This is a genomic window from Zobellia uliginosa (assembly GCF_900156625.1).
In the GTDB taxonomy this organism is placed as follows: Bacteria; Bacteroidota; Bacteroidia; order Flavobacteriales; family Flavobacteriaceae; genus Zobellia; species Zobellia uliginosa.
In genome coordinates, this window is the sequence record NZ_FTOB01000010.1 from 1 (window position 1) to 87899 (window position 87899).

At 44.0% G+C, this 87899-nt stretch carries 65 protein-coding genes, 1 other RNA gene and 1 pseudogene; 29 read left to right on the top strand and 38 right to left on the bottom strand.

Annotated features, from left to right (window positions below; all coding sequences use genetic code 11):
• The 4 genes and pseudogenes from BW980_RS22225 to BW980_RS20370 all read right to left on the bottom strand — a co-directional run.
• Positions 1–800 (bottom strand): annotated as a pseudogene (locus BW980_RS22225) (transposase); the annotation flags it as partial.
• A gap of 49 nt (positions 801–849) precedes the next feature.
• The gene (locus BW980_RS20360; protein ID WP_076457005.1) at positions 850–2079 is read right to left on the bottom strand and encodes an SDR family oxidoreductase; all 1230 of its coding nucleotides are present in this window, start codon (positions 2077–2079) and stop codon (positions 850–852) included.
• Positions 2080–3442: 1363 nt separating this feature from the next.
• A complete protein-coding gene (locus BW980_RS20365) occupies positions 3443–4363 on the bottom strand; it encodes a ThuA domain-containing protein (protein ID WP_076457006.1) in 921 nt (306 codons plus the stop codon).
• Between the two features lie 15 nt (positions 4364–4378).
• Positions 4379–5395: a LacI family DNA-binding transcriptional regulator gene (locus tag BW980_RS20370; RefSeq protein ID WP_076457007.1), complete on the bottom strand. Its 1017-nt coding sequence runs from the start codon at positions 5393–5395 to the stop codon at positions 4379–4381.
• Between the two features lie 491 nt (positions 5396–5886).
• Here BW980_RS20370 and BW980_RS20375 point away from each other — a divergent pair, with 491 nt between their 5' ends.
• Both BW980_RS20375 and BW980_RS20380 read left to right on the top strand, forming a co-directional pair.
• Positions 5887–9000, top strand: coding sequence for a DUF1553 domain-containing protein (locus BW980_RS20375; RefSeq protein WP_076457059.1), 3114 nt, complete (start codon positions 5887–5889; stop codon positions 8998–9000).
• Between the two features lie 12 nt (positions 9001–9012).
• Positions 9013–10509 carry a DUF1501 domain-containing protein gene (locus BW980_RS20380; RefSeq protein WP_076457008.1) on the top strand — a complete coding sequence of 499 codons (1497 nt, stop codon included), beginning with the start codon at positions 9013–9015 and terminating at the stop codon, positions 10507–10509.
• Positions 10510–10750: 241 nt separating this feature from the next.
• Here the strand turns inward: BW980_RS20380 and BW980_RS20385 are convergent, their stop codons facing one another.
• Entirely contained in the window at positions 10751–11665 is a 915-nt protein-coding gene (locus BW980_RS20385; protein ID WP_076457009.1) for a ThuA domain-containing protein, read from the bottom strand.
• Positions 11666–11680: 15 nt separating this feature from the next.
• A complete protein-coding gene (locus BW980_RS20390) occupies positions 11681–12697 on the bottom strand; it encodes a LacI family DNA-binding transcriptional regulator (RefSeq protein ID WP_076457010.1) in 1017 nt (338 codons plus the stop codon).
• Positions 12698–12945: 248 nt separating this feature from the next.
• Between BW980_RS20390 and BW980_RS20395 the strand changes: the two genes are divergently transcribed.
• The 7 genes from BW980_RS20395 to uxuA all read left to right on the top strand — a co-directional run bounded on the left by BW980_RS20395 (position 12946) and on the right by uxuA (position 24178).
• Positions 12946–16077, top strand: coding sequence for a SusC/RagA family TonB-linked outer membrane protein (locus BW980_RS20395; RefSeq protein ID WP_083690570.1), 3132 nt, complete (start codon positions 12946–12948; stop codon positions 16075–16077).
• A 19-nt stretch (positions 16078–16096) separates the two neighbouring features.
• Entirely contained in the window at positions 16097–17953 is a 1857-nt protein-coding gene (locus BW980_RS20400; RefSeq protein WP_076457011.1) for a RagB/SusD family nutrient uptake outer membrane protein, read from the top strand.
• A 56-nt stretch (positions 17954–18009) separates the two neighbouring features.
• Entirely contained in the window at positions 18010–19263 is a 1254-nt protein-coding gene (locus BW980_RS20405) for a DUF6807 domain-containing protein (RefSeq protein ID WP_076457012.1), read from the top strand.
• A gap of 15 nt (positions 19264–19278) precedes the next feature.
• Complete coding sequence (locus BW980_RS20410; protein ID WP_076457013.1) at positions 19279–20655, top strand: Gfo/Idh/MocA family protein; 1377 nt, start codon at positions 19279–19281, stop codon at positions 20653–20655.
• Positions 20656–20776: 121 nt separating this feature from the next.
• Complete coding sequence (locus BW980_RS20415; RefSeq protein ID WP_076457014.1) at positions 20777–22156, top strand: putative oxidoreductase C-terminal domain-containing protein; 1380 nt, start codon at positions 20777–20779, stop codon at positions 22154–22156.
• Between the two features lie 2 nt (positions 22157–22158).
• Positions 22159–22977 carry an SDR family oxidoreductase gene (locus BW980_RS20420; protein ID WP_076457015.1) on the top strand — a complete coding sequence of 273 codons (819 nt, stop codon included), beginning with the start codon at positions 22159–22161 and terminating at the stop codon, positions 22975–22977.
• Between the two features lies 1 nt (position 22978).
• Positions 22979–24178 carry a mannonate dehydratase gene (gene uxuA / locus BW980_RS20425; RefSeq protein WP_076457016.1) on the top strand — a complete coding sequence of 400 codons (1200 nt, stop codon included), beginning with the start codon at positions 22979–22981 and terminating at the stop codon, positions 24176–24178.
• 2 nt (positions 24179–24180) lie between these two features.
• Here uxuA and BW980_RS20430 read toward each other — a convergent pair whose 3' ends face one another.
• Together BW980_RS20430 and BW980_RS20435 are read right to left on the bottom strand one after the other, a co-directional pair.
• Positions 24181–24609, bottom strand: a complete 429-nt coding sequence (locus BW980_RS20430) for a DUF4268 domain-containing protein (protein ID WP_076457017.1) — start codon at positions 24607–24609, stop codon at positions 24181–24183.
• Between the two features lies 1 nt (position 24610).
• On the bottom strand, positions 24611–25282 hold the full coding sequence (locus BW980_RS20435; RefSeq protein ID WP_076457018.1) for a ZIP family metal transporter: 672 nt from the start codon (positions 25280–25282) through the stop codon (positions 24611–24613).
• Between the two features lie 204 nt (positions 25283–25486).
• On the opposite strand from BW980_RS20435, the gene BW980_RS20440 reads away from it, so the two are divergent.
• On the top strand, positions 25487–26659 hold the full coding sequence (locus BW980_RS20440; protein ID WP_076457019.1) for a THUMP domain-containing class I SAM-dependent RNA methyltransferase: 1173 nt from the start codon (positions 25487–25489) through the stop codon (positions 26657–26659).
• 27 nt (positions 26660–26686) lie between these two features.
• Here the strand turns inward: BW980_RS20440 and BW980_RS20445 are convergent, their stop codons facing one another.
• From BW980_RS20445 to rlmD, 3 genes are read right to left on the bottom strand one after another with little or no spacing between them, the layout of a single operon-like run.
• Positions 26687–27514, bottom strand: coding sequence for a DUF6048 family protein (locus BW980_RS20445; RefSeq protein ID WP_076457020.1), 828 nt, complete (start codon positions 27512–27514; stop codon positions 26687–26689).
• On the bottom strand, positions 27495–27983 hold the full coding sequence (locus BW980_RS20450; protein WP_076457021.1) for a DUF6452 family protein: 489 nt from the start codon (positions 27981–27983) through the stop codon (positions 27495–27497). The genes BW980_RS20445 and BW980_RS20450 overlap by 20 nt, the downstream gene beginning before the upstream one ends.
• Positions 27984–27987: 4 nt before the next feature.
• Entirely contained in the window at positions 27988–29397 is a 1410-nt protein-coding gene (rlmD, locus tag BW980_RS20455) for a 23S rRNA (uracil(1939)-C(5))-methyltransferase RlmD (protein ID WP_076457022.1), read from the bottom strand.
• Positions 29398–29735: 338 nt separating this feature from the next.
• Here rlmD and rocD point away from each other — a divergent pair, with 338 nt between their 5' ends.
• Positions 29736–30980, top strand: a complete 1245-nt coding sequence (rocD, locus tag BW980_RS20460; RefSeq protein WP_076457023.1) for an ornithine--oxo-acid transaminase — start codon at positions 29736–29738, stop codon at positions 30978–30980.
• 55 nt (positions 30981–31035) lie between these two features.
• On the opposite strand, the gene BW980_RS20465 is transcribed toward rocD, so the two are convergent.
• From BW980_RS20465 to BW980_RS20475, 3 genes are read right to left on the bottom strand one after another with little or no spacing between them, the layout of a single operon-like run.
• Positions 31036–31347 (bottom strand): CCC motif membrane protein, encoded by a 312-nt coding sequence (locus tag BW980_RS20465; protein ID WP_076457024.1) that lies wholly within the window; start codon positions 31345–31347, stop codon positions 31036–31038.
• A gap of 3 nt (positions 31348–31350) precedes the next feature.
• Positions 31351–31680: a CCC motif membrane protein gene (locus tag BW980_RS20470; protein WP_076457025.1), complete on the bottom strand. Its 330-nt coding sequence runs from the start codon at positions 31678–31680 to the stop codon at positions 31351–31353.
• 5 nt (positions 31681–31685) lie between these two features.
• A complete protein-coding gene (locus BW980_RS20475; protein WP_076457026.1) occupies positions 31686–31997 on the bottom strand; it encodes a DUF2752 domain-containing protein in 312 nt (103 codons plus the stop codon).
• Positions 31998–32059: 62 nt separating this feature from the next.
• On the opposite strand from BW980_RS20475, the gene BW980_RS20480 reads away from it, so the two are divergent.
• Entirely contained in the window at positions 32060–32605 is a 546-nt protein-coding gene (locus BW980_RS20480) for a Smr/MutS family protein (protein ID WP_076457027.1), read from the top strand.
• Here the strand turns inward: BW980_RS20480 and BW980_RS22680 are convergent.
• Entirely contained in the window at positions 32602–33615 is a 1014-nt protein-coding gene (locus tag BW980_RS22680) for a hypothetical protein (protein WP_076457028.1), read from the bottom strand. The genes BW980_RS20480 and BW980_RS22680 overlap by 4 nt on opposite strands.
• A gap of 102 nt (positions 33616–33717) precedes the next feature.
• Between BW980_RS22680 and BW980_RS20490 the strand changes: the two genes are divergently transcribed.
• Positions 33718–34866 carry a cysteine desulfurase family protein gene (locus tag BW980_RS20490; RefSeq protein ID WP_076457029.1) on the top strand — a complete coding sequence of 383 codons (1149 nt, stop codon included), beginning with the start codon at positions 33718–33720 and terminating at the stop codon, positions 34864–34866.
• Positions 34867–34897: 31 nt separating this feature from the next.
• Here BW980_RS20490 and BW980_RS20495 read toward each other — a convergent pair whose 3' ends face one another.
• The 3 genes from BW980_RS20495 to BW980_RS20505 are packed head-to-tail and all read right to left on the bottom strand — an operon-like array spanning position 34898 to position 39730.
• Positions 34898–35551: a hypothetical protein gene (locus BW980_RS20495; RefSeq protein WP_076457030.1), complete on the bottom strand. Its 654-nt coding sequence runs from the start codon at positions 35549–35551 to the stop codon at positions 34898–34900.
• Positions 35552–35562: 11 nt separating this feature from the next.
• The gene (locus BW980_RS20500; protein ID WP_076457061.1) at positions 35563–38031 is read right to left on the bottom strand and encodes a TonB-dependent receptor; all 2469 of its coding nucleotides are present in this window, start codon (positions 38029–38031) and stop codon (positions 35563–35565) included.
• 7 nt (positions 38032–38038) lie between these two features.
• On the bottom strand, positions 38039–39730 hold the full coding sequence (locus BW980_RS20505; RefSeq protein WP_076457031.1) for a M23 family metallopeptidase: 1692 nt from the start codon (positions 39728–39730) through the stop codon (positions 38039–38041).
• 193 nt (positions 39731–39923) lie between these two features.
• Here BW980_RS20505 and BW980_RS20510 point away from each other — a divergent pair, with 193 nt between their 5' ends.
• From BW980_RS20510 to rny, 4 genes are all read left to right on the top strand, one after another.
• Positions 39924–40214, top strand: a complete 291-nt coding sequence (locus tag BW980_RS20510; protein ID WP_013994475.1) for a hypothetical protein — start codon at positions 39924–39926, stop codon at positions 40212–40214.
• Positions 40215–40229: 15 nt separating this feature from the next.
• Positions 40230–40526 carry a cell division protein ZapA gene (locus BW980_RS20515; RefSeq protein WP_013994476.1) on the top strand — a complete coding sequence of 99 codons (297 nt, stop codon included), beginning with the start codon at positions 40230–40232 and terminating at the stop codon, positions 40524–40526.
• A gap of 57 nt (positions 40527–40583) precedes the next feature.
• Positions 40584–40694: non-coding RNA, 6S RNA (gene ssrS / locus BW980_RS20520), on the top strand.
• Positions 40695–40816: 122 nt separating this feature from the next.
• Complete coding sequence (gene rny, locus BW980_RS20525) at positions 40817–42385, top strand: ribonuclease Y (protein WP_076457032.1); 1569 nt, start codon at positions 40817–40819, stop codon at positions 42383–42385.
• A 70-nt stretch (positions 42386–42455) separates the two neighbouring features.
• On the opposite strand, the gene BW980_RS20530 is transcribed toward rny, so the two are convergent.
• The 17 genes from BW980_RS20530 to BW980_RS20610 form a co-directional block, all read right to left on the bottom strand.
• Positions 42456–43937 (bottom strand): sulfatase-like hydrolase/transferase, encoded by a 1482-nt coding sequence (locus tag BW980_RS20530; RefSeq protein ID WP_076457033.1) that lies wholly within the window; start codon positions 43935–43937, stop codon positions 42456–42458.
• A 46-nt stretch (positions 43938–43983) separates the two neighbouring features.
• On the bottom strand, positions 43984–45618 hold the full coding sequence (locus tag BW980_RS20535; RefSeq protein WP_083690573.1) for a sulfatase: 1635 nt from the start codon (positions 45616–45618) through the stop codon (positions 43984–43986).
• Between the two features lie 41 nt (positions 45619–45659).
• Entirely contained in the window at positions 45660–47705 is a 2046-nt protein-coding gene (locus BW980_RS20540) for a glycoside hydrolase family 127 protein (RefSeq protein ID WP_076457034.1), read from the bottom strand.
• 183 nt (positions 47706–47888) lie between these two features.
• The gene (locus BW980_RS20545; protein ID WP_076457035.1) at positions 47889–49859 is read right to left on the bottom strand and encodes a glycoside hydrolase family 127 protein; all 1971 of its coding nucleotides are present in this window, start codon (positions 49857–49859) and stop codon (positions 47889–47891) included.
• A gap of 36 nt (positions 49860–49895) precedes the next feature.
• The gene (locus tag BW980_RS20550) at positions 49896–51476 is read right to left on the bottom strand and encodes a sugar porter family MFS transporter (RefSeq protein ID WP_076457036.1); all 1581 of its coding nucleotides are present in this window, start codon (positions 51474–51476) and stop codon (positions 49896–49898) included.
• Between the two features lie 41 nt (positions 51477–51517).
• Complete coding sequence (locus tag BW980_RS20555) at positions 51518–53596, bottom strand: glycoside hydrolase family 127 protein (RefSeq protein WP_076457037.1); 2079 nt, start codon at positions 53594–53596, stop codon at positions 51518–51520.
• 307 nt (positions 53597–53903) lie between these two features.
• Positions 53904–55988 carry a DUF5696 domain-containing protein gene (locus BW980_RS20560; RefSeq protein ID WP_076457038.1) on the bottom strand — a complete coding sequence of 695 codons (2085 nt, stop codon included), beginning with the start codon at positions 55986–55988 and terminating at the stop codon, positions 53904–53906.
• 61 nt (positions 55989–56049) lie between these two features.
• On the bottom strand, positions 56050–56697 hold the full coding sequence (locus BW980_RS20565) for a bifunctional 4-hydroxy-2-oxoglutarate aldolase/2-dehydro-3-deoxy-phosphogluconate aldolase (RefSeq protein WP_076457039.1): 648 nt from the start codon (positions 56695–56697) through the stop codon (positions 56050–56052).
• Positions 56687–57640 carry a 2-dehydro-3-deoxygalactonokinase gene (locus BW980_RS20570; protein WP_076457040.1) on the bottom strand — a complete coding sequence of 318 codons (954 nt, stop codon included), beginning with the start codon at positions 57638–57640 and terminating at the stop codon, positions 56687–56689. Before BW980_RS20570 ends, BW980_RS20565 begins: the two co-directional genes overlap by 11 nt.
• Positions 57637–59088: an aldehyde dehydrogenase family protein gene (locus BW980_RS20575; RefSeq protein WP_076457041.1), complete on the bottom strand. Its 1452-nt coding sequence runs from the start codon at positions 59086–59088 to the stop codon at positions 57637–57639. Before BW980_RS20575 ends, BW980_RS20570 begins: the two co-directional genes overlap by 4 nt.
• A complete protein-coding gene (locus tag BW980_RS20580; RefSeq protein ID WP_076457042.1) occupies positions 59063–60229 on the bottom strand; it encodes a mandelate racemase/muconate lactonizing enzyme family protein in 1167 nt (388 codons plus the stop codon). Before BW980_RS20580 ends, BW980_RS20575 begins: the two co-directional genes overlap by 26 nt.
• A gap of 35 nt (positions 60230–60264) precedes the next feature.
• Positions 60265–61272, bottom strand: coding sequence for an L-rhamnose/proton symporter RhaT (locus tag BW980_RS20585; protein ID WP_076457043.1), 1008 nt, complete (start codon positions 61270–61272; stop codon positions 60265–60267).
• A 135-nt stretch (positions 61273–61407) separates the two neighbouring features.
• Positions 61408–62709: a GntP family permease gene (locus BW980_RS20590; protein WP_076457044.1), complete on the bottom strand. Its 1302-nt coding sequence runs from the start codon at positions 62707–62709 to the stop codon at positions 61408–61410.
• Between the two features lie 118 nt (positions 62710–62827).
• Entirely contained in the window at positions 62828–63712 is an 885-nt protein-coding gene (locus BW980_RS20595) for an AraC family transcriptional regulator (RefSeq protein WP_076457045.1), read from the bottom strand.
• A gap of 271 nt (positions 63713–63983) precedes the next feature.
• Positions 63984–65138: an alpha-hydroxy acid oxidase gene (locus tag BW980_RS20600; protein ID WP_076457046.1), complete on the bottom strand. Its 1155-nt coding sequence runs from the start codon at positions 65136–65138 to the stop codon at positions 63984–63986.
• Positions 65139–65147: 9 nt separating this feature from the next.
• Positions 65148–66518, bottom strand: a complete 1371-nt coding sequence (locus BW980_RS20605) for an FGGY-family carbohydrate kinase (protein ID WP_076457047.1) — start codon at positions 66516–66518, stop codon at positions 65148–65150.
• 39 nt (positions 66519–66557) lie between these two features.
• The gene (locus tag BW980_RS20610) at positions 66558–68663 is read right to left on the bottom strand and encodes a bifunctional aldolase/short-chain dehydrogenase (RefSeq protein ID WP_076457048.1); all 2106 of its coding nucleotides are present in this window, start codon (positions 68661–68663) and stop codon (positions 66558–66560) included.
• 200 nt (positions 68664–68863) lie between these two features.
• Here BW980_RS20610 and BW980_RS20615 point away from each other — a divergent pair, with 200 nt between their 5' ends.
• The 9 genes from BW980_RS20615 to BW980_RS20655 all read left to right on the top strand — a co-directional run bounded on the left by BW980_RS20615 (position 68864) and on the right by BW980_RS20655 (position 80086).
• Positions 68864–69904: a GntR family transcriptional regulator gene (locus tag BW980_RS20615; RefSeq protein ID WP_076457063.1), complete on the top strand. Its 1041-nt coding sequence runs from the start codon at positions 68864–68866 to the stop codon at positions 69902–69904.
• Between the two features lie 219 nt (positions 69905–70123).
• Positions 70124–72814: a c-type cytochrome gene (locus BW980_RS20620; RefSeq protein WP_076457049.1), complete on the top strand. Its 2691-nt coding sequence runs from the start codon at positions 70124–70126 to the stop codon at positions 72812–72814.
• Between the two features lie 40 nt (positions 72815–72854).
• Positions 72855–73721: a 3-keto-disaccharide hydrolase gene (locus tag BW980_RS20625; RefSeq protein WP_245800123.1), complete on the top strand. Its 867-nt coding sequence runs from the start codon at positions 72855–72857 to the stop codon at positions 73719–73721.
• Between the two features lie 27 nt (positions 73722–73748).
• The gene (locus BW980_RS20630) at positions 73749–74819 is read left to right on the top strand and encodes an aldose 1-epimerase family protein (protein WP_076457050.1); all 1071 of its coding nucleotides are present in this window, start codon (positions 73749–73751) and stop codon (positions 74817–74819) included.
• Positions 74820–74836: 17 nt separating this feature from the next.
• The gene (locus BW980_RS20635) at positions 74837–76048 is read left to right on the top strand and encodes a class I mannose-6-phosphate isomerase (RefSeq protein WP_076457051.1); all 1212 of its coding nucleotides are present in this window, start codon (positions 74837–74839) and stop codon (positions 76046–76048) included.
• Positions 76049–76142: 94 nt separating this feature from the next.
• Positions 76143–77171: a sugar phosphate isomerase/epimerase family protein gene (locus BW980_RS20640; RefSeq protein WP_076457052.1), complete on the top strand. Its 1029-nt coding sequence runs from the start codon at positions 76143–76145 to the stop codon at positions 77169–77171.
• A gap of 21 nt (positions 77172–77192) precedes the next feature.
• Positions 77193–78002: an alpha/beta fold hydrolase gene (locus tag BW980_RS20645; RefSeq protein WP_217694821.1), complete on the top strand. Its 810-nt coding sequence runs from the start codon at positions 77193–77195 to the stop codon at positions 78000–78002.
• Between the two features lie 85 nt (positions 78003–78087).
• The gene (locus BW980_RS20650; protein WP_076457054.1) at positions 78088–78900 is read left to right on the top strand and encodes a sugar phosphate isomerase/epimerase family protein; all 813 of its coding nucleotides are present in this window, start codon (positions 78088–78090) and stop codon (positions 78898–78900) included.
• Between the two features lie 34 nt (positions 78901–78934).
• A complete protein-coding gene (locus BW980_RS20655) occupies positions 78935–80086 on the top strand; it encodes a Gfo/Idh/MocA family protein (protein WP_076457055.1) in 1152 nt (383 codons plus the stop codon).
• A gap of 98 nt (positions 80087–80184) precedes the next feature.
• On the opposite strand, the gene BW980_RS20660 is transcribed toward BW980_RS20655, so the two are convergent.
• From BW980_RS20660 to BW980_RS20670, 3 genes are all read right to left on the bottom strand, one after another.
• Positions 80185–81270, bottom strand: coding sequence for a GDP-L-fucose synthase family protein (locus BW980_RS20660; RefSeq protein WP_076457056.1), 1086 nt, complete (start codon positions 81268–81270; stop codon positions 80185–80187).
• 1 nt (position 81271) lies between these two features.
• Positions 81272–82384: a GDP-mannose 4,6-dehydratase gene (gene gmd, locus BW980_RS20665; protein ID WP_013994506.1), complete on the bottom strand. Its 1113-nt coding sequence runs from the start codon at positions 82382–82384 to the stop codon at positions 81272–81274.
• A gap of 208 nt (positions 82385–82592) precedes the next feature.
• The gene (locus tag BW980_RS20670) at positions 82593–83966 is read right to left on the bottom strand and encodes a Gfo/Idh/MocA family protein (RefSeq protein ID WP_076457057.1); all 1374 of its coding nucleotides are present in this window, start codon (positions 83964–83966) and stop codon (positions 82593–82595) included.
• Between the two features lie 120 nt (positions 83967–84086).
• Here BW980_RS20670 and BW980_RS20675 point away from each other — a divergent pair, with 120 nt between their 5' ends.
• The 3 genes from BW980_RS20675 to BW980_RS22410 all read left to right on the top strand — a co-directional run.
• Entirely contained in the window at positions 84087–85475 is a 1389-nt protein-coding gene (locus tag BW980_RS20675) for a sialate O-acetylesterase (protein WP_076457058.1), read from the top strand.
• Positions 85476–85545: 70 nt separating this feature from the next.
• The gene (locus BW980_RS20680; RefSeq protein ID WP_083690574.1) at positions 85546–87657 is read left to right on the top strand and encodes a thioredoxin domain-containing protein; all 2112 of its coding nucleotides are present in this window, start codon (positions 85546–85548) and stop codon (positions 87655–87657) included.
• Between the two features lie 99 nt (positions 87658–87756).
• Positions 87757–87899, top strand: a 143-nt coding sequence (locus tag BW980_RS22410; RefSeq protein WP_139327670.1) for an FAD-binding protein, incomplete at its 3' end; no start/stop codon positions are given.

Sequence of the window (87899 nt, forward strand, 5' to 3'; positions counted from 1 at the left end):
GTTGTCCATGCGGATCCTCTTTGGCTTTCCTTTTTTATTGATAAGGTGGTTCAGTACCCAGACAACGCGATTGCTGGTCAAGGAAAAGTCGACTTTCTATATGAAGTGCTTCTCGATTAAAATTATCGATGACGTTGAACGACCTGAAGCGTCTCTTGTTTTCTAGGACATCGGTCACAAAGTCCATGCTCCAAGTGTGGTTAAGTCCATCGGGTACCTCTAAGGGCTCTTTCACCCTTGCGGGCAAACGTTTCTTTACTTTTCTTCTCAAAGGTGGTCCAAGGGCCTTGTACACACGGTGGACCCCTTTATGGTTTCATGGCTTCCCTTCATTGCGCAAACGGTCGTAGGCCTCGCAAAAGCCTTCCTCCGAATGTTCTTTTGTCTTTTGCCGCAAGGCATCCTCTATCTCGGTATCGTCCTTTGGAAAAGGTTTATAATAGTAGACGCTCTTGCTCATATTCAATACACGGCACGCCCTGCTGATACCGTAATGAACAAGTTCTTTGGCGACACTGCGCTTACGGCAAGGCTTCAGAGCTTTTTTCGATGATTTCCTTCGCCATTTGATGGTCCAAAGCCAAGTTGGCGTACATCTGCTTGAGCTTTCGGTTCTCTTCTTCCAGTTCCTTTATGCGCCTGAGCTCCTTGTCGCTCATTCCGGCGTACTTCGAACGCCACATGTAGAAAGCGGCCGAACTCACACCGTGTTCACGGGTTATATCCGCAACGGTCTTGCCATTATCGAACTCTTTTAAAATCTCTGCGATCTGCGGGGGTGAAAATCTACTCTTCCTCATAATAACGTTTAAAATTAAGATTACTATTCTACTTTTAAACAGTTCGGTTTTAAGGGAAGCTTACAGGTTCACTTTTTGTAGTCAGTTGTAGGCCAAAATTCTTGGATTTAGCATATTGAACGAGGTAATTGAAATCGTTTTCATCAATTGAAGGACAATATAAATTTAGTCTCTTGTAAAGATCCTGAAGATTATCAGTATTAAATTTGATAGCGTTCTGTATCATATAACCTTCAAAAATAGTCCCAATTGTTTTATAATAAAAATTCTCTAATAAACTAAGATTGTTAGGAGTACTACTAACGAAAGAAAAGCCAGACAGATTAATTACTTCTAAAAGTCTTGGTATATAAAACTCATGTGGTGTTTCGACTTCATTAACTAAATGAAAATAGTCCCCTTCTATATTTTGAATACAAATCTGGTAAAGTATTTTGGCCGCGAAGTCTACAGGAACAATATTTAATCCGGCATTTTTATTGACCATTATTCGTAAATTTACTTTTAATGGAATGTTGTAGATGTCTTCAGTATAATTTAGTTGTTTTATTTTCCATCTTAGAAAAAAGGCAGCCCAGCTATAAAAAACATCAAATTTATTAATAGCTCCTTTCTTTTGCTCGATTAATCGGCCACAAATTGTAGAAGGCCTGAATATTCGACATCTAATTCCTGTGCGTTGTTGAAACGTTCTTACCAAAAGCTCACCCTCTAACTTACTTTTTTCATATGGGTTTCTGAATTCTTGATCCAAATTCGTATAATCTGGTTTAACATCTCCGTAGGTTTTTCCACAAGCATAAGCAGTACTAACATAACCAAACTCCTTAACAATCAGGCTTGATACTAATTCTAATATTTTTGACGTGCCTATTACATTTGTTCTGTTTAGCCATTCTCTGGTTTTAGCATTGTCTCTAAAATCGGTAGAAGCGGCGATATGTAAGAAGTAATCTATCCGTTTCCCAACTAGTTTTCTGTACTCTGTACTATTGATTAGTTCATCAGTCGACAGATCGATATTGATACAACGAATATTTGTACGTAAAAATGATAGTATCAAAGGAAAATTATTCGGACTCATTGACAAATAATCCATTCCGTCATTAAGAAGTATGTCTTCAATACGTTCTGATAATGACTGATCATAAGATGCGCGTCCTAAAATAAAAATTTCGAGAGTATCAAGATTATCAAGATGGTCTTTGATGATCTCAAAAAAAACATGTCGGCCTAAGTGCCCTGTTACGCCTGTTAAAGCAAATACTTTTTGTTTCATTTTAAAGTAGATTTTGGGTAGATTAAGATTATATCCTTATTAATTTTCGTAATAAATGTTTGGAATTATTATGTGCGCTATATTTAAAAAACTATTATTTCTTTTGTGAAAACCTCATATTTAGAGTTCGTATTTCGGTGCTTTATTAGATCCTTTAAGACTAAACTCCGTTAAATACAACTATTTTTTTTTCGAAACCTCTCTATGCTATATTAGTATTGATTGCTTTAGCAAGAAAGAATTCTTTTATACATATGCCTCTGGTGTTGGTGAATACATAATATGTATTCATGTTATGGCACTCGAATTGATTTGTTTTATAGGGTACACAGTTTAGTGTTGCAATGCTGAACGCTACTGTTTTTTAAATACAAATAGATTTTGTTTTTTAATTTTTTTTGATCCAAAAATGCCAGAATACCTATTAAAATTTGATGCCTTAGTTTGTTCATAATGTTATTGTGTAAGAGATTTTTATATTCTTGCTTGTTTTTTTATTATGGTCTGATTAAGTCTTAAGCGTATTGATTATAATTCCGTTTTACTATTCTAGTTGTATCAAAAGTAACATTTCTTACACTTTATGTGAGAATATATTGTTGTGGTAAACTTATGGAAGTACTTAAGGAAATGACATCCTGAAAAAAAACGATTTTTATATCATGGTTTATAATGGTTAAATGTTGTGGTTTACCCTTATTTATTTTATAACACTGTTGGAAGTGTTTTATAGATGATTTTAAAAATAGAATCCAAAAGAAACTATAACTAGAAAATTAAACTTTCATTTATAGCCACATTCATTTACTTAAGACTTTAACCTTATAATTACCTCAATTTTGTAAAGAACAAAAATGCATTCCGTTGATGATCGTCTTGCATTCTTGGATGGAGTTTCCATTACAGAAGTAAATCGGCGTCTAATACAAGAAGATAGAATAACAGGCTAACTTGAGTTGGTGTAATAGATGATTTACAATTGCAATTGGATGATGACCATGATTGTTGTCAAATGAGTTTTTTTGACCTAAAGAGAAGAATTCTTATTAATCTAACTATTTCAAAGAAAGATTTCGATTGACCGACGTAGACGGACGTGTAATGAAGGATATTCTAACCTGATTTCTTCTGTGGTTGGAAAGGCTTAAGACCGTATCATTGGGCTTAGGGGCTACCACGGCCTAAGAAAGTGTAAGGGGCAATGCAGAACCATGTGGTTCTGCATTGCCCCTGTCTATTTGTACTGGCGATGCTTCGCGCGGCCAGAATCGGTTTTTTGTCTTGTTTATGGTAGTGGAAATACAGAAAGTATCCTTGTACAAGTCAAAAGAACCCTAGTTTAATACAGCGATTTTAAATTCCTTTATTTTCCAATAGGGGAGTCGTCGCATTTTAAGTCGCCGACAACATACTGTAGGCCATCCAAGAAAAACTGAAGTAGCTCTGGGTGGTCTAAACTTTGGGCATTATGTGAAGGGGAGCTATAGAAAACACGGCCTTTGCCATGTCTTTTGATCCAAGAAACATAGTTCTTGTCATTTGTAACCGTATGGCGTATTCCTTCGATCTTGTTAGTATCGATATAGAGCAAGGGTCTAAAGTTGTAATCGAAGTAGGCGTTCTTGAAAAAGTAGGGCTCGTCTACATGGGTAAGGCCGTTTCCTTTAAAGGCCTGTACTAAGGGATGGTTTGGATCTACTTCCTTAACGTGCATTTCCTGCTGTTTCGGATGGTAGTCAAAGCTACCGCCGGTCATTTTGCTGAATTCCATAGAGTTGTTCTGTACAACAATGGCGCCGTGTAAGATCATCAGTCCGCCACCCTTGGCTACATAATCGAGCAGGTTTTTTTCGTATTGGGCCGATTTGGCTGCTATTTCTTGGGCCGAGAAGGAAGTGTTGTCTTCCAATAAATCGGAAAACAGGTCCCTTTTTTTGCCTCTAGGATTGCAGTTATTAAATACAACTGCGTCGTATTTTTTTAGGTTTTTTTTGTCGAAATTCTCAATGTCGTATCCGACATGTACTTCGAAGGCATTGGTTTTCTTACCTAAAATTTTAAGCATTTCCGCGTTGTGCGGAATGGTCCAATGGTCAAAGCCGGTAGCCTTTGAAAAGACCAGAATTTTCTTTTTTGATACGTCTTTTACGGTAGTTTCAGATGGGGCGATTTGCTCTATCTTGGCCAGCCATTCGTCGGTAATTTTGAAATTTTCCCGTTGTTGGGCAAAAATGAAACCGGTAACAAGTAAAAATAAGGCGGTAATGGTAATGTTTGTTTTCATGGGTAATGTGTGTCTTTAGATTTGGGTAGATTCCCTAGCTATTAATTTATGTTTAATGATAATTTGATCTGCGGATTGAATGTTTATCGACCCGTTCAAATGGCTGATGATGCTTTGTCCTGCAAGAATGCCCATTTTGTAGCCCGGGTATTCAATTGTGGAAAGGTTGGGTGATATGACCTCGGAGACGGGGTCGTTGTTGAACCCGATGATTTTGATGTCCTCAGGAATACGGAATCCCTCTTTTTTAAGCTCTTTGATGCAGTTTACCGCAAAGGTGTCGTTGGAAACGAATATACCGTCTACCTTATGTTTCGAAGCCTTTATATAGGCCACGAACTCTTGAACCTTATAAATGTTCAAGTCGCTTTCGATAATGTTTTCGGGCCTGACCGGAAGCTTGTTTTTATACAGGGCCCTTTTGTATCCTTCCAGACGATCGGTATAAACGTTTCGTCTTAAGCTACCGGTAATATGTACGATATTTTTACAACCTTTTTCTATGAGATGCCGTGTGGCGTCGTATCCGGCGGCTTCGTTATCTATGGAAATCGTGGGGCAATTGGGTAGGTCGCAAAGCCTATCGAAAAACAAAAGCGGTATTTTTCTATCGGTATAGGTCGTGAAGTGGTCGTAGTTCTCCGTTTCATAGGCCAAGGAGACCAAAAGGGCGTCGATCCCACTATCAAAAAGCGTTTTTGCATTGAGTTTTTCCTTTTCCTGCGATTCCAAGGACTGGCTAATGACCAGGTTGTAGCCGAAATTATTGGCTATTTTCTCTATGCCCGATAATACGGTAGACATAAAAATGGAATTGAGCTTGGGCACGATGACCCCAATGGTTTTGGACCGTTGCTTGCTAAGGTTGGCGGCAAACTTATTGGTTCTATAGCCGGTTTCCCTGGCGACGGACAAGACTTTGTCCTTTGTCTTTTGGCTGATGGCCGGATGGTCGTTCAGACTACGACTTACGGTGGCAGGAGATATATTCAGCTTTTGGGCCAAGTCGTATATCGTTATTTTTTTAGCCATTTTGGAGAGTGCAATGTTACTGCAACAATATTACGCAACAATTTTTAATGAGCAATAAAATGAAAGTTTTTTTTAAATAAAAAATCAATAAATACGTTTTTATCCTACAAATCACACTGATTTTTTGATAAAATCATTAAATATTTAGAAAATATTTGCGCAATCGGTTGCGTGATATTTAAAAAATTATAGTTTTGTTTTTTTTGCAATCAATACCAATCAAACCAAATTATTTCTTTTCGATAAGACGGTTCTCGGCAATCCTTTTGCGGGACTTACTATCGAGCCTTTTAATAACCTGTTCCCTATCCCATTTGCCGAAATAGAGCTAAATACCTTAGGGGAACTCGAGCAGAACCCAGGATACGTTAATTAAATTGTATTTTAGACTAAAGAAGAGAACTATGCCTTTGAATGAGAATAAGTTGATTTCATTAAATAGATGCCTTGAGCGTACAAAGTCGGTTTTGTTTGTTGCTTTTCTAATTTTAATGGCATCGGCATGTTCCGATAAGGCTTATGAAAAATATGCCGATGTCCTTCCTGAAAAAGTTGATTTTAATTACCATATAAAACCTATACTTTCCGATCGATGTTTTACTTGTCATGGGCCCGATAAAAATGGGGTTAAGGCAGGCTTGAGATTGGATATTCCCGAAGGGGCATTGAAAAAGACGCTCGAATCGGGAGGGCATGCCTTTGTTCCCGGAAGTATTGGAAAAAGTAGGGCCTATCAAAGAATGGTTTCGGATGACCCCGAATTACGGATGCCCCCGCCGAAGTTCAATCTGTCTATGACCGAATTTGAAATCGCCATGATTGCAAAATGGATCGACCAAGGGGCGGAGTACAAGCCGCACTGGTCTTATGCAAGCCTGAAAAAGACTTCGGTGCCCAAAGTGAAGAATGAGGATTGGTTGCAGAACCCTATAGATAATTTTGTTCTGAAAAAACTGGAAAACAATGGGTTGAAGCCCAATGTTAAAGCGGATAAGGAATTATTGCTAAGAAGGCTTTCCCTTGATTTAACGGGACTTCCCCCTACCATAGATGAAATCGACGATTTTATGGCCGACGACAGTGACAAGGCCTATGAAAAGGTGGTCGATCGCCTGTTGTCATCTTCGCATTATGGGGAGCGAATGGCGGTAGAGTGGCTCGATATCGCACGCTATGCCGACTCCCATGGCTACTCCACCGACGGGGTGAGAACCATGTGGCCGTGGCGTGATTGGGTTATCGATGCATTCAATAGTAATATGCCGTACAATGATTTTATTACTTGGCAAGTGGCCGGCGATAAATTTCCGAACGCCACACGTGAACAAAAGCTGGCAACGGCCTTTTTGAGAAATCAGAAACTAAATGCCGAAGGTGGTATCGTGTTGGAGGAATTTTTGGTCGAATATGCGGCCGACCGTGCGGAAACCGTATCAACGGCCTTTTTGGGCTTGACGATGCAGTGCGCGAAATGCCATGACCATAAATATGACCAAATTTCCCAAAAGGAATATTTTCAATTTTTTAGTTTCTTCAACAGCGTCAATGAAAGGGGAATGACCCCTAATGATGGTAATTCGGGGCCACAGCTATTGCTGACTACCAAAGAGGTCGATGACCTTATAGCCTATATCGATTTTCAGGTCGATAGTTTGCAGAAAAAACTATCGCCTTTAAAAAGATCGCTGGATGTTGATAAATATAGCCACCCGAAATTGGATTTAAATGACGGCTTGCTAGTCGATATTTCATTCGAAAACAGCAATTCGAAAAAGGTCTATGATGCTAGTAGGGCTCAAAAAACCTATGAGGTAGGAGGTGAATTTGAACCGGTCAAAGGTAAGAAGGGAAAAGGGTTTAAGTTTACAGGGTATGACGTTCTTCGGATCAATGATACGAAGTTGGACTTTGGTGTGTCGGATCCTTTTTCTTTTAGTTTCTGGGTCAATTCGCATCACGAGAACGAGTACATGCCCTTATTGATGCATGTTGGGGGTAAAAATGACAATTATAAGGGGTATGAGATGACGGTCTTAAACGGCTATCCTAGCATACGGCTTATCAATAGTTTGCCGGCCAACATGATTTCGGTGCGTACGGAGAAGCCGCTCGCTAAAGATGAATGGGTGCATTTGACCTTTGTTTATGACGGGTCGGGAAGTGCCAGTGGTATTCAAATTTATAGCGATGGTAAAAAGTCGAAAAAGCAAGTGCTCTTAGATGAACTCACTAAAGCCATCTCCCGGGGTAATGGAAGGATGACCCTTGGAGGGAAAATCGATTATCAGGTCGAAGTAGACGGTTTTGGTCTAATGGATGACCTGAAAATTTACAATAGGGAGTTAAGCGAGGTTGAAGCCTTTGCTTTGTTCGAGGAAGCTAAAGTGGCTCCGGACAACTTCTCGAAAGAGGCGTTAAAAGAGCACTATTTGCTTACGGAGAGTAGTGAGCAAAAAGCGATAAGCAACAAGATTAAATCGCTTCGGAAAGAGAAAAATACCATATTGGATACCGTTCCTACGGTTATGATAATGGGAGACCTTAAAGAGCCTAGGCCTACTTATATTCTTGATAGGGGAGCTTATGATATTCCCTTAGAGGAGGTTTCCGCAGGAACACCTGAGGATATTTTTCCCTTTACGGAAGAATTTCAACCCGATCGTTTGGGGTTGGCCAATTGGTTGGTCGATGAAAGAAATCCCTTGACGGCAAGGGTGACCGTAAACCGTTATTGGCAATTATTGTTCGGTCAAGGTATCGTAAAAACGGTGGAAGATTTCGGTAACCAAGGGGCCTTGCCGCATCATCCTGAATTATTGGATTATTTGGCCAAATCTTTTATCGATTCTGGGTGGGACGTCAAAAAAATGATGAAAACCATTGTAATGTCCGCTACCTATCAACAGTCGTCTAGAGTTCCCGTTGATGAAAGAAAAGATGATCCGGACAATGAAATGTTGGCCCGCGGTCCGAGCAACAGGCTGCAAGGGGAATTTATACGGGATTTGGCCTTGGCATCGAGCGGCCTACTGGTTGATGAAATAGGAGGGGCTAGTGTAAAACCATACCAGCCCGAAGGGCTCTGGGAGGAAATTACGGGAAACTCGGTTTATTTAAGGTCTTATCGGGAAGATGAAGGGGATAAGCTGTATAGAAGGTCGCTTTATACGTTTTGGAGGAGGGCTTCGCCACCGCCTACGATGACGATTTTCGATGCGCCCTCCAGGGATTACTGTATCGTGAAGAGGGCAGAGACCAACACTCCCTTACAGGCGCTCTCCTTGCTTAACGACCCTCAATTTGTGGAGGCGGCCCGCGTATTGGCTGAAAGGGTGGTCAGGGATAAAAGAGGGATACGGGAACAAATAGTACTGGCCTATCGTTTGCTAACGGGCATAAGCCCCGATAAAAATACGATTCAACTTTTAGAGGAACATTACGCCAAGGAGAAGGTGCGTTTCGAGAATAATCCCAGGGAAGCAAAAAAATTATTGGCCTTAGGTTACACCCCGGTAAAAATGGGGCAATTTCCGGTAGAGGTGGCGGCCATGACCGTGGTGTGTAATACGATCATGAGTTTTGATGAAACGATTATGAAAAGATAAAACAAGGTACAGATGAAATTTTCGGATTTAAATAAGTTCCATAATCAACCGGAAGTAAGGCAAGGTCTTGAAATCAATAGGAGACATTTTCTTACCAAGACGGGTTTTGGTATTGGGGGCATGGCCTTGGCGGCCCTTTCCAATCCTCTCAAGGCTTTGGGCCAGGTGGGCAGCATGGGGAGTCCCCCGCCGGGTATGCCCGATATGCGACATTTTGCCCCAAAGGCAAAAAGGGTGATCTACCTTTTTCAAAGTGGTGGTCCTTCTCAGCATGACCTTTGGGATTATAAGCCCTTGCTTGAAACAATGAACGGTGAGGAACTTCCCGATTCTATTAGGCAGGGTCAACGTATAACCGGAATGACGGCAGGTCAGCAATCTTTTCCCTTGGCAGGGGCTCAGTTCAAGTTTGACCAGTATGGGGAAAGTAGGGCTTGGGTAAGCGAGCTTATGCCCCATACGGCGAAGATCGTTGACGATCTGTGTTTTATAAAGAGTATGAACACCGATGCCATAAATCACGACCCGGCCATAACCTTTTTTCAAACGGGTTCACAACAACCGGGAAGACCTTGTATCGGTTCTTGGTTGAGCTATGGCTTGGGTAGTTCTAATAAGAATTTGCCCGAGTTTTGTGTTTTGCTTTCCGATGGTAGTGGAAACCTCGCGCCCCAACCCTTGAACTCACGTCTGTGGGGAAGTGGTTTTTTACCTTCTTTGCATCAAGGGGTACAATTTAGGTCGGGAAAAGACCCTGTATTGTTTTTGAATAACCCCGATGGGATTTCCGATATGTCGCGCAGGTCTTCATTGGATTATTATCAAAAAATTCAAGAAATGCAGTACCAGAAGGAGCAAGATCCTGAAATACAAACCCGTATTGCACAGTATGAAATGGCCTATCGTATGCAGACTTCGGTACCGGAAGTGATGGATGTCACAAAAGAACCTGACCATATCTATGAAATGTATGGGCCTGACTCGCGAATTCCCGGTACCTATGCCGCTAATTGTTTGTTGGCAAGACGTTTGGTCGAACAAGATGTCAACTTTATTCAGTTGTACCATCGTGGGTGGGACCAACATGGAAACCTGCCGAAACAAATTCGGGGACAATGTAAGGACACCGACCAGCCTTCAGCGGCATTGGTACAAGATTTAAAGCAAAGAGGTTTGTTGGAAGATACCTTGATCGTATGGGGAGGAGAATTCGGTAGAACCAATTATTCCCAAGGAAAATTGACCAAAACCAATTATGGTAGGGATCATCATCCTAGGTGTTTTACCATTTGGATGGCCGGTGCTGGTGTGAAAAAGGGACTTAGTTACGGGGAAACCGATGAGTTCGGGTATAATATTATCAGTAATCCGGTTCATGTACATGATTTTCAAGCAACCCTTATGTATTTGCTCGGGTATGATCACGAAAAACTTACGTATAAACACCAAGGTAGAAGATTTCGATTGACCGATGTACACGGACACGTAATGAAGGATATTCTAAGCTGATTTCTTCTGTGGTTGGAAAGGCTTAGGACCGTATCATTGGGCTTAGGGTTTGCCGCGGTCTGGGAAGGAGCAAGGGGCAATGCAAAACCACATGGTTTTGCATTGCCCCTGTCTATTTACACTGGCGATGCTTCGCGCGGCCAGAATCGGTTTTTTGCTCTGTTTGTGGTAGTAGAAATACAGAAAGTATCCTTGTGTAAGTCAAAAGAACCCTAGTTTAATACAACGATTTTAATTCCCTTTATTTTCCGATAGGGGAGTCGTCACATTTTAAGTCGCCAACAACATATTGTAGGCCATCCAAGAAAAATTGAAGTAACCCAGGGTGGTCTAAGCTTTGGGCGTTATGTGATGGGGAGCTATAGAAAACGCGGCCTTTGCCATGTCTTTTGATCCAAGAAACATAGTTTACCTTTTCGTCGACTTCCTTTTTCATGCCTTCTAGCTTATCGATTTCAATGTAAAGTAAGGGTCTGAAATTATAGTCGAAATAGGCATTGTTGAAAAAGTAGGGTTCATCCACATGGGTAAGGCCCTTTCCTTTAAAGGCTTGTACTAAGGGGTGCTTGGGGTCCACTTCCTTAACGTGCATTTCTTGTTGTTTCGGATGGTAGTCAAAGCTGCCGCCGGTCATTTGGCTGAACTCCTTAGAGTTGTTCTGAACGGTAATGGCGCCATGTAGGATCATAAGTCCGCCACCCTTGGCTACGTAGTTCATTAAATTGGTCTCGTACTGCTTTGATAGGGCGGTGATTTCTTGGTCGGGAAGATTTGAATTTTGCTGTAATAAATCCCAGAACAAATCTCGCTTAGGTCCCGAGGGATTGCAATTGTTAAATACAACCGCATCGTATTTTTTTAGGTTCTTTTTATCGAAGCTTTCAACGTCGTAAGCGATGTGGACCTCAAAGGCATTGGTTTTTGTACCTAAAATCTTAAGCATTTCCGCGTTGTGCGGAATGGTCCAGTGGTCAAAGCCGGTAGCCTTTGAAAAGACCAGTATTTTCTTTTTTGACACATCTTTTACGGTGGTTTCGGATGGGGCCATTTGTTCTATTTGGGCCAGCCATTCGTCGGTAATTTTAAATTTTTCTATTTGTTGGGCGAAAATGAAACCGGTAACGAGTAAAAATAAGGCGGTGATATTCTTTTTCATGGGTAATGCGTGTCTTTAGATTTGGGTAGATTCCCTAGCTATTAATTTATGTTTGATGAGGATTTGGTCGGCGGACTGAATATTGATCGATCCGCTTAAGTGGCTGATGATGCTTTGTCCGGCAAGAATGCCCATTTTGTAGCCCGGGTATTCAATTGTGGATAGGCTGGGCGATATGACCTCGGAGACGGGGTCGTTGTTGAACCCGATAACTTTAATGTCTTCCGGTATACGGAATCCTTCTTTTATCAGCTCTTTGATGCAGTTTGCGGCAAAGGTGTCGTTGGAAACGAATATACCGTCTACCTTCTGTTCCGAAGCTTTTATACGGGCTACGAACTCTTTTACCTGGCCGATGTTCAGGTCGCTTTCGATAATGTTTTCCGGCTTGACCGGAAACTTGTTTTTGTACAGGGCTTTTTTATAGCCTTCCAGTCTGCCCGCGTAAACGTTGCGCTTAAGGCTACCACTTATATGTACAATGTTTTGGCAACCGTTTTTTATGAGATGCTGTGTGGCGTCATATCCAGCGGCTTCGTTATCTATGGAAATCGTGGGGCAATTGGGAAGGTCGCATACCCTATCGAAAAACAAAAGCGGTATTTTTCTATCGGTATAGGTCGTGAAGTGGTCGTAATCGTCCGTCTCGTAGGCCAAGGAGACCAGAAGGGCGTCGACACCGCTATCAAAAAGCGTTTTTGCATTGAGTTTTTCCTTTTCCTGTGATTCCAAGGACTGGCTAATGACCAGGTTGTAGCCGAAATTATTGGCTATTTTCTCTATGCCCGATAAAACGGTAGACATAAAAATGGAATTGAGCTTGGGTACGATGACCCCAATGGTATTGGATTTTTGTTTGCTGAGGTTGGCCGCGAACTTATTGGTTCTATAACCGGTTTCCTTGGCAACGGACAAGACTTTGTCCTTTGTCTTTTGGCTGATGGCCGGATGGTCGTTCAAGCTGCGACTTACAGTGGCGGGGGAGATATTCAGCTTTTGGGCCAGGTCGTATATCGTTATCTTTTTTGCCATTTGGGTAGTGCAATGTTACTGCAACAATATTACGCAACAAATAGAAATATACAATGATATTTTCTTCTAAAATCAATTATTGCACTTTATTTCAATATTGTAGGCCGCTTTTGGGTGTCTAAAATGACTATTTCTCAATTTTTATGTAATTAATTTACGCAATCGGTTGCGCAATTCATAAAATTTTATAGTTTTGTTTCAAGTCGACAAGACCTAAATAATCAAAACCAATTTTTAATACACATTGTATGAAGCAACTACTAAACCATTTTAGGCTATTTAAACGAACGCTATTTCTCTTGTTTCCTATGCTGTTCTTGTCTTATTCGGCATTAGCGCAAGATGATTTTACGGTTACGGGAACGGTAACCGATGAGTATGATGCTCCCTTGCCAGGAGCTTCCGTCGTGGAAAAGGGCACTACAAATGGGGTATCTACCGATTTTGACGGGAATTATTCCATTTCGGTTTCCAATCAAAATGCAACTTTAGTGATAAGTTACATTGGTTACGCCGAACAAGAGATTGCCATTGAGGGCAAGTCTCAAATCAACACCGCTATGGAGCCAAGTGCTTCTACCCTAGATGAGGTAGTTCTTGTCGGGTATGGGGCGGTGAAGAAAAAAGATCTAACAGGTGCCATCTCTCAAGTAGAGGCAGAAGATTTGGCCGACCAATCTACGAATTCCGTTACCGATGTCTTGCGTGGTAATGTGGCAGGTTTAAGTATTGGTTTGTCTTCTGGGCCTAAAGGGGTCAGTAATATTAGAATTCGGGGGAACAATGGTCTTTCGGCAGGGTCCAATCCTTTAATTGTGGTCGATGGTATTATATATAATGGGGATTTGTCAGATATTGCACCGTCCGATATTGACCGTTTGGATGTAATGAAAGATGCTAGTTCTGCTGCGGTTTATGGTGCTAGGGGCTCCAGTGGGGTAATTTTGATTACGACCAAAAGGGGTACCAGCGACAAACCCACCATTAATATTAATTCGAGTGTGGGTATAGCTACGGATGCTTATAAGGAAAGACCGTACGGACCGGAAGGCTACGCCAACTGGAGAACCGATGTATTCAAGAGTATCAACCCACAATTGACAAAAGATAATCCGGGCCGGTACGACAATCCTAATAACTTACCGGAAGGAGTTACCGTAGAAGAGTGGTTGGCTTATGATGGTTCTGCCGGCGATCCTACCCGGGCTTGGTTGAACCGTATCGGATTTCAAGATGTTGAAATCAATAACTACTTGGAAGGAAAGTCTATCGATTGGTATGACCGTATCATTAGAACCGGTATTAGAAACGATATCAATACCAGTATTTCTGGAAGGAATAATGGATTAAATTATTATTGGTCTATCGGACGTACATCGAACGAGGGGATATACGAAGGTGAAAAATTTCAAACTTTAAGGTCGCGTTTAAACCTTGATGCCGATATAAATGATTGGTTGACCGTGGGTATGAATACCCAGTTTGCCAAACGTGATGAAGGTTTTATCGCGGCAGATAGACTACAGATAGAAAGATCCTCTCCTTTTGGTTCGGAGTTCGATGATAATGGCAACCCTAGATTGAGTCCTCAAGACGATAGCGGGGCAGGGGCGACCAATGCTTTTTTATCTCAACAGTTTACCGATTTGATAGATTTGGAACATACCTTTAATTCAAGAGTGTATGCCAAAGTGAAATTGCCCTTGGGGTTTACTTATGAGCTGGGCTATACCAATAGATTGGAGTTTCGGGAATATTATAGGCATTTGCAATCTGCTAGTCCTCAAAATGTTGTGGGTGAGGGTTCTAGGGCCAACAGAAGAATATCAGAATGGCAATTGGATAATATCTTAAGGTGGAACAAGACCATAGACAAGCATCAGTTTGATTTGACCTTTTTGGCATATGCCGAGAAATTCAGGTCTTATGAGACCGTGGCCAATGCCACTACATTTGAACCTAACGATGCCTTAGGCTTTAGTAGTCTTGAACTTGGTACCGTTCCAACGGTAAGTAGTGAAGATGTAACCAGTACGGGCGATGCGTTCATGACGCGCTTCAACTACAATTACGATTCGCGCTATCTACTTACCTTGACGATGAGAAGAGATGGTTACTCGGCCTTTGGGGCGGGTAATAAGAGGGGGTACTTTCCTTCTATTGCAGGGGCTTGGACCATTTCGAACGAGAGTTTCTTTAATTCCGATTTCGTAAACTTTTTAAAATTAAGGGCTACCTATGGTGAAAATGGAAATAGGGAAATTGGTCGCTTTGTATCCTTATCCCAATTAAGGGCTGGCAAATACTTGAATGCCAATGCTGAAGGCGAAGTCTTTACCGTACCTACATTTAATAATTTCACCCAAGAAAGTCCTGATTTAAAATGGGAAACAACTAAGGCGATAAACTTCGGCCTCGATTTTAGTTTGGCCGATGGTATTGTTGAAGGTTCGATCGAGGCGTATAGAAATATTACTACCGATCTTCTTGTTCAGAGAAGGCTTCCCGATATTATTGGATTTACTTCCGTATTTACCAATCTAGGGGAGGTAGAGAACAAGGGTATTGAATTTAGTCTTTCTACCTTAAACTATGACAAGGAGAATTTCAACTGGACAACCAACTTCAATTTTTCCCTTAACCGCAGTAAGATCAACGAACTGTATGGTGATTTAGATGAAAATGGAAAAGAGCTTGACGATATTTCAAACCGATGGTTCATCGGTGAGGCTTCCGATGTAATCTGGGATTATGAGGTTCTTGGTGTTTTTCAGGAAGACGAGGCCGAAGCCGCAGCTGCGGTAGGACTTTCCCCAGGAGATTTCAAGCTTAGGGATGTCAATAATGATGGCCTGTTTACCGACGAGGATAAAAAGTTTATCGGGCATAGAACGCCAAGGTTTCAAGCGGCCATGTCTAACCGCTTTACCCTCTTTGAAAACATCGACTTTTCTTTTGAAATGTATTCCAATTGGGGACAGAAACGTTTGTTCAACGAAGCCAAGAACAGAAATGGCTTTATTGACCGGACCAATTCCATTCAAACGCCATACTGGACCCCTGAGAACCCGACCAATGAATATGCGAGGTTGTTTTCAAGTGATGGTAGTGCCAGTTACAGTATATGGAGGGACGCCTCTTTCATAAGGTTGAACAATGTTACCATTGCCTATCGTTTTCCAACGGAGTTTACCCAAAAATTTGCGGTTCAGAAATTACGGGTGTACGCCAATGCAAGAAACTTAGCCGTTTGGGCACCACATTGGGATTTTTATGATCCGGAACCAACCGATATAGAAGGTAGAAATTCTAACGGAAGTAATAACCCCACTTTACCCACGCCTAGATTCTTTACGGTAGGGTTAGACATTAGCCTTTAATATTCTAAATAAATAGACAATGAATAAAGAATTATATAAATATCGAAAAACGTTATTAGGCTTGACTTTTGTCTTTGCCTTGGCCTTTATCTCGTGTGAGGAAGAATTTTTAGATGCGGAACCGCAGTCCTTTTTTACCCCCGGGAATGCCCTGAATACTCCTGATGGATTGAATAGCTTAAACAATAATGCATTGGCAAGACTTACTTCGGAGTTCTACGGAGATGGGGCACCGATCATTACGGAGAATATATTTTCAGAGGTTGCCGTGGAAGGAACTACCGACAAATCGGGTCCGGCCCAAGATTTAAACTTGCTGATCCTACCGGATGCCAACTTGAATAGCTCCAACACCAATAGGATCGGATGGTATTGGAACCTTTTCTATGAAGGGATAAAGTTCAACAATACGGTAATCGGTAGAATTGACGATGCCGAATTTGAAAATGATGCCGAGCGGGATGCAATTCTCGGTAAAGCCTATTTTTTAAGGGCTTATTTCTATTACAGGCTTACTCAACAGTTTGGCGATGTTCCTTTTGTGCTAGAAGAGGTAAAGACTCCTAAACTTGATTTTGTAAGTACTAGCCGAACGACCATACTGGAGAAAATTCAAGATGACCTAAAAGCGGCTGCAGTAATGGTTCCCGAAGGATCGAACAAGGGCGATGTCAGTAGGGCAGCGGTATTTCACTTACTGACCAAGGTGAATTTGGCACTGGCCGATTTTGATGGGGCCATAGCTTCTGCATCGGAAGTTATCGATGGAAGTGCCCATAGGCTGATGACCGATAGGTTTGGCTCAACAGCCGCCGATGCCACCAAAGATGTGACCTGGGATTTGCACAGGCCACAGAACAAGAGTATACCCGCCAATACGGAAGGAATATTGATGTCTATCAGTCGCTTGGAATTTGAAGATAATGGTTCGCGTGCCGCTACGAGCGTACAACGCCAAGCCGTGCCTTTATGGTGGCGATTTATCAATACTCCCGATGGGCAGAACGGAATGTCCGATTCACCTGACGCCGAAATCAACCAAGTTTTTGAATATGGTAGAGGTATCGGCAGAAACCGTGGTACGGCCTATAGTACGGAGCAAATCTGGAAAGATGCCAATAATGACCAAAGGTTTAAAGATGGCAACTGGGTTCAAATGGAAGATTTAGTGTATAACGCGCCAAGTTTGAAAGAAGCTGGAAATTCGTATTACGGTAAGAATTTAGAATTGTATCTTCCTGACGGTACGGCCTTATGTTCAGATACTATTCGTAACTGGTATGATTTTCCACATTATAAATTTTCTATTCCAGATCCCTTGAACGTTAAACCTTCAGGTGGACATTCGGATTGGTACGTTTTTCGCATAGCGGAAACCCATTTATTGCGGGCCGAAGCCTATTTTTGGAAAGGAAACCTGGCAGAGGCGGCCAATGATATCAATGCCGTTAGAAGAAGGGCCGAAGCCGACGACATAGCGGCCGCAGATGTAAATATAGATGTTATACTTGATGAGCGCGCCCGTGAACTTTATTACGAAGAACCACGAAAGACGGAACTTACACGTATAGCCTACATTTTTGCTATGACCGGAAAGACCGCTTACAATGGTGAAACTTATAGTATGGACAATTTCTCCCAAAAGAATTTCTGGTACGACCGCATTATGGAGGTTACCGATTTTTATAACAAAGGGGTGAAGACCATTCATGGGGATGAGTATACCATGAGTCCCTACCACGTATTATGGCCTGTGCCTTCATCGGCAATTAATGCCAATACCCAAGGGCGGATCAATCAAAATGAAGGCTACCCTGGTGCGGAACTGAACGTTGCGCCCCTGACCAGTATACCTGAAACAGAGAGTGGTAGTTAGCATTAAATTTGTTTAAGTTAGTTTTTGTTTTAATTCCGTCATCTAAAATATTGTTTATGCGTACGATTGCTCTTTTTCTTTTTATTTCGACTTTTTGGTCTTGTAGTACTAAAAATTCAATCCGCTTTACGGTAGAAAAAGATGACGGAATTTTTTTAACACAGCCGGTCGGTTTTGATTTGACCAAGGCCCAAGAAGCTCAAATAGATATAGAAAAAGCTATGGTGCTTTTTCAGGAAGGAAAAGAAGATATGGAGATTCCTTTTCAAGTAGACCATGAACAGCACAAAATCTGGTTTGTTCCGGTTACGGAAAAAAACAATGATGGCCCCTTAAGCTATCGCTTGGAAAACGGACTGTCATCGGTGAAGTCGGAAAGTGGTATCTCTGAACAAAAACGAAATGGTAGTTTACAGCTGGGCTTTCAAAATAAGCCTGCTGTTTCCTATCGGTATGAAATGACCTATCCCCCGAACGGGGTAGATTCCATCTTTAAAAAATCGGGATACATTCATCCCATTATCACACCTAAGGGCGATACGCTTACCCGTATTCAACCTAACGACCATTACCATCATTATGGACTTTGGGGACCATGGACCCATACCCAGGTCGATGGTGAGCGAGTAGATTTTTGGAACTTGGGAGAAGGTATGGGAACGGTTCTGTTTAAGGAATTCAAAAATGAGGAATCGGGCGATGTCTATGCCTCGTTTACCGCGGGCCAAGAACATATCGATCTTAAGACCAAAGAAGAACCCCAAATAGCCTTGAATGAGGATCTTCAGGTGCGTTTGTGGAATTTGAACCGGCCTGATCGCTATATGTTCGACTACAAAAGTGAATTCAGTACGCCCTTGCAAAACGGGATATTGTTCGAAGCCTACCGCTATGGCGGTGGATTGGGGCTGCGTTTTAACGAAAGGTGGAAGGCCGATAATTGTACGGTGCTGACTTCGGAGGGCAACGACCGTTTAACGGCGGACGGGACCAATGCGAGATGGTGTATCGTATCAGGTGAATCGGCAGACGGAAAAGGTACGAACGGAATTTTGTTCATGAGCCACCCGAAAAACAGAAACCATCCCGAACCGATGCGTATATGGCCTATAGATGCCAATGGGGGAAGAGGCGATATGTTCTTTGAATTTTGCCCGATACGTCATGAAGAATGGAAAATAGAACCGAATAAAAAATACGAATTGAATTACCGAATGGTAGTTTTTGATGGTACATTGCAAGCAGGGGAAGCCGAAGCGTACTGGCAGCTATTTGCCCAACAACCCAAAACAGACATAATCAATAATTAGTAATACCAAATAACGATGGAGAGAAGAAAATTTATAAACAGAACAGCTCTAAGTACCGCCGCTTTGGTGGGTTTTCCTAGCATTGTACCGGCCCATGTATTGGGCAAAAATGCACCAAGTAATAAAATAAACATCGGGCAGATCGGTTGTGGCCGTATTGCCAGAAGTCATGATATTCACGATACTATTCGTTTTGACCAAGCTAATTATTTGGCTGTGTGTGATCTTGATTCCAAAAGGGCGGCAGATGCCAAGCTTTTAGTAGATGGGTTTTATCAAAAAAAGACGGGTAAGGCCAAATATAACCGAACAAAAATATACGAAGATTATCGCGAAATGCTCTTGAACAAAGATATTGATGCGGTAGTGATCAGTACGCCCGATCATTGGCATTCACAACCTGCAATGGAAGCTGCTTTGGCCGGAAAGGACATCTACGTTCAAAAGCCTACTTCCTTAACCGTTAGGGAAGGTCAGCAATTGCGCGAGGTTGTTCAAAAAACAGGTGCCATTTTGCAAGTAGGAACGCAGCAACGTGCCATGCCGCAATTTAGGATTGCCGCAGAATTGGTAAGAAATGGTCGTATCGGTAAAATTCACACCGTTAAAATCGGTTTGCCGGGCGATCCTGCGGGTCCTGAGGCACCGGCAATGCCCGTACCTCCAAATTTGAATTTTGATATGTGGTTGGGGTCTACCCCAGAAGTGCCGTATACCGAGATAGGGGTACATCCCCAAGATGGGTATAGCAGACCGGGCTGGTTGCGTTCGCGTAATTATGGCGCCGGAATGATCACAGGCTGGGGACAGCACCATTATGATTCCGCGGCATGGGGTATGAATACCGAATTAAGCGGACCGATTTCCGTAGAGGCTTTGGCCGAATTCCCAAAATCGGGGCTGTGGAACGTACACGGCGATTTCTTTGTAAAACACGAGTATGATAACGGTATTACCGTATACACCAGTGGAGGGTATACGAACGGTATCCGTTACGAAGGTACGGATGGATGGATTTTCGTTTCACGTGGTTCTTACCAAGCTTCCGCCACTGATCCGGTGGATAAGGAAAAGAGCAGTAGGGCCTTAAATGCTTCCGATCCTAAGATTTTAGAATCGGTAATCGGTGAAAATGAAATCCACCTAGAAAAAATTGATGACCAACATGGAAACTGGTTAGATTGTATCAAGACCCGAAAAGCTCCTATTTCACCAATAGAAAAAGGACATAAGGCCTGTGCCATCTGCTTGATCAGTGACATCGCCATGCAGTTCGATAGAAAACTGGAATGGGATTATGATAAGGAAGTCTTTATCAACGATGCCGAGGCCAATGCCATGTTACACCGTGAGCAAAGAAAGCCTTACGGAACGGATTATGTAAAATACTAAAGTCCAAAGAGCCCGTTCCTTTCGAACGGGCTTTTTACACATCTTCAAGGTTTTTATTCAATAGAAAGAAAAAGACGCCTGAACCGGTTTTCGGTCAAAGGCGATACAAACAGGTGATTACATGAAAAATAAAATCGCATTTTTACTTTTACTGCTCAGCATCGCATGCGGCGAAAAAAAAACGGATACTAAAATGGTCGAAGCAAAGACAGGCAACAAGGTGAAATTAATGACTTTGGATCCCGGTCATTTTCATGCTGCCTTGGTACAGAAAAAAATGTATCCCCAAGTTGATTCCACTATTTATCTTTTTGCTCCCGACGGTCCTGAAGTAAAAGATTTTTTGAACAAGATAAACAGTTATAATTCTCGCGAAGAATCACCCACGGCCTGGAAAGTCGAAAAATACTTAGGTGATGACTATCTCGAAAAAATGATCGCCGATAAACCGGGTAACGTTATGATCGTTGCCGGGAAGAACAGTAAAAAAATAGATTACGTACTTGAGGCGGTAAAGGCAGGGTTGAACGTGTATGCCGATAAGCCTTTGGTTATTAATCCCGAGGGATTTAAAAAACTACAGCAGGCTTTTGATATCGCAGAGAAGAACGGGGTGTTGATCTACGATATAATGACCGAACGTTTCGAGTCTACTACATTAATGCAAAAAACTTTTTCCGCATTGCCCGATGTTTTCGGGGAATTAGTGGACGGTACGCCCGAGGAACCCGCTATTAGTAAGGAAAGTGTGCATCACTTTTTTAAGTATGTTTCCGGTCAGCCCCTAGTGCGTCCGGCTTGGTTTTTTGACGTAAACGAAGAGGGGGAAGGCATCGTTGATGTTACCACCCACTTGGTAGACTTGGTACAATGGGAAGCTTTTCCTAATCAAATAATAGATACCAACAATATTGAAATGGTAAAGGCCAAACGTTGGCCTACCGTACTTACCACCGACGAATTCCAGAAAGTCACCGGCCTTGATGGCTATCCCGAGTATTTAAAAAAGGATTTAAAGGATGATAAACTGAATGTGTTCTGTAATGGTGAAATGGTCTATAAAATCAATGGCAAACATGCCAAGGTATCGGTAATCTGGAACTATCAAGCACCTGAGGGTACCGGTGATACGCATTATAGTATTATGCGGGGTACCAAAAGTGACCTGGTCATCAAACAAGGAAAGGAAGAGGGCTACAAACCTACCTTGTACGTCGTACCCCATCAAACGGACGGATTTGAAGAGGTGTTGAACAAGGCCATTGCCGATAAGATATCAAAGCAGTTTCAAGGTACGGCCATGGAGAAAATGGGAGACGGTAGCTATAAGGTCAATATTCCCGATACTTTTAAAATCGGACATGAGGCCCATTTTGGCCAGGTGACCGAAAATTATTTGAAGTATATGGAAGCCGGGGAACTGCCTCAATGGGAAGTGCCCAATATGATCAGTAAATACTATACGACCACCAAGGCCTACGAACTGGCCAAGAAAAACTAGATATGAACAACCTTTTTGATCTAAAAGAAAAAACAATAGCCCTTTCAGGGGGCACCGGGGTCTTAGGGGGTTCCATAGCGGAATACCTTGTACAAAATGGGGCCAAAGTAATTCTATTGGGGCGGTCGGTTGAAAAATTAGACGCTAAACGTAAAGCATTAAATACCATTTCCGAAGCTAGTACTGCGGCTTATGTTGTGGATGTGATGGAGGAAAATGAGCTGGTGCTGTTACGAAAGAAGATAAAGGAAGCCCATGGCAAGATCGATGGTTTGATCAATTTGGCCGGGGGAAATTTGCCCGGTGCCACCTTGCAACCGAATCAGACAATTTTTGATATCTCACTGGAAGACACCAAAGAAGTGGTAAATCTCAATCTCTTTGGCAGTGTGCTCCCCACAATTGTTATGGGTCAATTAATGGCCGAGCAGGGCTATGGTTCCATTGTCAATATATCTTCCATGGCATCGAAGCAGTCCATAACTAGGGTTTTGGGCTATTCCATGGCCAAAGCGGGCATTGATATATTTACCAAGTGGATGGCCGAAGAACTGGCTACTAAATTCAATGATAAAATTCGGGTGAATGCCATAGCTCCAGGCTTTTTTATTGGGAATCAAAATAGAAAGATTTTGATCAATGAAGATGGTTCCTATACGGAGCGAAGCAAAAAAATACTGGCAAAAACCCCTATGAACCGATTTGGCGATGCTTCTGAACTCAATGGAATGGTACATTACCTTTTGAGTGAAGCCTCCTCCTTTGTAACGGGAACCGTATACGATGTAGACGGTGGTTTCAATTCTTTTACCGGAGTTTGATATGGACTACCTAAAGAAGACTTACCGGTGGTTCGGGCCCGATTTTGGGGTGACCCTGGCCGATATAGCACAATTGGGTGCCCAAGGTGTCGTTACGGCTTGCCACAGTATACCTACAGGGGAGGTGTGGCCCGTTGAGGCCATTGCCGATGTAAAGCATCAAATCGAACGGCACGGCATGGAATGGTCGGTGGTAGAGAGCGTTAACGTTCACAATGCCATTAAATACGGCCTTCCGGAAAGGGATATGTATATAGGGAACTATATTCAAACCCTGAAGAACTTGGCGCAGCACAATATTTATACGATTTGCTATAATTTCATGCCGCTTATAGATTGGACGCGTACCCATCTCGATTACCAATTGCCCAACGGAACATCAAGTTTACGCTATGACCCGATTGCCATTGCGGCCTTTGATCTCTATATCTTAGAGCGAGAGAGTGCCGCTGAGGTATACGAAGCGAGTGTGGTAAGTAAGGCGGAAGCCTATTTTAAAAGCTTGTCCGCTCAAGAAAAACAGGCCCTGGAAAATGCTGTTCTTGCGGGGATACCCGGAAGCAAGGAACCTATTCAAATGTCGGCTTTCAGGGAGAATTTGGCAAGGGTAAGTCAAATTTCAAAAAGCGGGCTTCAAGAGAATTTGGCGTATTTTCTTAAAGCCATATTGCCAGAGGCGGAAAAGTTGGGCATCCATATGGCCATTCACCCCGATGACCCTCCATTTTCGGTTTTCGGGATTCCAAGAATAACTTCGACCTACGAAGATTTTAAGTCCATTTGTGATGGTTACCCTTCACTGCACAACGGTTTTACCTTTTGTTCGGGGTCACTAGGGGCTTCGCCCAATAACGATTTGGTGAAAATTATTGAAGATTTTGGCGACCGTATTCATTTTATCCACTTGAGGAATGTACAATTGAGCCCGAGTGGGGCGTTTTACGAAGCCGAGCACCTTAATGGTTCGGTGATGATGGAAGGGGTAATGGAAGCCCTTATAAAAGAGCAGTTGAAACGGAAAGGGGCCGGTAGGTCCGATGTGGCCATCCCACTACGGCCCGACCATGGCCATGTATTGTTGGATGATAAAAAACGGCAGGGCGATTTTTACCCAGGCTATTCACTTATCGGCAGGGCTTTGGGCATGGCCCAGCTTACGGGCTTGGAAAAGGGGCTTCGTCACCGTATGAAGCTTTCTTGAGCCTACTCGATAATTTCCCTGAAGTCTTGAAAGAACAGTTCTATTCGTGCCATTTGTTGGCTTAGAAAGATCATGGTTTCTTGCCAAGTGTTCTTGTTGTGAATCGATACGTTTTCCAAGGTGACGTATATTCTTGAAATTTCTTTTCCGTTCGATAGAAAAAAGGCTTCATCGAAAACAGCGTCGGGAAGGTATTCTTCTGATTGGAGTAGGGACTGTAAGGATTGAAATTTCTCCCAAAGGGTGATGCGCCTTTCTAGGTCATCGGTTTCGATATCTATGGAAACCATGGCTTTTTTCAGATCGAAATGAAATTTAAAGGCGAGGCCTTTCACCTTGGTGTTGTACAGTATCCATTTTCTAGGATACGATTTTCCAAAGGCGATCCAGAAGTCTTCCCGTAATTTTTTTGATTCCGCTTTGCTGAACATCCTATAAAAAATATGCGATAGCAATACCAAAAATAATGGCGATTACCTTACGAAGATTAAAGGTGTGGCCCTCCGAACTTTCAAAGAGTATAACCGTTGAAATATGCAAGAACACACCTATGACCAGTGCATTGATATAGGCGAAGTAGGTAGTGGCCCATTCTGCGTGGTCGGCAATATAACTGCCCAAGGGAGTCATCAATGAAAATATGGTAATAAAGAAAAAGGCCTTGGGCAAGGGTATTTTTGAGTTGAGTAAAAAGATACTCAGAATTACGGCAATGGGTACTTTGTGAATCAATATGCCATAAAGAATGGTATCGTGATCGTGTATGGGGAATCCTTCTAGAAACGAATGAAGGCAGAGACTACCGAACAATAGCCATGGGAACAACTCTTTCTCGGCATCGAGATGAACATGGCCGTGTTCGGCCCCTTTGGAAAAGAACTCCAAAAAAACCTGGAATAAAATCCCTAACATAACAAATAAGCCCACATCTTTGGGATTGCCATGCTCGTACACCGATGGAAACAGTTCGAACAAGGTCAAGGCCAGCAAAAATGCACCACTAAAGGCAAGAAGTAGCTTAAAATGACTTCGGTTCGTGGGTTTAACCATGTAAACAAAGACAAAGCTCAGTAGAACGGCAAAAATGGGTAAGGCGTAATTCATTAACGGAAAATCATTTTATCGAGGCTCTTAGTCTTAGAATTGCGGTACTAATTACATTGACGAAACCGACTTTTTTTAATTTTCTGAAAAGCGAGTTTTATCCTTTCGACAACGAAGGGGCGAACGGCATTTTAGAAAGCAGAGGGCGGGTTCGTATTTCTCCGGCTAAAATACTGTATTTTTGCGGCAACTTTAGAATAAGACATGGGTAAAAATTTTAAAATGGTCGCCAAGACCCTCTTTGGTTTCGAAGAGATTTTGGCCAAGGAAATCCGTAACCTCGGTGGCGGTAATGTAGTAGAAGGGGTAAGAAACGTAGCTTTCGAAGGCGACACTGGCTTTATGTACAAGGCCAATCTATGTTTGCGTACGGCTATAAAGATCATTAAACCTATTCATTCTTTTTCGGTTCGTAACGAAAATGAACTTTATAAAAAGATCTATGCAATGGATTGGGCCGAATATCTTTCGGTAGACACCACTTTTGCTATCGATTCTACAGTTAACTCGGATAACTTTACACATTCGCTCTACGTTTCGCAAAAAGTAAAAGATGCGATTGTAGATAAGTTTAGGGATATGGACGGCAGTCGACCCAATGTTGATGTCAAGTTTCCTGATGTGCGGATCAATATTCATATCCATAACGAGCATTGTAATGTGTCTTTAGATAGCTCGGGAAGGTCTTTGCACCAAAGGGGCTATCGTACCGCTACCAATATAGCACCGATCAACGAAGTGTTGGCGGCAGGTCTTTTGCTTATGAGCGGATGGGACGGGCAATGTGATTTTTTAGATCCCATGTGCGGTAGTGGTACCATGCTTACCGAGGCGGCCATGATCGCCTGTAATATTCCGGTAAATATCAATAGAAAGGAATTCGCCTTTGAAAAATGGCATGATTTTGATCAGGAATTATTTGATAAGATTGTAGATGTAAGTCTTAACAAGGTTCGTGAATTCCATCATAAAATAGTGGGGTATGACAAAGCCCCTTCTGCGGTTCGCAAGGCAACTGACAATGTTGAGAATGCTAACCTCTCTGAATATATAAGCATCGAACGAAAGAACTTTTTCGATACCGAAAAATTTACCGAAGGGAAATTACACATGGTCTTCAATCCTCCCTATGGCGAGCGATTGAGTTTAGATATGGAAGACTTTTATGCTTCTATCGGTGATACCTTAAAGCAAAAATATCCTGGTACTGAAGCTTGGTTCATCACCTCCAATATGGAGGCCCTCAAATATGTAGGCTTACGCCCCTCACGAAAGATAAAGGTATTCAACAGTCACCTAGAGTCACGCTTGGTAAAGTATGTCATGTACGAGGGCAGTAAGAAGGCCAAGTATATGAACAAAAACAAGGAAGAGTAGGGCGGGGCTTTCCCACAACGCTAAAAACTATTGTCTTTTGGGACGTTCCGTGGGGTCGGGCTTAGGCTCGGGTTCGGGCTGTACCTCTTTCTCTTTTGGCTCGTTCTTCTTTTTGTAGAGTGGAATCAGGTAACTAATGGAGTAATTATAGCCTACGCCAAAACGACTGCCATCGGTAACTTTGTTGAAACCGGGTATAAAGAGGTCGTCAAGCTCGTTTTCGGGGCGTTTGTTGGTTATTAAGATGCCTAGGCGGGCACTCGCCCCAAAAAAGAGGTTTCTCAATACCTCGGCCTTCAGGCCTACCACAAACTCCAACCAAGACTTATTGCGGCCTTCGTATTTGCCAAGGGCATCGGTGCCGACGGCAAAATCATCAGGGTTCCAATAACGGTTGGTATCGAAAATCTTATAGGCATTCAATTCTTGGCTAAACGTACTGAAAGCGTAGCGTCCACCAATGTATATCATATTTTGTTCGCCGTACCAATTGCCGTAGGTGTTATAGTCTATTCCTAGTTTGATATAACTACCCGATGTGGTAAAGTTATACAGGTCGCCGTCTTCACTATCGATCAATGCGCCGAGGGGGGTGCCTATCGTTTTTTTCTCGTTTCCCAGTTCGGCGGCCAAATAAAGGTTTTGGGTAAGTCGGTAATCTCCGACCAACTCGAGTCCGGTATAATTGTCTTCGAAAAAGGAAACCGCAAGCCTGCTCAGGTCGGCTCCGACCCTAAGGCCGTAACGTTGCTTATAGACCGTGGTGTCCTTTTTGTTCAGGTCTATAGGCTCGCTCTGCGAAAATCCCACAGCGATAACCAAAAGAAAAAAGAGACTAGTGAAATATCTTAACATGGGCAGAAGCTGTGTTTTCAATAAGTGCGTTATCTACATCTATGGTCTGGATCCAGACCGAATCGTCTTGTTCTACGGTTACGGTTAAGTTCTCGAAATTCGCGATATAGCCACAGGCCCGAGACTTGTACAATTCCGTTACATCGTAATTAAAGGTTAGGGTATCTACATTGATGTCATCAATACTAAGCTGTCGTGAAAGGGCAAATGACGTGCTGTTGGCGTCTACCCGCAAAGGCAAGACAATGGAATCTAAAGCCACATTGGCTATGGTGTCTTTTCCTCCGGAAGGCAAAACACCCCAGACGATTAGGTTTTGTACATCTTTGAATTCCGTAGGGTTTAAGACATCGTAAAAACGAATGACCACCTGGGGCGTGTCATAATCGGTACAGATGTCGTCTTTTTCGCAGGCGGAAAAAGAAAGAATGCCCAATAGGATGATAAAAAGTATTTTGAATCTGTTCATAAAGCTATAGCTTTTTCAAAAGTACGATATTTTCAACATGGTGTGTTTGCGGAAACATATCTACCGGTTGTACTTTTATTACTTGGTAAGTATCTTTCATTAAAGCAAGGTCACGGGCTTGAGTAGCACTATTACAACTGACGTAAACTACTTTGTCGGGTGCAATGTTCAAGATCTGCTGAACCACATCTTTATGCATGCCGTCCCTTGGGGGGTCGGTAATGATAACGTCGGGCCTACCATTGGCCGCTATGAATTCTTGGTTGAAGACATTCTTCATATCGCCCACAAAGAAGTCTACATTGTCGATTTCGTTACGTTCGGCATTGGCCTTTGCATCGGCGATAGCTTCGGGTACCGATTCTATTCCTATAACTTTCCTCGCTTTTTTGGCCACGAATTGGGCAATGGTTCCGGTACCGGTATATAGGTCGTAAACGAGTTCATCTCCCTGTAAATCGGCGAACTCACGGGTGAGTTTGTACAGTTCATAGGCTTGGGCCGAATTCGTTTGGTAAAATGATTTCGCGTTGATTTTGAACTTCAGGCCTTCCATTTCCTCAAAAATATGGTCGCGACCCGAGAAGCAAACAATTTCTTGGTCGTAAATGGTGTCGTTCTGTTTTTGGTTGATGACGTACAAAAGCGAAGTTATCTCAGGAAAAGTTTCTTTAAGGTGATTCAGTAATAGTTCTCGTTTTGTTGCATCATCTTCATAGAACTGCACCATAACCATAAGCTCTCCAGTAGAAGCCGTACGTATCATAAGGGTACGCAATTGCCCATGCTGATTCCTCGGGTTGAAAAATGTGAGTCCGTTTTTAATGGCAAAATCACGGGTCTCCAAACGAATGGCATTGGACGGATCTTGCTGTAGGTGACATTTTTTTATGTCTAGGATTTTGTCCCACATTCCGGGAATGTGAAAACCGAGGGCGTTCTTGTCCGTAAAGTTATTGTCCGACTGTATTTCCTCAAGGGTAAGCCATCGGCTATCGGAAAAGGAAAATTCCATCTTGTTGCGGTAGAAATACTGCTCTTTGGAACCCGCTATAGGTGTAATTTCGGGCAATTCTAAATGTCCGATCCGTCTGAGGTTGTTTTCTACTTCCTTCTGTTTGTAGAAAAGTTGGTGCCTATAGCCCATATCTTGCCATTTGCATCCCCCGCAAACCCCAAAATGTTCACACTGAGGTTCTACACGTTTGTCGGAGAAGGTATGAAAAGTGGTAGCGACACCCTCAAAATAAGCCTTGCGCTTTTTTGTGGTCTGTACGTCTACAATATCGCCAGGTACGGCGTTGGTCAAAAAAATCACCCTTCCATCGGGCGCTTTACCAATAGTTTTTCCTTTTGCACCGGCATCTACAACCTCTACGTTTTCGAATACCTGTCGCTTGTTCTTTCTTCGCATGCCGCAAAAGTAAGCATCCCGATGCATTTATTATAACTATCGTTACGATCGGACTTATTAAAAATAGTTAAATGTGATTTTTAACTTATTGATACCACATGAATCGGGTTTGTTCGGGAGGCTAGATTGGTGGGGATGAAAATTTAAAGAAGTTGTAAAGACTTGGTAAGTAAACATTTGGTCGCTTTTTACAAGGTTCTTTTTAGAACTGCCAACTAATTTTGTTAAGTTTGCAGCTCTACAAGGATGATTTCTCTCCTACGCTGAATTTTCGAATCTTCGAAAGGAAAAAGGTATAGAAGGAATTACTGAAGTTTTATTTAAAAGTAATTTTTATCATGTCAGTTTTAGAAAAAATCACTTCTGAAGGTGCTATTGCATTGGAGGATAAGTACGGAGCACACAACTATCACCCACTACCAGTGGTACTCACCAAGGGAGAAGGGGTTTATGTTTGGGATGTTGAAGGAAAAAAATATTACGATTTCCTTTCGGCCTACTCTGCGGTAAACCAAGGGCATTGTCACCCGAAAATTGTCAAGGCCATGACCGATCAGGCCCAGACCTTGACCCTTACCTCGAGGGCGTTTTACAACGATATGCTCGGAAAGTATGAAAAGTATGCCACGGAAATTTTTGGTTTTGACAAGTTGTTGCCTATGAACACAGGGGCCGAGGCTGTCGAGACCGCATTGAAATTGTGTCGAAAGTGGGCCTATGAGAAAAAAGGCCTGAGCGGGAACGAGGCACAGATCGTTGTTTGTGAAAACAATTTTCACGGAAGAACCACCACGATCATTTCGTTTTCGAACGACCCGGTGGCCCGTAAGAATTTCGGACCCTATACGACCGGATTTATTAAAATAGAATACGATAACCTAGAGGCTTTGGCCGAGGTGCTCGAACAAAACCATAACATAGCAGGTTTTCTGGTAGAGCCTATTCAAGGGGAAGCGGGAGTATACGTTCCTTCTGAGGGATATTTAAGGGAGGCCAGGGCATTGTGCGAAAAGCACAACGTCCTTTTTATAGCCGATGAGGTCCAAACCGGAATAGCCCGAACAGGTAAGATGTTGGCAGTTGATCATGAGAACGTAAAGCCTGATATCTTGATATTGGGAAAAGCACTTTCTGGTGGAGCTTACCCTGTTTCCGCTGTTTTGGCCAACGATGAAATTATGGGGGTGATCCAACCAGGAAACCACGGTAGTACTTTTGGTGGAAACCCTATTGCTGCGGCCGTGGCCATTGCGGCATTAGAGGTAGTCAAAAATGAGGAGTTGGCACAAAATGCCGAAATGCTCGGACTACTGTTCAGGGATGAACTGAACAAGTTCATACCGAACTGCAATGTGGTGAACGGCGTAAGGGGTAAAGGGCTGTTAAATGCAATTCTTATCAATGATACGGAAGACAGTTCGACCGCATGGGATATTTGTATGGCCCTAAAGGAAAACGGACTTTTGGCGAAACCTACCCATGGCAACATTATCCGTTTTGCACCGCCCTTGGTAATGAACAGGGAGCAACTGTTAGATTGTGTTGAGATCATAAAAACAACATTGAAACGGTTCGAGAAATAAAAAAAAAGCCTGAAACTTAGTTTCAGGCTTTTTTGTATACCTCTATCTTTCCGGTTTAGAAATCGCCGTTTGTAGCGGCCGCTACAATAATGGCGGCAATGGCGCCAAAGTATATAATGGCTATTAGCAAGTAAATAGCCGCTAAGATCAAGCCTATATACGACAGGGTTTTTCCAGTCTTTACATTTTCGATTCCCGTGTACTGACCATTACTTTGGTCATAGGCTCGCTGTGCGGTTTTCGCGTTAGATAGGCCTATAAAGCTGAAAATAGCGCCAAAGGGTCCGCAGCAAAGAAGCGTCAATACTATGGAAAGAATTCCAAAAGTTAAGGCGTTACTAGCGCCCGGTAGGGTTTGTTGTGTCATTGTCTATCCGAAAAGTTCTTCCATTTTTTCACGCATCATCTCGGGGTCTTGCATATCTTCAAATCCGAAGAAAGCAATCATGCCTATGGTCATCATGAGATAAAGGACACTGAGTACGATACCGATAATGGCAAGAATTTTTCCCGTTTTTACGTTGCCGTAATCCGTATAGTTTTCTGGGTTTTCCTGATAGATGGAGGTGGCTTTGTTCGCTAAGACCAAGGCAACGATACCGAATATAAGACCAAGAATACCGTAGCAGCAACAGGTGACTATCGAAAGAATTCCGAATACAAGAATTAAAGTAGCATTGGGTAATTTGTGTTGTTCCATTTTTTTTAGTGGGTTAGGTGAGTCATTTTAAGAATATAATTAACTATAATAATAGAACCGCTTAGTATTCCAAGGGTCATTTTTATATGGGTGTCGAAACGAAATCGGGTAAATTGACTTGCAATGGCGAACATTACAAGTGGAATAAGGGTGAAAATTGCCGGATACATATCAAAGGCCGCACTGAAATCCCCCTTTAAAAAGAGTACAACGGAACGTTGGAGACCACAGCCCGGACAGTCGATGCCGAAGAGCTTTTTGTTCAGGCAAGGTAGCATGTAATCTTCAAGAGTCAATAAAAAAGTAGCTAACTGCATTTTTACGGTTTAGCAATTCTATCACGAAAATTACCATTATTTTTGTGGATACAAAACAAATTATGGCCGTTTTTCAAATAGGGGATAAGGTTGAGACCATAGATGATGTCATCTCGGGTAGGGTTACAAAGCTTTCCGGGGCTACGGTAACTATTGAGACCAACGATGGGTTCGAGCTCGATTTTGAGGTGAACGAACTGGTTCGGGTCGATACCGGCGATATCCGGGTCAGCAATTACGAGATAAGCCAGGTGAAGGCCGAAAAAGAACTTCCGAAGAAAAGAAGAACCCAAGCCTTAAAGCCCAAAGAGCGCAACGCCCCCAAGATGGAAGTGGATCTGCACATTCATCAGTTGACAAAGTCTAGCAAGGGCATGAGCAATTATGATATGCTGAACCTTCAGTTAGATGCGGCCAAGCGTCAGTTGGAATTCGCTATGAGAAAGCGGATCCAAAAAGTGGTATTCATTCACGGGGTAGGGGAAGGCGTGCTCAAAGAAGAGCTCTACTACCTTTTTAGACGCTACGACAACGTAAAATACTACGATGCCGATTACCAAAAATACGGCTTGGGCGCTACTGAGGTCTATATTTACCAGAATACTTAGTCGGCTACCGTTGTATAGGTGCCCAGTACAAAGTTGTCAATGGCCGATAGCGTTACATCGGCAACATCTTCACCGTCACCTTTTAGGACAAGTAGTAAATTGTTGATCGAAATAGTGTGCGTATAGGTAATGGCGCCTGTTCCATCCGCGGCGTTTGCAACGGTCTCAACACTTATGGTTCCGCTGGAAGAGGTAAAATCAAAGCTTGTAATATCTTCCGAAAGTCCTGCGTCGGTGCAGATCATGTCATCGGTTACTATAGTGTTTAATACGGTGTACTTGAGCGCTCCGTTTTCCAAGGTCGAAGTTCGGGGTTCTCCTGCCGTTGTAGCCGTATTGGCTATGGTTGTGAGGGGAATATCCAAGGAAACGTATTCGTCGTTTATCTTTTTGTATAACCTTAGACTACCGTCTACAAAGGCATTTTCGCATTCTGAAAAATCGGCAATGGCTTCATAATTTGAAAACGGCACATCAAGTCGGGCACTTATCGGTGTGGTCGTCTTAAAGGTTCCGTAGGTCATGGTAGACGAATCGGTTATACTTTCGTTTTGCTCATTGGCCAAGGAGAGGCCGGTAATGGAAATGGTGTGTGAATAGGTCTTATTGTCTTTCGAGACCGTACTCACATGTGTTTCTATGCCGATATCACCTGCCGTAGCCGTATTTTCTTTAGTTACGGACGGTTCTAATGCGGGTATGGTAGAGCAGAAATAATCTTTGGAGACGTCATCGTCAAATAACCTGTAAATAAGGCTTGATGCCGAGGGTAAACTCGATTGAAGCTCATCGGCCTCCGAAGTCTCGTTTTTGAGCAGGCCGCTGGCCAAGTTGAGCAATAGGGCCTCGTCACCGTCTATTTTAAAGAAAAACGTAGTTTCGAGGGGATCGTCAAGGTCTCCACAGGTTTGAATATCTACAGAATCAAAATCGACCCGTTCAATTTGTAAATCGCCATCGTCACAGGCGCAGAAAAGAATCAATATACCTAAAAGCAGCGTTTTCTTCATGTGCCAAATTTAATGGAAATAAAGGACAAGTTTATTGGGAATTAGGGAGAAATTAACTTTAATTCCGCTAATTTTGACCGCTCTTAATTGAATTTTTAGGTGATGAAAAAGGTTTATTTAGATAATGCGGCCACTACTCAAGTACGGGAAAATGTAATCGCAAAGATGCAAGATGCCTTGGCCAATTTTTACGGCAATCCCTCTTCTACCCATAGTTTTGGCCGTTCGGCAAAGACAGCGGTAGAGAGTGCCAGAAAAACGATTGCGAAATATATGAACGCCCATCCTTCTGAAATTATTTTTACTTCAGGGGGTACCGAGGCCGATAACATGATTTTACGCTGTGCCGTTCGCGACCTGAAAGTGGAAACGATCATTACTTCTAAAATAGAACACCATGCCGTACTTCATACGGTTGAAGACTTGGAGAGTGAAAAAGGTACCAAGGTTTTGTATGTTGACCTTGACGCATTCGGCAATCCCGACCTTTTGCATCTGGAAAGCTTGTTGAAGCAAGACGATTCTAAAAAGTTGGTGAGTTTAATGCATGTGAACAATGAAATTGGCAATAAGATCGATATTGCAGCGGTTTGTGAACTTTGTCATTCCCACGGGGCGCTTTTTCATTCGGACACGGTACAGTCTATCGGCCACTATGCCTGGGATGTAAAAGTCGTTCCTGTCGATTTCCTTACGGCTGCGGCCCATAAATTCCATGGGCCAAAGGGAATAGGTTTTGCCTATATCAAGAAAAATTCGGGACTCAAACCTATGATTTCTGGCGGAGCCCAAGAGCGTGGTTACCGTGCGGGAACCGAATCGTTTCACAATATTGTAGGGCTCGAAATGGCCTTTGTGGAGGCATACGATAATCTAGAGGCCGAGACGGCTTACGTTACCGAACTGAAATCTTACTTTATAGACCGAATGAAGGAAGAGATTCCTGGTGTGAAATTTAACGGTCATTCGGCCGACTTGGAAAAAAGCACCTTTACCTTGGTGAATGCCTGTCTGCCAATAGATCCACAGAAAGCGTTGATGCTTTTGTTTCATTTGGATATAAAAGGTATAGCGTGTTCCAAAGGAAGTGCTTGTCAATCGGGAAGCGACCTGGGGTCACATGTGCTTGCCGAAATTCTGTCGGAAGATGATTTTAAGAAGCCCTCGGTTCGTTTTTCCTTCTCAAAATACAATACCAAAGAAGAATTGGACTATACCGTTCAGGTGCTCAAGGAGTTCGTGGATAAATAAAAACTCCCTTTTCTAGAGGGAGTTTCAATGCTTATTTTTGCTTTCGGTCTTTTCGCTTTTCCCGGTCGTAAGGAAACTTACGCGCCGCCAGTTTCATCATGCGGTCGATAAGGTCGGTCGTATTTTTTCCTGACTTTTTGTTGATTTTCTTTTCGTATTTCCAGAGAAGCTTTCCGGTATTGCCATCGCTGATTTTTACACCGATACGGCCATAGTCTGCATTTCCCGAGAAATAATCCATAAAGCTGAATTCCGTTGGTATACCTTTTGAAAGCAGTACGTTGAGATCCATATTTCCACTAATGATACCATCTACCCCTAAAATCTCACTGAGCTGTTTGGTGGTGTATACATCAATGTTATTGTAGTCTATATTGTTTTGGGCCAGTATGGCATTGGTATTCTTTACGTCTTGAAACTCCACTGAAAATTTCTTTTTCTTTTTGCGCTTTGAAAAGTAGGTCTCGAGGGCGTTCTGTACGGCGTAGCCTTCTTTCTGTTCAAGGGTGCTTAATTCACCCTTTGAAATATCGTCCTTTAACTCAAGATTCGCCAAAAAAGGGATGATGGCCAAAACTTGGTGGCTATCGCTCAGGTCATCGAATTTGTCACTTTCGTATATATTCTTTTGAGCATTGGCAAGAACAGTGGTCAATAGTAGTACGGCAAAAAAAATCTTCTTCATCAGTATGTCTTCTAAAAACGCATGCGGAGTTTTAGGTTCAGCACGCGACTTGTCATAAAATTGGGGACGGCAAATTGTTGTTTGCTGTCAACATCCCTAACCCATGTATTTGTAATTGAGTTTTGATTGTTGAACAAATTAAAAATTTCAAAGCCTGCGCTCAGTTCTTTAAACCGGTGCAACCAGTGGTTTTTTTGATAGGTTCTGTTTCCGCCTACAAAAATATGCGAAATTCCCAAATCGGCACGCTTATAATCGCGTAATCTGGTATTGTAGAGATATGGGTCGGAATAATTTGGCGAACCACCGGGTACGCCGGTGTTGTATACCAGGTTGAGGTACATTTTGAAATTAGGGAATTCGGGGATGTAATCTTGAAAGAGAACACCGAATTTCAATCGCTGGTCCGAAGGTCTGGCTATATATCCGCGGTCGTTACTGTTTTCCTCTGTTTTTAAAAAACCGATGCTTACCCAAGATTCGGTGCCGGGAACAAAGGCCCCGTTCAGCCTTAGGTCGGCCCCATATGCATAGGCCTTGGCGTCGGTATTGGCCGCGTAGCGTATGCGAACGTCTTCTAAGGTGTAGGTGTTGACATGCTTCATTTTTTTATAGTAGACCTCGCTTATGAGGGTAAAGGGACGCTGCCACAGGTCGAACGAATATTCGTTGCCTCCCACAATATGAAGTGACTCTTGGGCCTTTACATTGGGATCGACCCTACCTGTTCGGTCACGGAGCTCCCGATAAAACGGCGGTTGATGGTATAGGCCGCCGGAAAGCCGAAAGAGCATATCCCTTTTCCAATCGGGTTTTAAGGATATCTGGGCACGTGGACTCACGACGGTCTGTGGGGAAGTTGAAATTTCAACCCCGGAAACCATCCAATGTTGGGCCCGTAGCCCAAGATTGTAATACAGGGCGTGTGATGCAAGGTCTACTTGGTCACTAAATTGCACATATCCTGAAAAACGGTCGGTCTTTACAAAATTTCTGGCGTTTATCCCCGAATAGGCCTCGAGAGGGGCTTCAAAAGGGGTTCTGGGCTGATCCTTGATGAATTCGGCCCTTGGCGGACGAACGAAATACCCCGCGGAATCGATAAACTCCGATTCCCGCAATTGGTCGCGAATATCTTCATGGGTGTATTTTATGCCCCATTCCAATAATTGGTTTTTCCTTGTAAAGCTTCCTTTGTGCGATAGGTTGAATATCAGGGCGTCAAGCTCGTTCCTCGCACGTTTGTACTGACTGCCTACGCCTCGTATGTCGGTAGGGGTGCCAAAGGAATCGCTAAAGGGGTCGGTGTTGACGCTGCCTAGATAGTATTGGGCGATTACATCGGAATATTCTTCTTCCGTGGTATGATACAGCGAGGCGATTAATTTCATCGTAACATCGTCGCTCACGAAATAATTGGCCTTTAAGGCCCCTAGGACGGTGTTATAGCGATTGTGCTCTTCTCCTTGGTAGTAGATTTGAAGCGATTTGGGCTCGGCTATTGTTCCAAAATTGGTTTGCCTGTCACGCGGTTCGTTTTGATAATCGTTGATTGAAACGTTGCCCAAAAAATCGAGGTGGAACTTTCTTGAAAACTGGTAGGTCGTAAAGGTCTGGAAATCGGCAAAAGTGGGGTTGAAGTTGGTGTTGATATCTTGACTGTTGACGAACAGGCTGTTGTTCCGATAGCGGATACCGTTGATGGTGCTCAGCTTCTTGTCTTTGGAAACGGCCTCGGCCGTTGCGCTGGCCCCTAAAAAACCAAGGTCGAGCTGGGCGCCATTCTCGGAAGGCTTTTTGTAGGTGATGTCCAATACGGAAGAAAGTTTGTCGCCGTACTTGGCCTGAAAACCTCCAGAGGAAAAGCGTATGTTCTGAACCATGTCGCTGTTGATAAAGCTCATGCCTTCCTGTTGGGCCGCACGTACTAAAAAGGGACGGTAAACTTCTATTTCGTTTACATAGACGAGGTTTTCATCGTAATTGCCACCACGTACGTTGTATTGGGTGCTCAGCTCATTGCTCGAAGACACTCCGGGCAATAGTTTTAGAATGTTCTCCACACCGGCATTGGCGCCGGGTATGTTGTGGGCCATATCCGGACTTACCGTTGTTACCCCTTCAATGTTTCTTTTACCCGTAGGCGAAACGGTGACACCGGCGATTTGTATGATATCCGATCGTAAAACCGGACTGAATTCATAGGTTTCGTTGGTGTTGAGAACAAGATCGCGCAATACCACGTTTTTATGGCCTATATGGGAAAAAGTCAGGGTTATAGGCTTGTCGGCGGTTACTTGAAGTGAGTAGTATCCATTTGGGTCTGAAATAGTGCCATTGCTTCCTGTGCTGATATTTACTTCTTCTAAGGGCTCGTTGGCACTATTGAACACAATACCGGTCAGGGTAGCCGTCTGGGCACTAATACTAAGGGTAGCACCTAGGAGAGCAAGAAGTAGAACAAGTTTAAGGCACTTCAAAAAGGTGTCATTTTCTATAGAAAGTACTGGTAAAGGTATTGGTGTTACCCACATTGTCGGTTACGGTAACTTCAAGGTGACATTCTTTTTCGTCAAGGATGACATCGTCGAAATTATAAGTAATCGTGTTGGTTTTAGGCTCGTATTCCATTAAGATCCATTTACCGTTCAAGGTGGCCGAATAGGTGTCTATGCCACTGAGGTCATCGGTAATGCGCAGGCTAAGGTAATGGTAATTGTTCAGCCATTGTTTTTCCTTGAAATTCTTTGGTCGGATCTTTGGTGCCACTGTGTCTTTGGCCAAGGTATAGGTGCCAAGATAGCGTGTGCGCGTTGTAAAGGTGTTTCCGCGTTTGTACGTAGAGGTGTGCGATGGGCGCAATCTGCTGTCGAGCCGCGCAATGAACATTTGTTTTTTCTCGGCTTCGCTGTATTTTGAGACGTCGAAGGTTATAGTGAAATTACGGTGTGCCGGTACGCGGTTGTTGTGTATGGTTACCGTATCTTCCCCCGTCTTCAGGTCGATATAGAAATTGTCGTAAAAGGTATTTGCGGGAAAGTAGACCTTGGCGCCCCCTAAGTCGTAGTTGTTCGGTTTTTTGGCAATGACGTAGTTTTCGGTTTTTTCTTCGTCTTTGTCGATTTTTACGGGCTCGGTTTTTCCCTCTATGGGAATGATGGCCTTGGTTTCATTGCCGGCGTAATCTTTGATCAATAGCTCGACCTTGTAGCTCAACCCTTCCTTCACTTCTATTTTGCCATCGTTTTCAAGTTTGTTGTAAATGCTTAGGCGGTTACCCGGGGCCTTGTACAAGCGTTGTATACGTTGACGGTATTTTCCGTAATGATAGTAATCGATCAAGGTGTTGATATATCGGGTTTCCCCGAAAGAGAACGATTCGAAGTCGTAGTCGGTATATACTTTTCCGTTGACGAGCTGCTGAACCGAATAAACGCCGTTGTGGTTGGCCGCAAGATCTTGTCGGTCATAACCAACAAAGCCCAGGCCAATAGTCCCTGTGGCACTGACCGGGTCGGCCAGAAAAGTACCGTCTTGCTGTCGGGTAAAATTAATGGCAGTGGTGTTTTTATTTTGGTTGATCCGTGCGTCATCCGATAAGGGAAAACCATAGAGTTTCAATAGGGTAGGATTGGTAGCGTCCCTTACTTCAAATCCGTAGAGTAAAGGGTTGGTCGGTTTTTCGGAAATACTGCTTCGGATTTCAAAATGGAGGTGGGGTCCTGAAGAACCTCCGGTATTGCCGCCGTAGGCGATGATTTCACCTTTTTTGACCTTTATCTCGGCGTAGTCGGGAAAATCCTCCACTTCGTACGCTTGCTTTTTGTATTGTAGTTTTTTTACAAATTCCTGAATCTTAGGGGCAAATTTCTGTAGGTGTCCGTAAACCGAGGTGTATCCGTTCGGATGGGCTATGTAGAGTACCTTTCCGTAGCCCCAAAGGGAAACCTTGATACGGGTTACACTGCCATCGGCAACCGCATAAATAGGTAAGCCCTCGCGTTGCTGGGTCTTGATGTCGATACCTGAATGGAAATGGTTCGAACGCAACTCCCCAAAGGTACCCGCGAGTACCATGGGAATATCAACGGGCGAACGGAACGCATCTTGTGGATACTTTTCCTGGGAAAAGCCAAAAACAAAAAATAAAAATGAAAGACCGACAAAAAGTTTTCTCATAGTTCTTTAGAAAGAGATACGAAATTAGCCAAACGATTTGAATTCTTGAAAATATCGAGGCCCAAAAATAACGTTAGGTGTTTCAACAACGTTTTTTAACGCGTTAAAGTATTACTTTAAGAATAATTGAAAAAAGTATTGCTAGGTAAGGGCAGGTATGTTAACTTTGTGTAAAATGCATTGCGTTTGATTTATGAGTGAATTGGTCAAAGTTGTCGACTCTTTAGAGAATAAAATAAGCAAGCTTTTGCATAAGTTGGAGGTGCTGAACCAAGCCAACGCCAAATTGCAGGAAGAGATTGCCGTACTGAAGGAAGATAAAGACCACGTGTTGAATTCGGTTTCCGTTTGGGAAGAAAAATACAACTCGTTGAAACTTGCAAACTCAATGCTTGGCAGTAATACAAATAAAACTGAAGCTAAGCTTAAAATAAACACATTGATCAGGGAGTTGGACTATTGTATAGCGCAGCTTTCGGAATAATGTTCAAAAGATAAAATGTCAGAAAAGCTAAAAATAAAGCTTTCTATTGCCGATAGGGTGTACCCTTTGACGATTGACCCAAGCCAAGAAGAAGGCTTGAGAAAGGCGGCGAAGAACATCGAGCAATTGGCGAAAAAGTTTGAACAGAGTTATGCCGTAAGAGATAAGCAAGATGTATTGGCCATGTGTGCCCTGCAGTTTGCCTCTAAAATTGAGCAACGCGGTATCGATCAATCGGAAGGGACCCAAAATGCGACCGAGCGCCTTAAAGCGTTGGACGAATTGATAACTTCAAAGCTTGGCGTCAAATAAAAAACGTTCTTTAAAATAACATAAGTTACTGCCCACATTGGTATTACCTTTTGACAAACTCAACATTAATTTTGTTTAAAAAGGGTGAGTTTAGATTGTAAAAGCAGGCCCTACCCGTATAGGGATCCTTGATCAGTCTTGTAGCCCTAAACCTGTTTATTGGAGTTTGTACAAAACTTCGCTAATGTGGGCTTTTTTTATGAATTGGTTTGAGCGGCCACGGTCGGTACCCCCATTCTTTACGTACCACTTTGAACGCTTAGGTCGATTCGAACCTAAATATTTGATATATGGATAGTGCAACACTTATAATAGCCGGTATTATCGGCCTAGCAATTGGCTTTGCCATTGCAAAATTTATGGAAAAGGGCAAAGCCTCAAAAACCCTTTTAAACGCCAAGAACGAGGCTAACTCTATAATTAATGCCGCCAAAGTAGAAGGTGAGAACATTAAGAAAGATAAAATCTTTCAGGCCAAGGAAAAGTTCTTGGAGCTTAAGGCCGAGCATGAAAAGGTAATTATCGGCAAGGACAAAAAAATCGGGGAAGCCGAAAAACGTACACGTGACAAAGAGTCGCAAGTAAGTAACGAATTGGCCCGAAGCAAGAAATTGAACAGTCAGCTCGATAGTAAATTGAAGGAAGTCGCCCATAAGGAAGAGTATCTTGAAAAGAAACAAAACGAACTGGAAAAGCTTCATAAGAACCAGGTACAGCAGCTAGAGGTTATTTCAGGGCTTTCGGCAGATGATGCCAAAGGGCAGTTGATGGAGTCCTTGAAGGAAACGGCAAAGACCGATGCTATGGCCTATATCCAAACTACTGTGGAAGAGGCCAAATTAACCGCACAGCAAGAGGCCAAGAAAATCGTAATCAATACCATACAACGTATCGGTACGGAAGAGGCCGTAGAGAATTGCGTTTCGGTTTTTAACCTTGAATCCGACGATGTAAAAGGTAGGATTATCGGTCGGGAAGGGCGAAACATTCGTGCTCTTGAATCGGCCACTGGTGTTGAAATTATTGTAGACGATACACCGGAAGCTATTATTCTTTCCTGTTTTGATTCGGTCCGTCGCGAAGTAGCACGCCTTTCGTTGCACAAATTGGTAACGGACGGTAGGATACATCCGGCTCGAATCGAGGAAATTGTTAAAAAGACAGAGAAACAGATCGAACAGGAAATCGTTGAGGTCGGTAAACGTACCGTAATCGATTTGGGTATTCATGGTCTGCACCCTGAATTGGTCCGCGCTATAGGTCGAATGAAATACCGTTCGTCTTATGGCCAAAACCTATTGCAACACTCTAGGGAGGTTGCCAAATTATGTGGTGTAATGGCCGCCGAACTTGGGTTGAATCCCAAATTGGCTAAACGTGCAGGACTTTTACACGATATAGGTAAAGTGCCGAATACCGAAGCGGAAGTAGAAACCCCGCATGCTATTTTAGGGATGCAGTGGGCCGAGAAATATGGCGAAAAACCAGATGTCTGCAACGCTATCGGGGCTCACCATGATGAAATTGAAATGAAGACGCTTATTGCGCCCATCGTTCAGGTCTGTGATGCTATTAGCGGTGCAAGGCCAGGTGCTCGTAGACAAGTGTTGGATTCGTACATTCAACGTCTAAAAGATCTTGAGGAAGTGGCCTTCAGTTTTGGTGGGGTTCAAAAAGCCTACGCTATTCAAGCGGGTCGTGAACTAAGGGTGATTGTCGAAAGCGAAAAGGTGAACGACGAAAAAGCGGCACAGTTGTCTTTTGAGATTTCACAGAAAATACAGACCGATATGACCTATCCGGGTCAGGTAAAGGTTACCGTAATTCGGGAAACCCGTTCGGTAAACGTAGCAAAGTAACATACCGTATACTTTATAATAGAAAGGGCCCCGTACATACGAGGCCCTTTTCGTTTGGTAATTATAATTTTTATTTGTGATAAGGACTGTCAACTAGTTTGTCTACTTCAAAAGTAGCCTCATAATTCGGCATTTGGCCGCTCTCCCAGAGTTCCTTGTCCTTTACCGAATAAACCCATAGCGGTCTTACGAAGCTTTTGGTCCACTCCCGGGTCTTGGCTATCATTTCCTTTAAGCGGTCGGGGTATCGGCCCGCTAGGTTCTTCTTTTCGCCTATATCTTGGGTGATGTTGTGTAGTCGCCAAGGTTCGTTGCCCATACGTGTAATTTTCCAATCGCCCATTCGGGCGCCCACATCGTTATAGCCCTCGCGGTAGCGCAATGAATAGATCATTTCATCTTTATAGGGTTCGGTGTTTTTTAAGACATCGTCCATGATATTTTTACCGTCAAGTAGCTTTCCTTTCGGAAGTTTTGCCTCGGCAAGGTCCGTAAAGGTAGGGTAGAGGTCAAGGGAGGAAACGGGGAAATCGAAACGCTGGTCTTTTTTGATTTTTTTGGGCCAATGAAAGAACATGGGCACACGATAGCCACCTTCCCAAGTATCTCCTTTGGTGCCTTTTAGGGGATAGTTGTTGGCACCGTGATCAAAATTTCCTCCGTTATCACTCAAAAATACAATAAGGGTGTTGTCAAATTGCTTCGTTTCTTTTAAGGCCTGAACAATTTTGCCGACACCGCGGTCTACGGCATATACCATTGCAGCATAGGTTCTTCGGTCTTTGTCCTCTATATGGGCGAATTTGGCCACGTCCGCGGCCTTGGCCTGAAGTGGAACGTGGGGGGCGTTGTAGGCAAGATATATAAAGAAGGGTTGTTTTTTTGCCGCGGCAATTTTGATGTTTTTGATGGCTTCCCGCGAAAAACCGTCGGTAATGTATTCCGTTTCATTGGCGGGCTTCCCATTGTGTTCCATGGGAAAAACATAATCCCTGATATTTAGATTGCCGGCTTTCTTTTGCGCTGTATAGGTCTTTTGGTACTCGGAAGGAAAATAGTCATGCCCTCCTCCCAAAAAACCATAAAAATCATCGAACCCTCTTTTGTTGGGGTGGAATTTAGGGGCGGCACCTAAGTGCCATTTACCGATGGCACTTGTATAGTAACCGGCGTTTTGAAGTACTTTGGACATATAGGTCTCTTCAACGGGAACGCCCATATTGTCTTTGTCATCATCACTACTATTGTGAAAAAGGTTGTAGGGCGTACCGGTGAGGTGTGGATATCGCCCGGTTAAAATGGCGGAACGACTAGGGCCACAGAAAGGATGGGCCACGTAGGCCGATGTAAAAATGGTGCCATTTTGCGCCAAGTTATCCAGTTCGGGCGTAACGATATCGGTAGAACCGTTAAAACCAACGTCGGCATAACCGAGGTCGTCACATAAGACCACAAGGATGTTCGGACGCGTTTCTTGCGCCAGTCCGATGCTCGTAACGGACAGGGCAACAGCGTAAAGAAACAGTTTAAAATGATTAAAGTGAATTGCCATAACTGTAAATTTTAATATGTGTTTAAATGATGTTTTTCCTCTTTCATTAGTTGAGGGAATGATGCTCTTTTTCTTTTTTGAATTGGGCCAATAGGCGTGCTACAAGTTGAGGGTGACTAGAGGCGATGTTTATCGTTTCCCCGGGATCCTTTCTGTGGTCGTAGAGTTCAATATAAAGGGGTGACGCTTGCGGTAGTGTACGGTCTTTCCAGACAATAAAGCGATATTGGTCGGTACGCATGGCGTACCCCATTATTTTGTTTTCAAACAGGTTTCGGTCCCATTTCTCCTTTTGTTGCGTTTTGATCTTTAATTCCACCTCTTCTAGTAAGGGACCAAAGTAGGTTTCCCGCATGGCGGGCCGTAATGGGTATGAGCCCCATTCCCGTAAGGCGGGCGAGGGAAATTGACTGAATGCCGCTGTTTTCCAGTCTTGTTCCGGGTGCTTTAAAAGGGGGGTAAAACTTTGCCCATCTAGGTGTTCGGGTTTTTCGATTTGGGCGAGTTCACAAAGGGTAGGGTACATATCGATTAATTCTACCAGTGCTTCCGTTTGGGCACCTCTATTGCTGTCGGGCATATCAGGGGTCCAAATCATCAGTGGCACCCTTGTCGCTATTTCGTAATTAGTGGCCTTTCCCCAAATACCCATATCGCCTAAATGCCAACCGTGGTCGCTCCAAACAATGATGATGGTATTATCGCGTATGCCGGCTTCTTCCAGGGCTTGTATGGCGCGGCCGATCTGTGCATCTACATAGCTGATACAAGCGAGGTAGGCGTGTTTTAAGGTTCGGGAAAGCTCAGGAGGTAGTTTTCCTGTTTTCGGTATGCCTGAACGGACCCGTAACTCAAATGAGGGGTGAAGCCCCATGGCAGCCCCATCTTTTGGGGGAGTACTGTCAGAAGCCATCGGGATCTTGCTTTCATCGTATAGGTCCCAATACTTTTTAGGAGCCACCCAATTGAGATGAGGTTTGTGAAACCCGAGTCCTAAAAAAAATGGTCGATCTTGGTTTTTGGCCATCTGCTTTATATCGGCAATGGCCAAGTCGGTATTATAGCCATCGGCGTAGGTATTATCGGGAACATCGGCAGATTCGTATGCGGGTCCCATAGCCAAACCATATTTGGCCACATCACCATATTTTGAGAACATTTCCTTTCGGGTTTCTCTTTGTAAGCGTTGGTTTTCAGAAAGGGCAAAACCGACTACCGATTTGGGTTTTGGCCCCGGTATGCGGCTCCATGATAAAGAATCGTCTAAATCACCATGATGGAATATCTTACCGTAATAGACCGATTCGTACCCATTGTTTTTAAAGTGTTGTGGTAAGGTAACAATATCGGGATGCAGCTCTCGTATTTTCAAATAGTTGTGGAAAATACCACTGGTCTCTGGCCTCAGTCCCGTAAGAACGCTGGCTCGCGAAGGACCACAGATGGCTTGTTGACAATAGGCCCTGTTGAATTGTAAACCTTCGCTTGCGAGCTGGTCTAAATTGGGGCTCTGGCCTATTTCAGAGCCATATGACCCTAGTTCGGGCCTAAGGTCGTCTATGGCTATAAACAAAATATTTGGTTTCTTGCTCTCTTTTTTAGGGGTGCTGTTTTGTGCCGAGCTACAACCTACCGCTTGTCCAAGCAGAAAAATAAAAACGATAAATTTTGATAGGCTCATCTTTTTCAATCTTTTAGATTTTCATTTCCCCATATTTAAAATCAATATTGCAAAGGCAACCAAACGGACATATCATTTATCCCTCTGTTTGCCCAAGCAAAATAGGGTATCATCTTAATCGGGGTTTTCTTAAGTTCGGTTTTTATCAATGGCTTGTATAATTGCTTTGACCAGTCTTCATTTGGTAATAATTTGGCTTCGCCTTCCAAGACCGTGACTCCTGATAAAAGATTGGCTTCATATTTTGGTCGAAGCTTGATATCTGAAGGAAGTACGATATCCTTGATATCGGTGCCTGTCGTTAAGTCTTTACTTTCTAAACAATACACAATAGGGCCTCGTTTTACCGCTACTTGGTTTCGGGTTTCCTCAACATTCGGGTCTGCGGTTATTAAAAGGGGAACCATGGGCAACTCAAGCTCTACTACATCGCCTTTTTTCCACTTGCGGTTGAGTTCGGCGTAGGATCCTGCCCTTGGCGATTGGTCTATCTTCTCTCCGTTCACTTTGATACTGGCACCTTCGGCCCAAGCGGGAATTCGCAGCATTAGGGCATATTCTTTTTTCTTTTTGGAATCAATGGTGATTTTGATATTTCCGTCCCAAGGGTAATTGCTCTCTTGAGTTAGTTTGATGTTACTGCCATCCGCTAAATCGGTATCAAGGACATTGCTTCCGTATAGGTTTACCCAGATGCCTTTTTCCGAAGTGCTATAGGCATAGGTGTGCATTTTGGCAATTGTACGTATGATGTTCGGAGGGCAGCAGAAAACGGACATGAATTCCCCGCGTTTGCCTTGGTCTTTGGTGTTTTGTGGATGGCCTTCAATAAAACGCAACGGGTTGGTGTAAAAGAAATGCTCGCCGTCCAAAGAGATTCCTGAAATGGCGCTGTTGTAAAAAATGAGTTCCATGATATCGGCAAAGCGGCCTTCGCCATTCATCAAGAACATACGCCAGTTCCACATGGCGTTTCCTATATTGGCACAGGTTTCGTTATACGCTTTGATATTGGGAAGTTCGTAGTCCATTCCATATGCTTCGGATACCATTGCGTGGTTTGAAGTTCCAAAATGATGAGGTCCGGTACCTCCATGTAAAGACATTTTTCGGGTGGTGACATTGGTCCAAATACGCTCTAGGGCCTCCTTTAGGGCCAGGTCTCCGGTTTCGGCATATAGATCGGCCACACCGGCATAAAGATAATTACCATGACCGGCATGGCCAACTGCTTCAGATTCTTCCCTGATGGGGGTACCTCTTTGGCTATGGTCCATGCCACGGTGGTCTGAAGGTTTTTTGGGAGCTGTACCCAGCATATCAACAAATGTTTCCGTGAGCTCGAGGTATTTTTTGTCTCCCGTGGTACGGTACATTTCTATCAGACCCATGTAGTGGGGTGGGTTCCAGTCAATGCGAGCAAGCTCAGGGGAAGGTTCTTTAAAGTGTTCGTATATATTGTCGCTCGCCTTGATAGCGATATTAAGAAAGTTCTTTTTTCCTGTAATTCTATAGTGTACGCAAGCGGCCGTCATCAGATGGCCAAAGTTGTAAAATTCGTGTGAAGGACCATTGGTATAAGGCTTTTCATCGCTTGTAAAAGGATGGGCCGATTCGTGAAGGAAACCGGCAATGCCGTGGCCGATCTGGATTTTGGTATGGATGTAACCGTCAGGGCGTTGTGCTTTGGCAATTACCGCAATAATCTCATCCATCTGTTGGTTGATCTTTTCGTCTTTGGTCATTGCGTATTCGTAGGCCAGGGCCTCGACATACTTGTAAAAGTCCCCATCGGTAAAAGACCATCCTCTAAACTCGCCTTCCTCTAAACCGGCGGCTACTTTAAAATTGGAGTAGGCATGAATGATTTCGGGGTCGTCCATGAGCCTTCCTAAATTAGGAATCATCACATCATGTGCGGTTTTTACTTTATCTGCCCAAAAGCCATCGGTCCATTGACAATCATCAATGTCAATAGTCTTTAGGTGCATGTGTGGGGTCTTGGAGTTGTTGAGTACCCCGTGTTCTTGTGCAAAGTTGGAAATGGACAACAATAGGGTACCGGCAAATACAATGGTTCTTTTCATAGTTAAGACTTCTAAAGATGAATGTTTAGTTATGTTGAGATGTTGGTTCAGGATTGTATCCCGAGTCTTACAAATAAAGCACTAAAACCAAGCTTTCTTTTTACCTCTGTTAACTGCTGTTGGCACTATTTTATCTATTTGGTTGGGTTTGGTCTGTTTTTTTGGCCTTCTAAGGGAGAGGGGCTAATCCTTCCAGATCACGGGCATGAATACGGTCATTTCGGCCTGTCCTCTATTGCTCCATGCGAAATAGGGTATCAGCTGGGTACTGTGAGGCTTCCATTCAGGTTTTTTGATTGTTCTGTAAATGCCTTCGCCCTTATCCTTGCGTATCAAAATTTCTCCTTCCAATGTGGTGATCCCCCCTAAAAAGTCGGGGCGATAAATGGGCTTTAGCTTTTTGTTCCCATTGAAATAGACATCTAGGATATCGGTATCCTTCGGTAGGTCGGGAGACTCAATGCAGTAGACTACGGGTCCGCGTTTTACGGCTATTTGGTTACGTACTTCTTCAATTCTTGGGTGGCCTTCTATAAATTCGACTTCCATGGGCATATCAAGAATGAGCACATCGCCTTTTTTCCAATTGCGTTCAAATTGGGCAAAACTTCCCGGTTCTAAAGATGTGGTTAATTCTTCACCGTTCAGCGTGAGTTTTGAATTCTTGGCCCATTTTGGAATACGCAGACTAATGGTGAAAGCCTCCGTTTTACATTCGTCAATATTCAATTTTACCCTTCCTTGCCACGGATATTCCGTTTCTTGGGAAATCTGAATAGGAGAACCGTCTTGAAGGTGGGAAACGAGATTATTGGCACCATAGAGATTTACGGTTATTCCGTTTTCCGAGAGGCTATAGGCCCACTCTGAAACTGTGGCAATGGTGCGGACCAAATTTGGAGGGCAGCAGAAACAGCTCAGATACGGTTCCCTGTTGGGAGTTTCGGTGACATTTTCATGTGCGTTGTAGTCTCTGGTATTGTTGAGCATTCGTAAGGGATTCGCGTAAAAATATTCCTTTCCGGTTACGCTGATGCCCGAAAGGGCACTGTTGTAAAGGACGAGCTCGACGATATCGGCGTATTTTGCCTCGCCGTTCAGGTTTAACATGCGATAGCTGAACATAGCGTTACATAAGTTGGCACAGGTTTCGTTATAGGCGGTCATATTGGGCATCATATAGGCATCGATAAAGCCTTCCTCTATCATATCACGATTTACCGAAGCCCCATAATGGGCCTGGCCCACGGCTCCGGTAACGTACATTTTTTGGGTCGTCACATTTTCCCATAAACGGTCTAGTGCATCAATAAGGGCTTTTTCCCCTGTTTCAGCGTAGACGTCAGCAGCGCCGGCGTAGTAGTATAAAGCAAGCACGGCATGGCCCACGGCTTCATGCGATTCGCGCAGGGGCGTGCGTTCCTGTACCATATCGCCAATGGGGTATCCCTCGGTGGTAGGGTGGTGTTTTACTTCGTATTTACCACGGTTATTGATGAACTTTTCCGCCAAGTCCAAATACTTTTTGTCGTCCACCGTACGGTACAGTTCAACCAAGCCCATTATCTGGGTCTGGTTGAAGCCAAAGCGGCCGTAATGTTTGGTGTCGGGCATAAAAATAGTGTACAATAAATCGGCATGTTTGATGGCGATATCGAGGAAATTACCTTGCCCGGTGACCCTGTGGTGAATGCAGGCGCTGATAAGCAAATGCCCGGTGTTGTACATTTCGTGGTACTTTCGGTTTTCGTAACGGTCTACGTCTTTCCGAAGCTGTACTTGGGTCTGAAGGTATCCGTCTTTTTCTTGGGCTTTAGCAATGATGTCTATGTATTGGTCCAATTCTTTTAATAACGCCTTATTTTTGGTATGGGCATACACATAGGTCTTGGCTTCCATGAATTTGTAGAAGTCACCGTCATGCCAAAACATGCCTTGGTGTTCTCCTTCCTTTTCGCCGGCCGCTATTTTAAAATTATTAAGCGCGTGGCCTACCTCCCCACACAGTACATCGCCCATGTAGGGGACCATGGCATTGGCGCAAAGTTGGAATTTATCGGCCCAAAAACCTGAGGTCCACTGGCAATCGCCGATGTTCAAACTTTTTAGTTGGGTATAAGGACTTTTCCTATTGGCGGGAGTGGCTTGTTTCATCTAGGCAAAAAATGTTTGATATTATATGTTTGATCTCTAAGTCTGTCTTTTTGGTTTGGGGGCCAAGGCCAGTTGTACTTCTTCAATGGACATGTTTTTGGTTTCCTTTAAAAAGAAATACAAAATGACCATGCCTATGGTCACTACAATGGCATAGAACAATAATGTTAAGCTAATGCCCATGGTGGCCAATTGCCAAGGGAAAAACTTCTGTACCAAATAGCTCACAAAGCTGGTGACCAAGGTGAAAAATGGTATGGCGATACCCCTGAGGGAAATCGGAAAAATTTCTGAAAACAAGACCCACATTACCGGGCCGATGGAAAAGTGAAAGGCCCCGATAAAACTCAATATGCCCAATAGAATGAGCAGGGCGTTTATATTGGCCGCTTTTTGTAAGAGTAGTCCCGAATAAGCTTTGGCGTCAGTTTCCCCGAGGGTCTCGTTGAGTGCTTTCTTAAAACTGATGTCGCTATCGAAAGGCACATCTATCAGGGGATTCAATCTTTCTGCATCGGGTATGGACGACATTTCGGAAATAGCACTTTCGGTAATGGTATAATTGGCGGTTTCAAATCCGTAATAGCAAACCCCGAGACTCAATACGATCCAGAGCATGCCCCAAATAATCATCGGTCGCCGGCCTATTCTGTCGACTAATAGTAAGCCTAAAACCGTAAAGACTACACTGGTCAGGCCAATGTAGATGGCCTGTGCAAAAGCGGCGTCGGTTCCGATACCTAATTGTTCGAACACGGTTGGTGCGTAGAAAAGAATGGCGTTTATGCCCGTTGCCTGCTGGGCTATGGCAAGGGTCATCGCAATGACCATGGTAATCCGCATCGGTCTACTGAAAATTTCTTTCAATTGCGTGAGCATGGAGCGGTCTTGGTTGCTATTCTCGATACTAGACCGCATTTCCTGAATTTTTTGCGCAATTTCATTTTGGGGCGTAACCTTTAAGAGCATTTTTTCCGCTTCGTCTTCCCTGCCTTTGTAGAGTAACCAAGCCGGTGATCGAGGGATGAAAAACAAGAGAACGAACCACAAGAGGGCAAAAATCACTTCGGTGGCCAACATCCAGCGCCAAGTATGTTGGTTAATCCCCAAGGCAGCTACCCAATGGGCATCGGAATCGGCTAGGCCAAGGATCAAATAATTGATGAAGTAGGCCGCCGATAAGCCTAGAACGATATTGATCTGGGTCATCGAGACCAATTTGCCACGCCATTTTGGAGGGGCTATTTCACCGATATACATTGAGGCCAATGAAATTGAACTAAAAGCGAGTCCGCCTAAGAAGCGTGCGGTTATAAGGGTCCAGTAGGTAGGGGCCAAAGAAGAGCATACCGCTGAAACCAGATAAAGTATAGCGGCGAACATCAGGGTGGTTCTTCGGCCGTATTTATTACAGGCATAGCCAACAAATACCAAGGCCAAGAGTACACCCATAGCGGGAGCTCCCACAACGGAGCCCAGTTCTAGGTCGGTAAGCGAGAATTCCTGTGTTATAAACTTTACCGTTCCCGATATTAATGCGGCGTCCAACCCGAAGACAAAGCCACCCATAGCTACAATGGTTGCGTACGTAAAAGCATTCTTTTTATAAGAACCCATATGATTGTTTAAGTTAAGTTATGGCCAATGGATACGGGGTCTTAATTCCAGATTACCGGCAAGAAAACCGTCATTTCGCCTTGGCCTCTATTGCTCCAAGCATAGTAAGGTATAAAATTGGTTTTAAACGATTGAAAATCGGGTGTGCTGACTTCTTGATACATCTTGCCGAGCTTATCCTTTCGGATAAGGATTTCGCCTTCAAGAGTGGTTACTCCTCCTAGAAAATCAGGTCTAAAGGTTGGGGAAAGTTTGTTTTCAGAGGAAAGGTAGACATCGGTGATATCTGTATTCTTCGGGAGGTCGGCCGACTCGATACAGTAGACTACCGGTCCCCGTTTCAAGGCTACTTGGTTGCGGACTTCTTCAATACGGGGGTGGCCTTCAATGAACTTGGTTTCCATGGGCATATCGATAGTAATTTCATCTCCGGGCTTCCATTTTCTTTCGATTTTGGAAAAGGTACCGGGTACGGCTTCGGCCACTTTTGTGCCGTTTACTTTAATATGGGTACCCTTGGCCCAACTAGGTATGCGAAGAAGAAGGTCGAAAGCATCGGCCTTGCATTCATCGATTGTAATTTTAATGGCCCCATTCCATGGGTAATCTGTTTTTTGGGTAAGCCTTATGGGGGAGCCGTCCATTAAGGTCGTATTCAATTCGTTTCCTCCGTAAAGGTTGACCGCTATACCATTTTCCGATTTGCTGTAAGCCCAGCCTGGGGATTTGGCAATGGTTCGGACTAGGTTGGGAGGACAGCAGAAGCACTTAAGATAGGGCTGTCTTTCAGGAAACTCAACGTTCATTTTGTCATAATCTAGGGCACCTTCAATTTTTCGTAGGGGATTGGAATAGTAGTAGTGTTTCCCTTCAAGACTGATGCCCGAGAGACCGCTATTGTGCAAGACAAGCTCCATAATGTCACCGTGTTTGGCATCGCCTGTTAGCGTGAGCATTCGATAGTTGAACATGGAATTACAAATGTTCGCACAAGTTTCGTTATAGGCGGTCATATTGGGCATCATGTACTCGTCGATAAAGCCTTCCTCGATTTTATCGAGACGGGAAGAACGGCCGTAATGCGTTTGACCCACGGCGCCTGTAACGTACATTTTTTTGTTGGTCACGTTGTCCCATAATCGCTCTAGGGCATCGATCAGTGCCTTTTCGCCGGTTTCGGCATATACATCGGCGGCTCCTGCATAGTAGTAAAGGGCCAGCACGGCATGGCCGACGGCCTCGGTTTCTTTGCGAAGCGGAACCCGCTCTTGTACCATATCGCCAATAGGATATCCTTTTGTGGTTTCGTCATCTTCAATTTTATAGGTGCCGCGCATATTTATAAATTGCTCGGCCAGTTCTAGGTAGCGCTTGTCTTTAGTGGTTCGGTACAATTCTACAAGGCCCATTATCTGGGTCTGATTGAAGCCAAAACGCTTTAAGTGTTCGGGTTTGGGCGAAAAAAGTTTGTATAGGTAGTCGGCATGTTTTACCGCAATGTCAAGAAAGTTGGTCTTTCCGGTCAGCCTATAATGGATACATGCACTGGTAAGGAGGTGACCGCTATTGTACAGCTCGTGGTACCTTCTATTGGTAAAGGGCTCTATGTCATCTCGAATAATGGCCGGTGTTGAGAGGTAGCCATCGTCTTGTTGGGCTTGGGCGATTACATCTATAATTTCATCCATTTCCTCAACAATTTTTTCGTCCTTGTTTACACCATAGATATACATTTTGGCTTCCATCCATTTATAGAAGTCCCCATCGTGCCACCAGAATCCTTTGTGTTCGCCCTCTTTGAGTCCGGCCGCAATTTTAAAGTTGTTGTAGCCGTGGCCGACATCCCCTTTTAGGATTTCGCCCATATGGGGTATCATCGTTTCTTCGGCAACTTTCCACTTTTCGGCCCAGAAGCCTTCGGTCCACCTACAATCACCGATGTCAATACTCTTTAGCTTGACATGTGGACTGTTCGTATTGTTGATGATGCCACTACCGGAATCAAGGTGTGATGCGTAATCGTTGGTAGTCGCTGATTCGGTTGGGGACTGTTCAACTGGGCTTTGTTTACAAGAAAGTACGCTTAGTGCAATACAGATGGATAAGCTTATGTTTTTCATAGTGGTAAATCTTTAAGGTATAGCTATGGTGTAACTCATAAATGTTTCCTTTTGCGTTTTTAGGATGCAATACAAGCTTGATGCAACCCTGAAAAGGCAAGGGGAAAATAATCGTGCATACTCAAATGGCACAGCATACAAATAAAGGCCAATTAAGAAGGATCTAATTGACAAATATTATCTTGTTGTGGCACTATTTTACCCTTATATGTTAAAGAGGTGAGTCGTAAAAGGTACTTGAGTACGAGTTCAAGGGTGTTTTATCTTGTGATTTTAGCGGGTAATGACATACCTTCAATGGTGTTTTTTATTCATCCATATGGAGGCTGACCTGAAAATGGCCAGTCTTTAGGGAGCCGTCTTTCATTTTAATTCTATACCCATAGCCCGGAATTGTAATGCCGCCTTCTATTTTTTGGGCAACGGGCCCTAGATTGGCGATTACTTCGGTGCCACTTGAAAAGCGGCTTCTTTGTACCTTATAGTCGGCACTTAAGTATTCATGGCTCTGTAGCTCTGAGAAGAAAGTTTCTTTGTGTACGGGTGCTACTAGGTCCCTGGCCATTTCTATCATGGGGCGCATGCCTTCAAATTCATAAGGGGAAAAGAAAATGGTCGTACCCCTTCCGAACAACATACTTCGCAAGGCCTTGATCCTAAAATCGCCATTGGCGGTAACCTCATTGTCGGGGTCTTGAATTTTTCCAAAATTGGCTATTGCTTCATGGTACACCAAATTGAACAGCGGGGCAGGGTGTGAGATGACCGAAAGTGGGCGGTCTTCCAAATAAGTCATTCCTTCGAACATATCAAAGTATGGGATCCATTGCTCTTGTCCGTGTTCGGTTCCGTTGACAAGGTTAAAACTATCAATGTATTTGGCCAGTTCAATACGACCTTCTTTTCCGTTTTCACGATATGCGGCAAAAGTAATATCGGTTATATCTGCCTCTAGGCCCAAGTATGAAATTTCCTTTTCAATGTTTTTCTGGGCCAACCCTTTTTGGAACTTGGGGTCAACACGTGCCCAACGGCTACCGGTATTCATCAATTTTCCTTCGGCATCGCGTTGCATAAGGTCGGTCGTAAAATTCGGGTCGTTTTCCAACATGGGCGAATAGGCGTGGTAAGACGAGTACAAATACCCGTAAGATTTAGCCAAATCTACCGCGGCCTTCAGTTTTTCAGGACCTCCCAAGGCTTCGCTAATAGGGTAGTTGTGAGGAACGAAATTCGAAAAAGTGCCCCACGCATGAACAAAGGCCTTGTCTACCTTTAAATCATCGTGAATGGTCTTTATGATGTTTTTTAATTCGTCGAAAGTAAAGGCCATACCGGGCATGTTCACGTAGTGCGGATATCCGCCGTAAATACCGAAATAAATAGCCCCGGGAAGTTTGTTGACGTTCGGGTTTCGCTTTAATTTTTCTTGGAGCGAAACAAAGTGGCCACGTGCCTTGGCCTCTTTTTGGTAAACTTTGGCCATGTCAACGTAATCGCCACCGGGAATAAAATGGTAGCTCATTCTCATTTTTCCCTTTTCTTGATCCAATTTCCAAATGGGATCAAGAAATACAATACGCTGGTAAGGAGACATTACTCCCTTGGCATTGAAAAGGTATTGTCCGTTATTGTTGATGTTGTATTGCATGTGTGGACGGGCCGAAACATCTACAATGCCTATAACCGCCGATTTTTCATTGTAGGTACCCCACCAAGGCATGGTAAGTCCCGTACCGTTGTTGAACAGTTCTAAAGAACCTTGCGATTTGTTGTTGTAGGTGGCATCGTCCCACTTGCAGAAACGTCCCCCGTTCATGGGGAAGATGTATGAAGGACAGATAACGCCCTGCTTTTGGGGAATTACCGCCGCCCCTTTGTCTTCATCGGTTTTTAAACTAAAGGCCCTGGCGGGATAACGCAGGTCGAAGAGGGTAAAATTGCCTGAACGGTGTTCCATCACTTCAACGTCTAATTGGGTGTTGTTGGGGTCTAGCCTTAACTCTGTCGCGATAGAGACGCCTTTTGCAACGGAGCCGTCTGCAAAAACCGGGTCGATAAATTTTAGGGATACCGTATTTTTTCCGGTTTTGGAAACTTCGATTTTTTTGCTCTTTGAAATATTGACGGTCTGCTTTTTTCCTTTGGGATCGCTCAGGGTCAGTAGGCCTGCGGCATGGTCCCACGGATCCGATTTCCAGAGGTGGCCAGAGATTTTTTCCGTAACCGAAAAGCAGCCCGTTTTAGAATCGACGCTGATATTCAATTTTTCGTTCTCCAAAACAATAGGGTCTGGGCTAACGGAGTCAAAGGCAAGACCTTTGAATGCGGTCAAACAGGTGATAACCAAGAGTACAAGGGTGTTTTTTGCTAATGTGCTATTGTTTTTCATCGTTGCGAATGATATGGATTGAACTTTATAATTGAGGGTCGATAGGGTTTTGGGGAAAGGCTTATTCTTTTATAAAATCACTTATTTCGTTTTTCATTTTTAAAAAGTGCTTTTCAAGGTCGGCGTAATTACCGTCATGGATCATTTTTTTGTCAAAAAGGGAACTGGCCAGACCGGCGCCAACAGCTCCTGCTTCAAAAAATGATTTTATATTTTCTACTGATACGCCTCCCGTAGGCAAAAGTTTTATTTCGTTCAGTGGGGCCAATACGTCTTTGATGTATTGAATGCCCAATTGGGTAGCTGGAAATACTTTGACCGCCGAAGCTCCCAAAGACCACGCCCTATAAATTTCGGTAGGGGTATATGCCCCTGGGAAAATGGGGATATCATGGGCTACACAATGTTTGATGACCTCTTCGTCGATAATAGGGGTTACGATAAATTGAGCCCCCGCCTCTAGGGCTACGGTCAAATCTTTCATGTTGCAAACCGTACCGGCACCTACGTTTAACTCTGGGTATTCTTTAGCCAAAGTGGCTATGGTTTGTGAGACCTCGGGTGAGTTCATGGTTATCTCAATGGTATAGTAGCCGCTACTCACATATGGAGGGATGATCTTAAGCACCTCTTCGGTAGTTAGGCCCCGTAAAATGCCGACGATGGGATTTTGATTGTATTTTTTCCAAGAAAATGAATTATTCTGCATAGGTCTCTAGTATTTTTTTTTGTCCTTTAAGTAGTGCTTTTTCCAGTATCCGTTCTTCAAAACAAATGATTTCGTCCTTTGGTAAGAACGAGGCAAGGGCTAGTTTATATAGGGTATTGTATATTCCGCTTGCAGCTAGAAAAACGGTTTCCTTCCTGCGTTGCAAATTTGTTATCTCGGCACCGATCAAAAGTCCCGATAGGTAAAAGTAATTATCATGGCCCGATATATGGTTGAGTAAGGTGTTGGCCCTGATGGAGAATAGCGATGGCATGCATTGGTTGGTAAGGCCTTTCTCTACGCCTTCCAAAAAAATGTTTTGAAAGGAAGTCTCCCATTGGGCCGGTTCAAGCGAGGCCGATAAAATGCTATGCCGACTTATGATTTCAAATAGTTCACCGGTCATAAAAGTAGTGAAGTCTTTAAAGATTCCCTTTTCAAAACGGATATGCTTGCTGTGGGTACCCGGTAATAATAAGGTTCCCGATTTGTGATGGGCGAGTTCTTCGGCCAGGCCAACCGCTTGTATTTCTTCGCCCCGCATTACGTCAGATTTGGAGGAAACACCCGAAACAAGTAGTACATTGGGCATGGAATCAAAAGGGATGAACTCACTTGACAAGTCCATTCCATCAAAGGAAAAGGGCATGGGCGCATAGCTCAACTCTTTCATTCCGATGGATGAGGAAAGCATACCCGAAGCAACAATGATCCTGTCGTTGTCTTCGGCTATGTTCAATGCTTTTAATTGTTCTTTAAGATAGGCTGCAAAAAATTGGTCCTGTTTCATTTCGGATTGGGACTTGAATTGTTGAAAACGCTTCTTTGTGCCCATATCGGTTGTATGTTCGCACAGAACATCCAAGGTGTCGGTATCTACCCAACGCAATCTGAAATTAGAGGTACCCCAATCACAGCTAATAAAATTTTTTGGTAATTTCATTGGCGTAGTAAGGCTTTGGTTACTCTTTTTTTCGCAAGATAGTCATCTAGGGCATAAGTAGAGCAGTCGACACCGATACCGCTATTCTTCACCCCACCATGGGGTAGGTATATGTCGTATTTTACGCCGTTCAGTTGTACTTCCCCGAATTCTAGGCGGTTCGCAAAGAAATCAAGGGTTTCGTTATTCTTTGAAAAGACATAAGAAGCTAGTCCCGCATCGGTATTATTGGCCAAAACAATAACTTCTTCTTTTGTTTTAAATGGAACAATGAGGGCTACAGGGCCGAAAATTTCATGCTGAAGTACTTCGACTTCGTTGTGGTCGAAAGTAATTACGGTAGGTTCAAAATAATAACCCGTGCCGTCTATAGCCTTTCCTCCATAGCGTAATTTACCTCCTTGTTCAATGGCTTTATTTACGATATGCTCTACTTTTTTTACCGAAGCTTTATTTGCTAAAGGTCCCATGTCGGGCTGGTTTTCGCGGCCAAAGCCTACTTTGGTACCACTAAATTTTTCTACCAGGCCCGCGGTAAAGTCCTCTAAAAGCGATTCGTGAACAAAAAAGCGGTTAGGTGCCACGCATATTTGACCGCTATTCCCTGTTTTTAGGGCTGCCCCGATATTTATGGCGAGTTCTAGGTCGGCATCGTGACAAACGATGAAGGGGGCGTTTCCGCCACATTCCATACTGTATCTTTTGATCGAGGTTTTTGCACTTTGCGCAATAAGTTTTTGTGCGGTCTCGGTAGAACCTATCATTGTGATGAGTCGGGGTATGGTACTTTCGCATAGCGGAATACCTACCTCATTGACATCGCCACAAAGCACGGTTATTACCCCTGGCGGGAAATTGATTTCTTCGCAAAGCTCTCCGATAAGATATGCCGATAGGGGAGAGAATTCAGAGGGTTTTAGAATAATGCTCGAACCGGAAGCCAAGGCCGGGCCTAGTTTAAACCCAAGGTTGAGCAAGGGGAAGTTGTAGGCTAAAAATGCGACGGCAACCCCTAGGGGCTGTGATATAAAATGGTGTTCGTGCGTGCCCTCTTTGTCCTCAAGGGGAATGTCGGAACGTTTCTTGATTTCTTCCGAATAGTATTTTAGTGAATTGGTAATACTGGTGAGGTCTTCTTCGGTGCCTTCCCAGGTCTTGCCCATTTCATACATGATACTTTCCCGTAAACGGTCTTGGTTCTCTAGAATTTTATTCCTGAGCTTATCGATCCAATCCAAACGTTCGTTCAGGGGTAGGGCCGACCAGGTATTGAATCCTCTTTGTGCACTGTCAAGGGCCCTTTCGGTATCTTGGCGACTGGCCCAGGCAATTGTAGCGGTGGGTTTTTCGTCGGCGGGACAAATTACCTCAAAAATTTTGTTGTCGGAGGCTTCTACAAGCTTTCCATCTATATATAGTTTTTTATGACCGAATTTTAGTTGCTCCATCTTTGTGTATTTCTTTATCTAAATAGTGTTCTAGTTTATCCATATCGACATCAACGCCTAAACCGGGAGTGCATGGTACTTCCAAATGGCCGTTTTCCAATTTGATCTTATGGAGTGTAACCTCGTCTCGCAGGGCGTTTTCGGTTCTGTCAAGTTCCATGGTGGGTAAGTCGTTGTACATTCTCCCCGGGTTTTTATCAAGGTTGGCCACTAAGTGTACAGCGGCACTAATGGCGATCCATGTACCCCAAGTATGTGGAACCAGGTCAATGTTATAAGTCTGGGCCAGGGTTGCTATTTTCTTGACTTCCGTAAGTCCACCCGCGGCACAGATGTCGGGTTGGGCGATGTCTACGCAATCTTTATCGAAAAGACGTTTAAAGCCATATTTTAAATATTCGCATTCGCCGCCCGATATGGGTATGGTCGTATTTTGCCTCAATCGTTTATAGCCGTCGTAATCTTCGGGTGACACGGGTTCTTCAAACCACGAAATATCGAATTTCTCGGCTTTTCTGGCCAGTTCTATGGCTTCCTTATAGCAATAGGCATGATTGGAATCGATCATTAATCGCATATCGGGACCAATGGCCTTGCGAATCGCGGCAATATATTTGAGGTCTTGTTCTATGCCCAGGCCTACTTTCATTTTTGTGGCCTTGAACCCTTGAGATTTGTACAATAAAGCCTCTTCGACCAGTAGCTCTTCAAGGTTTTCGGTTCGGGTAAAATAGAGGCCCGTCGCGTATGGTTCTATAATTGGGTTTTTGACCCCGCCCAAAAGGACGGATACAGGTAGATTCAGCAATTTGCCCTTGATGTCCCACAAGGCTACATCGATAGCACTGATGGCGGCTTGAAGCACACCGCTTCTCGCGTAATCCATAGATCGTCTGTACATCTCCTGCCATAAGACCTCATGCCCCATAGCTTCCTTTCCCAGTAGGAAGGGGGTAAAGAAATCGATTCCGGATTTAATGACCGCGGCAGGTCCATAGCCTTCTCCCCATCCATAGGTGCCATCATCTAAGGTAACCTTCACGATACATATTTTTCGAGTGTCGTACTGCCATTGCGAAAAATAGAAAGGCGTGTCTAGTTTATGGCTGATGACATAGGGTTCTATCTTTTTGATTTTCATAATTTAAAAGGCTTATAGTTAATGAAATGCTTGGTTTAATAGTTGGCGTAACCTAAGATACATATGGCAACGATGAGAACGGCAAGACCGCTCAATAAAATTTTGAAGGGTCTGTCCGCGTTTTTCCATTCGCCTTCCCTATAGCCCCAAATATTGCTGATGATCAAGGCCAAGCCTAAAAGAATGGGCCAGCCTACCACAGGACCTAGGTTTCCCATCAGGGCGGCACCTTGTCCGTATACACCAAGGGCGGCGAACCAGAAAATGCCCGCTAAAATTGCCCAGCCAAGGGCTTTACGCTTGTTAGGCACCCGGTAGGCATTCCACGATTTATTCTTGATAAATAGATAGAGCGCATAGCCGCCGTTCATGGCAAAGGCGCCTAAGAGCACGACGACCCAAGAGGCCAAGCTCGCATTTTGGGCGTCTACCCCATATTGTGTCACGGCAACACTGGCTACCGGTGCGGCATTGGAAAAACCAATATTCAAAAATGCGGAAAGTACCCCTGATGCCACGGCGATCAGTACTCCCAGTTTTATAGATTTACTTGTAGTGGAGGAATTGCTGTGGAGCTTGTCCCTTTGTACCCCGGCCACGGCCGTAATGGCGACTCCTACGAGAAGAAGGGCTACGCCCAACATGATTATGGGAAAGGAGGGCTGTTCAAATGCGCCTTCAATCTGGAAAAGCGGAATGATCGAACCCACCGATGCGGCAAGGCCCATTACAATACCGTAAGTTATCGATATGCCGGTTTTTTCTACACTTACCCCAAAGAGAATACCCCCGATACCCCAGAGAAAGCCATAAAATGCGGCCAAGAACAAGGTGTTGCCCTCGGTTTGTGAAATAATCTCAAAAAGGTTCGGTATAACTATTAGGGCCCATAGTATAGGAAACAATAGCATAGCCGTGAAGGCGTGAACCAACCACCATGCTTCCCATTTCAGGGGAGCTATATGCTTCATGCCCAATCCGAAGGTTCCTTGAAAAAAACTCGCGAATACGATTAAAACGATAGCCAAAATATAGGTGTCCATGTATGGTTTTGTTTGATGTTTACAAATAAAAAAGTGAGGTAGAACGGTTAAGACCTTCAAGTGATACAAAGAAAAATCAATAAGAAGCAGGTAGATTGGCCAATTTTACCTTAGTATGACATTATTTTATCCGTGTTATAACTCACTCAAATAATATAATGCCAGAACCAATAATCCACCACTTAAGGCTACTACGCCCGATAACAGGCTGAACGATTTTAACAATCGGGACACGGAAACGTCGTGGACTTCCTTGAACAACCAGAAAAAGCTGCTGTTCACATGGATGACCCCTAGGGAACCGGCGCCAATAGCGGCTGCGGTAAAGGTAGGGTGCAGTGTTCCGTTGGAAACCAAGGGGGCTACAATGGAGGCCGTGGTTATAAGGGAGACGGTAATGGAACCCGTAACCGTGGTGAACAATAGGCTCAATAAAAAGGGAATGACAATGCCCATGGCCGCAATATCCCCCATGTCGGAAAACATGGAGCCTACAATTTCAGTGTCTTTTATGACCTGGCCAAAGGCCCCTCCCGTTCCGGTAATAAGAATAACAATGGCCGATTTTTCTCCCGATGATTGAAAATAGGAGTTCAATAGGGTAGAAAAGTTTTTCTTTGGCAATAGGGGTAGGGCAAATAGAACCCCTATAAGAAGGGCCCATACAGGGTTTTTAATGAAAGATATGATTTCGTTTTCGAAGGGGTAAATAGTGCCTATGGACATCAAGAACAAGGGAACTAATAAGGCTGCAAACGGAAGGATCCGCTTAGGACCCTTTAGTAGGGCGACCGGAGCGGCTTCCGCTTCGGTTTGTGAAAGGGTATCAAGACTGAGGTTCTTCTTGTTGAACCGAATAAATATCAAGCCCCCGATGATGGCGGCTATGGCCACGGCTATGTTTATCGGAATCATTTCGCCGATATTGATTTCGAGAATGGCGGCCACGGCAAGCGGACCTGGGGTAGGGGGGATTAAGGCATGGGCAACGGTTAGACTTATGGCCAATGATAGGCCCAGTGTAAGCACCGAATGGCCTGATTTTTTCGACAGAACGAATATGGTGGGCAACAAGGTCAGGTAAGCAACATCCATAAAAACGGGAATGCCTATCAGAAAACCAATAACCGCCATGCTTAGGGGGAGGTATTTGGTGCCAAAAAGACCAATGATACTATTGGCGATCACATCGGCCCCGCCTGTTCGTGCGAGAATTTCACCTAATAGCGTGCCGAACAAAATAATCAGTCCGATCCACTTCAGGGTATTCCCGAAACCGCTGAGCAGACTTTCGGTAACGACTTCTACCGAACTCCCCGTAGCCAAGCCCAAAATAAGGCCGCAAACCAAAAGGGCCGGTATGGGATGGACCTTAAACACGGTAACGGCAACAATCAGTAAGATGATGCAAAAAAGTAAGAACAATAAACTGGTCACTCGTTGGTATTTAAGTTAGGTCGCTTTTTCGTATGCTCAAATATAACCTAAAGCCCTTAGGGGGGAGACACGTGTATTATCTTGTGTCGGCACTATATTAACATTCTGCCCGGTAAAATTATACCGCTTCTTTTTTCTTGTTGTATTTATGCATGTATTCCGTAGGGGTAATATTCATTAAGGCTTTGAACTGTCGGTTGAAGTTGGTAAGGGTATTGAAGCCCGATTGGTAACAAATGGTGGAAATCTGCATTTCCCCCTCAATCAAAAGTTTACAGGCATTTCTTAATCGTATTTCGTTCAAATATTGGGTAAACGATTTTCGGGTGCGCTTTTTGAAGTAACGGCAAAAGGCATTGGGGGTCATATGTGCTATTGAAGCCACTTTTTCCAGCTCTATTTTCTTTTCAAAGTTTTCGGTAAGAAAGGTAATGACCTTGCCCATGCGGTCTTTTTCATTATTGTTATAGGTGTTGGCTATAACTTCTGAACAGAGCGTTTTGTAATTTTCACTTATGGATAGGGTGTCGAGCACATTAAGAAGGCCTACAACACTAGATAGCCCTTGGTCACCGACAAGACCCGTAATCAGATTGTGGACCATATAAGTGGTAGCTTTTGAGAATTTTATGCCCCGGTCGGCAAGTTGGAATAGACTTTTTAGTTTTTGTGATTCGGTAAGATCCAAAAATTCCCTACCTAGAAAATTTGATTCAAATTTGATTACGATGAGGTTGACGGCTTCGGCTTCCTGCTGGTCTTGATAGTATTCCTTATGGTTTTTGAACAGATGCGGTACATTGCTTCCAATGAGATAGAGCTCCCCAGGGCCAAAACTTCCTATAGAATTGCCAACGTATCTGGTGCCACTGCTTTTTATAAAGTATATCAGCTCAAGTTCTTTATGGAAATGCCAGTTTTGCTCTATACACGGCAGTCGGTCTTGTCTCGCTAAAAAAGAGTTTTCAGGTCGTTTTTCGGTCTGTTTGTACGTCAGCTTCATAGTCTATTTCTCTGTTTACTTTCCCGCTCTAAAAGTTCGAATGGATTGTCAAATTTTTCGAAATTCCTTTTTTTTACAAGGTGAAATTCCGATAAATATACAAAATTACCTCAAATAATATCAAATGTTTGATTTAAGGATAGAATAGTGTGGGTTTTAGATGTGGCTATGGCTGTGTACTTGCCCACTGCTTTATAGGATTAGGGTCTAAAACTAAAGAACCCCTCGAAAGAGGGGCCCAGTTTAACAACGGATAATGTCGATTTGGTACTTATTGTTTTTTTATAATGTGTTGTGGTAGATCTTCGACACGTTCACAACACAATTGGTCCATGACTTGTTTGAACTGGGTTTTAAGCATGGTGATGGTATGGTCGCCACCCGCGTTGCCCAAAGCGCCGACACCGTACATGAAAGATCGCCCCATAAAGGTAAATTTGGCTCCGGAGGCCATGGTACGGGCAATATCCGGACCTGAACGCATACCGCTGTCCATCATGATCTCGATTTGATCACCGTATTTGGGTGCGATATCGTGAAGGCTGTGTATGGTAGATTCGGCCGCATCGAGTTGTCGGCCCCCGTGATTGGATAAAATAATGCCATCAAAGCCCATGCGTATGGCATCTTGGGTGTCTTGTTCCGAAGCCACCCCTTTTAAGACCAATTTTCCCTTCCACTTATCGCGGATCGGTTTAATTTTTTCTTCATTGAGCCGACCGGAAAAGGTCTTGTCCATGAATTGTCCTAACTGCTTTAGGTTGAGCCCTTCCGGGGTATATGGTTTTAGGGTTTCAAATGTAGGCTGGCCGTACTTTAGGGTGTTCATGGCCCATGTAGGTTTGCCTAAAATTTGAAGTATGTTGGTCAACGACATCTTGGGGGGCAGGGCCAAACCATTGCGTATGTCACGTGGACGGTAACCAAAGGTCGGTACATCGCACAACAGGACAAGAACGGGACATTGCGCGGCCTCGGCACGTTTGATGATGTCGTCACGTAATGCATCCTCTACCGGATTATACAGTTGAAACCAGGCCTTGCCCTCGGTTATTTCACTGGCGCGTTCAATACTCATGGTCGTGACGGTACTCAGTATGAAGGGAATGTTGTGTGCATATGCCGCCTTGGCCAAGATTTCGGGTGAATTGGGCCACATAAGCCCTTGAAGTCCCACAGGGGCGATACCAAAAGGCGCATCGAATTCCATGCCCAGTACCTTTGTTTGGGTAGAACTTGTGCCGTAATTTCTGAGGTAGCGGGGCTGTAGCTGTACTTTGCGAATGTCGGAGGTATTTCGTGAAATACTTACGTCTTCGTTACATCCTCCATCCAAATATTCAAAAGCGAATTTGGGAATCCTTTTTTTTGCCTTGGTCCTTAGGTCATCTACGGACGGATAGGCGGAATTGATTTTAGCGGCCATAGGTTCTGTTTATTTAAGGATAAAAGGAATGTGTTTTTTTAGGGAATAGTTCTTTTTCAGGAACTTCGAGTTCAATTTGGTGTCGGAAATGGCTATTGCCGCGCCCAGGGCGGAACCTAGGGACGAATCCGTTGTTCGAAGCTTCATGTTCCTAAGGTAGTGCGATACGAGTTTGATGTAAATGTCATTATCGCTAAACCCCCCATCTACATATAGTCTTTCTATGGTGTCTTTGCCGGCCACGATATTAATGCTCTCCACTTGTAATAGCACCAATTCTATCATCAGGTGGTGGTAGGCATGTTCAAACCTGTCGTAGCTATAGTTCGTTTCGCTCGGCATGTTTTTATGCTCGAGACTGAACCATTTAAAGGAAAACTGAAAATCTTTTATGATATCGAAAAAGGTATCGTAATCGAACATTACTTTTTTATGGTAGTCGTCGGCTACATTAAACTTTTTAGTCAGTTCCTCTACTTGGAGCCGGTACTCGTTTCCTAAAAACAAGCGATTTGACTTTACCGGTTTTCCGTTAATACGCATATAGTTGATACAGCCTTTATCTACGTCGTCTTCCGATAGCGATGTTTCGGTAAACGGGTTAAGGGCAATGCTCCATGTTCCTGTCGATACTAAGATGAATTTTTTCTTAATACTGCGAACGTAGGGTAAAAGTGCCGCGGAACTGTCGTGAATGCCCACTCCGATTTTAATGCGTTTACCGTTATAATTCATATTGATGCTCGTTTCCGTAGAAACAATGGGCGGTAATTTAGAGTTTATCCCTTCCTTGTAGACCCATTCGTGGTAATCTTTCTTGTTGTAGTCCCACAAGGCGGTATGGCAACCTATACTGGTGTACTCGCTCAAAGGGATCCCCGTAAATATGTAGCTGATATATTGGGGAAGGTGTAAAGAAACCGCTATTTTCTTATAGACCTTGGGTTTGGTATGTTTGAGCCAATACAGTTGCATTCCCGAATTCAGCATTCCCGAATTGGAGGAACCTGTACTTTGGGCGAATGTGTTTTCCGGACCGTATTTGGCATAGAATGCATCTATTAATTTAGGGTCATAGGGCTTTGTATAATTGTACAAAGGCGTAAGCACTTCACCGTTTTCGTCTAAATGGACGAAGCTCGCCCCATAGGTAGAAAAGTTAATGGCGGTAATGGTGTACTTTTTTGATTTCAAAATACGCTCGAATACCGCCTTTAACCATTCTTGTAGGGCCTTTAGGTCTTCCGTAGGGTGTCCGTCTTCATCTTCAATAAAGTCGAAACGGGTATATTCCCTATATACTTCTTGAAAATCCTCGTCAAAAAGAAAGAACTTTTTGTTCGTTTTTCCAATGTCGAATACCGCGGTAACCTCTTTCATGCTCTTTATCGTAATCTAAATAATGTTGTGTTCCCTTTTCTATCGTACAAAGGCATTGGCCATTCCTCCATCTACATTAATGATGTTTCCGGTGCTTTTGTTCAAGACCGCGACCAGGGCGAATACCCCATTGGCGATGTCGGCCGGATAAATAATTTGGTTCAACAGGTTTCTTTTGGCATAGTGTGCGGGGAGTTCTTCAACGCTAATACCATAGGCTTTGGCCCGACCTTCGGCCCAGTCGCCTTCCCATATTTTGCTACCTACGATGACCCCGTCAGGGTTGACCGTATTTACACGTATTTGGTCACTGCCCAACTCGGCGGCCAAAAGGCGTGCCATGTGTTGTTGTGCGGCCTTTGAAGTGCCGTAGGCTACATTGTTGGGGCCTGAAACCAATCCGTTTTTACTGGCAATACTTATAAAGTCGCCACCTAGGTTTTGTTTGCGCATAATGGCTACCGCTTTTTTGGCGAGTTCAAACTGGCCTTTTACCAAAACATTCTGAAGAATGTCCCAATCTTTTTCAGTGGTTTCCTCCAAGGGTTTTGAAATGGCGAGTCCGGCACTGTGTACCACAATATCGACGCCCCCGAAATCAAGACAGGCTTTTTTAAAGGCATTTTCTATGGAGTCGGATTTGGTAACATCGCAGACGGCATAGCTGGCCGTATCCCTACCGTAAGTTTGAAGGGCTTCCCGTAAGCGATCTTCCGCAATATCGGTAAGTACCACATTGGCACCTTCCTCGGCGAGTTTATCGGCAATGGCCTTGCCTATACCGCCACCGCCACCCGTTACCAAGGCTACTTTTCTCGACAGTGGTTTTTCCTTGGGCATGCGCTGTAGTTTGGCTTCTTCCAAGAGCCAATATTCAATATCGAAAGCCTCTTGTCGAGGTAGCGAGGTGTATGATGTTATGGCTTCTGCGCCCCGCATTACATTTATGGCGTTGACGTAAAATTCATTGGCCACCCGTGTGGTCTGTTTGTTCTTGGCAAAACTGAACATTCCCACTCCGGGTAAGATGATTATAACCGGACTGGCATCGCGCATGGCCGGGCTATTGGCCCTTTTATGGGTGTTGTAGTAATCGGCGTATTCTTTCTTGTACTGTTCAAAGGCAGGTTTTAGTTGCTTAAGGACGGCATCGGTATCGGTAAAATCGGCATTGGCGTCAATGTCAAGGACCAAGGGTTGTATTTTGGTTCTCAGAAAATGGTCGGGACAAGAAGTGCCCATAGGGGCCAAACGTTCTAGGTCATTGCTGTTGATGAACTCAAGTACGACATCGCTATCGTTAAAATGTCCGATCATCCTATTCTCCGAAGAGCATAGGCCACGTAGCAAGGGCATGAGCTGGGCGGCTTTTTCGGCCCTTTCTTTTTCGGGGAGGCTTCCTATTTTCTGTCCGCCAAAAACGCTTCCTTTTTCCTGTATTTTTTTTTCAATATATGCGGAGGCCATTTCAATGACCTCTAAACTGTTCATGTACGATTCGTAAGACGTATCGCCCCAAGTGAAGAGACCGTGGCTCCCTAAAACGATACCGCGAATACCGGGGTTGTCGGCAAGACATTTTTCCAATTGAAGTCCTAAATCGAAACCGGGCCTTTGCCAAGGAACCCAGCCCATGGTATCTCCCCAAATCTCTTTGGTCACTTTTTCACTGTCTTTTGCCGCAGCCACGGCAATAAGCGCATCTGGATGTAAATGGTCTATATGTTTAAAGGGGAGCAAGCCATGCAAGGGGGTGTCAATGGAGGGGGCTTTGCTATCTAGGTCGTAGATGCAATGGTTAAAAAGGCCTACCATGCGATCTTCGTCCTCAAGGCCGCCATATACGTCTTTTAAATTTCTGAGTCGCTCGGTGTACAAGCCTGCAATTCCGGCCTTGGTCAAGGTGCCTATGTCCCCTCCCGAACCCTTGATCCACATGACCTCTACTTCCTCATTGGTAAGCGGGTCTTTCTCTATGGTCTTGCAGCTAGTGTTTCCGCCGCCATAATTGGTGATCCTGAGGTCAGCTCCAAGAATATTGGAACGGTACAAGAAGAGCGCAACTTGATCGTCTCCCAATTGGGCCGCTTTTTTATCGTCCCACAGATAATCTACATATTTGAATTGCTTAACCGAGTCGTTCATTCTTTATGGTGTTTTTTTTAGTTGAGGCTAAAGTAAAACAGTGTTACCGTGTTTCTATCCTGTACTGTACCGTAGTGAGACATTTTATTTTGTACGGATCGTAAGGTGTACGCTTTTACAATTTGTAAAACTCAAATTCTTTTATTCTATATTTTTTTTTGAACTTCACCAAGATTTTATAATGTCCCTTTAAGATGGAAATGTTTAAACACATACAGATAGACGAACAATCGAGAATACCTAAATATAGGCAAATTGTCGATTCCATTATACATAACATCTCCACGGGCAAGCTGAAAATAGATGAGAAAATACCCTCTATAAATAGTTTTAGTGAAGAATATTTGCTTTCGAGGGATACGGTCGAGAAGGCGTACAACATTCTTAAAGAGCGAAAGATAATCTCGTCGATTCGCGGGAAGGGCTATTATGTTACCAGGACCCAATTGATTTCAAAGGTCAACATCTTGTTCTTGATCAATAAGTTGAGTACTTACAAGATGCAGATTTACAATTCGTTTATCAATAGTATAGGGGCCAATTCCCATACGGACCTCCATATTTACCATTGCGATGATTCGCTCTTTCTGAACCTGTTGGATAAGAACATGAGGGCATACGATTACTATGTGATCATGCCACACTTCAAGTCCGATGATTTAAAGCACTTGAGTTTTACCGATGAAGCGGTCAAGGCCATTAACACCATACCTGATGACAAGCTCGTTATTATGGACAATAACAAGTTGCGGATAAAGGGCAATTGTATCGAGGTGTATCAAGATTTCGAAAACGATATCTATAATGCGTTAAAGGACGGACTTCATAAAATAAAAAAGTACCAAAAACTTGTATTGGTCTTTCCCGAAAATTCAATGCACCCTTATCCCCGGCGCATTCTACACGGTTTCCGGAAGTTCTGCGCCGAATTTTCCATAGCCTTTGAAGTTTTAGGCGAAATATATGATGATATCATCCTAAAAAAAGGAGACCTCTTTATTACCATAGAGGAAGCCGACCTTGTTAATCTCGTCAATCAGATTCGAGATAAGGAATTTGCCCTAGGCGAAGATATCGGGGTCATCTCATATAATGATACACCCTTGAAGGAGCTTTTGGGTATTACGGTTATTTCTACCGATTTTAAGATGATGGGGCAGACGGCCGCCCAGATGATATTGAATAAGAAAAAAGGAAAGGTCAAGAATCCCTTTAACTTTATAGATAGGGAATCGGTATAGGCCCGTATTCGTTTTTATGTTTTGGTCAGATTGAAACGAATCTATCCCATGCAGTACACTACAGGATAGTAAAGAAAAAATGCTTCATTAGTTTTAGGCTCGTAGAAGTGTAGTATTGCCGTGGTAAAGCCAAGGCGTAGCACATTTATACTAACTTAGAAGAAGATATGGATCGGCACAGGGCCGATTATCCCCTCTTTAGAAACAAAAACTAAGCATATGACCGTAAAAACACTGAAAACCGACATCTCTTTTCTTTTCGTCTGTTGTGTTTTGCTATTGATATCATCGTGTTCTTCTGATGCGAAAAAGGCTAGTGTTGATCCTGGTGCTGAAAATCCGAAAATCGCAAAGTTAAAATTGCAATCGGGTTTCGCCGCGGAGCATTTATATAGTCCGGGAGACAATGATATGGGAAGTTGGGTGGCCATGACCTTTGACAACAAAGGGCGGCTCATTACTTCAGACCAATACGGAGCCCTGTACCGTATGGAAATCTCACCGATAGGGTCCGATAATCTCTTGCCCGAAATCGAAAAATTGAAGATCCAAACCGGTGAACAGGTGGCCGATTCCATCATACAGATGGGCTACGCCCAAGGCTTGTTGTACGCGTTTAATAGCCTGTATGTTATGGTCAATCACAGGGGGAACGATGAGTTTGAAAAGACCAGTGGTCTCTATAGGTTACAAGATACCGACAGTGATGATCAATACGATAAAATAACCCTTTTGAAATCCCTAAAGGGAGCTGGGGAGCACGGCCCTCATAGTATCGTGCTTTCCCCTGATGGAAAATCACTTTACGTAATTGCGGGCAACCATACCGATTTGCCGGAACTGGATGGATACCGCCTTCCGAATAATTGGAAAGACGACAACCTTTTTCCACAGATTAAAGATCCACGCGGACATGCCAATGACCGTGGGGCGCCAGGAGGATGGGTGGCCAATCTTGATCCCGAAGGAAAGCGATGGGAATTGGTGGCTTCCGGTTTTCGTAACCCCTTCGATTTGGCGTTCAATGATTTAGGGGATATGTTTGTTTATGACTCGGATATGGAATGGGATCTCGGTATGCCGTGGTATCGCCCAACACGCATCTGCCATGTGAGTAGCGGGGCCGAGTTCGGATGGCGAACGGGTAATGGAAAGTGGTCGGCCGCTTATCCTGATAATTTACCTCCGGTGCTGAATATTGGTCAGGGCTCACCAACCAATGTCGTATACGGAAAGGGCGCTAAATTCCCTTCAAAATATCAAAATAGTGTTTTTGCTTTCGATTGGAGCTTCGGTATTATCTATGCGATAGAAATGGAACAAAAGGGCGCTTCGTACATCGGAAAGAAAGAGGAGTTTTTATCGGGAATTCCACTTCCCTTGACCGATGGGGTCATAGGTCCTGACGGTGCCATGTATTTTATGACCGGAGGAAGACGATTGGAATCGGATCTGTATCGCGTTTATTATAAAGACCAAGAATCTATTGATGCTTCGGATATTGTTTTGGAAGATACCAAGGAAAACAAGATCCGCAAAGAGCTCGAAACCTTTCATGGGGAAGCAAGGAAAGGGGCCTTGGCCTTCGCTTGGCCTTACCTGAACAGTAAGGATCGCTTTGTTCAATATGCCGCCCGTATTGCAGTAGAACACCAACCTGTTGCCACTTGGCGGGAAATGGTCTTTAAGGAGACGGATGCGATTCGAAAAATACAGGGTGCGGTAGCTTTGGCCAGACAGGGCGACGTAAGTCAACGCGATCGTATATTGAACTCCTTGGTCAATATAGACTACGTGAGTCTTTCTGGGCAAGATCAAGTAGATTTGGTACGTGCCATTGAACTAACCTTGTCGCGCTTCGGAAAGCCGAATGCCGATATCAAAAGAAATATCAGTACGTATCTTTCGCCTCATTACCCGGCCGACACCGATGTGCTGAACCAGTTGTTGAGCAAGACCCTGGTGTACGTAGATGATCCTTCGGTAGTTTCGAAAACATTGAGGTTGCTAGCGTCTGAAGAAGGGGAGAACGCCTCCGTTATGGCCAATACGGCTACCGATGCGGCGGACTTGATCTTGAGAAACCCCCAGTACGGAATGGATATAGCCGAAACCCTAAAAAATATGCCCTTGGCGCAACATACCTATTACGGTTTGGTGCTTCAGGATGCTACGACCGGGTGGACGCCCCAACTAAGGGAAAAGTATTTCAAGTGGTTTTATAAGGCCTTTTCGTTCAAAGCGGGCCGTAGCTATATCGGTTTTATCGATAAGGCTCGGAAAAAGGCACTGACCCATGTAGCGGATAGTAAAAGGGAGTTTTACAACCAAATGTCTGGTGATTCTTTGCTTAGCAAGTCGGGGAACTCTTTGGCTTCAAGTGCCGTACAACCTAAAGGTCCGGGCAAGAGATGGAAAGAAGAAGATATCGCCCCCCTGTTGGTCGATGGTTTGCATAATAGGAATTTTGAAACGGGAAGGAATATGTTCTTGGCCACCAATTGTATCACCTGTCACAGTATGCGTGGTGAAGGTCAGAATATCGGCCCTGATTTGACGCAGGTCGGAACCCGATTTTCTCCCGAAGATATCCTAAGGGCTATTATAGAGCCTAGTGATGTGATTTCAGACCAATACAATACAACCGTTTTCTCTTTAAAAGATGGCAACTCGATTGTGGGGAGATTGATCAGTGAGGAAGGGGCCGATTACAAGGTATCCCAAAATCCGTATGCGCCCGAAATTATCAGGAGCATACCCAAAAACGAGGTGACCGATATGAAAATGTCTTCGGTTTCCTTGATGCCACCGGGCAGTATTAACCGTTTGAGCGATGATGAGGTAAAGGATTTACTGGCGTATCTTATCTCGGGTGGGGATGCTAAAAACGAGGTTTTTTCCAAAGAATAAAAAAGATATACAAATCACTATTTCGTAGCGCGAAAAAGACATGCAAAATTCAGTTCTTGTAAAATATAAGAAGTCCGCTCAGGCCGTGATATTGAAAAGGAAGCAGGCCCTATGGGCGTCCTTTGCGCAGAGTCGAACGCTTGTTGCTGCGCTGATGTCCGCGGTTTGTATAGGGCAGTTCGGATGTAAGGAAGTGCGTGGTTCGGGTGATGCCGCTATCGAAAAGGAAGAGGATGGCTTCGTTGAAATTTTCAATGGATCGAATTTGGAAGGATGGGAAGGCAATCCGACGTATTGGAGGGTGGAAGATGGAAACCTGGTCGGAGAGGTAAGCCCTGAAACCCCTCTGAAGAAAAACACCTTTGTCATATGGCAAGGAGGGCAACCCGACGATTTTGAACTGCGCCTCGACGTAAAGATTACCGAATCGGGAAACAGCGGTATCAATTATAGAAGTGAGCTCTTAGACTCCATACCCTATGCATTGCGTGGCTATCAGGCTGATATAGATGGAAAGAACAGGTATACGGGGCAGAACTACGAAGAAAGAAAAAGGACCACTTTGGCCTATAGGGGCGAAAAGGTATCGGTCAAGGGGCAAACGGATCACAACACAGCGGTTTTACGCGATAACGTGAAAAGAAATTGCTGGCAGAGTAGGGAAGTGGTCGAGTCTTTAGGTGATACCGATTCGCTAAAAAACACGATACGGATGGAAGATTGGAATCATGTCCGTTTAGTGGTTCAAGGCAATAGGTTGCAACATTATGTAAACGGCATCCTGATGAGTGATGTTACCGATAATGATTCCGTCAATCGTAAGATGTCGGGCTATTTGGGTATGCAGGTGCATGTTGGTCCGCCCATGAAAGTAGCCTACAAGAATATATTCCTTAAAGAATTATAGCAAGTATTGAACAAAAATAAAGCAGCAATGTCAGCTCTCGATTATATTCATAACGGCAAGGATAAAATAGGCAATACCGCCCAAATTGGAGGTATTGAAACTTCTGTGCTCGATAATGGATTGGGACGTGGTAGTCGTATTGCATGGATCAATACGGGAACCGGACTTCGGTACAAGCTCGTACTTGACCGCGGAATGGACATTGCCGATGCCTTTTACAAGGAACATAGCTTGGCTTGGCTGAGCCATACCGGCGTTGTTCCGCCCGAGCGTTTTTCCGATAAGGGAATGGGGTGGATCCGCAATTTTGGAGGGGGACTTCTAACTACATGCGGATTATCACATGTGGGCGGACCAGAGGAGGATGAGTATGGGGCTAGGGGACTTCACGGCCTGATCAGCAATACGCCTGCCGAGATTATATCGATTGACCAACCCGATCCGGCCGCCGGAAAAATGGAAATGAGCATTACCGGTATAATTCGAGAAACCCAAGTGTTTGGTCCATCATTGGAGCTGAAACGAACCATTTCGGGCCAATTGGGCGAAGCAAAGATCAGCATTCACGATGAGGTCATAAACCGTGGAAACCAAAAGGCGCCGCATATGATTCTGTACCATGTGAATTTTGGTTGGCCCCTGATAGACGAAGGAACGGATTTGTTATGGAAGGGAGATTGGCATTCGCCTCCCCCAGATGCTGAAGGGAAAATGTTTAAAGACGGAATAAATTTCCGCAAATGTCCGGTCCCTATGGAAGCACATTCGGGTACGGGTGAAGACGTGGCCTTTATCGATGTGGAATCCGATGCTTCCGGAAGCGCCAATTGTGGCATCTATAACAAAAAGTTAGGTTTGGCCGTAGCGCTTCGCTTTCCTAAAGAGCAACTGCCTTGGTTGATCAATTGGCAGCATTGGGGAAAGAAGGAATACGTGACCGCTCTGGAACCAGCTACAAATCCGCCCATAGGCCAGAAAAGGGCTAGGGAAGAAAATAGCCTGATTTTTTTATCACCGAATGAAAGCAGGAGCTATGCACTGGAATTGGAAGTGCTGGCACCCGAAAAAATAGAATCATTTATAACATCCTTTTTATAAAATAAACATTGAACAATATGGCAAATTCATTAGCTGAAAAGGCATTGGAACAAGGACAGGGGATTTTACGATTGGCGCCGACATGGGTACCGCGTTCTTTCTGTGTTCCTGGTAGAAGAATAAAATTGCACCCAGACGATTACTACGTCTTAGGAGGTGAACGAGGCGGGATCGACGAACGTTGGTTTTCTTCTACGACCCCTGCGGAGAACGGTCCGTTGACGGGTAAGAACGAAGGCCTTAGCCAAGTTGTTCTTGAAGATGGCGGAAAGGAAGTACAGATTCTTCTCAAAGATGTAGTAGATGAGTTAAAGGGAGCCATTATAGGTGATCGCTTATGGAACGAGTACGGGAGCTGGCCTATGTATTCCAAGTTTTTTGACAATATGGGCCCCTTGCCACATCACATCCACCACAACGATGAACATGCTGCGAAAATCGGACAAAAAGGAAAGCCCGAAGCCTATTATTTTCCACCTCAGGTAAACAACCATGGAGGGGATTTTCCATATACCTTCTTCGGAATAACGCCGGGGACCACCAAGGAAGAAATAAAGGAATGTTTGATGAATTTTTCTAAAGGGGACAATAAAATCACCAATTTTTCGTCAGCGTTCAGGTTAGAGCCCGGAACAGGATGGGATGTGCCACCAGGAATGCTCCATGCGCCGGGAAGCATGTGTACCTACGAGCCGCAAAAGGCTTCCGATGTATTTGCCATGTATCAATCTTTGGTGAACGAGGCCATTATTCCAGAAGAGTTATTGTGGAACGGAACGCCAAAAGATAGAATGGGCGATTATGACCAGTTGATGGAAGTTATAGATTGGGAGTTGAACACGGATCCGAATATGTTGGAAACCCGTTTTATGAGACCTGTTCCCGTAAGACCGCTTGAAGAAATGGAAGCGGAAGGCTATGTCGATAAATGGATCTGCTACCGCTCCGAGGCCTTTAGTGCCAAAGAATTGACGGTCTTGCCAGGTCAAACGGTTACGATCAAGGATAGCGCATGTTATGGAATGATCATGATGCAAGGGCATGGTACTATGGGGGTGTGGGATATTGAAACGCCATCACTGATCCGCTACGGACAATTGACGCACGATGAATATTTTGTTACCGAAAAGGCGGCAAAAGCAGGTGTAACTATTGTAAATCACAGTAAAACCGATCCAATTGTCATGTTAAAACACTTTGGACCTAAAAATCCTGACCTTAAATTATAAATAAACCGTATTTTAGAGCAAGTGTATTTTTTACGTTTAATAAAATACACTCGAAATTAAAAAATAGATACGTTTAATTTAAAAGTACAGAAGTATGAAAGACAACGCTTTTCCAAAAATCCACAATGCCTCATGGCCCGGTATCGTGGGCAAAGGCCCTGATTCAGAGCCTCCCATTTCCCTTGATAAAATGCTTGAAATGACGGCCAAGGCTGAAGTGAACGGTATAAAGTTCGACGGTATAGATATCGGACTTTTTGATCCGCATGTTGATATTCATAGTTCTGACGATGACATCAAACGCCTGGCCGACAAGGTAGTGGGCTATGGTCTGAACATCGGTACGCTCGTGGCCCCTATTTGGGGAGGCCCCACTTTGGGCTCCGATGATGACCGCAAGACTTTCGTGGCTATGGTACAGCGCGCATGTCATTTTGGTAAAATTTTCCGTGAACACGGCGTAAGACAATATGGGGTAATTCGAATAGATTCGGCTTCTAGTCCAGAAGAATGGGCCAAAGACCCCGTGAACAATACCAAATTGATAGCCAAAACATTCCGTGAGGCCTGTGATGTTGCTGCCGATTATGATGAAAAATTGGCTGCTGAAGGGGAAATTTGCTGGGGAGGAATGCACAGCTGGAAAGCGATGGTGGAAACCTTAGAGGCCGTTGATCGACCCAATATCGGATTTCAGGCCGATATGTCGCATACCCTTTTGTATTTGTTGGGCTATAATGCCCCGGAAGATCGTATTCTACCTCAAGACTTCGATTGGTCCGACCGAAAAACCTTGGAAGCCGGACTAAAAACGGTTACCGATGCCCTAAGGCCTTGGACCATAGATTTTCACGTGGCCCAAAACGATGGAACCGTTCACGGAACGGGATCCCATGATAAGACCGGACGACACTGTTTGGCTACGGACCCCAACGGAAAACTAGATGTTGCCAAGGATGCCGGCTATTGGTTACGCGACGGTGACGGCGAATTGACAAAGGCTTTCAAGCATATTTGTTGGGACGGTTGTATGTTCGATAACGATGTGATGATGAAGCAACAAACTTGGAACGATATTCTGGCGACCTTGATCAAGGTGAGGGAATTACACGGATGGAGTTAACTAACAAAAAAAAGGAGAATCATGATGTCATTTGTTACGGTTAACGGAATACAATTATACTACGAAATAAGAGGTAAGGGAAAACCATTGTTGTTGATTATGGGTATTACCGCCCCATGTTCCGTGTGGGAAAAGCATGTTTCGTATTGGGAAAAAGAATACCGCTGTATCATTTTCGATAACCGCGGGGTGGGCTTGTCCGATAAACCGGAAGGTCCCTACACAACGGCCCAGATGGCCGATGATAGTGCAGCACTTTTAGACGCCTTGAAAATACCGAATGCCGCAGTGGTTGGCGTATCTATGGGCGGAGCGATTGCCTTGCAAATGGCCATTAGGCATCCTGAAAAGGTGTCGGCCATGGTGGCCATGTGTCCTTGGGCCAGTTGCGATAGAAAAGGAGAAGCTATTTTTAGACATATAACCCACATAAAGGCCCATTTGAGGCCTGAGCAATTTGCCCATTTTATGCAGTTGCTCATTTTTGACAAACCCACCTTTGATAATGACGCTGAATATGAAGGCTTGTTGGAAGGGCAAAAAGGAGCGGCCTTAGAAGCCATTCAACAGCCCTTGCACGGTTTGGAGGCTCAAGCGGAAGCCTGTATAAGCCACAATGTGGTGGATCAGCTACCGCAAATTCAGTCGCCTTCCCTTGTAATCGGGGGTAAGCAAGATATGTTCGTTCCTGAATGGATGGTGCGTGAGGTGGCCGAGGGTATCCCTGATAGCGAACTGCATTTGTACGATAATGCGGGGCATGCTTTCCATTGGGAAAAATTGGATGATTTTAATCCAAGAGTTTTGAATTGGCTAAAAGCCAACTATTAAGTAGAGCCTTGCAATGGCATAGGTACGGATATTCCGTACCTCCTTTTGAGGTGACGACAAATTCAACCCTAATAAAAAAATAACGATGTCAAAAATAAAAATTGGTTGTGAAACCTATACCTGGGCAATGTCCGGTGAAACGTATAAAAATAAATTAGAGCATATAATAGAGGTAACTTCTAAGGCCGGATTCAAAGGGATTGAACCCGATACCGGTTTTATGAACGGCTTTACTGACCCAAAGGTCTTTAAGGAGGCCTTGGACAGGAATAATATTGAATTATCGGTGCTTTGCCATGTGGAAGATTGGCGTAATCCGAAAGAGACGGATACCGAAAGAAAGAATGCAGATCAATGGATCGAGTTTATGAAGCATTTTCCCGAAGCTATCCTTCTATTGGTGCAAATGCCGGGGCAAGACCGTGAGCACTTAAAAGAACGTCAACAAAACCTGTTGACCTGTGTGAACGAAATTGCTACCAGGGCGGCAGGCGAAGGTGTGGTGTGTTCATATCACCCCAATTCTCCCATGGGCTCGATCTATAGAACCGAAGAAGATTACAAAATCTTATTGAACGGTTTGGATAGTAGGGTCATTAAATATACGCCTGACGTGGGGCACATGGCCAAAGGGGGCATGGATCCCTTACCTATTATAAAGCAATATCGCGAGTTGGTCAATTGTGTGCATTACAAAGATATGTACGACAATGGCAAATGGGCGGCAATGGGCGATGGTATTATTGATTTTAAGGGAATAACATCGTATTTAAAGGAAACCGATTTTGAAGGATGGATCATCGTAGAAGATGAATGTGATGCCGCTATCACAGATCCTGACGGTATTACCATGCAAGATGGTGTTTATATTGAAGAAGTATTGAGACCCTTGATATAGAAAAGAACATTTTTTAATTTAAAATTACAGATAAATGGCACACAAAAAAGAACTCCGGATAGGATTGATAGGTACTGGTTTAATGGCGAGAACGCATACAAACGGCTATAAGCGTAGCGGTGATTTTTTCCCTGAACTTGAATATCAACCGGTGCTTAAAACAGTGTGTGCCAGAACTGAGGAAAAGGTAAAGGCCTTTGCCGAGCAATGGGGCTATGAGTCGTATGAAACGGATTGGAGGGCGGTTATTGCCAGGGACGATATTGACGCCGTCGATATTTGTACCCCTAACCACATGCATGCCAATATTGCCATTGCGGCCGCCGAGGCCGGTAAAATGGTACTTTGCGAAAAGCCTTTGGCGCGTTCCGTAGCGGAAGCCCAGCCTATGGTCGATGCAATTGCCAAGGCAGGTGTGGCCAATACCGTGTTCTATAACTACCGTCGCATACCGGCCGTTACCTTGATCAAACAGATCGTCGATTCGGGTAAGCTGGGTAAAATATTCCACTACCGGGCCAATTTTTTACAAGATTGGACCATCAACCCTGAGTTGCCACAAGGTGGCGAGGCCCTTTGGCGCTTAGATGCCGAAGCTGCAGGTTCGGGAGTAACGGGAGACCTTTTGGCGCATTGTATCGATAGTGCGATGTGGTTGAACGGACCGATTAAGGACGTGTCTGCGGTAACCGAGACCTTTATAAAGGAACGCGTACACCAAGATACCGGTGAGGTCACAAAGGTAAGTATAGATGATGCCTGTATTTTTCATTGCCATTTTGAGAACGGGGCCTTGGGCCTTTTTGAGGCCACCCGGTACGCCCGGGGGCATAAGGCTTTGAATACCTTGGAAATCAACGGGGAACATGCATCCTTGAGATGGGATTTGCACGACATGAACTACCTTGAAATGTACGACCATGCAGATGATGCCGTAGTAAGGGGGTGGCGCAGGATCTTGATAACGGACAGTGACCAGCCTTATATGGATAAATGGTGGATTCCGGGTACGTCTATAGGCTACGAACATTCCTTTGTACACCAAGTAGCCGATTTCTTAAAAAGTTTGGAAACCGGGGAAGCCTGTGAGCCCACCTTTGAAAATGCCTTGATGACCCAAAAGGTTTGTGAGGCCGTTATCAATTCGGCCAATTCAAAAAGCTGGAAAGATACAGGTCTGGTGTAGGCATGCCTTGGGCTCCTAAAACCTAGTAAACTTAAAAACCCGAAATACAGCTTTTAGCAATGTATTTCGGGTTTTACTTTATGTAATAGAAGGCTTCCTTAAGCGGAACGGTACCAATCGTACATTTTCTTAATACCTTCTTCAAGATCTATTTGGTGCTTCCAGCCCAAACCGTGAAGTTTAGAGACATCGGTCAATTTTTTCATGGTGCCGTCGGGTTTGTCGGCATTGAAATTTAAAGGACCTTCAAAACCGACCATAGCCTTTATCGATTCGGCCAACTCGCGAATAGAAAGATCTTTGCCCGTACCGATATTGATATGGGTATTTCTGATTTCCTTTTCGCCAGAAGCATAGGTGTCTTCAAAATTTCTACTTTTCATAATGAAAATACATGCGTCGGCCATGTCTTCCGACCAGAGAAACTCACGCATGGGTTTTCCGCTGCCCCAAATTTCGACACTTACTTTGTCGTCGGTCTTTTTAACGCCGTATTTCTCCAAGATGGTATAGATTTCGCTTTCGCTTGCATTGCCATCGACACCTTCGATCGGGCGCTCGTTCAAATCTTTACGAACTGTTGTCCAGTCTTGTGCTTCCATGGCTCTGCCTAAATGCATTTTACGGATCAGGGCAGGGAGTACGTGTGACTTTTCCAAATCAAAATTATCGTTCGGGCCGTACAGGTTGGTGGGCATGACCGAAATGAAATTGGTGCCGTACTGTAAATTATAGCTTTCGCAAAGTTTAATACCGGCTATTTTGGCAATGGCGTAAGGCTCGTTCGTATACTCAAGGGTATCCGTAAGTAGATAGTCCTCTTTCATGGGTTGCGGACAGGCCTTGGGGTAAATACAGGTACTGCCCAAAAACAGAAGCTTCTTTACGTTGTTCACATAACTTTGGTGTACAACGTTGTTCTGGATCATGAGGTTAGCATAAATGAAATCTGCCCTATAGGTATTGTTCGCTACGATACCGCCCACTTTTGCCGCTGCGAGAAAAACGTATTCTGGTTTTTCTTCGGCAAAAAATGCGGCTACGGCATTGGCGTCGGTCAAATCAAGTTCGGCATGCGTACGCAATACGAAATTGGAAAACCCTTCGGCCTTGAGCTTTTTTAAAATGGCGCTGCCTACAAGACCACGGTGTCCTGCAATATAGATTTTTGCATCCTTGTTCATGCTATTCGAAATAATTCATGATACGATAGCCACCTTCTTTTAGGTAGGTGTCTTTCTTCATCAATTTTAAATCGCTCTGCATCATATCTTCCACCAAATCTTTTAAATCGTATTTTGGGGTCCATCCCAATTTGTTATTGGCCTTGCTCGGGTCACCGATAAGAAGGTCTACTTCCGTTGGCCTAAAGTACCTAGGGTCAACGGCAACGATTTCTTTTCCTATCTCTACTTGGTAATCGGGGTTGCTACAAGAAACAACGGTACCTTTTTCATCAACGCCTTCTCCTGTAAAAGCAACTTCGATTCCCGCCTCGGCAAAACTCATTTTAACGAAGTCACGAACAGTGGTCGTTTTTCCGGTGGCTATGACCCAATCTTCTGGTTCATCGGCCTGAAGGATCATCCACATCATTCTAACGTAATCCTTGGCGTGGCCCCAGTCTCTTTTTGCATCGAGGTTCCCTAGGTAAACCTTGTCTTGAAGACCCAATGCGATTCTTGAAGCCGCTCTCGTAATCTTACGGGTAACAAAAGTTTCCCCACGGATAGGCGATTCATGGTTGAAAAGTATACCGTTACAAGCGTACATGCCATAGGCCTCACGATAGTTTACGGTAATCCAATAGGCGTACATTTTTGCAACGGCATATGGGCTACGAGGATAAAACGGTGTGGTTTCCGACTGTGGTACTTCTTGCACCTTACCATAAAGCTCTGAAGTCGAGGCTTGATAGATACGGGTCTTTTTCTCCAATCCAAGAAGACGTACGGCATCGAGAATACGTAGGGTACCTATACCATCGGCATTGGCCGTATATTCAGGTGTTTCAAAAGAAACCGCTACATGGCTCATTGCCGCTAAATTGTATATTTCGTCAGGTTGAATTTCCTGTATAAGGCGAATTAGGTTGGTACTGTCGGTCATATCACCGTAGTGAAGGTGAAGATTCCGGTTTTCAACATGCGGATCTTGGTACAAGTGATCGATTCTATCTGTATTGAAAAGCGATGACCTTCTCTTTAGTCCGTGGACCTGATATCCTTTTTTTAACAAAAATTCAGCCAGATATGCTCCATCTTGGCCTGTTATTCCGGTAATCAAACATTTTTTCATAATGCCGAGTGCTAATGATTTTTTATTTTCTTCGGCAAAGATGTCGATTTATATCGTTACGGGCATAAATATAAGGCCAAAATAATTTAAAAATAAGGATACTACGATTGTACCGCTCATACTTTGAGAAACCCTTATTATGAGCATGGGTTTATGATAAAAGAAGCAATTGGTGTAAATCTTGATTACGAAAAATGTAAATATTTTCCTACTCAAACATTTCCGGAAGCGGATGTTGCCATCCTTCCCGGTACGTTCGTTGCAAAAGTTGGGTCGCTTCGGGGTCGTTCACTACAACACGTTGTTTTTGGTCATAGACCAAGGGGCGTTTGAGTTTCATAGCCATGTTGGCCAGAATACAACTAGCCGTCGATATATGGGCTTCTTGAATATTGGCTACAGGTATGCTTCCCGTATGTATCGCGTTTAAAAAGTCGATCATATGGGCCCGTGTGGCCGGTGCGGCATGTAGTTCTATATCTTTTTCGGTCAGGTCTTCCGGATATTTTTCCCTTTCGTAAAGCACGTCGCCATGAATTTTTTCGCCCTTTCCTGTCGGTACAAAATCATACTTTTTAACATCCCCCGAAAGTGTTCCCTTTTCCCCGTAAAGCTTGAACGACCAAGGGTAGTCGGGATCGGCAGGGGTGCCCCATGACCTATGGTTCCATACGCAGTCGAGTTCTTCAAATTCAAAAATAGCGGTTTGGGTATCGGCAATATTCGATTTTCCGTCTTTTTGCACATAAATACCGCCGGTAGAGCTAATTTTTTGGGGCCAGCCGAGATCCAACATCCAACGTACGGTGTCTAGCATATGAACGCACATGTCGCCCATAATTCCGTTGCCGTACTCCATAAAGGTACGCCACCATCGTCTGTGGGGCATGCCGTCAAAAGGTCTTAAGGGAGCGGGCCCCGTCCACATTTCATAATCGAAAAAATCGGGGACCTCTTGTAGGGGAGGGTTGTCATTGGCCCGCATATGGTAATAACAACAGATTTCTACATGTGATATTTTACCCAATAGGCCGGCATCTACGATATTCTTTTTGGCTTCTACCAGGTGGGGCGTGCTTTTTCGTTGGGTGCCCACCTGAATTACCTTGCCGTATTTGTTCGCGGCCGCCACCAAGGCTTCACCTTCCATAACGTCTACACTTATGGGTTTTTGAAGGTATACATGTGCCCCGGCCTTAAGGGCCTCGATCCCTTGTAGCGCATGCCAATGGTCGGGGCTTCCGATCAGCACGATATCTAGGTTGCGTTCCGCCAACATTTTTTTGTAATCGGTATAGAGCCGTGGCGTCTTTTTGGATTTTTGTCTAAAGGCAACCAGTTTTCCAGCCTCCGAAAGCATATTCCGATCGGGATCGCAAAGTGAAACGACTTCAATAGGGGCAACTTGCATCAGCCGAAATAGATCGCTCTTTCCGTACCAACCTGTACCGATGAGTCCCACCTTTAAGGGTTCACGATAATCAAAGTCCAAGGCATAGGCGCCAAAGGAAGAAAGGGCGATGAGGCTTGAGGTGCCCTTGATAAAATTTCGTCTGCTAAAAAGGTTGTTTTGGGTATCCATCGGTCGTTTTGTTGGGTTTATATCCTAAAGATATTTAAATCATTACAATTCGTAGCATTGTATTGGGGTGCTTTAATAAATTGGTATATTTAAAACTTTATCAAACCAATAATAACGTATATGAAACCTAAATTTTTGATTGTCGCTTTTTTAATGGCACTGGCCTGTCAGCCCCTATGGGCAAAGATTGAACTGCCTAATATCTTTGCCGATGATATGGTATTGCAGCGAAACGAAAAGGTCTCGCTATGGGGCTGGGCCAACACGGGAGAGGAAATTACGGTCCATACGAGTTGGGACAATCAAGAATACCATGTAAAGACCAACATTGAGGCGAGATGGAAATTGGAAATCGATACCCCGGAAGCAGGTGGACCTTACACGATCAGCCTTAAGGGAAATGAAAACGAAATTGTATTGAAGAATGTTCTGATCGGTGAGGTCTGGTTGTGCTCGGGCCAATCGAATATGGAATGGAGCGCTACCACAAACGCGGGTATAGACCATGCCGAAGAGGAAATAAAAAAAGCCGACTACCCGAATATTCGTCTTTTTACCGTAGCCCGAAGAACTTCCAATTACCCACAAGACGATTTGCCGGGTACTTGGGAGGTTTGTACACCGGAAACAATGAAAACCTTTAGTGCCGTTGCCTATTTTTTTGCGAGAAGGCTACAGGGGGAACTCAACGTACCGATAGGACTAATCGATAATGCGTGGGGCGGTTCGCCGGCAGAAGTATGGACCCCGAGTTCTGTTTTCGACAAGAACGAAGACCTAAAGGCTTCGGCCGAAAGCTTGGAAGAGACCCCGTGGAGCCCAGTATTCCCTTCACAATTATACAATGGAATGGTTCATGCCATAACGCCTTTTAAGATAGCGGGTACAATCTGGTACCAAGGGGAATCCAATAGAGGGAGATGGGATGTTTACGGTAAGCTTTTTTCCGAAATGGTAGGCTCGTGGCGAGAGGCTTGGGGATACGATTTCCCTTTTTATTACGTGCAGATCGCACCTTATAACTATAAGGAAGCCGAGCAGGGGGTAAGGATTAGGGATGTACAAAGACGTGTGTTGGAGACCTTGCCCAATTCGGGTATGGTGGTAGTGAGCGATATTGCCACAATAGATAATATCCATCCGACCAATAAACAGGATGTAGGCCTGCGATTGGCCAATTTGGCCCTGAAGGAAACCTATCAAAAGTATGAAGGTGAGGTTTACGGACCGCTTTTTAAGGAGGTCCATCCTTTGGGAAAAAAGATAGAAGTCATCTTTGACCATGCGAAGGGACTCATGGCAAAGGGCAAAAAAGTGACCCATTTTGAAGTGGCCGGAGCCGATGGGGTATATCATCCGGCGAAGGCCGTCATCAAGCAAGACAAAGTGATCTTGTCGTCAAAGATGGTAAAGGAACCCTTGAACGTACGTTTTGGGTGGAGCAATATTGCCGAGCCGAATCTTTTTAATGGAGCGGGTTTGCCGGCTTCGGCATTTATAAGTGAGTAACCGGCCGTCGGTTCGTTTTTTTAATTTCAACGCACGGTATTGTTTTGATCTCGTGGAAAAAAATAGTTCTATGACCTTACGTTTTTCTAGATATTTGACCGGTATTTCAATGCTGGCCCTTTTTATGGTTGTTTCCTGTAAAGAAAATAAAACCGGACAAGAAGTGAAAGTACATAAATACACCAATGCCCTAGCCAACGAGACCAGTCCGTATTTGTTGCAACATGCCCATAACCCGGTCAATTGGAGGGCTTGGAGCCAAGAGGCATTGGATGATGCCAAAAAAGAAAATAAGTTGGTATTGGTCAGTATCGGGTATTCTTCGTGCCACTGGTGCCACGTTATGGAAGATGAGACCTTCGAGAATGAGGAAGTGGCCAAAATCATGAACGAAAATTTTATCAACATCAAGGTAGACCGCGAAGAGCGTCCCGATGTCGACCAAGTTTATATGACGGCATTGCAGTTGATTTCAGGAAGTGGGGGCTGGCCGTTGAATGTAATAACCCTTCCCAACGGGAAACCACTCTATGGAGGAACCTACCACACAAGGGAGCAGTGGATGCAAGTGTTGACCAAAATAAGCGAATTGTACAAAAACGACCCGAAAAAAGCCGAGGAGTATTCAGATATGGTAGCGGCCGGTATAGCCGAGGCCAATTTGGTGGAGCCGGCGAAGGGGTTTGAATCCATTACCCAAGAGGCCCTAAAGAACAGTGTCGCCAATTGGAGCCCGAATTGGGATTTGGAAGAAGGAGGGGAAAAGGGTGTCCAAAAATTTATGATTCCCTCAAACCTAAGTTTCTTGTTGGACTATGCCGTACTCACGGAGGATGACAAAGCTAAAAGGCATGTAAGGAACACCTTGGATAAAATGGCCTTGGGGGGCGTTTACGATCAGATCGGTGGCGGTTTTTATAGGTATAGTACCGATGCATTTTGGAAAGTACCGCACTTTGAAAAAATGCTTTACGATAATGCCCAGGTCTTAAGCCTGTACTCAAAGGCGTATACGCTTTTTAAGGATGACGCCTACAAAAATGTGGTTTGGGAAACCATTGATTTTCTCGATAGGGAAATGAAAGATACGAACGGAGGCTACCATGCGGCATTGGATGCCGATAGTGAAGGTGAGGAAGGTAAGTTTTATGTATGGAAGGAAGAAGAACTGAGGTCGGTCTTAGGTGAGGGCTTCGAGCTTTTTTCCGCTTATTACAATATACATAAGGAAGCTGTTTGGGAAGACGGAAACTATGTACTCCACAGAAAGGTCGATGATGCTGAATTTGTAGAGGAGCACGATATTGAGCAGAGCAAGCTGAACTTTATAAAGTCGGAATGGAATAAGAAGTTATTGGCGGAAAGAAACAAAAGGGTGTTTCCGCGAAGTGACGATAAGATCATTACCTCTTGGAACGCCTTATTGGTCAATGGCTTTGTAGATGCCTATAAAGCTTTTGGACAAAAGCGTTTTTTAGAAAAGGCCGAGAGCGTATTTTCGTTTATACGGTCGAATGCCTATCAGAACGGAAAACTGGTGCATACCTTTAAAAAAGGAAGCAAGCGAAAGGAGGGTTTTATTGAAGATTATGCCTTTATGATCGATGCATCCCTCGAGCTTTACGGACTTACGATGAATACCGAATATCTAGATTTTGCCAAAGAGTTGAACGCTAAGGCGGAGGCAGGATTTGCCGATGAAGCTTCGGGGATGTACCATTATAACGAGGGCAATGACCTAATCGTCCGTATCATTAAAACCGATGATGGGGTACTGCCTTCCCCCAATGCCGTAATGGCCCATAATTTGTTCCGCTTGGGGCATTTGGACTACAATACCGAGTATACCGAAAAGGCGAAGCGAATGTTGTCGGCAATGGTGCCCGTCCTAACGGAAAGTGCACCGAGCTATTCTAAATGGAATGCCCTTTTATTGAACCATACTTATCCTTATTTTGAAATTGCGGTGGTGGGAAAAGATGCTGAGGTTCTAATAAAGGCCTTAAATGAAATCCATTTGCCCAATGCCCTAGTGGTAGGTAGTAAGGTGGAAAGCAACGCCCCTCTCTTTAAAGATCGTTATGTGGCCGATGGCACTTTGATTTACGTTTGTCGGAATACCACATGCAAGCTTCCGGTCAAGTCCGTTGACGAGGCTTTAAGGCAAATGCGAAACTTTTAAACATAGGGAATACAATGATCCATTTGTTAAAAGTGGTGTTACAACACTTTTTATTTATAAATTGTGAGACGCAAAGCAAACAGACAAAACAACTCGACTATGCAGATTAAAGAATCACCGGAGCTCTATGATGTCATCATCGTAGGTTCTGGAGCAGGTGGCGGTATGGCCACCAAGCAACTGGCCGATGCGGGCCTCAAGGTCGCGGTGGTCGAGGCGGGCCCCTTTTTCGACCCGGCCGA

Excerpts from the sequence above, each read along its gene's own strand:
- BW980_RS20360 (WP_076457005.1), bottom strand. The coding sequence starts at position 2,079 with ATGAAACAAAAAGTATTTGCTTTAACAGGCGTAACAGGGCACTTAGGC.
- BW980_RS20535 (WP_083690573.1), bottom strand. The coding sequence starts at position 45,618 with ATGAGCCTATCAAAATTTATCGTTTTTATTTTTCTGCTTGGACAAGCG.
- BW980_RS20465 (WP_076457024.1), bottom strand. The coding sequence starts at position 31,347 with ATGACACAACAAACCCTACCGGGCGCTAGTAACGCCTTAACTTTTGGA.
- BW980_RS20595 (WP_076457045.1), bottom strand. The coding sequence starts at position 63,712 with ATGAAGCTGACGTACAAACAGACCGAAAAACGACCTGAAAACTCTTTT.
- BW980_RS20615 (WP_076457063.1), top strand. The coding sequence starts at position 68,864 with ATGTTTAAACACATACAGATAGACGAACAATCGAGAATACCTAAATAT.
- BW980_RS20410 (WP_076457013.1), top strand. The coding sequence starts at position 19,279 with ATGGAGAGAAGAAAATTTATAAACAGAACAGCTCTAAGTACCGCCGCT.
- BW980_RS20600 (WP_076457046.1), bottom strand. The coding sequence starts at position 65,138 with ATGGCCGCTAAAATCAATTCCGCCTATCCGTCCGTAGATGACCTAAGG.
- BW980_RS20640 (WP_076457052.1), top strand. The coding sequence starts at position 76,143 with ATGAAAGACAACGCTTTTCCAAAAATCCACAATGCCTCATGGCCCGGT.
- BW980_RS20470 (WP_076457025.1), bottom strand. The coding sequence starts at position 31,680 with ATGGAACAACACAAATTACCCAATGCTACTTTAATTCTTGTATTCGGA.
- BW980_RS20435 (WP_076457018.1), bottom strand. The coding sequence starts at position 25,282 with ATGAATTACGCCTTACCCATTTTTGCCGTTCTACTGAGCTTTGTCTTT.
- BW980_RS20430 (WP_076457017.1), bottom strand. The coding sequence starts at position 24,609 with ATGTTCAGCAAAGCGGAATCAAAAAAATTACGGGAAGACTTCTGGATC.
- BW980_RS20580 (WP_076457042.1), bottom strand. The coding sequence starts at position 60,229 with ATGAAAATCAAAAAGATAGAACCCTATGTCATCAGCCATAAACTAGAC.
- BW980_RS20645 (WP_217694821.1), top strand. The coding sequence starts at position 77,193 with ATGATGTCATTTGTTACGGTTAACGGAATACAATTATACTACGAAATA.
- BW980_RS20630 (WP_076457050.1), top strand. The coding sequence starts at position 73,749 with ATGTCAGCTCTCGATTATATTCATAACGGCAAGGATAAAATAGGCAAT.
- BW980_RS20385 (WP_076457009.1), bottom strand. The coding sequence starts at position 11,665 with ATGAAAAAGAATATCACCGCCTTATTTTTACTCGTTACCGGTTTCATT.
- BW980_RS20575 (WP_076457041.1), bottom strand. The coding sequence starts at position 59,088 with ATGGAGCAACTAAAATTCGGTCATAAAAAACTATATATAGATGGAAAG.
- BW980_RS20545 (WP_076457035.1), bottom strand. The coding sequence starts at position 49,859 with ATGAAACAAGCCACTCCCGCCAATAGGAAAAGTCCTTATACCCAACTA.
- BW980_RS20625 (WP_245800123.1), top strand. The coding sequence starts at position 72,855 with ATGCAAAATTCAGTTCTTGTAAAATATAAGAAGTCCGCTCAGGCCGTG.
- BW980_RS20400 (WP_076457011.1), top strand. The coding sequence starts at position 16,097 with ATGAATAAAGAATTATATAAATATCGAAAAACGTTATTAGGCTTGACT.
- BW980_RS20675 (WP_076457058.1), top strand. The coding sequence starts at position 84,087 with ATGAAACCTAAATTTTTGATTGTCGCTTTTTTAATGGCACTGGCCTGT.
- BW980_RS20550 (WP_076457036.1), bottom strand. The coding sequence starts at position 51,476 with ATGGGTTCTTATAAAAAGAATGCTTTTACGTACGCAACCATTGTAGCT.
- BW980_RS20555 (WP_076457037.1), bottom strand. The coding sequence starts at position 53,596 with ATGAAAAACATAAGCTTATCCATCTGTATTGCACTAAGCGTACTTTCT.
- BW980_RS20605 (WP_076457047.1), bottom strand. The coding sequence starts at position 66,518 with ATGAAAGAGGTTACCGCGGTATTCGACATTGGAAAAACGAACAAAAAG.
- BW980_RS20475 (WP_076457026.1), bottom strand. The coding sequence starts at position 31,997 with ATGCAGTTAGCTACTTTTTTATTGACTCTTGAAGATTACATGCTACCT.
- BW980_RS20585 (WP_076457043.1), bottom strand. The coding sequence starts at position 61,272 with ATGGACACCTATATTTTGGCTATCGTTTTAATCGTATTCGCGAGTTTT.
- BW980_RS20375 (WP_076457059.1), top strand. The coding sequence starts at position 5,887 with ATGGCATCGGCATGTTCCGATAAGGCTTATGAAAAATATGCCGATGTC.
- BW980_RS20505 (WP_076457031.1), bottom strand. The coding sequence starts at position 39,730 with ATGAGAAAACTTTTTGTCGGTCTTTCATTTTTATTTTTTGTTTTTGGC.
- BW980_RS20540 (WP_076457034.1), bottom strand. The coding sequence starts at position 47,705 with ATGAAAAGAACCATTGTATTTGCCGGTACCCTATTGTTGTCCATTTCC.
- BW980_RS20405 (WP_076457012.1), top strand. The coding sequence starts at position 18,010 with ATGCGTACGATTGCTCTTTTTCTTTTTATTTCGACTTTTTGGTCTTGT.
- BW980_RS20670 (WP_076457057.1), bottom strand. The coding sequence starts at position 83,966 with ATGGATACCCAAAACAACCTTTTTAGCAGACGAAATTTTATCAAGGGC.
- rlmD (WP_076457022.1), bottom strand. The coding sequence starts at position 29,397 with ATGCGAAGAAAGAACAAGCGACAGGTATTCGAAAACGTAGAGGTTGTA.
- BW980_RS20370 (WP_076457007.1), bottom strand. The coding sequence starts at position 5,395 with ATGGCTAAAAAAATAACGATATACGACTTGGCCCAAAAGCTGAATATA.
- BW980_RS20650 (WP_076457054.1), top strand. The coding sequence starts at position 78,088 with ATGTCAAAAATAAAAATTGGTTGTGAAACCTATACCTGGGCAATGTCC.
- BW980_RS22680 (WP_076457028.1), bottom strand. The coding sequence starts at position 33,615 with ATGAAGAAAACGCTGCTTTTAGGTATATTGATTCTTTTCTGCGCCTGT.
- rny (WP_076457032.1), top strand. The coding sequence starts at position 40,817 with ATGGATAGTGCAACACTTATAATAGCCGGTATTATCGGCCTAGCAATT.
- BW980_RS20565 (WP_076457039.1), bottom strand. The coding sequence starts at position 56,697 with ATGCAGAATAATTCATTTTCTTGGAAAAAATACAATCAAAATCCCATC.
- BW980_RS20530 (WP_076457033.1), bottom strand. The coding sequence starts at position 43,937 with ATGGCAATTCACTTTAATCATTTTAAACTGTTTCTTTACGCTGTTGCC.
- rocD (WP_076457023.1), top strand. The coding sequence starts at position 29,736 with ATGTCAGTTTTAGAAAAAATCACTTCTGAAGGTGCTATTGCATTGGAG.
- BW980_RS20515 (WP_013994476.1), top strand. The coding sequence starts at position 40,230 with ATGTCAGAAAAGCTAAAAATAAAGCTTTCTATTGCCGATAGGGTGTAC.
- BW980_RS20510 (WP_013994475.1), top strand. The coding sequence starts at position 39,924 with ATGAGTGAATTGGTCAAAGTTGTCGACTCTTTAGAGAATAAAATAAGC.
- BW980_RS20395 (WP_083690570.1), top strand. The coding sequence starts at position 12,946 with ATGAAGCAACTACTAAACCATTTTAGGCTATTTAAACGAACGCTATTT.
- BW980_RS20490 (WP_076457029.1), top strand. The coding sequence starts at position 33,718 with ATGAAAAAGGTTTATTTAGATAATGCGGCCACTACTCAAGTACGGGAA.
- BW980_RS20560 (WP_076457038.1), bottom strand. The coding sequence starts at position 55,988 with ATGAAAAACAATAGCACATTAGCAAAAAACACCCTTGTACTCTTGGTT.
- BW980_RS20420 (WP_076457015.1), top strand. The coding sequence starts at position 22,159 with ATGAACAACCTTTTTGATCTAAAAGAAAAAACAATAGCCCTTTCAGGG.
- BW980_RS20440 (WP_076457019.1), top strand. The coding sequence starts at position 25,487 with ATGGGTAAAAATTTTAAAATGGTCGCCAAGACCCTCTTTGGTTTCGAA.
- BW980_RS20480 (WP_076457027.1), top strand. The coding sequence starts at position 32,060 with ATGGCCGTTTTTCAAATAGGGGATAAGGTTGAGACCATAGATGATGTC.
- BW980_RS20570 (WP_076457040.1), bottom strand. The coding sequence starts at position 57,640 with ATGAAATTACCAAAAAATTTTATTAGCTGTGATTGGGGTACCTCTAAT.
- gmd (WP_013994506.1), bottom strand. The coding sequence starts at position 82,384 with ATGAAAAAATGTTTGATTACCGGAATAACAGGCCAAGATGGAGCATAT.
- BW980_RS20380 (WP_076457008.1), top strand. The coding sequence starts at position 9,013 with ATGAAATTTTCGGATTTAAATAAGTTCCATAATCAACCGGAAGTAAGG.
- BW980_RS20450 (WP_076457021.1), bottom strand. The coding sequence starts at position 27,983 with ATGAACAGATTCAAAATACTTTTTATCATCCTATTGGGCATTCTTTCT.
- BW980_RS20495 (WP_076457030.1), bottom strand. The coding sequence starts at position 35,551 with ATGAAGAAGATTTTTTTTGCCGTACTACTATTGACCACTGTTCTTGCC.
- BW980_RS20610 (WP_076457048.1), bottom strand. The coding sequence starts at position 68,663 with ATGAACGACTCGGTTAAGCAATTCAAATATGTAGATTATCTGTGGGAC.
- BW980_RS20655 (WP_076457055.1), top strand. The coding sequence starts at position 78,935 with ATGGCACACAAAAAAGAACTCCGGATAGGATTGATAGGTACTGGTTTA.
- uxuA (WP_076457016.1), top strand. The coding sequence starts at position 22,979 with ATGGACTACCTAAAGAAGACTTACCGGTGGTTCGGGCCCGATTTTGGG.
- BW980_RS20390 (WP_076457010.1), bottom strand. The coding sequence starts at position 12,697 with ATGGCAAAAAAGATAACGATATACGACCTGGCCCAAAAGCTGAATATC.
- BW980_RS20680 (WP_083690574.1), top strand. The coding sequence starts at position 85,546 with ATGACCTTACGTTTTTCTAGATATTTGACCGGTATTTCAATGCTGGCC.
- BW980_RS20445 (WP_076457020.1), bottom strand. The coding sequence starts at position 27,514 with ATGTTAAGATATTTCACTAGTCTCTTTTTTCTTTTGGTTATCGCTGTG.
- BW980_RS20415 (WP_076457014.1), top strand. The coding sequence starts at position 20,777 with ATGAAAAATAAAATCGCATTTTTACTTTTACTGCTCAGCATCGCATGC.
- BW980_RS20635 (WP_076457051.1), top strand. The coding sequence starts at position 74,837 with ATGGCAAATTCATTAGCTGAAAAGGCATTGGAACAAGGACAGGGGATT.
- BW980_RS20620 (WP_076457049.1), top strand. The coding sequence starts at position 70,124 with ATGACCGTAAAAACACTGAAAACCGACATCTCTTTTCTTTTCGTCTGT.
- BW980_RS20365 (WP_076457006.1), bottom strand. The coding sequence starts at position 4,363 with ATGAAAACAAACATTACCATTACCGCCTTATTTTTACTTGTTACCGGT.
- BW980_RS20660 (WP_076457056.1), bottom strand. The coding sequence starts at position 81,270 with ATGAACAAGGATGCAAAAATCTATATTGCAGGACACCGTGGTCTTGTA.